General features: G+C 56.2%; 112 protein-coding genes and 4 pseudogenes (2 of these 116 running past the window's edge). 80 read left to right on the top strand and 36 right to left on the bottom strand.

Annotation, left to right across the window (positions count from 1 at the left end; all coding sequences use genetic code 11):
* A protein-coding gene (gene ltrA, locus CFI10_RS14935) for a group II intron reverse transcriptase/maturase (protein WP_242530012.1) crosses the window boundary here: on the top strand, nt 1-955 show its 3' portion. It extends 452 nt beyond the left edge of the window; 955 of the gene's 1407 nt are visible here — the last part of the coding sequence; the start codon falls outside the window, past its left edge; the stop codon is at nt 953-955.
* Between the two features lie 84 nt (nt 956-1039).
* Here the strand turns inward: ltrA and CFI10_RS14930 are convergent, their stop codons facing one another.
* Nucleotides 1040-1750, bottom strand: a complete 711-nt coding sequence (locus CFI10_RS14930; RefSeq protein ID WP_206835799.1) for an HPP family protein — start codon at nt 1748-1750, stop codon at nt 1040-1042.
* A gap of 223 nt (nt 1751-1973) precedes the next feature.
* Between CFI10_RS14930 and CFI10_RS14925 the strand changes: the two genes are divergently transcribed.
* The 5 genes from CFI10_RS14925 to CFI10_RS14905 all read left to right on the top strand — a co-directional run bounded on the left by CFI10_RS14925 (nt 1974) and on the right by CFI10_RS14905 (nt 7157).
* Nucleotides 1974-3560, top strand: a complete 1587-nt coding sequence (locus tag CFI10_RS14925; protein WP_206835797.1) for an ABC-F family ATPase — start codon at nt 1974-1976, stop codon at nt 3558-3560.
* Between the two features lie 15 nt (nt 3561-3575).
* Nucleotides 3576-4895 carry a DEAD/DEAH box helicase gene (locus tag CFI10_RS14920; RefSeq protein ID WP_206835794.1) on the top strand — a complete coding sequence of 440 codons (1320 nt, stop codon included), beginning with the start codon at nt 3576-3578 and terminating at the stop codon, nt 4893-4895.
* 27 nt (nt 4896-4922) lie between these two features.
* Nucleotides 4923-5390 (top strand): Cys-tRNA(Pro) deacylase, encoded by a 468-nt coding sequence (gene ybaK, locus CFI10_RS14915; RefSeq protein ID WP_206835791.1) that lies wholly within the window; start codon nt 4923-4925, stop codon nt 5388-5390.
* A 25-nt stretch (nt 5391-5415) separates the two neighbouring features.
* Nucleotides 5416-6123 carry a ZIP family metal transporter gene (locus tag CFI10_RS14910; RefSeq protein ID WP_206835788.1) on the top strand — a complete coding sequence of 236 codons (708 nt, stop codon included), beginning with the start codon at nt 5416-5418 and terminating at the stop codon, nt 6121-6123.
* A gap of 182 nt (nt 6124-6305) precedes the next feature.
* Nucleotides 6306-7157, top strand: coding sequence for an Acg family FMN-binding oxidoreductase (locus tag CFI10_RS14905; protein WP_242530011.1), 852 nt, complete (start codon nt 6306-6308; stop codon nt 7155-7157).
* On the opposite strand, the gene CFI10_RS14900 is transcribed toward CFI10_RS14905, so the two are convergent.
* Nucleotides 7147-7611, bottom strand: a complete 465-nt coding sequence (locus CFI10_RS14900) for a gamma-glutamylcyclotransferase family protein (RefSeq protein ID WP_206835785.1) — start codon at nt 7609-7611, stop codon at nt 7147-7149. The genes CFI10_RS14905 and CFI10_RS14900 overlap by 11 nt on opposite strands.
* A gap of 118 nt (nt 7612-7729) precedes the next feature.
* Here CFI10_RS14900 and CFI10_RS14895 point away from each other — a divergent pair, with 118 nt between their 5' ends.
* Nucleotides 7730-8113, top strand: a complete 384-nt coding sequence (locus CFI10_RS14895; RefSeq protein WP_206835782.1) for a group II truncated hemoglobin — start codon at nt 7730-7732, stop codon at nt 8111-8113.
* A gap of 60 nt (nt 8114-8173) precedes the next feature.
* On the opposite strand, the gene CFI10_RS14890 is transcribed toward CFI10_RS14895, so the two are convergent.
* Entirely contained in the window at nt 8174-11056 is a 2883-nt protein-coding gene (locus tag CFI10_RS14890; protein ID WP_206842205.1) for a valine--tRNA ligase, read from the bottom strand.
* A gap of 170 nt (nt 11057-11226) precedes the next feature.
* Between CFI10_RS14890 and CFI10_RS14885 the strand changes: the two genes are divergently transcribed.
* The 15 genes from CFI10_RS14885 to CFI10_RS14815 all read left to right on the top strand — a co-directional run bounded on the left by CFI10_RS14885 (nt 11227) and on the right by CFI10_RS14815 (nt 27787).
* A complete protein-coding gene (locus tag CFI10_RS14885; RefSeq protein ID WP_206842203.1) occupies nt 11227-12351 on the top strand; it encodes an MlaE family ABC transporter permease in 1125 nt (374 codons plus the stop codon).
* On the top strand, nt 12351-13139 hold the full coding sequence (locus tag CFI10_RS14880) for an ABC transporter ATP-binding protein (RefSeq protein WP_206842201.1): 789 nt from the start codon (nt 12351-12353) through the stop codon (nt 13137-13139). Before CFI10_RS14885 ends, CFI10_RS14880 begins: the two co-directional genes overlap by 1 nt.
* A 2-nt stretch (nt 13140-13141) precedes the next feature.
* The gene (locus CFI10_RS14875; protein ID WP_206835778.1) at nt 13142-14080 is read left to right on the top strand and encodes an MlaD family protein; all 939 of its coding nucleotides are present in this window, start codon (nt 13142-13144) and stop codon (nt 14078-14080) included.
* A 14-nt stretch (nt 14081-14094) separates the two neighbouring features.
* Complete coding sequence (locus tag CFI10_RS14870; RefSeq protein WP_206835775.1) at nt 14095-14688, top strand: ABC-type transport auxiliary lipoprotein family protein; 594 nt, start codon at nt 14095-14097, stop codon at nt 14686-14688.
* A 28-nt stretch (nt 14689-14716) separates the two neighbouring features.
* Nucleotides 14717-15583: a bifunctional methionine sulfoxide reductase B/A protein gene (locus CFI10_RS14865; protein ID WP_206835773.1), complete on the top strand. Its 867-nt coding sequence runs from the start codon at nt 14717-14719 to the stop codon at nt 15581-15583.
* Between the two features lie 26 nt (nt 15584-15609).
* A complete protein-coding gene (locus tag CFI10_RS14860) occupies nt 15610-16215 on the top strand; it encodes a transglycosylase SLT domain-containing protein (RefSeq protein WP_206835770.1) in 606 nt (201 codons plus the stop codon).
* A gap of 250 nt (nt 16216-16465) precedes the next feature.
* A complete protein-coding gene (locus CFI10_RS14855) occupies nt 16466-18142 on the top strand; it encodes a hypothetical protein (RefSeq protein ID WP_206835767.1) in 1677 nt (558 codons plus the stop codon).
* Complete coding sequence (locus CFI10_RS14850; protein ID WP_206835764.1) at nt 18142-18678, top strand: hypothetical protein; 537 nt, start codon at nt 18142-18144, stop codon at nt 18676-18678. Before CFI10_RS14855 ends, CFI10_RS14850 begins: the two co-directional genes overlap by 1 nt.
* A gap of 558 nt (nt 18679-19236) precedes the next feature.
* Nucleotides 19237-19638, top strand: coding sequence for a hypothetical protein (locus CFI10_RS14845; RefSeq protein WP_206835761.1), 402 nt, complete (start codon nt 19237-19239; stop codon nt 19636-19638).
* Nucleotides 19639-19738: 100 nt separating this feature from the next.
* Nucleotides 19739-21067: a TolC family protein gene (locus CFI10_RS14840; RefSeq protein WP_206835758.1), complete on the top strand. Its 1329-nt coding sequence runs from the start codon at nt 19739-19741 to the stop codon at nt 21065-21067.
* 2 nt (nt 21068-21069) lie between these two features.
* Complete coding sequence (locus tag CFI10_RS14835) at nt 21070-22959, top strand: efflux RND transporter periplasmic adaptor subunit (RefSeq protein WP_206835755.1); 1890 nt, start codon at nt 21070-21072, stop codon at nt 22957-22959.
* Complete coding sequence (locus CFI10_RS14830; protein ID WP_206835752.1) at nt 22956-26150, top strand: efflux RND transporter permease subunit; 3195 nt, start codon at nt 22956-22958, stop codon at nt 26148-26150. Before CFI10_RS14835 ends, CFI10_RS14830 begins: the two co-directional genes overlap by 4 nt.
* Complete coding sequence (locus CFI10_RS14825) at nt 26150-26497, top strand: copper resistance CopC family protein (protein WP_206835748.1); 348 nt, start codon at nt 26150-26152, stop codon at nt 26495-26497. The genes CFI10_RS14830 and CFI10_RS14825 overlap by 1 nt, the downstream gene beginning before the upstream one ends.
* 68 nt (nt 26498-26565) lie before the next feature.
* Complete coding sequence (locus CFI10_RS14820) at nt 26566-26808, top strand: SHOCT domain-containing protein (protein WP_206835743.1); 243 nt, start codon at nt 26566-26568, stop codon at nt 26806-26808.
* Nucleotides 26809-26905: 97 nt separating this feature from the next.
* Nucleotides 26906-27787, top strand: coding sequence for a CopD family protein (locus tag CFI10_RS14815; protein WP_206835738.1), 882 nt, complete (start codon nt 26906-26908; stop codon nt 27785-27787).
* 4 nt (nt 27788-27791) lie between these two features.
* Here CFI10_RS14815 and CFI10_RS14810 read toward each other — a convergent pair whose 3' ends face one another.
* The 3 genes from CFI10_RS14810 to tnpC (CFI10_RS14800) form a co-directional block, all read right to left on the bottom strand.
* Nucleotides 27792-28469, bottom strand: a complete 678-nt coding sequence (locus CFI10_RS14810; RefSeq protein ID WP_206835734.1) for a heavy metal response regulator transcription factor — start codon at nt 28467-28469, stop codon at nt 27792-27794.
* Nucleotides 28470-28503: 34 nt separating this feature from the next.
* A complete protein-coding gene (locus CFI10_RS14805) occupies nt 28504-29877 on the bottom strand; it encodes a heavy metal sensor histidine kinase (RefSeq protein WP_206835731.1) in 1374 nt (457 codons plus the stop codon).
* Nucleotides 29878-30086: 209 nt separating this feature from the next.
* Complete coding sequence (gene tnpC, locus CFI10_RS14800) at nt 30087-31529, bottom strand: IS66 family transposase (protein ID WP_206834310.1); 1443 nt, start codon at nt 31527-31529, stop codon at nt 30087-30089.
* A gap of 532 nt (nt 31530-32061) precedes the next feature.
* On the opposite strand from tnpC (CFI10_RS14800), the gene CFI10_RS14795 reads away from it, so the two are divergent.
* The 5 genes from CFI10_RS14795 (at nt 32062) to CFI10_RS14775 (ending at nt 33992) form a co-directional block, all read left to right on the top strand.
* Nucleotides 32062-32463 carry a hypothetical protein gene (locus CFI10_RS14795; protein WP_206835728.1) on the top strand — a complete coding sequence of 134 codons (402 nt, stop codon included), beginning with the start codon at nt 32062-32064 and terminating at the stop codon, nt 32461-32463.
* Between the two features lie 325 nt (nt 32464-32788).
* Nucleotides 32789-32956 (top strand): hypothetical protein, encoded by a 168-nt coding sequence (locus tag CFI10_RS14790; RefSeq protein WP_206835725.1) that lies wholly within the window; start codon nt 32789-32791, stop codon nt 32954-32956.
* Between the two features lie 13 nt (nt 32957-32969).
* A complete protein-coding gene (locus CFI10_RS14785; RefSeq protein WP_206835723.1) occupies nt 32970-33326 on the top strand; it encodes a heavy-metal-associated domain-containing protein in 357 nt (118 codons plus the stop codon).
* A 118-nt stretch (nt 33327-33444) separates the two neighbouring features.
* A complete protein-coding gene (locus CFI10_RS14780) occupies nt 33445-33732 on the top strand; it encodes a YHS domain-containing protein (protein ID WP_206835719.1) in 288 nt (95 codons plus the stop codon).
* On the top strand, nt 33729-33992 hold the full coding sequence (locus CFI10_RS14775; RefSeq protein ID WP_206835717.1) for a DUF5676 family membrane protein: 264 nt from the start codon (nt 33729-33731) through the stop codon (nt 33990-33992). Before CFI10_RS14780 ends, CFI10_RS14775 begins: the two co-directional genes overlap by 4 nt.
* Before the next feature lie 169 nt (nt 33993-34161).
* Here CFI10_RS14775 and cadR (CFI10_RS14770) read toward each other — a convergent pair whose 3' ends face one another.
* Nucleotides 34162-34569, bottom strand: coding sequence for a Cd(II)/Pb(II)-responsive transcriptional regulator (cadR, locus tag CFI10_RS14770; RefSeq protein WP_007148576.1), 408 nt, complete (start codon nt 34567-34569; stop codon nt 34162-34164).
* A 95-nt stretch (nt 34570-34664) separates the two neighbouring features.
* Here cadR (CFI10_RS14770) and CFI10_RS14765 point away from each other — a divergent pair, with 95 nt between their 5' ends.
* From CFI10_RS14765 to CFI10_RS14755, 3 genes are read left to right on the top strand one after another with little or no spacing between them, the layout of a single operon-like run.
* Nucleotides 34665-35561, top strand: coding sequence for a cation efflux transmembrane domain-containing protein (locus CFI10_RS14765; RefSeq protein ID WP_004364974.1), 897 nt, complete (start codon nt 34665-34667; stop codon nt 35559-35561).
* A 3-nt stretch (nt 35562-35564) separates the two neighbouring features.
* Nucleotides 35565-36077 carry a signal peptidase II gene (gene lspA / locus CFI10_RS14760; RefSeq protein WP_003821921.1) on the top strand — a complete coding sequence of 171 codons (513 nt, stop codon included), beginning with the start codon at nt 35565-35567 and terminating at the stop codon, nt 36075-36077.
* Nucleotides 36078-36098: 21 nt separating this feature from the next.
* Nucleotides 36099-37388 carry an ISL3-like element ISPpu12 family transposase gene (locus tag CFI10_RS14755; protein ID WP_004574636.1) on the top strand — a complete coding sequence of 430 codons (1290 nt, stop codon included), beginning with the start codon at nt 36099-36101 and terminating at the stop codon, nt 37386-37388.
* A 129-nt stretch (nt 37389-37517) separates the two neighbouring features.
* On the opposite strand, the gene CFI10_RS14750 is transcribed toward CFI10_RS14755, so the two are convergent.
* Nucleotides 37518-40559, bottom strand: a complete 3042-nt coding sequence (locus tag CFI10_RS14750) for an efflux RND transporter permease subunit (RefSeq protein ID WP_206835715.1) — start codon at nt 40557-40559, stop codon at nt 37518-37520.
* Nucleotides 40556-41593, bottom strand: coding sequence for an efflux RND transporter periplasmic adaptor subunit (locus CFI10_RS14745; RefSeq protein ID WP_206835713.1), 1038 nt, complete (start codon nt 41591-41593; stop codon nt 40556-40558). The genes CFI10_RS14750 and CFI10_RS14745 overlap by 4 nt, the downstream gene beginning before the upstream one ends.
* Nucleotides 41594-41698: 105 nt before the next feature.
* On the opposite strand from CFI10_RS14745, the gene CFI10_RS14740 reads away from it, so the two are divergent.
* On the top strand, nt 41699-42295 hold the full coding sequence (locus CFI10_RS14740) for a TetR/AcrR family transcriptional regulator (RefSeq protein WP_206835711.1): 597 nt from the start codon (nt 41699-41701) through the stop codon (nt 42293-42295).
* 196 nt (nt 42296-42491) lie between these two features.
* Here CFI10_RS14740 and CFI10_RS14735 read toward each other — a convergent pair whose 3' ends face one another.
* On the bottom strand, nt 42492-43847 hold the full coding sequence (locus CFI10_RS14735) for an IS1182 family transposase (RefSeq protein WP_206835339.1): 1356 nt from the start codon (nt 43845-43847) through the stop codon (nt 42492-42494).
* A gap of 85 nt (nt 43848-43932) precedes the next feature.
* Between CFI10_RS14735 and CFI10_RS14730 the strand changes: the two are divergent.
* Both CFI10_RS14730 and CFI10_RS14725 read left to right on the top strand, forming a co-directional pair.
* Nucleotides 43933-44694 (top strand): annotated as a pseudogene (locus CFI10_RS14730) (SDR family oxidoreductase).
* Nucleotides 44695-44696: 2 nt separating this feature from the next.
* Nucleotides 44697-45545, top strand: coding sequence for an MFS transporter (locus CFI10_RS14725; protein ID WP_206835709.1), 849 nt, complete (start codon nt 44697-44699; stop codon nt 45543-45545).
* 22 nt (nt 45546-45567) lie between these two features.
* On the opposite strand, the gene CFI10_RS14720 is transcribed toward CFI10_RS14725, so the two are convergent.
* Entirely contained in the window at nt 45568-46077 is a 510-nt protein-coding gene (locus CFI10_RS14720; protein ID WP_242530010.1) for an acyl-CoA thioesterase, read from the bottom strand.
* Between the two features lie 233 nt (nt 46078-46310).
* On the opposite strand from CFI10_RS14720, the gene CFI10_RS14715 reads away from it, so the two are divergent.
* Together CFI10_RS14715 and CFI10_RS19270 are read left to right on the top strand one after the other, a co-directional pair.
* Entirely contained in the window at nt 46311-47246 is a 936-nt protein-coding gene (locus CFI10_RS14715) for a catechol 2,3-dioxygenase (RefSeq protein ID WP_242530009.1), read from the top strand.
* A 173-nt stretch (nt 47247-47419) separates the two neighbouring features.
* A pseudogene (locus CFI10_RS19270) lies at nt 47420-48332 on the top strand (IS256 family transposase); the annotation flags it as partial.
* A gap of 33 nt (nt 48333-48365) precedes the next feature.
* Here CFI10_RS19270 and CFI10_RS14695 read toward each other — a convergent pair.
* A complete protein-coding gene (locus CFI10_RS14695; RefSeq protein ID WP_242530008.1) occupies nt 48366-49028 on the bottom strand; it encodes a heavy metal translocating P-type ATPase in 663 nt (220 codons plus the stop codon).
* Between the two features lie 93 nt (nt 49029-49121).
* On the opposite strand from CFI10_RS14695, the gene CFI10_RS14690 reads away from it, so the two are divergent.
* A complete protein-coding gene (locus tag CFI10_RS14690) occupies nt 49122-50426 on the top strand; it encodes an IS1380 family transposase (protein WP_206835697.1) in 1305 nt (434 codons plus the stop codon).
* 511 nt (nt 50427-50937) lie between these two features.
* A pseudogene (locus CFI10_RS14685) lies at nt 50938-51360 on the top strand (IS30 family transposase); the annotation flags it as partial.
* A gap of 27 nt (nt 51361-51387) precedes the next feature.
* Here the strand turns inward: CFI10_RS14685 and CFI10_RS14680 are convergent.
* Nucleotides 51388-51984: pseudogene (locus CFI10_RS14680) on the bottom strand (IS66 family transposase); the annotation flags it as partial.
* 85 nt (nt 51985-52069) lie between these two features.
* On the opposite strand from CFI10_RS14680, the gene CFI10_RS14675 reads away from it, so the two are divergent.
* Genes CFI10_RS14675 through CFI10_RS14640 form a run of 8 tightly spaced genes read left to right on the top strand, consistent with a single transcriptional unit; the run spans nt 52070 to nt 57815 of the window.
* Nucleotides 52070-53050 carry a SphA family protein gene (locus tag CFI10_RS14675; RefSeq protein WP_206835693.1) on the top strand — a complete coding sequence of 327 codons (981 nt, stop codon included), beginning with the start codon at nt 52070-52072 and terminating at the stop codon, nt 53048-53050.
* 21 nt (nt 53051-53071) lie between these two features.
* A complete protein-coding gene (locus CFI10_RS14670) occupies nt 53072-54229 on the top strand; it encodes a Rieske 2Fe-2S domain-containing protein (protein WP_206835691.1) in 1158 nt (385 codons plus the stop codon).
* A 47-nt stretch (nt 54230-54276) separates the two neighbouring features.
* Complete coding sequence (locus CFI10_RS14665) at nt 54277-54552, top strand: hypothetical protein (protein WP_206835687.1); 276 nt, start codon at nt 54277-54279, stop codon at nt 54550-54552.
* Nucleotides 54545-55351, top strand: a complete 807-nt coding sequence (locus CFI10_RS14660) for a DODA-type extradiol aromatic ring-opening family dioxygenase (protein ID WP_126039558.1) — start codon at nt 54545-54547, stop codon at nt 55349-55351. The genes CFI10_RS14665 and CFI10_RS14660 overlap by 8 nt, the downstream gene beginning before the upstream one ends.
* Nucleotides 55338-56159 (top strand): alpha/beta fold hydrolase, encoded by an 822-nt coding sequence (locus CFI10_RS14655; protein WP_206835683.1) that lies wholly within the window; start codon nt 55338-55340, stop codon nt 56157-56159. Before CFI10_RS14660 ends, CFI10_RS14655 begins: the two co-directional genes overlap by 14 nt.
* 9 nt (nt 56160-56168) lie before the next feature.
* Nucleotides 56169-56489 (top strand): non-heme iron oxygenase ferredoxin subunit, encoded by a 321-nt coding sequence (locus CFI10_RS14650; RefSeq protein ID WP_126039552.1) that lies wholly within the window; start codon nt 56169-56171, stop codon nt 56487-56489.
* A 12-nt stretch (nt 56490-56501) separates the two neighbouring features.
* Nucleotides 56502-56816: an SCP2 sterol-binding domain-containing protein gene (locus CFI10_RS14645; RefSeq protein WP_206835681.1), complete on the top strand. Its 315-nt coding sequence runs from the start codon at nt 56502-56504 to the stop codon at nt 56814-56816.
* A gap of 12 nt (nt 56817-56828) precedes the next feature.
* The gene (locus CFI10_RS14640) at nt 56829-57815 is read left to right on the top strand and encodes a 2Fe-2S iron-sulfur cluster binding domain-containing protein (RefSeq protein ID WP_206835677.1); all 987 of its coding nucleotides are present in this window, start codon (nt 56829-56831) and stop codon (nt 57813-57815) included.
* Between the two features lie 91 nt (nt 57816-57906).
* Here CFI10_RS14640 and cadR (CFI10_RS14635) read toward each other — a convergent pair whose 3' ends face one another.
* Nucleotides 57907-58314 (bottom strand): Cd(II)/Pb(II)-responsive transcriptional regulator, encoded by a 408-nt coding sequence (gene cadR, locus CFI10_RS14635; RefSeq protein ID WP_126039544.1) that lies wholly within the window; start codon nt 58312-58314, stop codon nt 57907-57909.
* Between the two features lie 182 nt (nt 58315-58496).
* Between cadR (CFI10_RS14635) and tnpA the strand changes: the two genes are divergently transcribed.
* The 11 genes from tnpA (at nt 58497) to CFI10_RS14580 (ending at nt 66081) form a co-directional block, all read left to right on the top strand.
* Nucleotides 58497-58814, top strand: a complete 318-nt coding sequence (tnpA, locus tag CFI10_RS14630) for an IS66 family insertion sequence element accessory protein TnpA (RefSeq protein WP_206834810.1) — start codon at nt 58497-58499, stop codon at nt 58812-58814.
* Between the two features lie 32 nt (nt 58815-58846).
* Nucleotides 58847-59182, top strand: a complete 336-nt coding sequence (gene tnpB / locus CFI10_RS14625) for an IS66 family insertion sequence element accessory protein TnpB (RefSeq protein WP_206834807.1) — start codon at nt 58847-58849, stop codon at nt 59180-59182.
* 46 nt (nt 59183-59228) lie between these two features.
* Nucleotides 59229-60851, top strand: a complete 1623-nt coding sequence (gene tnpC, locus CFI10_RS14620) for an IS66 family transposase (RefSeq protein WP_206834804.1) — start codon at nt 59229-59231, stop codon at nt 60849-60851.
* Nucleotides 60852-60886: 35 nt separating this feature from the next.
* A complete protein-coding gene (locus CFI10_RS14615; RefSeq protein WP_004364974.1) occupies nt 60887-61783 on the top strand; it encodes a cation efflux transmembrane domain-containing protein in 897 nt (298 codons plus the stop codon).
* Nucleotides 61784-61786: 3 nt separating this feature from the next.
* Nucleotides 61787-62299, top strand: coding sequence for a signal peptidase II (lspA, locus tag CFI10_RS14610; protein WP_003821921.1), 513 nt, complete (start codon nt 61787-61789; stop codon nt 62297-62299).
* Nucleotides 62300-62320: 21 nt separating this feature from the next.
* Nucleotides 62321-63493 (top strand): transposase, encoded by a 1173-nt coding sequence (locus CFI10_RS14605; RefSeq protein WP_206835674.1) that lies wholly within the window; start codon nt 62321-62323, stop codon nt 63491-63493.
* A gap of 213 nt (nt 63494-63706) precedes the next feature.
* Nucleotides 63707-63877, top strand: a complete 171-nt coding sequence (locus CFI10_RS14600; RefSeq protein ID WP_341868537.1) for a DUF2933 domain-containing protein — start codon at nt 63707-63709, stop codon at nt 63875-63877.
* A 102-nt stretch (nt 63878-63979) separates the two neighbouring features.
* Nucleotides 63980-64453: a hypothetical protein gene (locus tag CFI10_RS14595; RefSeq protein WP_206835671.1), complete on the top strand. Its 474-nt coding sequence runs from the start codon at nt 63980-63982 to the stop codon at nt 64451-64453.
* Nucleotides 64454-64551: 98 nt separating this feature from the next.
* A complete protein-coding gene (locus CFI10_RS14590; RefSeq protein ID WP_206835668.1) occupies nt 64552-64962 on the top strand; it encodes a c-type cytochrome in 411 nt (136 codons plus the stop codon).
* 67 nt (nt 64963-65029) lie between these two features.
* Nucleotides 65030-65728: a hypothetical protein gene (locus tag CFI10_RS14585; RefSeq protein WP_206835666.1), complete on the top strand. Its 699-nt coding sequence runs from the start codon at nt 65030-65032 to the stop codon at nt 65726-65728.
* Nucleotides 65729-65802: 74 nt separating this feature from the next.
* Nucleotides 65803-66081, top strand: coding sequence for a hypothetical protein (locus tag CFI10_RS14580; protein WP_206835664.1), 279 nt, complete (start codon nt 65803-65805; stop codon nt 66079-66081).
* A 234-nt stretch (nt 66082-66315) separates the two neighbouring features.
* Here CFI10_RS14580 and CFI10_RS14575 read toward each other — a convergent pair whose 3' ends face one another.
* The 3 genes from CFI10_RS14575 to CFI10_RS14565 all read right to left on the bottom strand — a co-directional run bounded on the left by CFI10_RS14575 (nt 66316) and on the right by CFI10_RS14565 (nt 69331).
* Complete coding sequence (locus tag CFI10_RS14575; RefSeq protein ID WP_206835662.1) at nt 66316-67047, bottom strand: copper resistance protein B; 732 nt, start codon at nt 67045-67047, stop codon at nt 66316-66318.
* A gap of 12 nt (nt 67048-67059) precedes the next feature.
* Nucleotides 67060-68718, bottom strand: coding sequence for a copper resistance system multicopper oxidase (locus tag CFI10_RS14570; RefSeq protein WP_242530006.1), 1659 nt, complete (start codon nt 68716-68718; stop codon nt 67060-67062).
* Between the two features lie 61 nt (nt 68719-68779).
* On the bottom strand, nt 68780-69331 hold the full coding sequence (locus tag CFI10_RS14565; protein ID WP_206835660.1) for a cupredoxin domain-containing protein: 552 nt from the start codon (nt 69329-69331) through the stop codon (nt 68780-68782).
* 312 nt (nt 69332-69643) lie between these two features.
* On the opposite strand from CFI10_RS14565, the gene CFI10_RS14560 reads away from it, so the two are divergent.
* Genes CFI10_RS14560 through CFI10_RS14550 form a run of 3 tightly spaced genes read left to right on the top strand, consistent with a single transcriptional unit; the run spans nt 69644 to nt 72681 of the window.
* A complete protein-coding gene (locus CFI10_RS14560; RefSeq protein WP_206835658.1) occupies nt 69644-71944 on the top strand; it encodes a heavy metal translocating P-type ATPase in 2301 nt (766 codons plus the stop codon).
* A 15-nt stretch (nt 71945-71959) separates the two neighbouring features.
* A complete protein-coding gene (locus CFI10_RS14555) occupies nt 71960-72313 on the top strand; it encodes a cupredoxin domain-containing protein (protein WP_206835655.1) in 354 nt (117 codons plus the stop codon).
* Nucleotides 72314-72327: 14 nt separating this feature from the next.
* Nucleotides 72328-72681, top strand: a complete 354-nt coding sequence (locus tag CFI10_RS14550) for a cation transporter (protein WP_206835653.1) — start codon at nt 72328-72330, stop codon at nt 72679-72681.
* A gap of 254 nt (nt 72682-72935) precedes the next feature.
* Here CFI10_RS14550 and CFI10_RS14545 read toward each other — a convergent pair whose 3' ends face one another.
* Nucleotides 72936-73565 (bottom strand): tyrosine-type recombinase/integrase, encoded by a 630-nt coding sequence (locus CFI10_RS14545; RefSeq protein ID WP_242530005.1) that lies wholly within the window; start codon nt 73563-73565, stop codon nt 72936-72938.
* Nucleotides 73566-74027: 462 nt separating this feature from the next.
* Between CFI10_RS14545 and CFI10_RS14540 the strand changes: the two genes are divergently transcribed.
* From CFI10_RS14540 to CFI10_RS14515, 6 genes are read left to right on the top strand one after another with little or no spacing between them, the layout of a single operon-like run.
* A complete protein-coding gene (locus CFI10_RS14540; RefSeq protein WP_206835651.1) occupies nt 74028-76115 on the top strand; it encodes a TIR domain-containing protein in 2088 nt (695 codons plus the stop codon).
* A gap of 5 nt (nt 76116-76120) precedes the next feature.
* Entirely contained in the window at nt 76121-76603 is a 483-nt protein-coding gene (locus CFI10_RS14535) for a TIR domain-containing protein (RefSeq protein ID WP_206835649.1), read from the top strand.
* Nucleotides 76603-77223 carry an Nmad2 family putative nucleotide modification protein gene (locus CFI10_RS14530; RefSeq protein WP_206835646.1) on the top strand — a complete coding sequence of 207 codons (621 nt, stop codon included), beginning with the start codon at nt 76603-76605 and terminating at the stop codon, nt 77221-77223. The genes CFI10_RS14535 and CFI10_RS14530 overlap by 1 nt, the downstream gene beginning before the upstream one ends.
* 9 nt (nt 77224-77232) lie before the next feature.
* Complete coding sequence (locus CFI10_RS14525) at nt 77233-78333, top strand: hypothetical protein (RefSeq protein ID WP_206835644.1); 1101 nt, start codon at nt 77233-77235, stop codon at nt 78331-78333.
* A 31-nt stretch (nt 78334-78364) separates the two neighbouring features.
* Nucleotides 78365-78910, top strand: a complete 546-nt coding sequence (locus CFI10_RS14520) for a TIR domain-containing protein (protein WP_206835643.1) — start codon at nt 78365-78367, stop codon at nt 78908-78910.
* Nucleotides 78911-78912: 2 nt separating this feature from the next.
* The gene (locus CFI10_RS14515) at nt 78913-79950 is read left to right on the top strand and encodes a nucleotide kinase domain-containing protein (RefSeq protein WP_206835641.1); all 1038 of its coding nucleotides are present in this window, start codon (nt 78913-78915) and stop codon (nt 79948-79950) included.
* A 120-nt stretch (nt 79951-80070) separates the two neighbouring features.
* Here CFI10_RS14515 and CFI10_RS14510 read toward each other — a convergent pair whose 3' ends face one another.
* The 6 genes from CFI10_RS14510 to CFI10_RS14485 are packed head-to-tail and all read right to left on the bottom strand — an operon-like array spanning nt 80071 to nt 86272.
* Nucleotides 80071-81267 (bottom strand): ABC transporter permease, encoded by a 1197-nt coding sequence (locus CFI10_RS14510; RefSeq protein WP_206835638.1) that lies wholly within the window; start codon nt 81265-81267, stop codon nt 80071-80073.
* Entirely contained in the window at nt 81254-82474 is a 1221-nt protein-coding gene (locus tag CFI10_RS14505; protein ID WP_206835635.1) for an ABC transporter permease, read from the bottom strand. The genes CFI10_RS14510 and CFI10_RS14505 overlap by 14 nt, the downstream gene beginning before the upstream one ends.
* A complete protein-coding gene (locus tag CFI10_RS14500; protein ID WP_206835632.1) occupies nt 82461-83144 on the bottom strand; it encodes an ABC transporter ATP-binding protein in 684 nt (227 codons plus the stop codon). Before CFI10_RS14500 ends, CFI10_RS14505 begins: the two co-directional genes overlap by 14 nt.
* A complete protein-coding gene (locus tag CFI10_RS14495; protein WP_206835629.1) occupies nt 83141-84271 on the bottom strand; it encodes an efflux RND transporter periplasmic adaptor subunit in 1131 nt (376 codons plus the stop codon). Before CFI10_RS14495 ends, CFI10_RS14500 begins: the two co-directional genes overlap by 4 nt.
* Before the next feature lie 40 nt (nt 84272-84311).
* Entirely contained in the window at nt 84312-84743 is a 432-nt protein-coding gene (locus CFI10_RS14490; RefSeq protein ID WP_206835626.1) for a DNA polymerase III subunit chi, read from the bottom strand.
* A 2-nt stretch (nt 84744-84745) separates the two neighbouring features.
* Nucleotides 84746-86272 (bottom strand): leucyl aminopeptidase, encoded by a 1527-nt coding sequence (locus CFI10_RS14485; protein WP_206835619.1) that lies wholly within the window; start codon nt 86270-86272, stop codon nt 84746-84748.
* A 185-nt stretch (nt 86273-86457) separates the two neighbouring features.
* On the opposite strand from CFI10_RS14485, the gene lptF reads away from it, so the two are divergent.
* Both lptF and lptG read left to right on the top strand, forming a co-directional pair.
* Nucleotides 86458-87576, top strand: a complete 1119-nt coding sequence (gene lptF, locus CFI10_RS14480) for an LPS export ABC transporter permease LptF (protein ID WP_206835616.1) — start codon at nt 86458-86460, stop codon at nt 87574-87576.
* Entirely contained in the window at nt 87573-88634 is a 1062-nt protein-coding gene (gene lptG, locus CFI10_RS14475; protein ID WP_206835613.1) for an LPS export ABC transporter permease LptG, read from the top strand. The genes lptF and lptG overlap by 4 nt, the downstream gene beginning before the upstream one ends.
* Nucleotides 88635-88645: 11 nt before the next feature.
* Here the strand turns inward: lptG and CFI10_RS14470 are convergent, their stop codons facing one another.
* Entirely contained in the window at nt 88646-89131 is a 486-nt protein-coding gene (locus tag CFI10_RS14470) for an RDD family protein (RefSeq protein WP_242530004.1), read from the bottom strand.
* Nucleotides 89132-89223: 92 nt separating this feature from the next.
* Nucleotides 89224-90030: a tetratricopeptide repeat protein gene (locus tag CFI10_RS14465; RefSeq protein WP_091827845.1), complete on the bottom strand. Its 807-nt coding sequence runs from the start codon at nt 90028-90030 to the stop codon at nt 89224-89226.
* A 257-nt stretch (nt 90031-90287) separates the two neighbouring features.
* Between CFI10_RS14465 and CFI10_RS14460 the strand changes: the two genes are divergently transcribed.
* On the top strand, nt 90288-91916 hold the full coding sequence (locus tag CFI10_RS14460) for a methyl-accepting chemotaxis protein (protein ID WP_206835611.1): 1629 nt from the start codon (nt 90288-90290) through the stop codon (nt 91914-91916).
* A gap of 11 nt (nt 91917-91927) precedes the next feature.
* On the opposite strand, the gene gloA is transcribed toward CFI10_RS14460, so the two are convergent.
* Nucleotides 91928-92326, bottom strand: coding sequence for a lactoylglutathione lyase (gene gloA / locus CFI10_RS14455; RefSeq protein ID WP_206835606.1), 399 nt, complete (start codon nt 92324-92326; stop codon nt 91928-91930).
* A 136-nt stretch (nt 92327-92462) separates the two neighbouring features.
* Here gloA and CFI10_RS14450 point away from each other — a divergent pair, with 136 nt between their 5' ends.
* Complete coding sequence (locus CFI10_RS14450; protein WP_242530003.1) at nt 92463-92783, top strand: phasin family protein; 321 nt, start codon at nt 92463-92465, stop codon at nt 92781-92783.
* Nucleotides 92784-92904: 121 nt separating this feature from the next.
* Nucleotides 92905-93420, top strand: coding sequence for a flavodoxin FldB (fldB, locus tag CFI10_RS14445; RefSeq protein WP_206835604.1), 516 nt, complete (start codon nt 92905-92907; stop codon nt 93418-93420).
* Here the strand turns inward: fldB and CFI10_RS14440 are convergent.
* On the bottom strand, nt 93393-94640 hold the full coding sequence (locus CFI10_RS14440) for an MFS transporter (protein ID WP_206835601.1): 1248 nt from the start codon (nt 94638-94640) through the stop codon (nt 93393-93395). The genes fldB and CFI10_RS14440 overlap by 28 nt on opposite strands.
* A 116-nt stretch (nt 94641-94756) precedes the next feature.
* Between CFI10_RS14440 and CFI10_RS14435 the strand changes: the two genes are divergently transcribed.
* The gene (locus CFI10_RS14435; protein ID WP_091827828.1) at nt 94757-95200 is read left to right on the top strand and encodes a c-type cytochrome; all 444 of its coding nucleotides are present in this window, start codon (nt 94757-94759) and stop codon (nt 95198-95200) included.
* 59 nt (nt 95201-95259) lie between these two features.
* On the opposite strand, the gene CFI10_RS14430 is transcribed toward CFI10_RS14435, so the two are convergent.
* Both CFI10_RS14430 and nhaD read right to left on the bottom strand, forming a co-directional pair.
* A complete protein-coding gene (locus tag CFI10_RS14430; protein ID WP_206835599.1) occupies nt 95260-95937 on the bottom strand; it encodes a cytochrome b/b6 domain-containing protein in 678 nt (225 codons plus the stop codon).
* 1 nt (nt 95938) lies between these two features.
* Nucleotides 95939-97387 carry a sodium:proton antiporter NhaD gene (nhaD, locus tag CFI10_RS14425; RefSeq protein ID WP_091827826.1) on the bottom strand — a complete coding sequence of 483 codons (1449 nt, stop codon included), beginning with the start codon at nt 97385-97387 and terminating at the stop codon, nt 95939-95941.
* A gap of 157 nt (nt 97388-97544) precedes the next feature.
* Here nhaD and prfB point away from each other — a divergent pair, with 157 nt between their 5' ends.
* From prfB to ung, 3 genes are all read left to right on the top strand, one after another.
* Nucleotides 97545-98639: a peptide chain release factor 2 gene (prfB, locus tag CFI10_RS14420; RefSeq protein WP_091827825.1), complete on the top strand. Its 1095-nt coding sequence runs from the start codon at nt 97545-97547 to the stop codon at nt 98637-98639.
* Between the two features lie 23 nt (nt 98640-98662).
* Nucleotides 98663-100177 (top strand): lysine--tRNA ligase, encoded by a 1515-nt coding sequence (gene lysS / locus CFI10_RS14415; protein WP_206835596.1) that lies wholly within the window; start codon nt 98663-98665, stop codon nt 100175-100177.
* 85 nt (nt 100178-100262) lie between these two features.
* Nucleotides 100263-100952 carry a uracil-DNA glycosylase gene (ung, locus tag CFI10_RS14410; RefSeq protein WP_206835593.1) on the top strand — a complete coding sequence of 230 codons (690 nt, stop codon included), beginning with the start codon at nt 100263-100265 and terminating at the stop codon, nt 100950-100952.
* Between the two features lie 202 nt (nt 100953-101154).
* On the opposite strand, the gene ygfZ is transcribed toward ung, so the two are convergent.
* The 5 genes from ygfZ to rsgA all read right to left on the bottom strand — a co-directional run bounded on the left by ygfZ (nt 101155) and on the right by rsgA (nt 106676).
* On the bottom strand, nt 101155-102156 hold the full coding sequence (gene ygfZ / locus CFI10_RS14405; protein ID WP_206835590.1) for a CAF17-like 4Fe-4S cluster assembly/insertion protein YgfZ: 1002 nt from the start codon (nt 102154-102156) through the stop codon (nt 101155-101157).
* Nucleotides 102157-102232: 76 nt separating this feature from the next.
* On the bottom strand, nt 102233-103096 hold the full coding sequence (gene asd, locus CFI10_RS14400) for an archaetidylserine decarboxylase (RefSeq protein ID WP_206842185.1): 864 nt from the start codon (nt 103094-103096) through the stop codon (nt 102233-102235).
* Nucleotides 103097-103108: 12 nt separating this feature from the next.
* Nucleotides 103109-103939: a sulfurtransferase gene (locus CFI10_RS14395; protein ID WP_206835588.1), complete on the bottom strand. Its 831-nt coding sequence runs from the start codon at nt 103937-103939 to the stop codon at nt 103109-103111.
* A 71-nt stretch (nt 103940-104010) separates the two neighbouring features.
* Nucleotides 104011-105627, bottom strand: a complete 1617-nt coding sequence (locus tag CFI10_RS14390) for an HDOD domain-containing protein (RefSeq protein WP_206835586.1) — start codon at nt 105625-105627, stop codon at nt 104011-104013.
* Between the two features lie 23 nt (nt 105628-105650).
* Complete coding sequence (rsgA, locus tag CFI10_RS14385) at nt 105651-106676, bottom strand: small ribosomal subunit biogenesis GTPase RsgA (protein WP_206835584.1); 1026 nt, start codon at nt 106674-106676, stop codon at nt 105651-105653.
* 96 nt (nt 106677-106772) lie between these two features.
* Here rsgA and orn point away from each other — a divergent pair, with 96 nt between their 5' ends.
* Nucleotides 106773-107315, top strand: a complete 543-nt coding sequence (gene orn, locus CFI10_RS14380) for an oligoribonuclease (RefSeq protein ID WP_091827816.1) — start codon at nt 106773-106775, stop codon at nt 107313-107315.
* A 19-nt stretch (nt 107316-107334) separates the two neighbouring features.
* On the opposite strand, the gene queG is transcribed toward orn, so the two are convergent.
* Nucleotides 107335-108465, bottom strand: coding sequence for a tRNA epoxyqueuosine(34) reductase QueG (gene queG / locus CFI10_RS14375; protein WP_206835582.1), 1131 nt, complete (start codon nt 108463-108465; stop codon nt 107335-107337).
* Nucleotides 108466-108536: 71 nt separating this feature from the next.
* Here queG and CFI10_RS14370 point away from each other — a divergent pair, with 71 nt between their 5' ends.
* The 5 genes in view from CFI10_RS14370 to miaA are tightly spaced (at most 16 nt apart) and all read left to right on the top strand, a layout consistent with a single transcriptional unit that may run on beyond the window.
* Nucleotides 108537-110042, top strand: a complete 1506-nt coding sequence (locus tag CFI10_RS14370; RefSeq protein WP_206835580.1) for an NAD(P)H-hydrate dehydratase — start codon at nt 108537-108539, stop codon at nt 110040-110042.
* 13 nt (nt 110043-110055) lie between these two features.
* Entirely contained in the window at nt 110056-110529 is a 474-nt protein-coding gene (gene tsaE, locus CFI10_RS14365; RefSeq protein WP_206842183.1) for a tRNA (adenosine(37)-N6)-threonylcarbamoyltransferase complex ATPase subunit type 1 TsaE, read from the top strand.
* Nucleotides 110529-111866, top strand: coding sequence for an N-acetylmuramoyl-L-alanine amidase (locus tag CFI10_RS14360; protein ID WP_206835578.1), 1338 nt, complete (start codon nt 110529-110531; stop codon nt 111864-111866). Before tsaE ends, CFI10_RS14360 begins: the two co-directional genes overlap by 1 nt.
* 16 nt (nt 111867-111882) lie before the next feature.
* Nucleotides 111883-113751, top strand: coding sequence for a DNA mismatch repair endonuclease MutL (mutL, locus tag CFI10_RS14355; RefSeq protein WP_206835576.1), 1869 nt, complete (start codon nt 111883-111885; stop codon nt 113749-113751).
* Nucleotides 113751-113948: the 5' end (the start) of a tRNA (adenosine(37)-N6)-dimethylallyltransferase MiaA gene (gene miaA, locus CFI10_RS14350; protein WP_206835573.1), read on the top strand. Its footprint extends 750 nt past the window's final position; the window shows 198 of its 948 coding nt (coding positions 1-198); the start codon lies at nt 113751-113753; its stop codon lies off the right edge, out of view. Before mutL ends, miaA begins: the two co-directional genes overlap by 1 nt.

Genomic DNA, 113948 nt, shown 5'->3' with positions numbered 1-113948 from the left:
TCACAGCTACGGCTTCCGACCGGGACGCAGTGCTGCTCAGGCGGTATTGCAGGCCCGGTCCTACATGGAAGAGGGGCGTCGCTGGGTGGTCGATATCGATCTGGAAGCGTTCTTTGACCGGGTCAACCACGACATCTTGATGTCTCGGTTGGCGCGCGGGATCACGGATACACGTGTCCTGAAACTGATCCGTGCCTATTTACAGGCCGGGATCATGGAGGGAGGTGTGGTGACGGCACGGCATGAAGGCACGCCACAAGGCGGCCCTCTCTCGCCGTTGCTGTCCAATATCCTGTTGACGGATCTGGATCGAGAGCTGGAACGGCGGGGCCACCGGTTCTGCCGGTACGCGGACGACTGCAACATCTACGTGAAAAGCCGGAAGGCGGGAGAACGTGTGCTTGCATCATTGACCGACTATCTTGAGCAACGACTCAAACTTCGCGTCAACCGGGGCAAGAGCGCGGTCGATCGACCCTGGAACAGGAGTTTTCTGGGCTATAGCGTGGATAATCGCAAGCGGAATATCCGGCTCAAAGTGGCAGACAAGTCTCTGAAACGGCTCAGAGCCACGATCAAGGGGGTGCTTCGCAGAGGTCGAGGACAGAGGATCTATCGGACGGTCGAGATACTGACCCCGAAACTGCGGGGCTGGATCAACTACTTCCGTTATAGCGATGTGAAAGGGAGCTTCGAGGCGCTGGACGGCTGGATCCGCCGGCATCTGCGCAAAATCCTCTGGCGTCAATGGAAACGGCCGTTCACCCGGGTCAAGATGCTGATGCGACTGGGGCTATCTGAAGGCAGGGCTTGGCGCAGTGCCACCAATGGGCGTGGTCCTTGGTGGAACTCATGCGCCTCGCACTTGAATCAGGCGCTGCCGAAGAAAGTGTTTGATCGAATCGGACTGGTATCGCTAATGGATCAATATCACCAGCTTAAATGTGTATCATGAACCGCCGTATGCGGAACCGCACGTACGGTGGTGTGAGAGGACGGAGGTCGCAAGACCTCCTCCTACTCGATGATTAGGGGCATGTCAGTTTTTACGCCGCCCCGCATGCTCCTGCGCCAGTTCAAACAGCTCCAGCAGGTCCTCTTCCGTTACGTCGATATAGGAGTCCAGCTGTTCCATGGCGGATGTCAGGTCATCTGCATTGATGCTGACCGCTCGTGTCGGCAGTGGCGGGTGCTGGTGTTGCGCCAGGCAGGCGGGGTAACGGCGCCAATGAAACAGGCCGTTGAACAGCAGGGCTACCAGCAGGATGCTGGCCACATTGAGAAGTACCGGGCACAGCAGGTAGGCATAGCCTAGCTGGTGAATGCTGCTGCCACCAATGACGGCGGTCAGGGCGGTTGCGCCGCCGGGAGGGTGGATGCAGCGCAGATAGTGCATGGCGGTGACCGCCAGCCCAACCGCAAGGGGTGCGGTAAACCATTCGCCGGGCCAGAGCCATTGGCAGCTGACGCCAATCAGGGCAGAGATGCCATGTCCTCCCAGTACCGCCCAGGGCTGGGACAGGGCGCCATGGGGCACAGCGAACAGGAGAACGGCGGTTGCGCCCATTGAGGCGGTGAGCAAAATGGCGGCTTCTGAATCAAGCCACCAGCTGGAGACCAGTATCACCAGCCCGATCCCCATGACGGCACCCAGGCCCGAGATCAGCTTTTCGGTATGACTGGTGGTGTTGGGGCTCAGGCCCATCCACTGACAGTAACGATGGATACGGCTGTCTGACTGTTCCGGCACGACTGAATTCACTTGAGGTCTTGAGAGCAACACCCGATACGGGCGTCCGAGGGGGCATCATACTCTTTAAGGTGTAAACGAAATACAGATTAAAAATGTGTGTTTGTGTGCCCCTCTACTCGATGCCGCTTTTATGCGATAATTCGCCTCTTTGGTTGCATCCCCTGCCGGTTATCAACCGTCGGCCCGCCATACCCATTCAAGATCAATCGAGTAGATTCCATTGCTTACCACTGCGAATATCACCATGCAGTTTGGCGCCAAGCCACTGTTTGAAAATGTTTCCGTTAAATTCGGTGACGGCAACCGTTACGGCCTGATCGGCGCCAACGGCTGCGGCAAATCCACCTTCATGAAGATTCTGGGGGGCGATCTGGAGCCTACCAGCGGCAACGTCTCCAAGGACCCGAACGAGCGCATCGGCAAGCTGCGACAGGATCAGTTCGCCTATGAGGCGTTCAGTGTGGTCGATACCGTGATCATGGGGCATGAAGAGCTGTGGAAGATCAAATCCGAACGTGATGCGATCTACGCCAAGCCGGACATGACCGAAGAGGATGGTATTCGTGCCGGTGAGCTGGAAGGCGAGTTTGCCGAACTGGATGGCTATACTGCCGAGTCCCGTGCCGGTGAGTTGCTGCTGGGTGTCGGTATTCCGGTGGAACAGCATTTCGGCCCGATGAGCGAAGTGGCGCCGGGCTGGAAGCTGCGTGTGCTGTTGGCGCAGGCGCTGTTCTCGGACCCGGACATTCTGCTGCTGGACGAACCGACCAACAACCTGGATATCAACACCATCCGCTGGCTGGAAGGGGTGCTGAATCAGCGCACTTGCACCATGATCATCATCTCGCATGACCGTCACTTCCTGAACAGCGTCTGCACGCATATGGCTGATGTGGACTACGGCGAGGTGCGTCTGTATCACGGCAACTACGATGAGTACATGACCGCGTCGACTCAGGCGCGCGAACGCATGCAGGCGGATAATGCGAAGAAAAAGGCACAGATTGCCGATCTGAAGGCGTTCGTGAGTCGCTTCTCTGCCAACGCGTCCAAATCCAAACAGGCGACTTCGCGCGCCAAACAGATCGACAAGATCCAGCTTGAGGATATCAAGCCGTCCAGCCGTCAGAGCCCTTTCATTCGCTTTGAGCAGGACAAAAAACTGCACCGTATCGCACTTGAAGTTGAAGGGCTGTCCAAGTCATTTGATGAAGAGCTGTTCAGCGGTCTTAATCTGACCGTGCCGGTGGCTGAGCGCATCGCCATCATCGGCCCTAACGGCATTGGTAAAACGACGCTGCTCAAGTGCCTGGTGGGTGATCTTGAGCCCAGCGCCGGTAAGGTCAAGTGGTCCGAGAACAGCAACATCGGTTACTACGCGCAGGACCATGCGCACGAATTCACCGAACCGAAAAGTCTCTACGACTGGATGGCCTACTGCGGTAAGGAAGGTGATGACGAACAGGTGATCCGCGGCACACTGGGTCGTCTGCTGTTCTCTCAAAAAGATATCGACAAGTCGGTCAAGGTGATCTCCGGGGGCGAGCAGGGCCGCATGATTTTCGGCAAGCTGATGCTGCAGCGCCCCAATATTCTGGTGATGGACGAGCCGACCAACCACCTGGATATGGAGTCGATTGAAGCGTTGAACCTGGCACTGGAAAACTATCCCGGTACACTGATTTTCGTCAGCCATGACCGTGAATTCGTGTCGTCGCTGGCGACCCGTATCATCGAGCTGACGCCCACCGGCATCAATGACTTCCACGGCAGTTATGAAGATTACCTGCGCTCGCAGGAACAGTGAGCAGGAGTGAATACCATGTCCGCCTTTGCCGAACTGGGCCTCTGCCCTGAACTGGTTGCCACCTTGACGGCACTGGATCACCACACGCCGACGCCCATTCAGGCACAGGCGATCCCGCTGGTGCTGGCGGGACATGACCTGATTGCCGAGGCGCAGACCGGTACCGGCAAGACCGCCGGTTTTGCGCTGCCGATGATCGAGCGCCTCGGCCGCACGCCCGCAAGCGGTGATTACCACCCGATTCGGGGGCTGATCCTGACGCCGACCCGTGAGCTGGCCCAGCAGGTGGGTGAGCATACGTTGGCATATGGCCAGCTGCTGGGGATGCGGGTCATCTCCATCTTCGGCGGTGTGCGCTTCGACAACCAGATCCGCAAGATGAAACGCGGAGCCGATATCCTGGTGGCAACGCCGGGGCGGCTGCTGGATATGTTGAAGCAGAAAAAGCTGTCGCTGGAACAGTTGGAAATGCTGGTGTTCGATGAAGCGGACCGCATGCTGGACTTGGGCTTCATTGGCGAGATCCGAGAGTTGCTGACCCATATGCCGGCGCAGCGGCAGACACTGCTGTTTTCCGCCACACTCAATGACTCTGTGGAGGTGTTGGCCGACAAACTGCTGCAGAACCCGAAACGGGTTGCGATTGCAGTACGCAACTCGGCCAGCAAACAGGTCAAGCAAAGTGCCTACGCGGTGGATAATGCCGATAAGGGGGATGTACTCAGCTTCCTGATTCGTGGCGGCAACTGGCAGCAGACGCTGGTGTTTACGCGTACCAAAAAGCGTGCGGATCAGCTCTGTGCACAACTGCTGGAGGATGGCATCAGCGCGGTGGCGATTCACGGTGATCGCACCCAGCGTGAGCGCATGGCCGCGCTGGCCACGTTTACCGCTGGTGAGGTAAAAGTGCTGGTGGCCACTGATGTGGCCGCCCGAGGGCTGGATATTGAGGCGCTGCCGCAGGTGGTCAATTACGATCTGCCGAATCAGCCTGAGGCCTATGTACACCGCATCGGCCGTACCGGCCGGGCAGGTTTGAAGGGCTGGGCCGTGTCACTGGTATCGCCGGAGGAACGACGTTTTCTCAAGGATATATCAGCCCTGATCGGCAAGCCGCTGCAGCTGCAGCCTGTTCCGGTACTGGAAAACGGCAAGCTGATTGAAGGTGGCGCACTGGCCGAGAAAAAGGCCAACCGGACCGGTCGGACGCGCGTAGCATCATCGGGCAAAAAAGGTGCACAGGGGAAAAAAGCGGCCCGGCAGATGCCACAGGCTCAGCCGGAACCGGTCGCATCCAACCGACCGGGCAAGCGCCCCTCGCTGTTTGGGCGTTAATTACAGTAACCTGTAGGAGTCGAAAGGATGACACCCGCAGTTGATCAGGCCCGCAAAGCGGGTATTGCACACCGTATTCATGAATACAGCCATGACCCTGCAAATGAATCCTATGGGCTTGAAGCGGCCGAAAAGCTGGGGCTGGACCCCGCACAGGTATTCAAGACGCTGGTGGTCAGTCTCGATGGCAAGGCACTGGCGGTCGGCATCGTTCCGGTGGTCGGCAAGCTCAATCTGAAACAGATCGCCAAGGCGGCGGGTGCCAAAAAGGCCGCGATGGCTGATCCGGTCGAGGTCGAGCGTGTAACCGGGTATGTGCTGGGTGGGGTAAGTCCCCTGGGCCAGAAAAAGCGGCTCAAGACCTTTATTGATGACAGTGCCGCTGCTTTGGATACGATACACGTCAGCGCCGGACGGCGTGGGCTTGAGATTGAGCTGTCACCGCAAGATCTGGCTCGGCTGACATCGGGTGTTTTCGCACCGATTGCAGGCTAGAGGTCTTCGCTATTCGGGGGTTACCATGCTGTTGCACATACTGACGTTAACGCTATTGGCCGGACTGAGTATGCCGCTGGGTGCATGGCTGGCCTGCGCCGAACGGATACGCCCGCACTGGCTGGAAAAGGAGTTTCGTCACAGTGTCATCGCCTTGGGTGGCGGTGCTCTGCTGTCCGCGGTGGCATTGGTGCTGGTTCCTGACGGCCTTGAACACCTTGATACAACCGCTGCCCTGTTCTGGTTTGTACTGGGTGGAATGATTTTTCTGTGCATCGATGTCCTGCTGAACCATTTCAAGACCTCGGCCAGTCAGCTGGTGGCGATGCTGGCCGATTTTGTGCCGGAGTCCATTGCGCTGGGTGCAACCTTTGCACTTGGCGGCAGCAACGGCCTGCTGCTGGCTCTGCTGATCGGCTTACAGAATCTGCCCGAGGGCTTTAACGCATTCCGCGAGTTGCGTCATCACACCGGCTACTCGGCACGTCGCATCATTCTGATTTTTGCGCTGATGGCACTGATGGGGCCAGCCGCCGCATGGCTGGGGTACAGCTGGTTGGCAGACTATCCAGCCGTTGTGTCATCCATAATGCTGTTCGCCGCCGGCGGCATCCTCTACTCGGTATTTCAGGACATCGCCCCCCAGGTGAAACTGGCGCGGCATTGGGGCCCTCCCATGGGGGCTGTGCTAGGGTTTGCCCTCGGAATTGCAGGCCACATGCTGACGGCCTGAAGTGGCTGTCGTACACTCAGGTACCACACCCACTCTGAAGGAGCCAGACTGATGGACGAGTCTTCCGAGCGCACCTCTCTCCATGCCTTGCTGCAGCAGGCCGTTCTGGCACCTTCCAGCCACAATACTCAGCCCTGGCTAATACTCAGCCCTGGCTGTTTCGCCTGAATGAGGCGGAGCAGGTGGTCGAGCTGTTGGCCGACTGGCAACGCGCGCTGCCGGTGAATGATCCCGACAATCGTGAATTGCATATCAGCTGTGGCTGTGCGCTGTTCAATCTGCGTGTGGCAGCTGCCGATGCCGGGCTGTCGCTGGACTGGACACTATTGCCGAAACAGGAAACACCGAATCTGCTGGCTCGGGTGCATATTGGGCGTGGTGAAAAAGAAACGACGCTGGCGAGTCTGGGAGATGCTCTGATTCACCGCCGGACCTGGCGCAACCGCTTCAAGCCGGAAACCTTGTCGGCAGAGTTGCAGAACGCATTATGTGAAGTCGCCCGTGCTGAACATGGTCATGTACAGTTGTTGCTGAACCCGGAGCTGCGACAGCAGGTGGTGGAGCTGGTTAAACAGGGCGACAGCCTGCTGTGGCAGAATGAGAGCTGGCGTGATGAGCTGGCGCAGTGGATGCATCCGGGTCGAGCCGGCGATGGACTGACCGTGCCTCGGTTGGTGGCGCCTTTGGTCAGAGGTGTTGTGCGCCACTTTGACATGGGTAAAAGCATGGCATCTCAGGATCGGCTGCTGGCGGAGGAGTCTCCGTTACTGGCGCTGCTGAGCAGTGATGGCGATACGCCCCGTGACTGGCTGCAAACAGGTCAGGCTCTGCAGCATCTGCTGCTGGTCGCGCAACAGCAGGGCGTTCAAGCCTCCTACCTGAATCAGCCGATACAGCACGCACAGTTAAGGCCTCAGCTGGAACAGCATATTGGCCCACAAGGGCATGCCCAGATTCTGTTGCGACTGGGGTATCCCGATGACCGTCTGCCTGCCTCGCCGCGCCGTCCGCTGGACGATGTCATCATCGAGTAAGGGTGGGCTCTGTCTCTGCTGGTGGTTGCTTAATGCGCGTGTACACCCAGGCCTCTTTCCCATCCTCCAGTGTCAGCCGGACTCGCTCGTAGCGAATTCCCAGTCGCTCGTATCGGTCAAGCCGGCGCAGGCTGGTCGGAGCTACCTCCAGTAGCTCGCCCTGTGTCACGGCTGTTGGCTCCGTAACCAGGTCCAGCCCTTCTCGACGAAAGCCGGGCAGGCGAGCGGGTGTCGATACGATCTGTTCCCCTGTTACCAGCCAGCGTACCCAGCGATGGGTCAGCGTGCCGTACACAAACAGTCTGTGTTGGCGGTCAGGGGCAATGGCCGCCAGGCCAGCGGGCGCCGTGTATCCCCAAGGACTCAACAGGTTGTACCAGAACCAGGCTGGGGGCAGTAGCAAGGTGACTGCCAGTGCCAGTATCACCCATCGGCGTCGGTTAGAGTTAGCCATGTGCTTGTGATATCCCCCTGTGTTGGAAAATGGATATTAAGTGCACCTACAGGCTTTTATCTGAAGTCTGGCTGATTTATGTTGGCTCAGCATAAGGATACTAACAGAGGAATACCCCATGAGTGGTTACAACACCCCATTTGAAGCACTGGGAGAGGAGGGCATCCGTCAGCTCACGAACGCTTTTTATGACTACATGGACAGCGCGCCCGAAGTGGCCGGCATTCGTGCCATGCATGGCAAGGATCTGACACCGATGAAAGAGAGGCTGGCCGACTATCTGACCGGCTGGATGGGTGGGCCGCAGCGTTATGCCGAGAAATACGGCTCGGTCTGCATGACCAGTCCGCACAAACCCTATGCGATCGGTACAGACGAGCGCGACCAATGGCTGTTGTGCATGGACAAGGCACTGGAGCAGATTGGCGCGGATGATGAGCTCAAACAGATGTTGAAAGAGCCGATGTTTGCGATTGCCGACATGATCCGCAATCGAGACTGAGTAGCGGATAGGGTTGTAAAGATTTAAGCGGGGCCGGTGATGTTCCAGCCCCGCTGATGCTCAGAGCGCCTCGATCTTGGCGTACTGTTGCTTGAGTTTGTCGAACGCGTCCTGTGCGTCGGCAATTTTCTGTTTCTCCTTGGCAACCACGTCAGCAGGAGCGTTGGCGACAAACTTCTCGTTGGAGAGCTTGCCTTCAACACGCTTGATCTCACCGGTCAGGCGATCCAGCTCCTTCTGCAGACGTCCCAGTTCGGCTTCCTTGTCGATCAGGCCGGCCATCGGCACCAGCAGTTCCATTTTGCCGACCAGCTTGGTGACGGACATGGGGGCTTCATCCTCTGCTTCCAGCCACTTGATTTCGCTCAGTTTGGCCAGCTTGGTCAGGGCAACGTAGTTTTCCTGTACGCGGCGGAAGTCTTCGTCGCTGCCGTTGTGCAGCAGCAGTTCCAGCTCCTTGCCCGGGCCGATGTTCATTTCGCCACGGATATTGCGCACGCTGACGATCACGTCTTTCAGCCATTCGATGTCGGCTTCCGCCGCTTCGTCGATCAGCTCGGCCACCGGTTTCGGGTAGGCCTGCAGCATGATGGTGTCGCCTTCCTTGCCGGCCAGCCCCTTGATCTGTTGCCAGATCTCTTCGGTGATGAACGGCATCAGCGGATGTGCCAGACGCAGGGTCGCTTCCAGTACGCGCACCAGAGTGCCACGGGTACCGCGACGCAGAGCGGCGAGGCGCTCTTTTTCTTCAGCGGTTTCGCCTTCGGACTCGTCCCACAGCACAGGCTTGGACAGCTCCAGATACCAGTCGCAGTACTGGTTCCAGATGAAGTCGTACAGGGTCTGGGCCGCCAGGTCGAAACGGTACTCGTCCAGATGCTTGATCACGGTCTGTTCGGTGCGCTGCAGGCTGCTGATGATCCAGCGATCGGCCAGGGTGAGCAGGACCTCTTCGTTGTTCTGGGCGCAGTCCTGACCTTCGGTGTTGGTCAGGACATAACGTGCGGCGTTCCAGATCTTGTTACAGAAGTTGCGGTAGCCTTCCAGACGCTTCATGTCCCAGTTGATGTCGCGGCCGGTGGAGGCCAGCGCGGTCAGGGTAAAGCGCAGGGCGTCGGTGCCGTGGGCGGCAATGCCTTCCGGGAACTGCTTCTCGGTGCGCTTGCCGATCTTCTCGGCCAGCTGCGGCTGCATCATGTTGCCGGTGCGTTTTTCCAGCAGTGCTTCCAGACTGATGCCGTCGATCATGTCCAGCGGGTCCAGTACGTTGCCCTTGGACTTGGACATCTTGTCGCCGTTCTCGTCGCGGATCAGACCGGTGACGTACACGTTCTTGAACGGTACCTGCGGCTTGCCGTCTTCGTCCTTCATGAAGTGCATGGTCATCATGATCATGCGCGCCACCCAGAAGAAGATGATGTCAAAGCCGGTGACCAGCGTATCGGTCGGGTGGAAGGTTTTCAGGCGCTCGGTGTCTTCCGGCCAGCCCAGGGTGCCGAAGGTCCAGAGCGCAGAGCTGAACCAGGTGTCGAGTACGTCGTCGTCCTGACGCAGCTCCAGTTCCGGGTCCAGATTGTATTTCTGGCGGGCGGTATCCTTGTCGGCCGCGACGTAAACATTGCCTTCGTTGTCATAGAAGGCCGGGATGCGGTGGCCCCACCACAGCTGGCGGGAGATGCACCAGTCCTGAATGTCACGCATCCAGGCGAAGTACATGTTCTCGTACTGTTTGGGTACAAACTTGATGTCGCCGTTCTCGACCGCCTCGATGGCCGGTTTGGCCAGTGTCTTGGCATCGCAGAACCACTGGTCGGTGAGCATCGGTTCGATGACCACGCCGCCACGGTCGCCGTAGGGGATGGTCATGTTGTTTTCTTCGATCTTCACCAGCAGGCCGGCTTCTTCCATGTCTGCCACGATCTGGCGGCGGGCCTCGAAACGCTCCAGCCCGCGGTATTTTTCCGGCAGGGTCGGATCAATCTCGGTATTGGGGCTGCCGTCGGTGTTGAACACCTGAGCTTCCTGCCGGATATGGGCATCCAGCGTCAGCACGTTGATCATCGGCAGGCCACAGCGCTTGCCGACTTCGTTATCGTTGAAGTCGTGCGCCGGCGTGATCTTCACGCAGCCGCTGCCTTTCTCCATGTCGGCGTGTTCATCGGCCACGATCGGGATGCGGCGTCCGGTCAGCGGCAGCTCAACGAATTGGCCGATCAGGCTCTGGTAGCGCTCGTCTTCCGGGTTCACCGCCACACCGGTGTCGCCGAGCAGGGTTTCCGGACGGGTGGTACCGACCACGATGTGGTCTTCACCGGCCGCGGTTTTCACGCCATCCGCCAGCGGGTAGCGCAGATACCACATCTTGCCCTTGACCTCGCGGTTCTCAACTTCCAGATCGGAGATCGCAGTGTGCAGTTTCGGGTCCCAGTTGACCAGACGCTTGCCGCGGTAGATCAGCTTGTCGTCGTACAGGCGGATGAACACTTCCTGCACTGCACGGTAGAAGCCGGAATCCATGGTGAAGCGCTCGGTGGGCCAGTCAACGGAGTTGCCCAGACGGCGCATCTGGCGGGTGATGGTACCGCCGGACTCTTCCTTCCATTCCCAGATCTTCTCGATAAAGGCGTCACGGCCCAGATCGTGGCGGGTCAATTCTTCTTCGGCGGCCAGCTTGCGCTCAACGACCATCTGGGTGGCGATGCCGGCGTGGTCGGTACCCACTTGCCACAGGGTGTTGCGGCCCTGCATGCGGCGGTAGCGGGTCAGTGCGTCCATGATGGTGTGCTGGAAGGCATGGCCCATGTGCAGGCTGCCGGTGACGTTGGGCGGCGGAATCATGATGCAGTAGGCGTCGCCTTCACCGGAGGGTGCGAAGTAACCCTTCTCTTCCCAGGTCTGGTACCAGGATTTCTCAATATCGTGGGGCTGGTAGGTCTTGTCCATTGGGGTCCGTATCTCTGATTCGTTGGCGCTGTCGAAACCGGTCATTATACAGCGCACCCCTGCCGGGTGACAGGGCTCGGAGCCTTCGCTATTGCAGCAAAGGGGCAGGGGGAGGAAAATGAGCCTTTCAACAGGCTATTCAGGTGCGCACAGGGATGCAAAAACCGGCGATGACAACCGATACCGCCCCCGGCTGGATTGAGTGGCACGACCAGCGGGTGTGTCTGGGTGGCAGCTGGACGCTGTCTCACTATCGGCACCTGAAGCAGATGCTTGCGCAGCAGTCGTCCCCCGAAGGGGATTGTGTGCTGCAGCTGGAGGACATCCAGGCACTGGATACGGCTGGCGCGACGCTGCTGGCAAACTGGTTTGGTGCGGATCGACTGCGCACCCTGATTGAACAGAGCCAGACGCTGCAACCCGAGCGCAAGGGGTTGCTGCAGGTGGTGATAAAGGCGTTGTCGCGAGAACCGGCAGAGCCTTCACCCAAGCCCTCGCCGCTGATTGCCGCATTGGCGCATCTTGGCGAGCAAAGCGAGATCGTCTTCCGTCACTTCTGGGAGTTGAGCGGCTTTATCGGACTGGTATTGCAGACGCTGTTCGGCATTGTATTGCGGCCATGGCGCTGGCGCATGACCGCACTGGTGAATCAGATTCACGAAACCGGGCTCAATGCTGTCCCGATCGTGGCGCTGCTCACCTTTCTGGTGGGTGCCGTGGTGGCCTTTCTGGGGGCGACGGTACTGGGTGAGTTTGGCGCCGAAATCTATACTGTGAATCTGGTGGCCTACGCCTTTCTGCGAGAATTTGGCGTGATTTTGGCAGCCATCCTGCTGGCGGGTCGAACGGCCAGTGCGTTTACCGCTCAGATCGGTTCCATGAAAGCCAACGAAGAGTTGGATGCATTGCGAACGCTGGGGCTTAGTCCCATGGAGCTGTTGGTGGTGCCGCGCGTGCTGGCGTTGTTGATCACGCTGCCGCTGCTGACCTTCGTGGCGATCATATCCGGCCTGACCGGTGGTGCACTGGTGGCGCTGGTATCGCTGGATATTCCGCTGGGGCAGTTCTTCGGCATTCTGGCGGATGTACCGTTGAAGCACTATCTGGTCGGGTTGGTGAAAGCGCCGCTGTTTGCCTTTGTGGTGGCCGTGATCGGCTGCATGGAGGGCTTTAAGGTCAGTGGCAGTGCCGAATCCGTCGGGCGTCACACCACCTCCGCCGTGGTTCAGTCAATCTTTATGGTGATATTGCTGGATGCGCTGGCGGCGCTGTTTTTCATGGAGATGGGGTGGTGATGACAAAGGATATCAAGCCGTCCCCGCTGATTGAGGTGCGTGGCCTGTGCAACCGTTTTGGTCGCAACACGGTGCATGAGCATCTGGATCTCGATCTGTATCCCGGTGAGATCCTGGGTGTGGTGGGCGGTTCGGGTACCGGCAAGTCGGTACTGCTGCGCTCGATTGTGGGTTTGAACCGTCCCAGTACGGGTGAGATTCGTCTGTTCGGTCAGAATCTGCTGGCATTGTCAGGGGCAAGACGCTCCCGGCTTGAGCAGCGTCTGGGGGTGCTGTTTCAGGGCGGCGCGTTGTTCAGCTCGCTGACCGTTCGGGAAAATGTGGCCTTGCCGTTGATCGAGCATGCCGGACTGAGTCGTGCTGATGCCGAGGCGTTGGCAGAGGTCAAACTGGCGCTGACGGGGCTCGCACCACATGCCGGTGATCTGTACCCGGCTTCACTGTCCGGTGGTATGGTGAAACGTGCTGCATTGGCCCGGGCACTGGCGCTGGACCCGGATGTGCTGTTTCTGGACGAGCCCACCGCAGGGCTGGACCCCATCGGCGCCGCCGATTTTGACCAGTTGCTGCTGACCCTGCGCAACGCACTGGGGGTGGCGGTGTTCATGGTGACGCATGATCTGGATTCACTCTGGACCGCCTGTGACCGTATCGCGGTACTGTCGCAGAAGCGGGTGCTGGTCGCGGATACACCCGAGCGTGTATCTCGCCATAACGATGAATGGATACAGGCCTATTTTAATGGCCCAAGAGGCCGTGCCGCCTACGCGGCGGCAGGGGAGAGGTAAGCATGGAAACACGTGCACATCATGTGCTGATTGGACTGTTCACTCTGGCGGGGCTTTTGGCGGCGCTGTTTTTTGGCATCTGGCTGGTTCAGTCCGGACAGCAGCAGGAAACACGGCGCTATCGCGTGGTTTTCAACGAGGCGGTAACAGGCCTTACCGTGGGCAGCCTGGTTCAGTACAACGGCCTGCGCGTGGGTGAAGTAAAACAGCTTCAGCTGGACCCGGCTGACCCTCGCCGCGTCCTGGCGGACATGGAGGTCAGTGCCGTGACGCCGATCAACCAGGGGACACGTGCGCGGCTGGCGATCGCCAACATTACCGGAGCGGCCAATATTCTGCTCAGTTCCGACAATCCGCAGGCCCCAGCGCTGGAGCGGCCAAAGGAAGGGCCACCGGTCATCGAAGCCGATCCATCACCGATCGGGGCATTGCTGGGTAACGGCGAAGCACTGCTCACCGGTGTGAACGAACTGGTAGAGCAGGGGGCTGAATTGCTGTCACCGGAAAACATCGACCGCATTGGCCGCATCATCCATAACCTGGAGCAGGTGTCCGAGGAGCTGGTCGAATCCAGATCGGGGGTGGGTGAGACGCTGGCCAATCTGAGCACAACGGCTGAAGAGGCACAAAAGGTTCTGCAGGCCGCGACCCAATTGATCAACCATGCCGACCGGCTGCTGTCCGATCAGGGGGCGCCGATGGTGGTGGATGGGCGCCGGGCGATGCAGTCGCTGGCACAGAGCGGTGAACAGCTGGAGCGCCTGTTGAGCCGCAATGCGAGCGCACTGGACAACGGTCTGCAGGGCATGGCCGAGATCGGCCCGGTCATGCAGGAGTTGCAACGCAGTCTGGGCACCCTGAGTCGCATCCTGTCGAGACTGGAAGAGGACCCGGCTGCCTACCTGACCGGGCGACCGCCTGCACCTGAATTTACGCCTTGATGGGGACTGTGTACATGAGACATCTGCTGTTTACGGGGTTACTGACGATGGGGTTGGCGGGCTGCAGCTGGCTGCCCTCGGCTGAGCCGGTACAGAGCTGGGCACTGGAACCTGTACCCGCCGTCGCGGGTCAAAGCGTACAGGTGGAAAGCCTGAGAGTACTACGCCCCCAAACCCCGGATCTGCTCAATGGCCGCCACATGCTGGTGGTGCCGGAAGGCAAGCCCCCAAGTGTATATGCGGGCGCTCGCTGGAACAGTGCGATACCGGAGCTGTGGCGTGATCTGCTGATTTCGGCCCTGCAGCGGGACAGCCGCTTCAGTCAGATCAGCGGAGACGAAGTGCGTCTGGCAGCGGACCGCGTGCTGGTATCCCGACTGGACGCCTTTCAGACCGAATATCATCAAGGGGTACCCACGGTTGTGATCCGTGGCCACCTGCAGCTGGTAGAAGCCAACGGGCGCACGATTCTGGCTGAAACCTCGCTAGATATCAGCCGCCCTGCCGACAGCAGTGAGCTGGCCGATGTCGTCGACGCGTTCTCGAGTCTGAGTGCCGAGATGGCCGATGTCATCAAGCAGTGGCTGCTGCACGAAACGGCAAAATAACACACAATTTCCCGTGCCGAGGTAGATCATGTCCTACAGAAAGCTGACCCCTGAAGAAGAGTACGTCATCATCCGAAAGGGGACGGAGCGACCTTTCACCGGCGAGTACAACGAGCATTTTGAAACCGGTGTCTATGCCTGCAAACAGTGTGGGGCGCACCTCTACCGCTCTGAAGACAAGTTCCCCTCCCACTGCGGCTGGCCCAGCTTTGATGATGAAATTGAAGGCGCCATTCGTCGTGAAGTGGACGCAGACGGCCGCCGCACCGAAATTCTCTGTGCCAACTGCGGCGGTCATCTGGGACACGTATTTGAAGGCGAAATGCTGACACGCAAGAACGTGCGCCATTGCGTCAACTCCATTTCCATGGACTTCATCAGTGCCGAAGAACTGGCACAGCAGCAGGGCAGTACCCTGAAGACCGCCTATTTCGCTGGCGGCTGTTTCTGGGGGGTTGAGCACCTGCTGCAGCAGCACCCCGGTGTGGTGTCGGTTGTGTCCGGTTACATGGGCGGTCATGTGGATAACCCCAGTTATGAACAGGTGTGTGGCAAGCAGACCGGTCATCTGGAAACCGTGGAAGTGCTGTACGACCCGGCAAAAGTTGATTTTGAAACACTGGCCAAGCTGTTCTTTGAGATTCACGACCCGACTCAGGAAAACGGTCAGGGGCCCGATATCGGGCCTCAATATGCATCTGCCATTTTCGTGCAGGATGACGAAGAGCGTGGCATCAGCGAAAAGCTGATTGCACAGCTGGAAAATCAGGGGCTGGGTGTGGTGACGCGGGTTCTGCCGATGGCACCGTTCTGGCGTGCCGAAGAGTTCCATCAGGACTACTACGTGCGCACGGGCAAGACGCCTTATTGCCACCGGTATCAAAAACGGTTTTAACTGCTCATCCGGTTGCCGGTGTACGTATGCAAAGAATCTGTTTGTTTCTGATGTTGCCTCTTCTGTTGGCGTCCTGTGCGACCACACCGCCGTCCAATGTGGAAAATGCCTGCCGGATCTTTCGCGAGAAGCCCGACTGGTTTGATGCCTCTCTGACGGTTGAGCGAAAGTATGGCCTGCCGATTCAGGTGCAGCTGGCCATCATGCGACAGGAGTCCAGCTTCAGGCACAATGCCGCCCCTCCTCGCGACAGCTTCCTCGGCATCCCCATGTGGTGGCGAGTATCCAGCGCGTACGGATATGCCCAGGTAAAAGACGAGACATGGGACTGGTACAAGGACAGGACCGGTAACTGGGGTGCTGACCGTGATGACTACGACGATGCGGTCGATTTCATGGGCTGGTATGCTGACGTGTCGCAAAAGACATTGGGCATCTCCAAGTGGGACGCCTACAACCAGTATCTGGCGTACCACGAAGGGCACGGCGGCTGGCAACGCAAAACCTATAACAGCAAGGGCTGGCTGGTCAGCGTTGCGCGAAAGGTGGATGCCAACGCCCGGATGTATGGGGAGCAGCTCAGAAGCTGCAGACACAGCCTGAAATCCTCACCCTGGTGGTCGCCCTTCTAAACTTCAGCGCCGTCATGCTGTAGGCATGGCGCGTGAGCTTATCCGTGGCGTGGGCTGCGCTTTGCCGCCAGGCTTTCATACCAGAGAAATAGATCGGCAAGCGTCTGCCGGTTCTGCCTATCCCTTCGTTCTGTATCCATCGCTGAACGTGTTGAAACCACTCTGGAAATGTGGGGTTGGTACATTCGTTGCTGATAAATGCTGTGTATCCGGCTTTTGAGTATTTATCACGCAGGCAGAGGACGTCAGAGTGAGTATCTCCATCACATCGTTAATCCCGAACAGCACACCGAGCCAAATTCAGGCGCGGACTGCAATTCACAAAGAGATCAATGATCTGGTCTCCCAGGGGCTGGTCGGGGAATACACGACGACGCTTGCGATGATGTCAGAAGAGGGCCTGCAGCGCTTCGAAATTACCCAGTGGAGTGAGCAGGCAAACAATCAGTGGTGGGCCCTGATGGAAGCCGGTCCCGCCGGTGTTGAAGCCGCCAGCTATCTTGAACAGATGGTCGCCCAGCGGCGCGGCTACGCGGGTGCTTATCTGGATGACTGTTTCACCCTGTCCTACCGGTTGGCCGAAGCGCTGGACGAGGATTTTCCCGTCTCGGTGGAGCTTGATCAACTGGCCGAGAACGCTTTGGCCGGGCGTCATCCCAGTGAAAATGCTGACGGCACGCGGCTTGCCAAAGAGGAACGCCTGAATCAATTCTGGCAGGACAACCAGTCCGACATCGAAACGATGCTGGAGCATTATGAGAACCTGAAACAGGTGCCTGATCACCTGGGGGATTGGCTGGACCAACAACAGATATCCCGCTCTGAAGCGGTTGATCAGGTCATCGAGAGGCATCGTTACGCCGGGCTGGAAGGCGCTCGGGAACGCAGCGATGCATTGACCAATACAGCGGTATATCAACTGAACCGAGACGGTGCCGGCGGTCTGAGTGATGATCTGTCCAGTTTCATGGTGTTTAACGATGTCACTGCACACCATAGGGCCAATGAGACATTCGATCCGCAGGCGTACGCCGATTTGGCACACCGCATGATCGAAATTGGCTTGAGAATCGGCGACGCGAATATGTTGAAAAATGCCGTTTCCGGTCAGCTGTATCACAGCGACAAACAGGCGTTGATTCAGTCCTATCAAACCCTGTATCAGCCAATGAGGGATCAGTTTTACAGTGCCCTGTCGGACCTGGAGCCCGAGGTTAACCTTCAGGACCTGCTCGATAACATCAAACATGGTGATCCTGTTGGCCAACTGCCTGATGGCAGCCTGCATCCGCAACAGGATCGTCTGGAAGCCTTTGTGGCCCAACACAGCCTCAGCCTTGAATCCATCGCAAACAAGCAACTTCAGCTGGACGAATTTCCACGAAACCGTCTGGAATGGCAAAAAATTGAGGCCAATGGCCGGCGTGCCGAACAGCTGGTATATCAGCAATACGGCCTTGAGCCCTGGGAAACGGGGACGAACAGTCGCACGTTGCGTGAACTGTCCTGGCAGGGTGTCGACTACCTCAATAGCCAGCCCGATGATATCCGTCAGAACCTGATCAACGATGCCAAAGCGCGCCTGGAATCACTCATGCAACAGTTCATGTCGCTGCGCGAAGAGCATCCCGGCCTGACGATGACGCTGGAACAATTGATCGACAACTTCCGCTTCAACCGACCTGCCGGCCAACTGGCAGAAGGCGGCCTGTCATCTGCACAGCAAGCGCTTGAGGCGTTTCTACAGGACAACGAGCCGCTGATTGTTGACTACATCGACTCCTCCTGGCTGCTCGGGAAGCAGGACAATCTGAGCCAGATCGACTACGCCCGCTGGATGGATTCAGAACGCGCGAGCCGGTATGCGGACACTCTGCTCGATCTGATTGAGCAGAGCCGGAAGGTGGTGGGGCAGGGGGTTGTGTGATGCCGGTAGGTATTCGTTTGGTGTGGGCAGTCAGCTGGCGCATTTGCGCACAAAGCGGACATTATTTACATCGACCTGAAGTGACCATTAAATTGCACTACGCATATAGGTTTTACACCTTGATGCACTTCCAGGTTCGAATTTTGGCATTCCTTTTGTTTGAAGGCCTGGTTACCTTGGCCATCGAATACGCAGGTCATCAATCTAGAACGGATGCTTATGGTGTCGTTGACTTCCGTTCAAGTGAGAGTGCCCTTCGGGCAGTTCATCATGGCAATGATCAATTTCACTCAGATCATTTGCAGGCCATAGTCGCCACCCAACTATCGCTGCCAGCAAGGCTTAAAGTGCAAACACTAAAAACGTGTTCGTCATTCCCCAGGTGGCCCCTAGCCACCCGGCCAGTGTATATGCCAACAGCCAGCAGGCATGCGACTGTGAAAATTGAGCCGCGAACAGATCAGGACGATCCTTGGGATGTGTGGAGCGGGTTAGCAAACGCCCTGAAGGGGTTTGCACAAGAGCAGAGCCAATGACCAGTAGCGCCCAGATGACGAGAAGCTGTTTCAAATCACTGATCTGTGAGGCTATCAATAGATCCAGTACCAACAGCAAGCTGGCCTATAACATGAGGCTACGATCACTGAAACGCTTCAGCAATGCTGGTACTGATAGGGCAGCCAGCATGGAGCCAGCGCCAAAGCCGTATCCTACGCATCCAGTTTGAACTTGGCCTGCACAGTAACCACGGTATTGACGATAACCATGGCTCCTGACGCCGTTATATTCATGGCAGAGTGACGCTTGACGCCAACACAGCCGAAGCAATAAACCCCAAAACGGTTCCTGCGAATAGTTCATGCCAGGTAACCATTGCCAGCAGCAGCGAAGCCAATGCAGGTCTGATCAGGATATATTGCCGTGTATCAAACAGATGGTTGGAGAGTAGTCATTGGCTTTTTATGAAACGTGATTGGCTAGCTGTCCGCAAGATTACATCTGTGTAATCCAGTCTGTTTTTTCTTGAGTCACTTGGCCCAACGCTTTAAATTAAAAGAGCTTATTGGCTGAAACTCCTTTCGGGTGAAAGATCCGTGCGTATTCGTTCCTACATTGCCCTGTTGCTATATTTGATGGCCTTTGTGTTGTCGGCGGTGGCGCGTGCGGATCAGCTGATGCCGATGGTAATGCCGGTGGATGAATCCACTCCTGCTCTCAGTCAGCCTGTAGCGATGGCTGAGCATGCCGGGCACCTAGTGCCGTCCAGGTCCACGGGGTGTGCCGAGCATCAACGGTTATCCGGTGATGACTCTTATGGCAGCACTTGCCAGAATACACCGGACTGCTCACCTGATCACTGCTTCTCGTCTCAGGGGCTCCTCAGCCAACCCTTGGGCGTCATGCCTTATACCGCTCGCGAATACTTCAGTTCCGGCGGCTATCAGCTGCTTTCCCTGGTACTGGCCCCTCCCGGCCGACCTCCCCGTAACGTCTGAACCCTTCTGAGTTATCGGCCTGACAGGGCCGGTTTTACCGATTGTTCATGGTCTCTGTCCCCTGCGGATAGTCCCATGATTGCGTTCAGACGAGGATGTTATGACAACAGATCACAAGGCCCGCCTGCGGAGCTGGGGACTGGCTGCCAGCTTGTTACTGAGCAGCTCTATCCATGCTGCCGAGCTTACGTTGGAGCAGGTCGTCGATCAGGCGCTGGCCAACGATATCTGGCTGAGTTCCAGCCACCACAATGAAACGGCCAAGCGCGCCATGGCCGATGCGGCAGGGGCGCTGCCCGACCCGAAAATCAGCCTTGCCCTGGCCAATATGCCGACCGACAGCTTTGACTTTGGCCAGGAGGGGATGACCCAGTTTGCGCTCGGGATTTCCCAGATGCTGCCACGGGGCGACACACTGGAACTCAAGGAACAGCGCTTCAGCCAGGAAGCCCATTTGCAGCCCCTGATGCGCCTGGAACGCCGTGCCCAGGTGCGCATGCAGGTAAGCCAGTTGTGGATCGATGCCTGGCGGGCGCGGGAAAGCCTGACGCTCATTCAGCGTAACCGGCGCTTGTTCAAACAGCTTGAGGATGTAGCGACCTCCAGCTATATGGTCGGCCTGGGTAAGACACAGCAGCAGGATGTGGTGCGTGCCCAGCTTGAACTGACTCAGCTGGAGGACAAGATCAGTCGTCTCGATCTGCAGTACGACACCCTGCGTGGTCGTCTTTCAGAATGGCTTGCCGCTGCCCGTGAGCGTTCAACCGGACTGGTTGATGTCGCCGCGGTTGAAATTGCGGCCCAGCCTCCGGCTTTGGTGCTGGATCGGCAGTTGCAATCCGAGAGCGGAGAGGACAGTCGTGCACGCTTTTTCCTGCAACACCCGTCAGTGGTGCTGTTCGATCGGCAGATCGAAGTGGCCCAAACCGATATTCGCCTTGCCGAGCAGAGCTACAAGCCGGCCTGGGGCGTCAGCGCCAGCTACGGCTATCGAGGCGATGATCCCATGGGGCAGGACCGAGCGGACCTGTTCAGCCTGGGCGTGAGTATGGAGGTGCCGCTGTTTTCCACCCGTCGCCAGGATGGTGAAGTGGCATCGGCCGCTTCCCGGGCAGAGGTCGTACGCACCGAGCGGTTGCTCAAGCTGCGCCAGCTGTTGGCTGCTCACGATACCTCGATGGCGGCTTTGCAGCGTCTGAATGAGCGTCTTTCCCTTTATCGAAAACAGCTGTTGCCGCAGACCGCGCAGGCGGCCGAGGCGGCACTGAATGCCTATACCCGGGATGTGGGCGACTTTGCCGAAGTCGTACGTGCCCGTATCGCTGAGTTGAATGCCCGTCTGGCGGAAATTGAAATCATGGCCGAGCAGCAGAAGCAGGTCGCCCAGCTTAATTACCTCATGACCCAGGTGCGCCAGGAGGAGATGTGAACATGAATGGAACGGTTAAATTTCTGGGCGTACTGGTCCTGGGTGGTGTGATCGGCGGCGGGGCGGTTTATGTCCTGAATCCGGGGGCTAACTCTGCAACCAGCAGTGGCTCCAACGCCTCGGGTGAACCCGAGCCGCTTTACTGGGTGGCCCCCATGGATCCCAATTACCGGCGTGATAAGCCCGGCAAGTCGCCCATGGGGATGGATCTGATTCCGGTCTACGAGGAAGACGCGACCTCCGGCCCTGATGAGGGCGCCGGGACCATTCGGATATCGCCTGAAGTGGTCAACAATCTGGGCGTTCGAACCGCCAGTGTTGCGCACAGTGCCCTCAGTTTTGAAGTCAGCACCGTCGGCTATGTGCAGTACGACCAGGATCGGATCGTGCACCTGCACCCTCGCGTGGAAGGCTGGGTCGAGCGGATTCATGTGCAGGCAGCCGGTGAACCGGTCGAGCAGGGGCAGCCACTGTACGAGCTCTACTCGCCGGCGCTGGTCAATGCCCAGGAGGAACTGCTATTTGCACTGGGTCGTGGTGACAGCCGATTGGCGCAGGCCGCGGAGTCCCGTCTGCGCTCGCTGAACGTGTCTGATGAAGTGATCAAGACACTGCGCCGTGAGCGCAAGGTCTCGCAAACTGTCACTTTCTACGCCCCGATTACCGGGGTAGTCGATGACTTTACCTTGCGCGAGGGGCTGTTTGTACAGCCGGGCATGACGCTGATGTCCATCGGCAGCCTTGATGAGGTCTGGGTTGAGGCGGAAGTGTTCGAGCGTCAGGCCAGCCTGGTTAAGCCCGGCCTGCCGGTCAGCATGGAGCTGGACTATCTGCCGGGACGCGAATGGCAGGGACGCGTGGATTACATCTACCCGACTCTGGATTCGGATACCCGTACCCTGAGGGTGCGCATGCGTTTCGACAACGCCGATCACCTGCTCAAACCCAACATGTTTGCACAGGTGCAGATCCACAACGAGACCGCGAGCGATATTCTCAGTGTGCCCCGTGAGGCGGTGATCCGTGGTGGTGGCAACAACCGGGTGGTGCTGGCGCTGGGCGAGGGCCGTTTCAAGTCGGTGCATGTGCGTACCGGCCGCAGTGACGGCGACCGAATCGAAGTCCTGAACGGAGTCCGCGAGGGAGAGCGGGTGGTCACCTCGGCCCAGTTCCTGCTCGATTCCGAATCCAGCAAGACCTCCGATTTCAAGCGTATGTACTACGGGGATGAGGAGGCCGGCAGTGCTGTCGCTCAGGAAGACAGTAGCGCGCCCAAGGTCAAGCCGACCCGGGTCTGGGTGGATGCCACCGTCAATGCGGTGATGCCCGAACAGGGCAAGGTCAACGTTAACCATGCCGCGATTCCCGACTGGGGCTGGCCCGAAATGCGCATGGACTTCGCGGTCTCCGAGCTTGTTGATATGACCGAACTGACCCCGGGTGCCAAGGGGCAGGTTGAAGTGCGCAAGCTGGACGCGGGCGGTTATGAGATCAGTGACGTGTTCATGGCGAACGCGGAAGCTGACAGTCAGGCGGGGGACAGCGCGCCCAAGGCCAGGCCGACCCGTGTCTGGGTGGATGCCACGGTCAATGCGGTGATGCCTGAGCAGGGCAAGATCAACGTTAGCCATGCAGCCATTCCCGACTGGGGCTGGCCTGAAATGCGCATGGACTTCAATGTCTCCGAGTTTGTCGATATGTCCGAGTTGGCCCCTGGTGCCAAGGGGCAGATAGAGGTAAGCAAGCTCGACGGCGGCGGTTATGAGGTTGTTGACGCCTTCATCACCGAGCCGGGCGAAGGAGGGACGGATTCGCCTGCGATGGACGCCATGGATCACAGCATGCATACCATGGATCAGGACGCTTCCGGCAGCAGTGAGGAGGCCCAATGATTGAATCTGTTATTCGCTGGTCGGTCGGCAACCGCTTCTTCGTGCTGCTGGCCACTCTGCTGCTGCTGGGCTGGGGCGCCTGGTCGCTGAAAAATACCCCGGTCGATGCGATACCGGACCTGTCCGATGTGCAGGTAATCGTCAAGACCAGCTACCCCGGCCAGGCGCCGCAGGTGGTCGAAGACCAGGTCACCTATCCGCTGACCACCGCCATGATGTCGGTGCCCGGTGCCGAAACCGTACGTGGCTTCTCGTTTTTCGGTGATTCCTACGTCTACGTCATCTTCGACGAGGATACCGATATCTACTGGGCGCGTAGCCGGGTACTGGAATACCTGTCTCAGGTGGCACCCTCGCTGCCGGAGAATGCCCGTCCCCAGCTGGGGCCGGACGCGACAGGTGTCGGCTGGGTGTATCTCTATGCCCTGCAGGACACCAGCGGCCAGCATGATATTGGCGAGCTGCGTTCGCTGCAGGACTGGTTCCTGAAATACGAGCTGCAGACGGTTCCCGGTGTGTCCGAGGTTGCTGCGATCGGCGGCATGGTCAAGCAGTACCAGGTGCAGGTCAATCCGGAGAAGCTGCGGGCGCTGAACATCCCGCTGGCCCAGGTACAGAACGCCATACGCCGGGGTAACCAGGAGGTGGGCGCCTCGGTAGTGGAGCTGGCCGAGGCTGAGTACATGGTACGTGCCAGCGGCTACATCCAGAGTGTGACAGACCTTGAAAGCATTCCGCTTGGGGTGAACGTCAAAGGGACGCCACTGTTGCTCAAGGATGTGGCCGAGATCGGCGTTGGGCCTCAGATGCGCCGCGGCGTTGCCGAACTGAACGGAGACGGAGAAGTAGTTGGTGGCGTGGTGGTCATGCGCTTTGGCGAGAACGCCCAGAAGACCATCGAAGGGGTGAAGGCCAAGCTCGAAACCCTGAAGGCCGGCCTGCCGGACGGGGTGGAGATCGTCACTGTATATGACCGTTCCGGCCTGATCGGTCGCGCCGTCGAAAATCTCTGGCACAAGCTGCTGGAGGAGTTCTTGGTGGTGGCGCTGGTTTGCATGTTGTTCCTGTTCCATATCCGCTCGTCGCTGGTGGCGATTGTCAGCCTGCCGGTGGGTATTCTGGCAGCCTTTGGCGTTATGCATTTGCAGGGCATCAACGCCAACATCATGTCGCTGGGTGGTATCGCCATCGCCATCGGGGCGATGATCGACGGCGCCATCGTGATGATCGAGAACATGCATAAGCACATGGAGCGCACGCCGCTGACACCGGAGAACCGCTGGAAGGTGGTGGCGGATTCGGCCAGTGAGGTGGGGCCTGCTCTGTTTTTCAGTTTGTTGATCATCACCGTCAGCTTTGTGCCGGTATTTACATTGGAGTCCCAGGAAGGGCGCATGTTCTCACCGTTGGCATTCACCAAGACCTATGCGATGGCCGCTGCTGCGGCACTGGCGATCACTCTGGTACCGGTGCTGATGGGCTATTTCATTCGCGGCAAGGTGTTGCCGGAACATAAGAATCCGATCAACCGCTTGCTGACGGCGGTATACATGCCGACGCTGAAAGGCGTGTTGAAGTACCCGAAAATGACCCTCCTTGGGGCGTTGGCGGTGCTGGCGCTGGGCTTTTGGCCGGTCGACAAAATCGGCAGCGAGTTCATCCCCAATTTGGATGAGGGTGACCTGATGTACATGCCGACGACCTATCCCGGCATTTCCATTGGGCAGGCACGGCAGCTGCTCCAGCAGACCGACAAGCTGATTGCGACCCTACCGGAGGTTAAGAGCGTGTTCGGCAAGGTTGGCCGTGCCGAGTCGGCCACCGACCCGGCCCCGTTGACCATGATCGAGACCTTTATTCAGCTGAAACCGCGGGACGAATGGCGTGAAGGTGTGACCACCGAAAGCCTCAAGCAGGAGCTGGATGCGCTGGTCAAACTGCCGGGGCTGACCAACGCCTGGGTCATGCCGATCAAGACCCGTATCGACATGCTAGCCACCGGTATCAAGACCCCGGTCGGCATCAAGATCGCTGGGCCGGAGCTGTCGCAGATTCAGGCGATTGGCCAGCAACTGGAAACCATCCTCAAGGAAGTGCCGGGGACGGCGTCGGTGTATTCCGAGCGTGTGGCCGGCGGGCGCTACATTAAGGTGGATATTCAGCGAGGTGATGCGGCGCGTTACGGCCTCAATATTGCCGATATCCAGCAGATCGTGGCCAGTGCTGTGGGCGGGATGAACGTCTCCCAGACCATCGAGGGGCTGGAGCGCTACCCGATCAATGTGCGCTATCCGCAGGAATACCGCGACTCGCCGGAGCAGCTGGCGTTGTTGCCGATCGTGACCCCGGCGGGGCAGCGTATCGCCCTGGGAGATGTGGCGCATATCTACATCGAAGACGGCCCGCCCGGTATCAAGAGTGAAAACGCGCGCTTGAACGGCTGGGCTTTCATCGACATCGACGGCGTGGATTTGGGTACCTATGTAAGCCGGGCACAGGCGGTGGTGGCCGACGAACTGGAGCTGCCGGCCGGTTATTCGATCAGTTGGTCCGGGCAGTACGAATACATGCTCAGGGCCAAGGAGAAACTGACCTACGTGATCCCGCTCACTCTGGCGATCATTGTAGTGCTGCTTTACCTCAACTTCCGCAACCTGACCGAGGTGGCGATCATCATGGGCACACTGCCGCTGGCAATGGTGGGCAGCGTCTGGCTTATGTACTGGCAGGGCTTCAACTTCTCCATTGCCGTAGGCGTGGGCTTTATCGCCCTGGCCGGGGTAGCGGTCGAGATCGGCGTCATCATGTTGGTGTATCTGAACCAGGCCTGGCGTGAAATGCTGCAGCGCTGTGCTGCGCACCAGGTGGTGCCGCGCGAGGAAACCCTGCGCCATGCGGTGCTGCATGGTGCCGGTCTGCGCGTGCGACCGGTGATGATGACAGCTGCCGCGATCATTGTCGGCCTGTTGCCGATCCTCTACGGCAGCGGCACCGGTTCTGAAGTGATGAGCCGTATCGCCGCGCCGATGGTCGGTGGCATGGTCAGTGCCGTGATTTTGACCCTTTTAGTGTTGCCTGCTGTCTACTATTTGTGGCGCAGGCGTTCAATGAAAACGCTTACTCTAGAGTCGCTGGTAGCTGAATTTCCGGCAGCTCACTCCGATACAACCACAGAAAAGGAAACACGATAATGCGTATGTTCAAATCCCTGCTGGCTGCCGGTCTGATTGCACTGTCCGCACCGGTTATGGCACACACTGACATGATGGACAGCCACCCGATGGACGGGGCGATGATGATGGAACAGGTCGGCGAACTCAAACTGAACTTCGGCATGCCGGTTCGCCTGGTCAACGTCAAGCTGATCAGTTCCGATAACCGCCCGGTGTCGATCGACTTCAGCCCGATGATGGAGCCGGGCAAGCAGTTCAGCGTGCCGGTACCGATGCTGCAGCCGGACAACTACACCGTGCATTGGACCACCATGGGTGACGATGGGCACAAGATGAAAGGTTCCTTTGGCTTCATGCAGCACTAAACGAACCGGGCTGCCTGCAGCGCTGTGCTGCAGGCCCGGCCCGACCGGGTGAATGAGGAGGTACCGCCATGTGGGGTGATTATCAGGTCCATGGCTGGGGCTGGATGCTGTTCGGCGGCGTCCATATGATTCTGTTTTGGCTGCTGATGGTGTTGCTGATCGTGGCTTTGGTCAAATGGCTGAAAGGGCCGAGCAGCTCTGAGGATCGGGGGGCGCAGGATGCGCTTGACATCCTCGACCAGCGACTGGCGCGCGGGGAGATCGATATGGATACCTATCGCAAGCTGAAACAGGAGTTGCAGCAACGCTAGTAAGGAACAATGGCTTCGGGTGATTGCAATGAGCAGGCCCCTGTTGCCCGGGGTATATTTCAAAAACCTATGAATTTCACTGGTTGGAGGAGGTACTGTGAGCGATTGGGAATGGCTGACACTGACTTCACGCTGGGTGCTCTATCTGGGAATGGCGATCGCGGTGGGTGGTATTGCCGGCGAATGGCTCTTGCACCGTTACAGGGCTATCGGCCCTGCTCTTAAGCGATACACCCTGACAGGTATTCTGCTGGCGCCTCTGGCATTGATCACCCACTTCCTGATTCGTGCAGGTGCGCTGGCTGAAGCCGGAGTCAGCGGGATGTTCGAGCCTGTCATGTTGCAGCTCATGTGGCAGTCCACGGCGGGCGATGCTCTGATCTGGGCAGGATTGGGTATGCTGTTGCTGGGGGTTTCCCACTATATCAACCTGCGCTCGGATAATACCGGTCCCATGCACTGGCTGCAGTTGGTCACGGCCGTGGCCGGCATGGTTACACTGGCGTTCTCCTACACGCTGAGCGGCCATGTTCAAAGTGAAGGCATGTTGTCAGCGGTGACCTTGACGGCACATGTGCTACTGATTTCTTGGTGGATGGGCTCGCTGTTTCCGCTCTGGCTGGTCACACACCAGCTCGACTCTGAGCAGAGTCATGAAGTACTGGAGCTATTCGGCAGGCTAGCGTTGCCAGTCGTGCTTTTAGTGCTTGTCGCAGGCATGGTGCTTAGCTACCGCCTGACCGGCTGGTCAGCTGACCTGATCACCAGTCAATACGGTTTCTGGCTGATACTCAAGGTAGCATTGGTTGGTGCAATTCTGGCATTGGCCGCTTTCCACAAACTCTATCTGGTTCCAGCGCTCAAGCATGTTGGTGATGCTCGTTCGATGAAGCACTCGCTGATGCTGGAAAAGGCCGTAGGCATGGCGATTCTTGCCGTTACCACGGTGCTGGCGGTACTGGTAGGGCCGGTGCACTGATGCCTCAGGTGCGCTCCTCCAGTACATACCCCATGCCTCGGACCGTGTGAATAAGCTTGTTGTTAAAGGGGTCATCGACCTTGCTGCGCAGCCGGCGTACGGCAACTTCGATCACGTTGGTATCACTGTCGAAGTTCATATCCCATACTTGCGATGCGATTAGTGAACGAGGCAGAATCTCACTCTTACGACGTATCAGCAATTCAAGGAGCGAAAACTCCTTGGCGGTCAGATCAATACGTTGCTTCTGACGACTGACCTTGCGCTTGATCAGGTCCAGCTCAAGATCCGCTACGGTCAGCAGAGTAGTTTCTGAAGGGCTACGGCCCCGGCGCAACAATGTTCGGACGCGTGCCAGTAGTTCGGAAAAGGCGAAGGGCTTGATCAGGTAGTCATCGGCACCCAGTTCGAGCCCCTTGACCCGGTCATCGACGTCGTCGAGTGCGGTCAGGAACATGACCGGCGTGGAACTGTCACGTTTTCTGATCGCCTGTAGAATCTGCCATCCGTCCAGCTCTGGCAGCAGCACGTCAAGTATCACCAGGTCGTAACGTTCCTCCATTAAAAGTGCCAAACCATCCATGCCGGTACGGGCCAGGTCGACAACGAAGCCAGCTTCGCCCAGTCCCTGGCGCAGGTAATCGCCTGTTTTTACCTCGTCTTCTACAATCAGCAGTTTCAATCTGACCTCCTCAAGCATCAGTTTCAGTATAGCGTTAGCGGTTGTGTACCGGGAGTGACAGGGTAAAGCAGGTTTCCTCGGTATTGGAACATACCGATACCTCTCCGCCGTGCGCGTGGGCGATGGCGCGGGTGATTGGCAGGCCAAGCCCTGTGCCATCATTTGAACCATGGGCGCGGGCCCGGTCGCAACGGTAGAAGCGGTCAAAGATATAACGTTGGTCATGTTCCGAGATCGGCGGCCCCTGATTACAGATCGTCACGAGTGATTGATCCCCATGAGTTTGTATGTCGATCCTTATTTCGGCGCCTTCAAAAGTATGGCGTATGGCATTGGATATCAGGTTACTGAGCGCCCGGTCGATCATCATGAGATCCCCTTGAGCAGTACCCTTTCCCTGTAGTTGCAGCTTAATCTGTTTTTCGTCAGCCAGCGCTTCGTAGAAATTGAATAGCTTCTCCACTTCGGTGGCAAGATCTATACAGGAGCTTGAGGGTAGCTCGAGCCCATTCTCGGCTTTGGCAAGAAAGAGCATATCGGAAATCATGCGTGACATACGCTCGAGTTCTTCAAGGTTCGAAGCCAGAATGTCCGAGTATTCAGCCAAGGTGCGTGACTGGGACAGGGAAACCTGGGTCTGTGTCATCATATTGCTCAGAGGGGTACGCAACTCGTGGGCAATGTCCGATGAGAAGTGCGTCAATCGGCTGAACGATGCTTCCAGTCGATCCAGCATCAGGTTTAATTCATTGACCAAGTCTGCAATTTCTGTGGGCACGGATTCCAGTGGCAAGCGCTGGTCGAGCCTCTCGGCACTGACCGCCCGTGCTTTCGACTTGATCATTCGTAAGGGCGACAGGCCCTTTTTAACGGCCAGCCATCCGAGCAGGCTACTCAGTAGTATGGCGATGAGAATGAAGGACAGGAGTTGCCTCATGAATGTCTCCATGAAAAGAGTATGTCGAGACGTTGTGATACCGATAGCGATGACGACGCCTTGACCAAAAGCTGTTTCCTCGGATATGGCAATTGCGGTTCCCCGGAACTCGGTGCCCTGTTGCGACCACTCCGCCTCATATACTTGACCCGGCGTAAGAGATGTCAGGGGAAAGTCCAAAGAACCGGAAGTGTACAGGTTTTGCCTGCTCAGGGTGTCAATGCGGAAGCTGATCAGGCGGTGGCGATGGGCAATTTCATCGAGTTTAGCCGCAAGTTGTGTTGTATCGGTCGAATCGGGTGTCGGCTTCACCAGGTTGACGATCTGGTTCAACTTGGGTTTGAGCTCGTTGAAGTCCTGAGCAGCGAAGTGGCCTTCTATCGAGTGCTGGATGAGCAGGCTGAGGCCGAACAGTATGGCCGCCGATACCAGGGAAAAGAGCAGGGTCAGACGAAGCGTTAGTGACATCATAAGCCTTGGTCAAGCGAACGTTGTGTTTCCGGTGTCAGGATGCAAGTCAGACAGGTTTCCGTTGCGGTCTTCGAAACCAGTATGACGCCCTGAGCAAGTTTGCCATATCGATAATGTAAATAGTCATGATTACGAAAAAGTAATGTTCATAATGTGTCTGGTTTGAAGGGGTTTAGGTGCTTTTTTCGTAACTATTCAGTTGGCTTGATTTAAAAAGTTTTCGGATTATCGCTTGGCGCTGCCATGAAGGTCGGCAAACGTCCTTCGAACAACAGTGTCAACGCCTCGGAACCACTCAGGTTTTGCTTGCGCGCCGTCGACAGATAGCTGCGCACACGACAGAAGATCTGTGCCCCATCCATCGAGCGGAAGCAGCCAGAGATCTTCTGCTGCACCTTGAGCATACGGATATCACGCTCGCCTTGGTTGTTCGTAAAGGGGACCGCCGGATCGTCCAGAAAGCGCAAAACATCTGCCTCATAGTCGCGCAACCGCTCCAGCAGGTTGCGCGCCCGAGAGCGTTTGAGCCGACCACGCTTGCCCTGCCGTTGGTTTTCATCCGGTGGCGGACACTCGTCTTCCGCTTTTTTGAGGCATTGCCGGTAGGCCTTTCGCCACCCTTCTGCCTTTTCAGGCGGCAGGCTGCCGCCCGCACTCTTAACGGCATCCTCCATGGTGCACAACAGGGTTTGCATGCGCTGCGCCCAGGTCTGTTTGTCCTGCTCCCAGGCGCGCTGAAGCTCGCGCAGATGGTGGGCATTACAGAGCGCATGCCGGCACTGATAGCGGTAGTACGGTTTCCAGTGGTCATGACAAAGCACGCCGTGGAAGCGCGGCAGGATACCGATGGCCTCCATCGCCTCGTGACCCCGGTGAGCATGGGGCGCCAGCCAGGTCAGGTCATCATTCGAGGCGCAATGCAGCCAGCGGCGTTGGCCACCGATGTTGATGCTGGTTTCATCGGCGTGAATCAGCACCGACTCGGCCAGACGGTCCTTAACCCAGTGCTCGAAGCCCTCAGCTTTGTCGAAAGCGTCTTGGTTGAAGTTGAACAGCGACCCTGCGCTGAGCGGGATACCAACCTGATCCTCAAAGTATTCGCGGACACGTTCGTAGGGCAGCAGCTGGTACTGCGACAGATACACCGCATGCGCTTTCAAGCGGGGACCATACTGCACCGGACGATCAACACCGGCCGGGAATGGCGCTGTGACGCGTTGCCCCTGTTCGTTCTCCAGGATCTCGGCCTGGTACTCGGTCACGAAGCGGCTGATATCCAGATCGAAGACCTGACGCTTTTCATAGCCGACCACGCGGAATGCGCTGCCCTTAGGCAGGGTGCGCCGGTCGACCTTCACGGTCTTGATCGCATCCGGCTCCTCGACCCGTTGCAGCGTCTTGCCAATACGGCCAGGCTGTCCGCCCGGTTTACGCTCACCTTTACTGCGGCTCTTCTTGGGCCGGTTCGGATCCTGGGAGGGCGGCGTACTGCTGTTGGTACTGTTCGTGTTGAGCCGGCCGGTCATCATCTGGATCAGCACCATCATCATCTCAATGGCTGCGCGCAGAGATGGCGAGAGTGTCTTGTCGTCCTGGAGCTGTTGTCTGACGTTCGCCAAGATGGCGTCGACATCCATATTGCTGATCTTCATGAGCCTGAGTATCGTCGATTGATGGCCTATTATCGCACGACTTTTTCAGGTCAAATTTTTCGCTTTGTGTGCGGATCTGAGCAACTTTTACATTGCTCCCACGCTCCGAGACATAGAGCTCCGCCAGACGCCACAGAGTGGCGGTACGGCACCTTGAGGCAGGCTTTAAAGCGAAATACCGACTGTCACTGGACTGGGAGATATTTTGACAAAAAACCTGTCAAGAACTTTTTGCAGGAACTTGAGCTGAATAGTTACCTTTTTTCAGTACTTTTCAACCAAAGCATCATAGAAAGTATCAGGAGATCGAGGGCTTGAGATGTATGGGAGCTTTCCATGTTAGAAAAAGGTCTTTACTGGGCGCAGGACGCGAATAATAAGATTTTTAGTTAACCTCTTACTGTTTGATTTTTAATTGGTTTTAAGTGTATTTAGTAGCGTTATAAAAAAGATTACATGATTATAATTTTGGGGTAATTCATGAGACAGGCTTGATCGTTAACATCTGGTTATTCTTTCAAATGGAGTGTAAATGATGAAATCTATCAATCAGGCAGTTTTGGGAGCTTTACTCGTATCAGTGGCATCGGTGTCGGTCGCTGAAGAAAAGCACTACATGATGATGTCGGGAGAAGGGCCTCAGAGTTACATGATGGAAGGACGTGAGCACGGTGTATCTGATGACTCTGCCGGAAGTGACAAAGTGTTGGCAAAATCGATGCGCTCTAGTAAGGATGAACACTACATGATGCTTTCAGGGGAAGGGCCTCAAGGGTATAAAATGCAAGGCCAGCAGCATGGAATGTCAGGCTCCTTTGGTAAGAGTGATAAAGAGGCCTCCAGTTCCCGGCGCAACGCTCAGAGCCGGCATTACATGATGCTCTCAGGAGATGGGCCCCAAGGTTATATGATGGACGGTGCCAAGCATAAATGATGTTGCTTATTACGAAATTGCACAATTATATAAAGAGTCGATAATCTTTTCTGCTGGCCATATCGAAGGATATGGCCAGCTTGATTCAATGGAAATGTAAGGGTGAGTTCAACGTTTTAATATTCGGATGCCTTGTCGCGCAAGAACCTATCCTGATATTAAGTGCATCAGGATATCTGATGTTTTCATGCTCTATGTAAAATTACAAAAATGTAATCAGCCGGTAAGTTTTATGTCGGTAATATTCAACCATACTGAATGCAGGGTAAAGGGCTGCGTATTGATACTGCAGTCTTGCGCAGAGGGATTGGCAGGGCTAACTGTCATGACCCGAATCATTGATCAGCATAATCAGATGATTGAGCTATATCGCTATCTGCACGCCCAGGCTGGTGCCGCTTCTGCGAAGGAGTTATTGCAAAGCCTGATAACTATGGAAGAGCACGAGGCGATGCAGATGGTTATGGGTAACAATCGATTACAAGATGTTTGATAAGGAGGCCGACATGTCTAACACAGACCACAAGCCGGGTGTTCACGAGGTCTATCTGGTGCGGCGAAAGCTGAAGCTTGATTCTCTGGATGCCGAGCAAGCGACAGCTATTGCACAGGAAATAGAGCCATTGCTTGGCGTCGATAGTGTAGCGCTTGATCCAGTCACACGGCGACTGGATATCGCCTACGACGCTTCAGTTCTGCAGCTTGAGCAGATTGAGGCGATAGTACGTCGCTACGGCAGTGACCTTGATCAGAGTTGGTGGAATCGTTTCAAGGAAGGCTGGTATCGCTTCACCGACCAGAATGTTCTGGACAACGCCAGGCATGAACCTTGGTGCTGCAGCAAGGTTCCACCAAGGAAATAGCCTGTTGCCATGCGCTCTACCGTTGGACAATCCGATTAAATACAAGGTGCCCTGCGGGAGCGAAATCACCTTTCTGATCGCTGCCTTATTGAGAGAATGCGGGGCTGGAGGATGACAGATGGACGGATTCATATCCTTGCTGGTGTTTGCAGGGCTGTTTTATCTGATGATGCGTTTTGGATGCGGTGCGCACATGATCCATGGTCATCATCATGGGCATGGTCACTCTGGCCATAAACGAGGGGAAGCGCACAGGGATCCCGTCTGCGGCATGGAGGTTGCGCCGGATCAAGGCTACGGCAAGGTTCATAATGGTCAGACGCTTCGCTTCTGCTCCCGTGTCTGCCTGGATAAGTTCGATGCTGATCCCGAGCGCTATCTCCACAAGACAGGTGAACAGTCATGACCACCCGAGTCTCTCTTGTTGCCGTTGGCCATGCCTCTAGCCTGTTCCTGGCGATCTCGTTCTCTGTCTGTGTCGGATTCGACCTGTTGTTTCCCGAGCAGGCGATGTATGAAAGCTGGCGGGCATTGTTGCCAGGTTTTGAGTGGATCAGTTGGGGTAGTTTCTTCCTGGGGCTGCTGGAAAGTTACGGCTATGGCTGGTATTTCGCCCTGATCTGGGTGCCGCTTTACAATGTCTTTGCGGCGCGTAGCGTGCGCTGAAACAGCTCGAAGTGGTCGCTTTGCCGATATGGCCAGTCGTATATTCATCTGGCTTTGTTTTGATTATCAGTTAGATTACAAAGGGTAAGCGGATTAAATGGTTGATCTTACCTTTGCATGAGAGTGAGACAGACCGGCATCTCATCGGATTATCTGGTTGATGCTTCACCTACTGCTGGTGCATGTTTCCTTCGCTAATTCCAGCAAGAACCCCACACGCCTCAACTTCCCGGTCATCGTTGCAACTCGCTCTCAGTGAAACGAGTTGTTTCTCAAGCGCTTGCAGAGCGGTTATCTGCGACCGCACATGAGAGATGTGATCATCGAGCAAGGTGTTGACGGCGGTACAAGGCTGATGAGGGTCGTCCTGATAGCTCTGTAGTTCGTGAATCTCAGCCAGTGACAGGCCCAGGATTCTGCAGCGACGGATGAAGGCCAGCCCCTCACCATGCTTCTCGGTATAGACACGGTAACCGTTGTCCTGCCGATCAGGCGGCGGCAACAAGCCCTGCTGTTCATAGAAGCGGATCGTCTGTGTTTCGACCCCTACCAACTGCGCCAACTGACCAATGCGCATCAGCCTCCTCCCCAACGGATTCTTTACTCTATTGACCTTATAGTAGCTTTATAGTTTTAAATGGTACCACAACATTGTTCAAGTGGAGTCGTATCATGAGCAAATCCTGTGGTGGCGCCTGTGGCGGTGATGCAACGTCCGCAGCGGATACCGATATACAGGCCTCCTCCGAGGCGCCAGGGAGATGGGTCAGTGTTTATGCCGTGCCGAAGATGGACTGTCCATCAGAAGAACGAATGATTCGCCTAGCCCTGAACGGCTTTGAGGAGATTCGGGCGCTGTCCTTCGACTTGTCGAACCGCCGGCTGAAGGTCGTGCATGACGGCGAGGTCGAGCCCGTCACCTCGAAACTGAAGACCTTGGGGCTAGGCGCCTCGCTTCAGGAAACCGTCGCTGCAAATCCGGAGACCATCAAGGCCGCCGAGTTTTCGGCAGCTTCTGCTAAGCAAGAATCCGGGACCCTGCGCTGGTTGCTCGGCATCAATGCACTTCTGTTCGTGGTGGAAATGACTGCCGGTCTGATCGCCCGGTCCACCGGCCTGATTGGAGAATCCCTGGACAATTTTGCCGATGCGGCGGTGTACGGGCTTGCCCTTTATGCGGTTGGACATAGCGTGAAAATGCAGGTACGTGCCGCGCATCTTGCTGGTGTACTGCAACTGATCTTGGCTGTGGGCGTGCTCGTAGAGGTGGTGAGACGCTTTGTATTCGGTAGTGAGCCTGAATCGCTGGTGATGATGGCTATCGCATTCGTCGCATTGATTGCCAATACCAGTTGTCTGCTGCTCATATCCAAACATCGGGAAGGCGGGGCGCACATGAAGGCAAGCTGGATATTCTCGGCCAACGACGTGGTGATCAACCTGGGGGTCATCACCGCCGGCGCCCTGGTCGCGTGGACCGGTTCCAATTATCCGGATCTGATTATCGGCACCATCGCGGGGGGCATTGTACTTAACGGTGCCAGACGCATTTTGGCGTTGAAGGGTTAAATAATGCTCATTATTGGCAAAAAGCTCTCGCCGTATGCCCTATTGTCCATATCGGGCCTGCTGGCAGCGTCTGATCAGGCTGTAAAGTGGCTGGTGCAGCAATCAATGGCCTATGGCGAGTATGTTTCGGTGACCCCGTTCTTTAACTGGGTGCACCTATGGAACACCGGTGCCGCATTCAGTCTTTTTGCGAATGGTGGAGGCTGGCAGCGCTACTTTTTTATCGGAATCGCGGTAGTGGTCTCGATTTTTCTGATCAAGCTGATCCTTGAAAATCGTCATAAAGGAGAAGCCATCGCTTACAGTCTTATCCTCGGTGGCGCCATGGGCAACCTGATTGACCGGGTCTTTCGCGGCTATGTTGTGGATTCCTTTGATTTCTATTGGCGAGACTGGCATTGGCCGGCCTTCAACCTGGCTGATATTGCAATTGTCCTCGGTGCCTTACTTTTCGTTTCCAGCAGCTTGTTGGGTAAAAAAGCAAACACCAATGCCGAGTCGGATGGATCTGACTGACACCTACGCCTATACAACACCATGACCGAACTTCCCGACAACATCCTTCACCTGCCGCAATACCAAGTACTGGGCTGCAAATCAACCGACGACGAAATGCACTTCCAGGTGGACGTGCCCGATCCCATCGCCTGCGAGGAATGCGGCGTGCAGGGTGAGTTCGTACGGTTCGGCAAGCGTGACGTTCCCTATCGTGATCTGCCCATCCACGGCAAGCGGGTCACTCTCTGGGTGGTCCGCCGCCGATACACCTGCCGGGCCTGCAAGACAACATTCAGGCCCCAGCTACCGGAGATGGTGGACGGATTCCGTATGACACTGCGGCTGCATGAGTACGTGGAGAAGGAATCCTTCAACCACCCCTACACCTTTGTGGCGGCACAGACCGGCCTGGACGAGAAGACGGTGCGCGACATCTTCAACGCCCGCGCCGAGTTCCTGGGGCGCTGGCACCGCTTCGAGACGCCCCGCATCCTGGGCATTGACGAGCTATACCTGAACAAGCGCTACCGCTGCATTCTGACCAACATTGAGGAGCGAACCCTGCTCGACCTGCTGGCCACCCGCCGCCAGGACGTGGTGACCAACTACCTGATGAAGCTGAAAGACCGGCAGAAGGTCGAGATCGTCAGCATGGACATGTGGAACCCCTACCGGGCAGCGGTCAAGGCTGTGCTGCCCCAGGCCCGTATCGTGGTCGATAAGTTCCATGTGGTGCGCATGGCCAACGATGCCCTAGAGAGAGTGCGCAAGGGCCTCAGAAAGGAGCTGAAACCGTCCCAGAGCCGGACTCTCAAGGGAGACCGGAAAATCCTGCTGAAACGCGCTCACGAAGTCTCAGACCGGGAGCGCCTCATCATGGAGACCTGGACAGGCGCGTTCCCGCAACTGCTGGCCGCCTACGAGCACAAGGAGCGCTTCTACGGCATCTGGGACGCCACCACACGGCTCCAGGCAGAAGCCGCCCTGGACGAGTGGATAGCCACCATCCCGAAGGGCCAAAAGGAAGTCTGGAGCGATCTGGTCAGGGCAGTGGGAAACTGGCGCGAAGAGACCATGACCTACTTCGAGACGGACATGCCCGTCACCAACGCTTACACGGAGTCCATCAACCGACTGGCCAAGGACAAGAACCGTGAAGGGCGCGGTTACTCCTTCGAGGTGATGCGGGCACGAATGCTCTACACCACGAAGCACAAGAAGAAGGCACCGACTGCGAAGGTCTCTCCTTTCTACAAGAAAACCATCGGTTACGGACTGCCGGACTTCGCAGAGGAACTCAACTACGGAGTCGATCTATCAACCATCTGAGGGTGGTATCAGATTGATGGGGTGAAGGTGCCCCATCAACCATTAAATCCGTATACCCGATAATTGAAGAGCAGGAGCAGCGGGTCATGGAGATGATCCGCCGCTCTCGGCTTCTTGGCTGGCCTACTTTCACGCCGGTGTCGCACTCACCCTGAACCAGAGCGCGTACATGGCGGGTACGAACAGCAAGGTGATCAGAGTTCCCACCATCACACCGCCGATCAGCACATAGGCCAGCGGTCCCCAGAACAGGTCCATGGTCAGCGGAATGAAGGCCAGAATGGCCGCCAGCGCGGTCAGCACCACAGGGCGTGCACGCTGTACCGCCGCTTCGATCACCGCATCACGCGCCGCCATTCCCGCGTCAAAGTTGTCCTGCACCTGCTGGGTCAGGATCATGGTGTTGCGCATCAGGATACCGCCCAGACCGATCAGGCCCAGCAGGGCGTTGAAGCCGAACGGCTGCTGGAACAGGATCAGCGCCGCCACCGCACCGATCAGCCCCAGTGGTGCGGTCAACACGACCATCAAGGTGCCGGAAAAGGAGCGCATCTGCAGCATGATGAAGATCAACATCAGCGCCAGCATCACCGGCTGCAACTTCTGGATCGAGGCATCGGCCTTGGCCGACTGCTCCACGGACCCGCCGATATCGATGCGGTAGCCCAGCGGCAGTTCAGCACGCAGTTTCTCCATTTCGGCCCAGATCGCCTGGGTCACGTCCGGCGCCTGTGCGCCCTTGATATCCGCATGCACCGCCAGGAAGGGCTCACGGTTGTAGCGCTTGATCACCGGATCTTCGTAGCGGATCTTCAGTTCACCCAGCTGGCTGAGCGCCACCTTGTTGCCTTCGGCCGTCTTGACCTCCAGCGCCTCGGGCAGCAGCACGCCGTCACGGGCACTGCGCGCAACCACCTGCACACTGCGGATATCCTGGCGGACTTCGGTCACGGCCAGACCGTTCAGTTGCAGCTGCAGCTGCTGTGCCACTTCATTCGGGGTCAGCCCCATCAGCCGCAGACGCTCCGAGTCCATATCCAGATGATAGGTCGGTGCGCGCTCATCCCACTCCAGATGCGGAATCACCGTGTTGGGGTGCGCCGCCATATGCTCCCGCACCTGATGCGCGATCTGGCGCAGCACTTCCGTATCAGGGCCGACGACACGGAAGCTCACCGGCCAGACCACCGGCGGACCAAACAGCAGGCGACTGACGCGAACACGTGCCTCGGGAAACTCACCCGCAGCAATACGCCGCTCCAGCTCGGCCATGATGCGGTCACGCCCGGCGGCATCTTCACCCATGGCGATGATCTTGGCGAACGCCGGGTCCGGCTGTTCCGGGTTGGCCGAGATGAAGAAGCGTGGCGCACCGGCGCCCACATAGGAAGACAGGCTTTTCACCTCCGGCATCTTGTTCAGGATCGCTTCCAGCCGGCGCACACTGGCATCGGTGGTGTCGATGGCGCTGCCCTGCGGCAGATAGACATCGACCAGCACCTCGGGGCGATCGGAGCTGGGGAAGAACTGCTGCTGTACCTGGGTGCCCATGCCCACCACGCTCAACACCAGCAGGCCCAGGGTTGCCGCGACCACCGACTTGCGGAAACGGACACAGCCGCTGATCAGCCCGCGCAGACGACGGTACAGCGGTGTCTCGTACAGGTCCCCGGCACTGTGCTTGTGGTAAGTCGGCAGCAGTTTCACGCCCAGGTAGGGGGTGAAGGTAACCGCGACCAGCCAGGACACCAGCAGCGCATAGGCCAGCACCCAGAAGATGTTGCCGGCATATTCACCGACGCCGGACTGGGCAAAACCGATCGGTACAAAGCCCACCGCTGTCACCAGGGTGCCGAACAGCATCGGCGCCGCGGTCACGTTCCAGGCGTGGCTGGCGGCGCGTACGCGATCCCAGCCCTCCTCCATCTTCACGATCATCATCTCGATGGCGATGATGGCGTCATCCACCAACAGCCCCAGCGCGATAATCAACGCCCCCAAGGTGATGCGGTCAAGGTTGATGCCTGCCAGCTTCATCAGCATGAAGGTTAGACCGATGGTGATCGGGATGGCAATGCCCACCACCAGACCGGCCCTGAAGCCGATAGCCAGCACGCTGACCGCCATTACCACCAGCACGGCAACGAGGAATTTCACCTGGAACAGGTTCACCGCCTGGCTGATCGCCTCGGTCTGGTTGGTCATCATCTGCAGCGACATACCCAGTGGCAAACGCGCCTGTTCGTTTTCAATGAAAGCCCCCAGGCGCTCACCGAAGGCTAGACCGTTTTCCCCGGCCTGCATAACTACCCCAAGCAGAATGGCGTCTTCCGTATTGGCGCGTATCCGGTAGCTCAATGGGTCCTCGTAGCCACGGCGCACCTCGGCCAGGTCCGACAGCTTGAGCAGACGCTCACCGACGCGCAGCGGCACGGCCGCGAGCTGCTGCGGGTCAGCCAGGTCGGCATCGATGCGCAGGTAGGCGCGCGGACCGTCCAGATCGACAAAGCCAGCAGGGATCATGCGGTTGCTGGCCTCGATGGCGGCAAAGATCTGTTCCGGGGTCAGGCCCAGGTTGTTCAGTCGGTCCATGTCGAATTCGATATAGACACGCTCCGGTCGTTCACCCAGCACCAGTGCTTTCTGTACGCCCGCCACCTGTTGCAGGCGGTCACGGATCGACTCGGCCTCGCGGGTCAGCTCGCGCATCGGCATGCCCGGTGCCGTCAGCGCCACCAGCGAAAAGTAGACATCGGAAAAATCATCATTGACGATGGGGCCAACCACGCCGGGAGGCAGATTCCAGGCTTCATCCTGCATCCGCTTGCGCACCTCGTAGAAGAGGTCATCGACGATCTCGCTGGGCGCGTAGTCCTCGAACTCCACCTGCATATCCGCCCGGCTAGGGCGCACCGTGGTTTCGATCTTGTTCAGGTACTCCACTTCCTGAATCCGCTTTTCCAGCCGGTCCACCACCTGGTTCTGCAGCTCTTCCGGCGTAGCGCCGGGCCAAACCACCGACACCACCATCACGCGCACGGTGAAGGCCGGATCCTCGGCCCTGCCCAGCGACAGAAAGGCCAATATCCCGGCGAATACCGACAGGATGATGAAGAACAGGGTGACCGAACGCTCGCGAACCGCCAGCGCCGACAGGTTGGGAAAACTCATCGCGCCTGCTCCTGTACTGCCATGCCGGGTGTCAGCAGATGGGTACCCAGCGCGATGATCCGGCTGCCTTCCGCCAGCGAGGCGCGGATGCGGGCATGTTCACTTTCCAGCGCCAGCACCTCGACGGGAATCGGCTGTGCCTGACCGTCGATCACCTGCCACACCTGGGGGCCGGTACTGCGCTCATCCAGCGCGCCCAACGGCACCCTCAGGGTTACCCCCTGCTGATCCTGATCCAGCAGTACCTGCACCACGGCGCCAAGGCTGAGCAGGTCGGAGCCCTTTTCAATACGGTAGCGCGCACGCCAGCTGCGGCTCTGCGGATCGGCCGCACCAGCGACCTCACGCAGGCTCAGCGGCAACACCCCGCTTGCCAGCTCCAGGGTGCCGGTTTTGGGCGGCCGCATGCCATCGGCTAGAAATACCTCAACCTCCAGCGTGCCGTCCTCGACCAGCACCGCCAGCTGCTGACCCACCGCCACTACCTGTCCGGGTTCGGCCGTGACTTCAGCCAGTACTCCAGTCTTGTCAGCGCTCAGGTCGGCATAACCAAGTCCGTTGCGTGCCTGTGCCAGTACGGCCTGCGCGGCATCACGACGGCTCTCCGACTCTCGCAACGACAGTTCAAACCGCTCCAGCGTCTGGCGGCTGACGAAGTCACGTTCCATCAGCTGCTGCTGACGTTTGAGTTCGCTGCGGGCGATCGCCAACGAGGCTTTCGCGGTTTCCAGCTCGGCCTCGGCCACCCGTACACTGGCCATCAGATCGCGCTTGTCGAGCTGAAACAGCAACTGCCCTACTTCGACCCGCTGCCCTGCGTCCACATGACGCTCAAGGATCCGCCCAGGCACCTGAAAAGAGAGCGGTGTTTCATAACGCCCTCTTACTGTACCCGACAAGCGGATCTGGGTGCGGTCATCGCTGGCAACGGCCACGGTTCTCACCCAGGGCGCCTGGATCGACGACTCGACGGCAGGTTCATCGCGTTTGCAACCAACCAATAGAAGGGAGAGTAGAATGAGCGGAAATGTCATGCGCATGGCAAGGTACCCGGTGATGGCATAGAATTAATGAACGAAATCGTACAGTAATTAAAACTGGAAATAAAAGTGCCTGCTAATACCCGAACAGGACGCCCCGTGGATCATGCCAAGGAGGTGGCAATCCTTGATGCTGCACGCGAACTGATGTTTACCAAAGGCCCAGCCAAGCTGTCGATGGAAGCCGTTGCGCGCAAGGCCGGCGTCTCCAAAGTGACACTCTACAACCGCTTCTCGAACAAAAACGTCCTGATCGAGGTCTTAATTCGTCGGCAATCCAACGAACTGATCAAACACCTGGGCATTACCCCGGAAGCCCGCATCTCTCCTCGTCAGGCACTGTATAAGTTTGGTCAACGCCTGCTGAGTTTCATTCTGAGCCAGGATAATCTTAACTTTCTGCGCCTGCTGGGCAGCGTGCCGGAAGCGGACAGGGACCTGCTACAGGGAATCTATGACTACGGGGTGCAGGCATCTCAGCTCGCGCTGAGCCAGTGGCTGTCAGCCGAACATGATGCCGGGCACCTGAACTGCCCGGATGTGGATTTTGTCGCCGAAATGTTTTTAAGCATGATCGTCGGCCACGATATCCTGCGCGCCCTACACCAACTGCCCCCGCGTCAGCCGAATGGCGAAATCACGACGCATGTCGATAAGGTAGTGAAAGCCTGCTTGCATATGTGGGCCCCTGGATGACAACCCGGGCCAAGTGTCTGCTGCTGATATGATACCGCGATCTAGCAGTCTGTCGGATTAACGGGGCTCGTCGGCGTGCCAGAGCTCTTTATCGCTTTCAATGATCGCCAGACAGCCATCACATGACGTGTGCAGCCGCTTTACTGTTGCTTAACCCCATGCGGCCGTCAGAGGCACGTATTTCAAGCATTGGCTGTCAGCTCACCACTAAGCGATGCATACGTTTGATATTCCATGCCAGGGTGGCCAAACGCCACTCACCACTAACCTTGTCCAACCCTCGGAGTGAGAACTGCCTGAACCCCATGACGTGCTTGATGATGCCGAACACGGGTTCCACCGTATGCTTGCGCAGCGCATAACGGGCCCGTCCCGCCTGTGTTTTCAGGCGATAGGCCATCTGCTCAACAGGGTCATCACTGTCGGGGGCTACCGGCTCGGCTGCAAAGCGCTCGAAGAGCGGCAAGTGGTGAACGTCTCGTTTCATGGCAATAAGAGGCTCAATACCCTGCTGGCCGCACACCTTAACATTCTCCGCACTGAAGTAACCGGTATCCGCCAGCAGATGGGCCACCTTGCCCAATGAGGCGGGTAAGGCGGTCAATGCGTTCAGCAGTGGCATGACTTGTTGTTTGTCATTCGTCGCTTGCGTAACGTGGACAGAGGTTACCAGCATGCTCTCAGTATCCACCGCTGCCTGGGCGTTATAGCACTGATCAAAGCCCTTACCCGTGACCGGCATGATGCGGGACTGTGGATCCGTGAGATTCACCTGATCCTGATCGCGTGGGCCACCCATCGGGGGTTTGGGATCACGCCCACGTGGCTTTTTGCCTGCCTTTCGCTGTGCATCGCGTTTGGCTGCTTTATCCTGGTAAGTGGTTTGTTCTGCGGCATCCCGTTCTTGCGCACGGGCTTCGATTTTGACCTTCGCCTCTGCAATGGCCGCCAGGCGGGCTTCACGCCGAGCAATCTCGGCCGGAATGTCCATGCCATCACTCGTGACATCGTTGTCTGCCGCCTCGGCCCGTTGGATCAGGGCGTTTACCTCCGTCTTGAGCTGAGCCTCCAGCTTCTTGGCATGTCCATAGGACAGCGCCTTGTGCTTGCTGGCATTGGCTTTAACCTTGGTTCCATCAAGGGCGATAGTGCCGAACTTGAGCAGCTTCATCTCGCGCGCCAGCAACAGTACCTGAACAAACAGTTGCTCCAGCTCAGATAGAAAGCGACGGCGGAACGTGGCCAGCGTATCGTGGTCGGGATGGGTGTTCGCGGCCAGGTAGCGGAAGGCAATCGAGTCGTAGGTGGCGCGTTCGATCTTGCGGCTGGAGATCACGCCAGTGGCGTAGCCGTAGACCAGCAGGCTCAGCAATACCGCAGGATGATGCGCCTTATGGCCTCGACCAGCGTACTGTTGTGTCAGCGCAGACAAGTCCAGCTGTTCGACCACATCGACGACAAAGCGCGCCAGGTGCTCGTCAGGCAACCACTCATCAACTGAAGGTGGCAGCAGATAGTCGGTCTGGCGGTCTACTGGAATAAAGCGGCTCATGATGATGTTCCGGTCGTAGCTCAATGACAGGTGGATTATCTCACAGGGCTATCGAAAACCCGACAGACTGCTAGGAGAATCGAACATGTCCCAACGCGTACTCATTACCGCCGGTGCCGGCGGCATAGGTCTGGCCATCGCCCAGGCCTACGTGGCCAACGGTGCCCGCGTGCATATTGCCGATATCAATGCCGAGGCGGTGGAGCAGATCACCAGCCAGAACCCGAGCATTACCGGCAGCATCGGCGATATCAGCAAGCCCGAGGATCTGGACAGCCTGTTCCGCGATGTGCAGAGCTAGCTGGACGGGCTCGATGTGCTGGTCAACAACGCCGGGATCGCCGGAGCCACCGCGCCGGTCAGCGAATACCCGGTGGATACCTGGCATGCGGTGCTCGGCATCAACCTGACCGGCACCTTTCTGGTCACCCAACGCGCCATCGAACTGCTCAAGCGGTCCGACGCCGCCTCGATCGTCGTCATGTCCTCGCTGGCCGGGCGCTTCGGTTATGCCAACCGGGTGGCCTACTCCACCACCAAGTGGGGGCTGGTCGGCTTTACCAAGACCCTGTCGCTGGAGCTGGGGCCGTTGGGTATTACCGCCAACAGCATCCACCCCGGCGCCGTGGACGGCCCGCGCATCCAGGCGGTATTCGAGGGCCGAGCCAGGGTCTCGGGCCGCAGCGTGGAAGAGGAAATCGCATCGGCGATGGACAACCAGTCGATCAAGCGCTTCGTTGACCCAGCGGATATTGCCGCGCTGGTGCTGTTCCTGACCGGCCCGCGCGGGCGCAGCATCTCCGGCCAGTTGTTCCCCATCGACGGCGACTCCAAGGCGGCGAGCTGATCATGAACCAGGCAGCTCTGGAAGCAGGTGCCCCGCAGGCCAGGCCCGGCCTGTGGCAGGGCCGGGCAGCAGTACTGATCGGCCTAGTGCTGCTGGGCATCGGCCTGCGCTATGCGGTGACCGGCCTGTCGCCGCTGCTCACCGATGTACGGCAGGCACTGGGCATAGGCACTGCGGGAGCGACCCTGATCGGCATGCTGCCGACCCTGTGCTTCGGCGCGGCGGGTTTTCTCACACCGCTGATCGTCCGGCGGCTGGGGGCCGAGGGCACTGCCCTGCTGGCGGTGAGCATTGCCGCACTGGGCAGCCTGCTGCGCCCCTATGTCGACAGCTCGCAGGTTTTCATCCTGCTCAGTGCGGTCGCCCTGTTCGGCATGGGCATGGATCGGGAGGCAGCGGCGCTGGCCTTCTCGGTATACACCTTCGTCACCCTGCCGATGGCGCTGATCACCCCGCTGATAGCCAACAAGCTGAACAACCCGACCGGGCTGGCCATCGCGCTGGCGGCCTCCGGGCCACTGGGGTATCTGGGCATCCTGTTCGGTATCGGCCCGGCCTGGCTGATGGCACTGGTGGCCGGCCTGGCTGGAGGTGCCTTCCCGCTGGCGATTGCCATGTTCAACCTGCGCTCACGCACCACCGCAGGCTCCACTGCCATTGCCGGGTTCGCCATGGGTATCAGCTACCTCGCTGGCACCCTGGGGCCGCTGTTGGGTGGCTGGCTGTTTGCAGTGACCGGCACCTGGGCGGCACCACTGTGGGTCTATGTGGCCAGCGTGGTGCCGATGGCCATCGGCGCCAGCATGATGGCTAGGCCCGGACGTTTTCTGGAAGACGGTCTGCAGAAGTAAGGGGGCGGAAGCGGGTGCAGCCTCAGGGCTGCGCCACTGTCGTCACATCCTCAGCCTCGAAGGTATCCTTCATCGCCTGATAGCGCTGTTCCAGCTCGCGGCGGATCTGGCGGCGCTGCTCGGCCTGATAGAAGCGGCGCTTCTGGTCGAAGGTCTGCGGCTCCAGTGGCGGCACCGGGGTAGGCTTGCCCTGATCATCCACCGCCACCATGGTGAAGAAGCAGCTGTTGGTATGGCGCACCGTCTTGGCGCGGATATCCTCGGTGATGACCTTGATGCCGATCTCCATCGAGGTATTGCCGGTGTAGTTCACCGAGGCCAGGAAGGTCACCAGCTCACCCACATGGATGGGCTGTCTGAAGTTGACCTGATCCACCGACATGGTCACCACATAATGCCCGGCATAACGGCTGGCACAGGCATAGGCCACCTCATCCAGGTACTTGAGCAGCGCACCGCCATGCACATTGCCGGAAAAGTTCGCCTTGTCCGGCGTCATCAGTACGGTCATGCTCAGTTCTGCGGTGCTCATCAACATCCTGTTCAACCTCTGGTCTGGGGGCCATTACTTTAATACTTTCCCCCGGCCTGGGCTATTGAGGCTGCCTATCGTCCCCATCCAGAACCCCACCCAACTCCATACCTTATTTGGATCAAGATGCCTATAAAAAGGTATTAGCGGTATGAATATAAAGGGGTTAGGTTAATAAAAACGCTTCATCAACACGCTGACGCGTCCAGAACAAAGAAAATAAGGAACGAAAGATGGCAATGACAGGTGTATTGCGACCAGGGCATGTCCAGCTGCGGGTGCTGGATATGGAAGCTGGTGTACATCATTATCGGGACATTCTCGGGATGCAAGAGACCGGTCGCGACGCCGAAGGTCGTGTATATCTGAAGTGTCGCGACGAGTTCGACCACCACAGCATCATTCTGCGTGAAACCGACCAGGCCGGCATGGACTTTGTCGGGTTCAAGGTACTCGACCTGCCCACCCTGGATGACTTTGAAAAGAAACTGCAGGCTTATGGCGTCGAGACACACCGTATCGCTGCCGGCGACCTGCTGGAAACCGGTGAGCGAGTTCGCTTCACCACGCCAAGCGGACATCAGGTCGAGCTGTATGCTGAGAAAACGCTGGTCGGTAATGGCTGTGGCGACACCAACCCCAAGCCCTGGGACCCGAAAGTCACCCATGGCATTTCCCCGGTACGCATGGATCACCTGCTGCTGTTCGGGCCCAACGTCCCCGAGACCCTGAAGCTCTTTACTGAAGTTCTCGGCTTCAATCTGGTCGAGCGTGTACTCGGGCCGGACGGCGAGACCAACATCATTGTGTTCCTGAGCTGCTCCATCAAGTCACACGACATTGCCTTCGCCCACTATGACGAGCCCGGCAAACTGCATCATGTGTCCTTCCTCATGGATAGCTGGGAACAGGTGCTCAGAGGCGGCGATATCATGTCCATGGAAGATGTACCTGTCGATATCGGCCCCACCCGCCACGGTGTTACCCGTGGTCAGACCATCTATGCCTGGGACCCTTCCGGCAACAGATTCGAGATCTTCAAGGAAGATCGCCAACCCTATCCTGATCACCCACCACTGACCTGGACTCTGGACGGTCTTGGTGCTGGCGGCGGCCTGGATTACGTACAGCGCAAGCTGCATGAAACTTTTCTGAGTGTGGTCACCTGACCGCACTCTCCTCAACTCTTGCTTGGGTCTTTAGCGTCTACTGCCAGATTCCGTTTCTGGGTAGACGCTTTTTCAATCATCGGCCTCTATGCAGCGCTGAGCTACTACGGCCTGAAGTGGATTCAGCTATGGCAGCAGCGGAGCTAGGGCCTGCAGACATCGTAAGGTAGACGAACCAGACCAAACTCACCGACGAAATCGACCGAAAAATACTATCCATGTTCGCCCTCGGCATGAGCTATTGGGATATCCGCGGCCATGTGAAGGATATGTATGGACTGGAGGTTTCGGAAGCTGTACTCAGCGGTTTCACTGACCGCTTCAAAAGCGGGCAGCAGTGGCCACTGGAGGCGGTTTACCCCATCTTATGGCTGGATGCGATCCACTACAAAATTCGGGAAGGCGGTCGTTATGTCAGCAAGGCGGTGTACACATTGCTCGAATTCAATGCTGAAGACCGCAAGGAGCTGTTGGGTCTGTACCTGTAGGAAAGTGAAAGGGCCAACTGCCGGTTATCGGTTCTGACGGATCTTCATAACCATGAGTGAAGGATATCCTGATCGCCTGCGTCGATGGCTTCACCGGCTTCCCTGAGGCTATTGCAAGCACTTGCCCTGACACAGAGATCCAGCAGCGCGTGATCCATCAGATCCGCAACTCAGTGAAGTATGTCGCCAGCAAGCACCAGAAGGCATTGATGGCGGATCTGAATGCCGGTTTATCGTGCCGCAACACATGAGGCAGCAGAAACTGCTCTGGATGAGCTGGAGGCCAAACTGAGAGTTCTTTATCCGGTCGTGTTGCAATCCTGGCATCGCAAGTGGAGCTAACTGTCAACCTACTTTAAACACCCCCTAATACGTGCGCAAAGCGATCTACACCACCAAGGCTATCGAGGCGGTGCACCGTCAGCTCTGCAAACTAACCAAAACCAAAGGTGCTTTCCCGAACGAAAACAGCTTACTGAAACTGCTTTACGCTGGCTTGTTGAATGCCTCAGAGAAATGGACCATACTGATCCAGAACTCACTATCCCAGCTGGCAATTCATTTTGAAGGACGCTTGGATCAGGTGGTTAAAATTTAATAACCGCGAGCTGACGCAGAGCTCTGAGCGCCCTCATTGATTACTCATGACCTCCTCCGGTTGTTCAACCGTAATGTTGGCTCGCTTCAAAAGAATCGAGTTCCCAATAACAGACAATGAACTTGCGGTCATTGCGATCACACCGATCATCGGATGCAGTAACCCCAGTGCCGCTACAGGAATTGCAGCCAGATTGTAAAGCCAGGCCCAAAACAGGTTTTCGACGATTTTTCGGAAAGTAGCTTTTGACAATAGGATTGCCTCAACAAGTTTTTTCAATTGACCTTGTATCAGCGTGACATCAGCCGCTTCAATTGCGACATCGGCACCCGCACCGATGGCAACCCCAACATTGGCCTGTTTTAAAGCAGGTGCATCATTAATACCGTCACCCACCATCGCTACACTATTACCATATTTGGCCTGCAACTGTTTAATCGAATCGACCTTTCCTTCCGGCAAAACATTAGCCAGAACTTCATCAATACCAACTTGTTCGGCAACAAATTTAGCTGTTCTTTCATTATCGCCGGTAACCATCACCACGTGAATATTTAGATCGTGCATTGCTCTTATAGCGGGTTTTGAATCGTCCTTAATCGTGTCCGCAACAGCGACAACGCCTGCCGCTTTTTTATCAATGGCCACCAATATTGCTGTTTTCCCCTGCACTTCCACCTGAATCCGTGACTTCAAGCCCTCACTGATTCCTTACAGCCCTGTAATCATGGGGGATGTAACGATAAAATGAAGCTCGCTATCGATTCACCCAAACAGTGAACTCTGACCATGCGTACCTTCAAGCTCGAACAGTCCAAAACCGAAGTCATTACACCTCACGGCGGCCTTGCAGTCGTCGGATATAGTCTCAACACGATGTCCTCTCTGGCTAAGACCTCGCGCTCCATCGTCAAGCGCCATGGCATCGCCAACATCGACCTCATCCGTACCTACCTGGGGTTGATTTGCCTTGGCAAGAGCGACTTCGAAGCGGTCGAGCACGCACGCCATGATCCCTTCTTCAAAGCGGCCATGGGCATCAAGCAATCACCTTCATCGGCCCGGCTGCGTCAGCGCTTTGATGAAGATGCCCGCGCACTGATCCCGTTATTGGATGAGGCCAGCGTCGAGTTTCTGTGTAACGCTTCGGTGCCTATCGGCACACTCACCACCGGGCACGTGCCACTGGATATGGACGTGTTTCCCATGGACAACAGCAACAGTAAAAAAGAGGGCGTGGCCTATACCTACAAGGGGCATGACGGTTATGCCCCCATCGCGGCCTACCTGGGCACGGAGGGCTGGTGTCTGGGCTGTGAGCTGCGACCGGGTAACCAACATGCCAATAAAGAGTTTATTCACACCCTCGACCGGGTGCTGCCTCGAGTCCGAGAGCTGACCGATGCACCGCTACTGGTACGTCTTGACAGCGCCCATGATGCCGCCGACAACCGTGCGTACTTTCGTGCCCATGGGGTGGACTATCTGATCAAGTGGAACCCCCGTTCGCAAGACGGACTGGCGTGGATGGACAAGGCTCATGCGGCCGGAGCACTCTGGTGTCATGTCCGACCCGGAAAAATGGAAACGTTGGTGAGCGAACCGCTGGATGGCACTGGCGACCGTCTGATCGTAAAAGTTACGGTTCGCCAGAGTGACGCCGAGGGGCAGCTGTTTCTGGAACCTGAGGTCAGCCTTGAAGGCTGGACCACCTCGCTCCCATCCGAGATTGCGGATGAGGCGACCGTCATGGCGCTGTACCGCGATCATGCCACCAGCGAACAGTTCCACAGTGAGTTCAAGACTGATCTGGATCTCGAACGTTTGCCGTCAGGGAAGTTCGATACCAACGACCTGGTCATGGCGTTTGCTGTACTGGGCTACAACATATTGCGCTGGATGGGACAGCGCGTACTGCTGGGACCGGATGCGCCGGTGCGTCATCCGGCCAAACGTCGGCGGCTGAAGACCGTCATGCAGGAGCTGATGTATATGGCCTGCCGCCTGGTCAGCAGCGGCCGCCGTCTTTACCTGCGTTTTGGCCAACATTGCCCCGGGTTCAGGGCGTTCGGTTGCATCTACGAGTTGATCTGATCCACTCGGCTTAACTCACCTCGTTCAACCGCCAAGCCACAAAGCGCCATGCATGGCAGGATGTTTTGTGGTTCCCGATAGCATTCAGAGCAAAAAAACGTCGGAGAAGACGGTGAATGATGCTGCAGTAGCGCAGACGCGGCGGCAGAATCCGGATAAGATCGAGCGGTGTTAAAGGGCACGGTCATACTCAGGACAGTGGCACCGCAACGACAGATGAAGTCACTGATTCAGGTTATTAGTGCGTTGTGGATGTAGGATAACCAATACATTCATCACATTACGGTTTATTCAAGCATTTAAGCTTGGTTAACCAATTAGAAAATCCGGCGATAAATAAAGCGTCGGTTTTCCATTCAATCTGGTGGTTAAAAATATATACAGTTCATAAAATCCAATCGATGCCCGGGAATTCAGATAATAAGTGCGACACTCATGGTTGAACGGAGAGGGGTGGCCAACTGCTGATTAGTGGTACGCTTTCGCTCGCCAAAGTAAAAGATGTATCACCATGAGTTATCAGCAGTTGACCGAGGGGAAACGATACCAGATATCGGCCCTTCTTGTGCAGGGCTATTCCCCCGCAGCGATCGCCAGAGCGGTGAAGATCCACCGTTCCACTGTCTATCGGGAGTTGAAGCGTAACAGCGACCAGAACGTGTACGAACCCGAGAGTGCGCATCAGAAAGCCTTGCGTCGCCGAACCAGCTCTCACAAGCGTCGCGTGTCAGAACTGGTCGTACAGTATGTTGAAATGACCCTGTCTTGGTTATGGAGTCCTGAGCAAATAAGCGGTATCGGTAAACTCATTGGTCTACCCGTCAGCCATGAATGGATCTACCGCCATATTGCCGCCGATAAGGCTAGTGGCGGCAAGCTTTACAGGTGTCTGCGCCAGGGACATAAACGCTATCGCAAAGGCAGAAATAGCGTATCCGCCGTTAAAACGACCCACTTGCCCTTAACTGTACTGCGCCACTTTTTTTGAAGTCCGCTCCAGTTCAACATTCCAAGGCAGCAGTCGCTCCAGCTTTTCCAGTGTGTCGGCGTTGGCGATGCGTTCCAGCACGTGCCGGATGTACGCCGAGGGTTCCAGGTCGTTGGCTTTGGCCGTTTCGATCAGGGAGTAACAGGTAGCACTGGCGTGAGCGCCTTGCGGGGTATCCGCGAACAACCAAGCTTTGCGCCCCACAGCGAACGGACGGATGGCATTCTCGGCCAGCACGTTGCTGATGTGCAGGTCACCCCGCTCACAGTAGCCGATCAGGGTGGGCCACTGGTTCAGGGTGTATTCCATAGCTTTGCGAGTTAGCCCGCCTTTCATCACGCGATCCACGTTGGCGTCCAGCCAGGCCTTGAACGCTTCCAGTCGAGGCAGGCTCGACGCCTGACGGATCCGGTAGCGTTCGGCCACGCTCAGGTCCTTGATCTGACGCTCGATGGCATACAGTTTGTTGATATGACTGAGTGCCACATCCGCTTTGGACAGTTTGGCCTGTTTGCCTTTACCCGCTGGCTTGGCCGCTTTGGTCGCTTCGATGAACTTGCGGCGGGCATGACATTGATACTTGACAACAAAAAAGTTAAGCTCTAACTTAGATTGTAGAACAATTTGATCCTACAATAAAAAAGAGAGGACTGTTGTGAAAAACAGCGATTGTCAATTGAGCCAAAATTGGCTTGGAAAAATAACTCGCAGACTATCTATGGCTTTTCTATTAACGATGAGTCCGTTGTTGTTTGCATATGATCTACCAACTGTGAATTTGGGAGCTACAAGTTTCCTCGATGGTATGCCGCCCGCAGGTAAAGGTTGGTACTTCATTCAATACCTACAGAATTATGACAGTGAGTTTTTTGCTGATTCTAATGGGAATAAATTGCCGTTACCGAAAACAGAAGCCGAATTAGATATCGCATTAACACAAGGAATCTATATGAGTGATATCGAAATATTAGGAGGGAAGCTAGCGATAGACGTTGTACAACCAACAATTTTATCGGAAACAACAGATGACGGTATTGGAAATCTAGCTATAAGCGCCAAAACGGGATTTGGTGATTTGCTTGTTGGCCCTGCAATTCAATGGGACCCGGTGATGGGGACTAACGGACCCAAATATGTGAACCGTTTAGAGCTCCAGTTCATATTGCCTACAGGTGAATATGATAGCAGCAAAACTATTAACCCAAGCTCTAACCATTGGTCATTTAACCCATACTGGGCAGGTACGGCATGGCTAAAGCCAGAAATGACATTCTCATGGCGTCTACACTATTTATACAACGGTAAGAATACTAATCCGAGTGTTTCATATGGTCCTGGGGTCAATAGTGTAAAGCCTGGGCAAGCTGTCCATGGAAACTTGACAGCTTTATACAGGGTTAATAGAGCTTTTGCTGTTGGATTGAATGGTTATTTCTTGAATCAAATAACAGATACAGAAATTAATGGGAATAAAGTGTCTGGAAGAAAAGAAAAAGTATGGGCAATGGGCCCCGGAGCAGTTCTCAGCTTTTCGCAACATGATCATATATTTGCAAATTTATATTTTGAAAATGATGCAGAAAATAGATCTGAAGGTGACAGGCTAAATATTCGTTGGGTTCACCACTTCCATTAATGAGATAGAAAGGTAATTAAAATGAGTAACGTGTCAGAAGATATTTTGAAAAAAGTGAAGGGTTGGCCAGGGTATGTAGACGCCAAGTACGGATTTCGAAATCACTGGTATCCGGTTATGTTTTCTAAAGATATAGCAGAGGGTGAAGTTAAAAAAATTAAACTACTTGGTGAACCTCTTTTAGTTAAACGAATCGATGGAAAGTTACATTGTATAAAAGATAGATGCCTTCATCGAGGGGTGCCATTGTCAGAAAAATTAGATTGTATGACAAAGGATACAATTACTTGCTGGTATCACGCTTGGACATACAAATGGGAAACTGGTGAATTATGCGACATCATGACCAACCCATCTAGTGCCCAAATTGGTCGGCATAAACTTAAAGTATATCCAGTTGAAGAAGCAAAAAATTGCGTCTTTATATTCCTTGGCGACGGTGAGCCACATCCATTAGCTCATGATACACCACCTGAATTCCTTGACGATGGATTAGAAATTTTGGGTATAGCAAGAGAGATTAAGTCTAACTGGAGACTAGGTGTCGAAAACGGATTTGATCCAAGCCACATATATATCCATAAAGACGCAATTCTGGTGCAGGGTAACGATCTAGTATTACCTCTAGGTTTTGCACCAGGTGAAGATAGAAGCAAACAAACAAAAGTTATCGCTGATGACTCAGAAGGCGGACGAAAGGGAGTATATGACCTAATTGGAGACGCAAGTGTGCCCGTTTTTGAAGGAACAATAGATGGGGAATTAGTTCGTGAAGGTAATTATGGATCAACTTTAGTTGCTAATAACATCTCAATCTGGCTTCCAGGTGTATTGAAGGTTAATCCATGGCCAAACCCCGATATGATGCAGTTTGAATGGTATGTACCTGTTGATGAAAATACACATATTTATTTCCAAACATTAGGAAAAAAATGTGAAACAGAAGAAGAAATTAAAGCATATGAACATTCTTTTGATCATAAATGGAAAAAAATGGCATTAATGGGATTTAACGATGACGATATTTGGGCAAGGGAAGCAATGGTAGATTTCTATGCCGATGACAAAGGTTGGGTAAATGAAATCCTTTTTGAACCTGACGAAGCAATTGTAGAGTGGAGAAAACTTGCAGATAAGCATAATAAAGGAATACAGACTTTAGAAAATATAAAAGGATAAAAATATAGGGTGGCTTTAAAGCCACCCCCTTAAAAAGGAGGTAAAAAGTGTCTAACTATAAAATTAATAAAATAGTTCAAAGAATTATTAAAGAACCTCAATTTAGGGAAAAGCTGTTAGAAAACATCGATTATTTGAAAGAACTAAACCTTACAAATGAAGAGTTTAATGCATTAGTGAAAGCAGAGCCTGCTTTATTAAGCGCAGTGGGGATGCACCCTATACTACAAATGCATTACATGATGTTTAGAACTCCAGAAATAGGAATACACGTTTCTGTAAACGATTGCCTTGCAATAAAAAATGGTGATTATCATGGCTAATATTGTTAGCTCTTGTGCGACATCACATATTGTAATGTCTGCAAATGGTTGTGAAGACCAGGCAAGAAATGTTATTGAAGGCATGAAAAAGCTTGGAAATATAATCAAAAAAAGCAAGCCAGATATTATTCTAATAATATCTAGTGATCATATGTGTAATTTTGATTTATCTTTACAACCTAGATTTGCAATAGGCATATCTGATGAATATACAACAATGGGTGATATGGACATACCTATTGAAAATATTAAAGGTAGTAGACTTCTAGCAAATACAATCGTTGAAACAGCGGATCAGGACGGATTCGATTTATGTCAGTCGGAAGAATTGAAGCTAGATCATGGAATTATGATACCTCTGACATTCATGGACCTTAAAAATTATCCAATTGTTCCATTAATAGTGAATATAAACACATCCCCAATGGCTGAAGCTAGCAGATGTGTTTCATTAGCTAGAACTATAAAAAAATCGATAAATGAACTAGATGAAAAATTAAATATATCAGTAATAGCTGCAGGTGGTTTATCACATTGGTTATGTATAGAAAATCATGGTGAAGTTTCTGAAAAATTTGATCATATGATAATGGATCGTTTATGTAATGGAGAACAAGAAATCATAACTAATATGGGAAATGAAAGGATAATTCAAGAAGGCGGTAACGCTGGAATTGAAATACTTACCTGGCTAATGGCATCAGAAATTTCAGGTAATGTATCTGGAGAAAAAATTTATTACGAACCGATGAGAAAATGGTTCACAGGAGTTGGAGGTATAAACTTTGAAGTCAATTGATTATTCAGAAAAATATTTAAATGCAGATGGTATTGAAACTAGATACCTTGAGGCAGGGGAAGGAAGTCCGGTCATATTAATACACGGCGGTGGTGCAGGAGCTGAAAGTGAAGGAAATTGGAAAGGTGTGATTCCAATTTTAGCAGAAAATTTTAAGGTATACGCTGTTGATATGATCGGCTTTGGTAAAACTGCAAAGCCTAAAATTGAGTATTCACAGCAAATACGAACTAAACATCTTGTTAGTTTTATCAAAGCACTTGGACTAGAAGGAAAAGTTTCACTAGTTGGAAATTCAATGGGAGGAGCTACAGCACTTGGTGTCTGTGTTGAAAGACCTGAACTAGTTAAGAATTTGGTTCTAATGGGAAGTGCTGGTCTGGTTGTAGAACTACACGAAGATTTGAAACCGATTGTTAATTATGATTTCACAGAAACTGGGATGTACAAGCTTGTTGAAGCTTTGACAAATGACGATTTTCAAATTGATCCCAAAATGGTCAAAAAACGTGTTGAATATGCCTTGGATGCAGAAACTCGAGAAGCCTATGCATCGACTATGACATGGATTAAACAACAAGGAGGTTTATTTTACCCTGATGAATATATCGAAAAAGTCAAAGTTCCAACCTTAGTTGTCCAGGGAAAAGAAGATAAGGTTGTACCAATTACTACTGCTTACAAATTCTTAGATTTGATTGAAGATAGCTGGGGTTATATAATTCCAAACTGTGGTCATTGGGCGATGATAGAACACCCTACGGATTTTGCAAATGCTACCGAATTATTTTTGAAACTCAGAACTTAGGAGGTTCATATGAATAAAAAATGGGTTAAAGCATGTATGGAATCAGACATTTTAGAAAATTCTATATTTAAATTTTCACGACCTGGAAAAAGCCCAATAGCTATTTATAGAATAGAGGGAAAGTTTTATGCTACAGAAGACACATGCACCCACGGTATAGCATCATTATCAGAAGGTGAAATTGACGGTGATGTTATTGAATGCCCTTTCCATGGTGGTGCATTCAATATATGTACAGGGGAACCAGAATCAGAACCATGTACAGTAGCGTTAAAAACTTACCAAGTAGATATTGTGAATAATGAAGTATTAATTTTGGAAGAACAATAAGGTTATTAAATCATGAATGTAACAGATCTTAGACAGCGAATTACCAACTCTGTTGGGGAAGATTCAGGGCTTAATGCAAAAGTTAAATTCGATTTAGGAAATAATGAAGTAATATTCATTGACGGAATAAGTATTCCTAACAATGTACATGACTCAGATATTGATTCCGATATTACGATCAAAATCAAACCTGAAAACTTAACAAAAATACTAGATAAAGAACTCAATCCAAAGCTTGCCCTAATGACTGGAAGAATGAAGTTACGCGGTGATATTAAAATTGCTCTTCGTCTTGATAAAGTTTTCGGTTTAGAACCATCTGAGTAATGGAGTTAACAAGTGCCTATAATCAAAATAAATAACAACCCCATCTCAATTCAATCATCAACGGATCATTCAATGTTGACTGACCTATTGAATGCAGGTATTGGTTACCCTTACGAATGCGTTACTGGCAAATGCGGCCTTTGTAAGTTTGAATTGATACAAGGTAATATTATAAAAACCGAAGAAAATCCTACAGGGCTATCTTCAAGGGATTTAAAGAAAGGTAATAGGCACTTGGCATGTAAATGTAAATTAAACTCTGACTTAGATATTAAAGTAAAGCTTGATAATAAATTTATCCAAAAAACAAAAATATCAAAGATTAGATCTTCAGTTATCTCAAAGGAACTATTAACTCATGATTTTATCAAGATAACATTAAAACCTGATGAAAATATGTCATGGCTACCTGGTCAATTTTGCCTTCTTAGTGATCCTTTACTTCCATCAATTGATCGTGCCTACTCTATAGCTAATAACTACATTAAAGACGGACATATCGATTTCTATATCAAGAGAGTTCCTGATGGTATTTTCTCAAATCATATTTTTGATAAAATCAATATAGATAGCACTTTGATATTGAAAGGACCATTTGGACATTCATACTATCAACGGAGTAATCGTAAGCTTCTTATTATAGGAGGGGGTTCTGGCTTATCCTATGCAGCCTCAATAGCCAAACAAGCTTTTTCTGAAGGTAAAGATTTTTTGTTTTACTACGGTTCTAGATCAACTCAAGATATCCCCAACTGGAGCTCTTTGGTTTTTACCAATAATGAGATAATAGATATTAAAACTGTTCTTTCTCAATCGAACAATGAGTGGACTGGACCAACAGGCTTTTTACATGAAGTTGTGAACGAAGATTTAGGAGCTTCATTATGTGAATTTGATATTTATCTTGCAGGCCCTCCAGTAATGGTTGAATGCTCAATTAAATCTTTTTTTGATCAAGGCGTGCCTTCTGAAAACATTCATTACGATTCCTTTTATTAATATAGGGTATGCGGATTAAATGGTTGATCTTACCTTTGCATGAGAGTGAGACAGACCGGCATCTCATCGGATTATCTGGTTGATGCTTCACCTACTGCTGGTGCATGTTTCCTTCGCTAATTCCAGCAAGAACCCCACACGCCTCAACTTCCCGGTCATCGTTGCAACTCGCTCTCAGTGAAACGAGTTGTTTCTCAAGCGCTTGCAGAGCGGTTATCTGCGACCGCACATGAGAGATGTGATCATCGAGCAAGGCGTTGACGGCGGTACAAGGCTGATGAGGGTCGTCCTGATAGCTCTGTAGTTCGTGAATCTCAGCCAGTGACAGGCCCAGGATTCTACAGCGACGGATGAAGGACAGCCCCTCACCATGCTTCTCGGTATAGACACGGTAACCGTTGTCCTGCCGATCAGGCGGCGGCAACAAGCCCTGCTGTTCATAGAAGCGGATCGTCTGTGTTTCGACCCCTACCAACTGCGCCAACTGACCAATGCGCATCAGCCTCCTCCCCAACGGATTCTTTACTCTATTGACCTTATAGTAGCTTTATAGTTTTAAATGGTACCACAACATTGTTCAAGTGGAGTCGTATCATGGTATCCGCCCATAAATCAGCCCCTTTTTTCCAGCCACTAACCGCCGCACACTGATTCCATCGTCACCTACGCGAGGAATCCAGCATGAACTCAGCCGAGCGCACTTACCACTGGCAACAGCACATTGAACACTGGCGTGATACTGGGCTATCCGGCGCTGCCTTCTGCAAACAGCAATCGCTGTCCTATCACCAGTTTGTCTATTGGCGCCGCAAGCTCGAAGGTACAGATGATGCGACCGATACCGAGCGCTCACCAACACCCGGCTTTGCTCGCGTCACCCAGGTGGCCGCTTCACCGCTATCGGATGATCTGACCCTGAGGCTTCCGGGTGGCATGGCCATTACAGGCCTGCATGCCGGTAATGTTGACCTGCTCGGTGCAATCCTGAGGCAGCTCTGATGAAGCCACGGTATCTGCGTCCCTCTCGGTCCATGCCCGAGATCTATCTGTACCGTGAGCCCATTGATTTTCGCAAGCAAGCCAATGGCCTGGCGGTGCTGATTGAGCAGGAGTTAGGGCGTAGCCCCTTCACTGGTGCCCTGTATGCGTTCACCAACCGGCAGCGTAACAAGATCAAGTGCCTGATGTGGGAAGACAACGGTTTTATCCTCTATTACAAGGCGCTGGCCGAAGAGAAATTCAAGTGGCCCAGCCCGGCTGATGAGCTGATGCCGCTGACCGGCGAGCAGATCAACTGGTTGCTCGATGGTTATGACATCAGTCTGCTGCAAGGCCATAAAACCGTACATTATGAGGCCGTTGGATAGCGGGTTTTGGGTGCTTCAACTGGCTGTTTTTGATATAATTTTGCCCATGAAAACACAGCCCGAAACCACCTCAAAGATGCCTGAACTCAGCGGTTTATCGACCGCTGACTTGCTGTCGATGGTGGCTGGTCTACAGCAGCAACTCCAACATCAAGAGCAGCATATCCAGAAGCGCGAGCAATACATCCTGCTGCTGGAAGAGATGCTGCGCTTGCAGCGCATCCAGCGGTTCGCGGCCAGCAGTGAAAAAACGGTCCACCAGATCCACCTCTTCGATGAGTCCGAGCTGGAAGCCGAGATCGATCAGCTGCGGGATCAGCTCCCGGATGATATTGAAGTTGCTGAAGACGATACTCCTGCTGCCGCGTCTACACCCAAACGCCGTCAGCGTGGCTTCTCTGATAATCTGCTGCGTGAGCGCATCGAGCTGTGCCTCAGCGATGAGGAAAAAGCTGGGGCAGTGAAAACCTTCTTCACCAAGGTCAAGGAAGAGCTGGAATACATCCCGGCTCAGCTCAAAGTGCTGGAATACTGGCAGGAAAAAGCGGTGTTCGAGCAGGACGGTGATGAGCGTATCCTGGCCGCGGCTCGCCCGACACACCCGCTGGGCAAATGCATCGCTACTCCGGCCCTGCTGGCTTACCTGATCACCTCCAAATATGCCGATGGCTTGCCGCTCTACCGTCAGGAGCAGATGTTCAAGCGTCTGGGCCATGAGCTGAGTCGCACCAGCATGGCCCACTGGATCATCCGTCTGGATGAGGTGTTCAAACCGCTGATCAACCTGATGCGGGAAGCGCAGAACAGTGCGGCCTACCTGCAGGCCGACGAAACCCGCATCCAGGTACTCAAAGAGGATGGCAAAGCTGCCCAATCCGATAAATGGATGTGGGTGACCCGAGGCGGACCGCCGGGCCAACCGTCCGTCCTGTTCGCCTATGATCCCTCCCGAAGTGGAGCGGTGCCCGTGCGCCTGCTCGATGACTTCAAGGGTGTGCTGCAGGCGGATGGTTACTCCGGTTATGAACCGATCTGTTCAGCCAATAAGCTGACCCGCATTGGCTGCTGGGATCACGCCCGCCGCAAGTTCATCGAAGCGACCAAAGCGGCCAAGCCGGCGGGTAAAGGCAAACAGGCCAAGCTGTCCAAAGCGGATGTGGCACTCAGTCACATCAACAAACTGTATGCCATCGAACGTCAGATCAAGGACCTGAGCATTGCCGAACGCTATCAGATCCGTCAGGCATCGAGCCTGCCTCGACTGGAAGCGTTCAAGGCCTGGCTGGACGCCAACGTGGGTCGCGTGATGAAAGGCGGGTTAACTCGCAAAGCTATGGAATACACCCTGAACCAGTGGCCCACCCTGATCGGCTACTGTGAGCGGGGTGACCTGCACATCAGCAACGTGCTGGCCGAGAATGCCATCCGTCCGTTCGCCGTGGGTCGCAAGGCCTGGTTGTTCGCGGATACCCCGCAGGGCGCTCACGCCAGCGCCACCTGCTACTCCCTGATCGAAACGGCCAAAGCCAACGACCTGGAACCCTCGGCGTACATCCGGCATGTGCTGGAGCGTATCGCCAACGCCGACACACTGGAAAAGCTGGAGCGACTGCTGCCCTGGAATGTTGAACTGGAGCGGACTTCAAAAAAAGTGGCGCAGTACAGTTAAGGGCAAGTGGGTCGTTTTAACGGCGTGTACGTATCATGAGCAAATCCTGTGGTGGCGCCTGTGGCGGTGATGCAACGTCCGCAGCGGATACCGATATACAGGCCTCCTCCGAGGCGCCAGGGAGATGGGTCAGTGTTTATGCCGTGCCGAAGATGGACTGTCCATCAGAAGAACGAATGATTCGCCTAGCCCTGAACGGCTTTGAGGAGATTCGGGCGCTGTCCTTCGACTTGTCGAACCGCCGGCTGAAGGTCGTGCATGACGGCGAGGTCGAGCCCGTCACCTCGAAACTGAAGACCTTGGGGCTAGGCGCCTCGCTTCAGGAAACCGTCGCTGCAAATCCGGAGACCATCAAGGCCGCCGAGTTTTCGGCAGCTTCTGCTAAGCAAGAATCCGGGACCCTGCGCTGGTTGCTCGGCATCAATGCACTTCTGTTCGTGGTGGAAATGACTGCCGGTCTGATCGCCCGGTCCACCGGCCTGATTGGAGAATCCCTGGACAATTTTGCCGATGCGGCGGTGTACGGGCTTGCCCTTTATGCGGTTGGACATAGCGTGAAAATGCAGGTACGTGCCGCGCATCTTGCTGGTGTACTGCAACTGATCTTGGCTGTGGGCGTGCTCGTAGAGGTGGTGAGACGCTTTGTATTCGGTAGTGAGCCTGAATCGCTGGTGATGATGGCTATCGCATTCGTCGCATTGATTGCCAATACCAGTTGTCTGCTGCTCATATCCAAACATCGGGAAGGCGGGGCGCACATGAAGGCAAGCTGGATATTCTCGGCCAACGACGTGGTGATCAACCTGGGGGTCATCACCGCCGGCGCCCTGGTCGCGTGGACCGGTTCCAATTATCCGGATCTGATTATCGGCACCATCGCGGGGGGCATTGTACTTAACGGTGCCAGACGCATTTTGGCGTTGAAGGGTTAAATAATGCTCATTATTGGCAAAAAGCTCTCGCCGTATGCCCTATTGTCCATATCGGGCCTGCTGGCAGCGTCTGATCAGGCTGTAAAGTGGCTGGTGCAGCAATCAATGGCCTATGGCGAGTATGTTTCGGTGACCCCGTTCTTTAACTGGGTGCACCTATGGAACACCGGTGCCGCATTCAGTCTTTTTGCGAATGGTGGAGGCTGGCAGCGCTACTTTTTTATCGGAATCGCGGTAGTGGTCTCGATTTTTCTGATCAAGCTGATCCTTGAAAATCGTCATAAAGGAGAAGCCATCGCTTACAGTCTTATCCTCGGTGGCGCCATGGGCAACCTGATTGACCGGGTCTTTCGCGGCTATGTTGTGGATTCCTTTGATTTCTATTGGCGAGACTGGCATTGGCCGGCCTTCAACCTGGCTGATATTGCAATTGTCCTCGGTGCCTTACTTTTCGTTTCCAGCAGCTTGTTGGGTAAAAAAGCAAACACCAATGCCGAGTCGGATGGATCTGACTGACACCTACGCCTATACAACACCATGACCGAACTTCCCGACAACATCCTTCACCTGCCGCAATACCAAGTACTGGGCTGCAAATCAACCGACGACGAAATGCACTTCCAGGTGGACGTGCCCGATCCCATCGCCTGCGAGGAATGCGGCGTGCAGGGTGAGTTCGTACGGTTCGGCAAGCGTGACGTTCCCTATCGTGATCTGCCCATCCACGGCAAGCGGGTCACTCTCTGGGTGGTCCGCCGCCGATACACCTGCCGGGCCTGCAAGACAACATTCAGGCCCCAGCTACCGGAGATGGTGGACGGATTCCGTATGACACTGCGGCTGCATGAGTACGTGGAGAAGGAATCCTTCAACCACCCCTACACCTTTGTGGCGGCACAGACCGGCCTGGACGAGAAGACGGTGCGCGACATCTTCAACGCCCGCGCCGAGTTCCTGGGGCGCTGGCACCGCTTCGAGACGCCCCGCATCCTGGGCATTGACGAGCTATACCTGAACAAGCGCTACCGCTGCATTCTGACCAACATTGAGGAGCGAACCCTGCTCGACCTGCTGGCCACCCGCCGCCAGGACGTGGTCGATAAGTTCCATGTGGTGCGCATGGCCAACGATGCCCTAGAGAGAGTGCGCAAGGGCCTCAGAAAGGAGCTGAAACCGTCCCAGAGCCGGACTCTCAAGGGAGACCGGAAAATCCTGCTGAAACGCGCTCACGAAGTCTCAGACCGGGAGCGCCTCATCATGGAGACCTGGACAGGCGCGTTCCCGCAACTGCTGGCCGCCTACGAGCACAAGGAGCGCTTCTACGGCATCTGGGACGCCACCACACGGCTCCAGGCAGAAGCCGCCCTGGACGAGTGGATAGCCACCATCCCGAAGGGCCAAAAGGAAGTCTGGAGCGATCTGGTCAGGGCAGTGGGAAACTGGCGCGAAGAGACCATGACCTACTTCGAGACGGACATGCCCGTCACCAACGCTTACACGGAGTCCATCAACCGACTGGCCAAGGACAAGAACCGTGAAGGGCGCGGTTACTCCTTCGAGGTGATGCGGGCACGAATGCTCTACACCACGAAGCACAAGAAGAAGGCACCGACTGCGAAGGTCTCTCCTTTCTACAAGAAAACCATCGGTTACGGACTGCCGGACTTCGCAGAGGAACTCAACTACGGAGTCGATCTATCAACCATCTGAGGGTGGTATCAGATTGATGGGGTGAAGGTGCCCCATCAACCATTAAATCCGTATACCCATTACAAAAATGTAATGCTCAGGTAAGTACCGTGTCGAGTTTGACCTGCCATACTGCTAATTGAAGCTGAAATCTGGTCCATTACTGGAGCTTGGGCACCATTCAGGTCGAAGGTTATACGATGGATAAGCGGTAAGGGGCTGATAGCGCCAAAAGTGATTGCCATTTTGAGCTGTTTCCTGGTGACGGAAGGTCTGGCGCATCTTGTTGCCTGGTTGCCCTGTCTGATTCTTTTGCTCTGTCCATTAAGGCACCTGTTTATGCACCATGGGCATGGTCTTCTTTTCGTTTTTAGCTCTACCAAACCGAGGGCTGGGTTTGATTAAACCGACCCAGCGCTTGGCAGTCAGCACCCCAGCACAGTGAATGATCCCGGCTGCGTTGGGTTTAGCCAATAAAAGACAATTAGAGCAACTGGAGTGAACACTATGAAAACACCGACGCTAATTCTGACGCTGGCGCTGTCGATTGCCAGCCCTCTTGGTTGGGCCCAGCAGGAGCATCATCAGGATGCGAGTGCCCAAAATGGAGCGCCAGCGGCGATGGCCGGTGCAACAATTCAGTCGTCGATGCCGGGCGGCGGCATGGGTATGATGGGTGGTCAGGACGGTATGCTGCCGATGATGCAGCGCATGCGGGAGATGCAGTCCGGTATGGATCGGATCATGGACACTGACGACCCTGAAAAACGAATGGAACTGATGCAAGCGCACCGTCAGCAGTTGCAGGAAACAATGGGCATGATGGGAGAAATGCAGCAGGGCGGGGGTATGGGAACGATGAAAAGCATGGGCATGATGGGCGGCCAGATGAATTGCATGGGTATGATGGAAGCCTATCGTCAGATGGATAAACGCCTGGATCTGATACAGCAACTGCTTGAGCAACGGTTGGATAAGTAGCGGGCTTGTAATGACAGGGTTCGTTTGAGCTGGGCAGAGACGTATGGAAGGGCGTCTGCCCCAGTAAAGAAGGTTTGCCAAGAGGAACACCCATGTTGATGAGTAGACTAATGAAATTCTGCACCAGCCTACTGGTGCTCGTGATGCTTTCGCCTAATGTAGTACTGGCGGACCATCGCAAGGGGCATGTCGATGTCACCGTGCCTGCACTCAGCAAGATGGGCGCGACCGGTCAGCGCGCGTTCAATGAAACCTGCGCCAAATGTCACGGCGAGAACGGTACTGGCACGATGAAGGGACCTCCATTGGTTCACCCGATCTATAACCCGGGGCATCATAACGATAAATCGATCTACAACGCGATGCGCAATGGTGTACGCCAGCATCATTGGCCCTACGGCGATATGCCGAAGCAAACGAGCGTCGGCTTCATGGAGTCCACCGCTATCGTGAAATTTATCCGCGAAATGCAGGAAGCTAACGGCATCGTTTACCAGCAGCACCGCTGATGGTCGGTGTATGAGCGGTTGCTCGCCGGATCGTCAGTTGCCGCAACCACGGCAGATCATCCCTGCGATGAGTACGCCACTGGCCTCCATATTCGGCAGTGGGTTTCTCGTTATCGTACCTGTGCTGGCCAGCGGCGTGGGGCCCTATGCCATACTGGCGATGTTGGCGATCTCCGTGGTCGCGCTCCAGACCGGCGCCATCGTGCGCCACAATATCCTCTGCGCCGAACCGGTGCTGGCCGCGGGAAACAAGCGGCTGACAGTCATGCTCGAGCGCGGCTCCGACATTGCGCTGGTGTTGGCCTATATCGTGTCGGTGTGTCTGTACCTCCATATCCTCAGTGCATTCGTGCTTGGAAGCCTGAACCTGGATAGCGAGTTCAACAAGAGCCTGTTGACCTCTATTGTGGCGATCCTGATCACCCTGATCGGTATGTTAGGCGGTCTTGCACCGCTAGGGCGGCTGGAGCAGTTTGCACTTTATATGACACTTGCTGTGGTATTGCTGCTGGTCCTGGGCTTTGCGCGGCATGATGCCGAGCTCTATATCGAACTGGATTATCTACCCTTGCTGGAGATGCCCGAGCGCTATTTCTGGGAGGTCTTAACCATAGTGTCCGGCACGTTGATCGTGGTACAGGGGTTTGCAACCCCACGCTATCTGGGGGCCGTTTCGATATATGGACTCGTATCCGGGCGTCTCGCTGGTCGCAATACAGCGCGTTGTCTGTGTATATCGTTTTCGTTGTTGTTACCCTTCCGCTAGTGCCGGTGTTGAACGGACAGTACGAAGACAACAGCTTGATCAGCCTCGCAGTCACTGTCTCTACCCTGTTATCGATGCCTCTGATCCTAGCGGCGCTATCCCAATTTTCGGCGGCAGTAGCCGATACGCTGGCGGCAGTGTCGAACCTTGAGGAGGTGAGCCACAGGCGATTCAAGCCAGGATGGGGTTATCTACTGGTTGGTGCTGCTACAACGGTGTTGGCCTGGACCGGTTCGACCTTTACCGTCATTGCCCTGGCGTCCAGAGCCTTTGCGTTGTATTACCTGCTGCAATGCCTGGTTGCGTTCAATGTTTGTCGGAACAGTCGAGAACGAGTGCGTTTTTCATGGTGAGCCTGGCGCTGGGCTTCATACTGCTATTTGCGGTACCTGCAGACTAGGGACAAACCGGCTTGTCATTTTGCTCCGTCGGAATTATCGCGGCAAACGGAAAATATCAGGTAACCGCTGTACTCGTCGTTATGTTAGGGGGGATTGGTTGGGTACCACGTGTGAAGCTCGGAGAGTGTTTAGGAAGGAGCGTCAGAGAAGGGGAATAACTGTGTCTGACGCCCCGCCACCTTCACATCAGAACCAGGCGCTGATACCCAGCACGAATGCGGTTGACTCGATATCCTCACCTTCATTGCGAGCATAATCGGCGGTGTTGCCGAACTTCCGTTCCCACTGAACGCCGAGATAGGGGGTGAACTTGCGATTCAGCTCGTAGCGCAGCCGCAGTCCCAACTCGGCCGAACTCAAGCCTGTACCGATACCGATCTTCTCGTCGTCGCTGAAGGCGACGTTGATCTCGGCCGCCGGCTGCAGGATCAGCCGTTGGGTCAGCAGCAGGTCATATTCTGCCTCAAGCCGGGCCGACGTATCGCCTTCATCGCTCAGGAACAGGTTGGCATCAACCTCGAAGAAATAGGGCGCAAGTCCCTGCACTCCGGCAACCGCATAGGTTCGGGAGGGTCCCGGCTGATTGTCGTAACGGATGCCGAACTGGGCGTCGAAAAAGTCTGAAATCAGTCGTTGATAGAGCAGCTGATACTCGGCGCTTTCGGTGGGGCCACCTTTGGCGCGCTCGCCGTTGGTCTTGAACGCCAGCCCCTGATAATCGTTGCGAACGTTGACCTGACCTTCCCAGAAGGCCAATTTATCGTTGTTGTCCAGTTCGCGCAGCTCGAAGCGATCCAGCATGACCTTGGTCATGAATGCGTCGTCAGCACTGGCGGCGTTAGCGGTTGCAGTGAGCCCAAGCGCCAGTACCGTCAACGCAACTCCCACGGGCGCCCGATAAGTCATCTTAAAAGTCATCTCTTTTGCTCCTTACAGTGCGGCAGACTGAGCGACTGGCGGTTCCACTATTACCTTGCGGAACATACCCGACGCCATGTGGTACATCAGGTGGCAATGGAATGCCCACTCGCCGAGAGCATCGACTGGCACATCCACCGTCAGTGTGGTGTTCGGTGCGACATTAACGACATGCTTCAGCGGATTGAACCGGCCGTTGCCCTTGTCGAGCTGCATCCACATGCCGTGTAGGTGCATCGGGTGGTTCATCATGGTGTCGTTGACGAATTTTATCCGTACCCGTTCGCCGTAGGTCAGCCGTATTGGCTCGGCTTCAGAGTACTTGGTGCCGTTAATCGACCAGAAATAGCGTTCCATGTTGCCGGTCAGGCGCAGCTCGATCTCGCGGTCCGGCGCGCGGTAGTCGACGTAGGGAGTCATCGCCTTGAGATCGCCATAGACCAGGAACTTGCCGCCATCGGCGGCGGAGGGGGTCAGGCCGCTACCCGGTGCATAGTCATTGTTCGGCGCGACAGCTGTCATCTGTGAGTGATCCATGCCCGCCATATTGGAATGATCCATATCCCTCATATTGCCTTTATCCATGTCCGGCATACTGGAATGATCCATCTCTCCCATGCCTGCCATGCTCATATCGGCCATCGTCAGCAGCGGGCGCTCCCGCAGCTTGGGAATCTCGCCGGCCAACCCTTCGCGCGGGGCCAGAGTGCCGCGGGCAAATCCCGAGCGGTCGATCGACTCGGCCAGAATCGAATAGGCGTGTTCTTCCTTCGGCTGTATGATCACATCGTAGGTTTCGGCGACCGCCATGCGAAATTCGTCCACAGTCACCGGCTGCACGTTGTTACCATCGGCTTGTACCACTGTCATCTTCAAACCGGGGATGCGGATATCGAAGTAGCTCATCGCCGAGCCGTTGATAAAACGAAGTCGCACTCGCTCACCCGGCTGGAACAGACCGGTCCAGTTGTCATCGGTCGACTTGCCGTTGACCAGGAAGCTGTAACCGGACACGTCGCTAATGTCAGTGGGCATCATGCGCATGCCGCCCCAGGCCAGACGTTCCTTCAGGGCCGTGCCGAAGCCCTTGGCTTTCGCATCCTCGATAAAGCTGCCGACCGTCTGCTGGTTGTAGTTGTAATAGTCACTCTGGCCCTTGAGGTTGGAAAAAATCTGGTTGCCGGTTTCAGCCGACCAATCCGACAGCATCACCACATATTCCCGGTCGAATTTGAACGGCTCGCGGTTTGCCGGTTCGATGACGATCGGTCCGTAGATACCTTCCTGCTCCTGAAAACCGGAGTGACTGTGGTACCAGTAGGTGCCAGCCTGCTTGATCGGGAAACGGTAGGTGTAGGTTTCACCCGGCTTTATGCCGTCGAAACTGATACCCGGTACGCCATCTTCTGTGTAGGGCAACAGCAGGCCGTGCCAGTGGATAGAGCTGTCGACATCAAGCTTGTTGGTTACGTTGATTGTAACCTCTTCACCCTCTTGGAAGTGCAGCGTGGGGCCAGGGATGCCGCCGTTGATGGTCATTGCGGTTTTGGCCTTGCCGTCAATCGTCATCGGTTGATGATCGATTGTCAGGTTGTAAGTGCCGGCCAGGGCACCGAGCGGCATAAGCGCCGCGAGGGCGATCAGCCCTCTAGCCGTATTACTGAGTCGCATAGGGTTCTCCTTGAACTGCAACTACCCCGGCATATTAATACCGGGCTGAAAAAGAGGGGCTTCAAGCTTCGTGCTTGAATTCGCCGACCATTCCAGCCTGGTAATGGCCCGGCATATTGCAGGCAAACTCCAGTTCGGCATCACCCGAGAAGGTCCAGGTCAACTCTCTGGTCTCACCGGGGTTGACCAGTATGCTGTTCGGATCATTGTGCGCCATGCCCTCCATTTCGGGCATTGAGCCGTGGTCCATCCCAGCCATATCATGGTTCATGCCGGTCACTGTCAGCATGCCGTGCTGCATCATCTTGAGCATTTCGGTCTGATGTCCTTCGTGCATATGCGACGTGCCTATATTGAACTCATGCAACAGGCCACCCTCGTTTTTCAGCACAAAACGGATAGTCTCGCCGGCTTGTACGGTGATCGTCTCGGTGTCGAAATAGTTGTCTTTCAGGGTTATCTCGACGGTGCGGGTGGTCTTGGTTGCAATACCGGCCTGACCGATATTCGGTTCTTTAGCTGCATGGCTGATTTCATGAGTCGCATTGGCAACTGCAAAAGCGGGAATTGTGGACAGACACAGGGCCAGCACGGTTGGTTTGATGATAGTCATCGCTACTTCCTCTGATAAACATGTAGCGCCCAGTATATTGATGTCACTTATCGCTATGCTGACGTCAAGATGATATTTCCGTAAGGTTCCCGATCGAGAACTTTTCACCTGGCCTTTGGGGTTCAGTCACGTTCTGGCAGGTCCGCTTTTGAGTAGCAGATCGAGGTACAGAATGACGGGGTGATCATCTAGCGGTGCTATTGATGAACCTTGCTTACGAAAATGTAATCTGGTGGTAAGTTTCATGTCGCTGAATATCACCCATACTGTACTTGGGGAAATAGCGGTATTTCCACAATGGAGTAATAAGACATGCATGAAGCGAAACAGCACACAGAGCATTGCCATCATGAGGCGGCTGGATCTGCAGCGGGTCATGACAGTAGTCCGCACGAACTGCTGATCGAAGGTGCCGGGTGCGCTAGTTGTGTCGGCAAGATTGAGGCGGCACTGCAGAAGGTACCGGGTGTGAACAGTGCCGAGATGAACTTTGCCCAGCGCAGCGTCAGCGTCGTTGGCGATGTGTCCGATCAGGCGTTGATCGCGGCGGTGGAAGCGGCCGGCTATGGCGCCAGGGTGGCGCAGAGCGAGTCGGCAGAAGAACTGCTCAGCGAGAAGGAGCAGGCAGACCAGGCGTACTACAAGCGCCTGATCCGCGAGATGGTGATCGCCCTGGGTTTGGGCGTGCCGTTGATGATTTACGGCCTGTTCATTGGCGAGATGACGGTTGTAACGACCGGAGAGCGCATCGGCTGGTTGCTGGTGGGGCTGGCGACGCTGGCGGTGATGCTGTTTTCCGGTCGACATTTCTATGTCGGTGCCTGGAAGTCGTTTCGTAATCACAGTGCCAACATGGATACCCTGATCGCGCTGGGTACCGGAACGGCCTGGCTGTATTCAATGGTGGTGGTGTTCTTCCCGCAGTTGGTGCCCGAGATGGCACGGCATGTCTATTTCGAAGCCACCGCGATGATCATCGGTCTGATTGACATGGGGCTGGCACTGGAGATTCGTGCCCGCGGCCGCACCTCGGAAGCGATCAAGCGCCTGATCGGGCTCCAGGCCAAGACGGCCAGAGTGCTGCGCGACGGTCAGGAGATCGACATCCCGATTGAGCAGGTTCAGCAAGACGACCAGGTCAGGGTCAGGCCCGGTGAAAAGATTCCCGTCGATGGCGTAGTGCTGGACGGACATTCGTCGGTAGACGAGTCCATGCTGACCGGTGAGCCGATGCCGGTGGAAAAGGCAGCGGATGACGAGGTAGTTGGCGGTACCCTCAACAAGTCGGGATCGCTGCTGTTCCGCGCCACCCGCGTCGGCAAGGATACCGCGCTCGCCAGGATCATTTCGATGGTCAAGCAGGCGCAGAACTCCAAGCCGCCCATCGGGCGACTGGCCGATGTGATTTCCGGCTACTTCGTGCCGACGATCATGATCCTTGCCGTGATCAGTGCCTTGGCCTGGCTCAATTTCGGCCCTGAGCCGGCGGTTGCCTTCGCCATCGTGTCGGCGACCACCGTATTGATCATCGCCTGTCCCTGCGCACTGGGGCTGGCGACGCCGATGTCGGTCATGGTCGGTGTGGGCAAGGCGGCGGAAGCCGGGGTACTGATTCGCAACGGCCAGGCGCTGCAGACGGCGTCGAAGATTACCGCGATGATTCTGGACAAGACCGGCACCATCACCGAGGGCACACCGAAAGTGACCGAGGTGATCCCCTTCGAGGGGGCTGAAGAAGCGGAGGTGCTGCGGCTGGCGGCAACGCTGGAGCAGGGTTCCGAGCATCCGCTGGCACAGGCGATTGTTGAGTCGGCACTGGAGCGGGAGGTCAAGCCGGGTCGTGTCGAAGGGTTCAACGCCATTGCCGGTCACGGTGTGGAAGGTCAGGTCGATGGTCAGATGCTGCTGTTCGGCAATGAAAAGCTGATGCGTGACCGGGGTATATCCATTGAGGCGCACCTTGAGCAGGCTCAGCAGCTGGCAGCGCAGGCGCGCACGCCGATGTACTTGGCGGTGGATAACCGGCTGCTGGCGCTGATCGCCGTGGCTGACCCGATCAAACAGGATTCGGTCGCCGCCATCAGGCGGTTGCAGAAGGACGGTATCCGTGTGGTCATGCTTACCGGCGACAACCGGGATACGGCCAGGGCTGTGGCCGAGCAGGTCGGCATCGACGAGTTCTTTGCCGAGGTACTGCCGGAGGACAAGTCCGGCAAGGTTGCCGAATTGCAGCAGCGGGGCGAGATCGTGGGCATGACCGGTGACGGCATCAATGATGCGCCGGCGCTTGCGCTGGCGGATGTAGGCTTTGCCATCGGTACCGGGACCGATGTGGCGATCGAGAGTGCCGATGTCACCCTGATGCGTGGATCGCTGCACGGCCTGGCCGACGCCATTGCGGTCAGTCGGGCAACGCTGCGCAATATCCGCCAGAATCTGTTCGGCGCATTTATCTACAACGTGGCCGGTGTGCCGGTGGCGGCGGGTCTGCTGTACCCCTTCGTCGGCGTGCTGCTGAGCCCGGTCATTGCCGGTGCGGCCATGGCGTTCTCGTCCTTGACGGTGGTGACCAATGCCAACCGTTTGCGCCTGTTCAAGCCACAGGAACACTGACAGGGAGGTAATATCATGATGGTGATTAATCTGTTTGGGCTGCTGTTGATTGCGCTGATCGTCTGGTGGTTCTGGCTGTACCGGGAGCCGGCCACGGCGCTGGCCGCCGGCGAGATTACGATTGAAGTACAGGACGGCGTTTACGCGCCCGCGCATATCCGCATTCAGGCGGGGCAGCGCGCCCAGCTCAATTTTCTGCGTAAGGATCCCTCACCTTGCGCCAGTGTGGTGGTGTTCAAGGACTTTGGCATCAGTGAGGAGCTGCCGCTGAACAAGACCCGGACGGTGGCATTGCCACCGCTGCAACCGGGCCGCTATCCCTTTACCTGCCAGATGCAGATGTACAGGGGTGAAGTGATTGTGGAGTAACGGAGGTAAGACAAATGAGTGATCTTGACCATAAGCCCGGGGTGAAGGAAGTGAACCTGGTCAGTCACCGGCTCAAGCTGGCCGATGTCAGTGGACAGGCCGCGACGACCCTGGTCGACGAGATTGACCAGCTGTTCGGCATGGACCAGGTGAGCTATGACGCCAGGACATCCAGCCTGTCTTTCGCCTACGATGCGACGCACTGCAGCCTGGACAAGGTGGAAGAGGTCATCCGGCAGCAGGGGGCCAGGCTTGATAATGGCTGGTGGAACCGGATGAAGCGCAGTTACTATCGCTTTGTCGACCAGAACATTAAGGACAACGAGGCCCACGAACCGCACTGTTGCAACAAGGCTCCGCGCAGGTAGACCAGCGATGGGCTGGTGCGTAGGCATGTTTGAAGAGTGAAGCGCCGACTTCTGCCGGTGACGCGGAGCCATGTGCCATCTGGTGATGTTAGTACCAGCCTTCGCTGGTACTAACACCGCGTCATACATCAGGTTTGGTATTCACATGGTAGGTTTTTCCTATTCTCCCACTTTTAAACAGCCACGCTCTCAAATAATATCTATCACAGTCAAAGGTTTGCTTTTGGCCAGCGCATGCCGGCCCTTTTAGCCCCTTAAACATCAGTTTGTTCGGCCAATACGAGGGCGTCATCCAACTCCACTCCCAAATAGCGGACAGTGCTATCCAGCTTCGAATGACCGAGTAGTAGCTGGACTGCTCTCAGGTCATGCGTACGTCTGTATATTAGAGTCGGCTTGGTCCTTCTCATTGTGTGTGTCCCATAGTCACAGACATCCAGACCAACACTTGTAACCCACTGATCAACTATCCGGGCATATTGCCGTGTAGTGATAGGATGGTTGGAAACGACCCTGCTGGGGAACAGAAAGTCATTGCTAGTTAGCCGTTTGTAGCTGATCCAATCACGTAGAGACTTTCGGGTCTCCTCCGTGATTTCGAACTGTACTGGCTTACCAGTTTTCTGTTGGATGATGATGGCTCTACTCTGGATCGTTGTACCGTGGCTGATATCTTTTACTTTGAGGTTCATCAAGTCACAGCCGCGCAGCTTACTATCGATCGCGAGGTTAAACATCGCCAGGTCACGAGTTTTGCCGGCAAGTTCAAGACGAATGCGAATGCCCCAAATCTCTTTAAGTTTCAGAGGGCGCTTTTGGCCTAACAGTTTACCCTTGTTCCAGGGTGGGTTCAGATGCTCTGCATCAATACCGTTTTCGCTCATTGTTCTATCCTCTTCAGCTAGGGAGGATAAGTATTGATCAGGCCGTAGGGCTCCGCCGAAGCGCACAAAGCGGACATTTGCAGGAATCAGCCGATCGATCCATGCACCACTTGGCCTGTGGACAAGCGGATCTGAGTTTCTGTGATTCATGCAGTGTATTGAAGGCTACATGCTCACCGCGCTCGCTTTGTCGCGTACCTGTGCTCATTTGCGACTGGTAACAGGCTAAAAAATCGTTCACTATCAGAGCACTATGGACTGGCCGTTGCAGGATACTGCGCACGGCGAAGCTGCAAAACGCGCATGCTCGTTTTCACCGGAAGAGAATGACTGTGGTATCTCGATTTATCTTTTCTCTTCAAATGGTTAGGACGGCTCTCCTAGTTTTTGGGTGGGAGCAAAAACGCGCATGCGCAGCATTAAATTGTTGCGCAACATACTACTACCCATGGGATGCATTGAGTGTCGATTAAGCGCGAAGAGAGGTTCGAGATGAGCGGATTGAGTCAGCGTTTTCCATTGCTTGTCCAATTTGAGTTTCACCCAGACTCCAAAGACGCAGCTGCAGCAGCCGAGTACTTGCACGAGGTGCTCAATGCTGATCCAGCAGTGCCAGGGCTTCAGGTCCCTACGACTTTCACACCCGACGATGGCACGGGCGAGCCGCCAAAACCGGCTGTTTCGACCGAGGCTGATCGAGTGCTCGTGGTTTTGCTGGCTGATGACCATCTGGCGGTTGCTGCACCTAAGCCGACGAAGAGTGGGATGACCTGGGGTGAATACGCAACTCAGCTTCGCTCACTCACTGAATCCGCTGGTCACCGTTTCATGCCAGTACAGCTAACGGAGAACGCGTGGCCTATCGATAGACGGCTCGACGACACAAACTTCCTGCGGGCCTGGGCGATCGATGGAGTTGAAGAGCGACACAAATTCATCGCGCGACGTCTGGTTCATCTTTTGATTCGGCGGCTACGGCCTCGGCCTGACAATGACGACGCCCCGCCGGCCACCATCTTCCTCAGCCACACGAAGATGGATCTCGACCACGAACCACGGGTTGTAAAGACGCTCCTCTCACATCTGACAGCTAGCCAGCCGGAGAAGATGTGGTTCGACAGCGGTGATATCTCGACAGGCTCCCGGTTTGCGCATGAGATTGAGCAGGGCGTTAAAGACTCAGCCCTCTTGGCGATCGTAACCGATTCGTACTCGTCGCGTTCTTGGTGCCGCAAGGAGGTACTCCTCGCAAAGCACTATCAACGGCCGGTTGTCATTGTTGACGCAGTCCAGGAGAGGGAGACGCGCCGCTTTCCGTACTCGGGTAACACACCAGTTATCCGTTGGAAGCCGAACGACGCTCAAGGTGTTGTAGACCTACTCTTTCGAGAGGTGCTCCGGCACGCCTACGCTGAAGAGAGCCTCAAACAGAGAAAACATGAGAGCGATCTGATCCTTCCAGCCGGCCCCGAACTGGTGACGATCGTCCATCATTGCAGGGTGGCGGATCAGCCGGTCATCCTGTACCCAGATCCTCCTCTCGGCCCCGAAGAGCTTGAGGTGCTTGAGCGCACAGGGGTACGCGTCGAAACTCCCCTGCAGCGCCACGCGCTTAAGCATGATCTTCGCAGTCGCCACCTCACGGTAGCGCTGTCGGTTTCAGGTGCCGAGGATCTAGGTCGCTATGGACTCCGAGCTGCCCACTTGGACTCTATTCTCCTCGATCTTTCTCGTTACCTCCTCATAGCTGGAGTGCGGCTGGCCTATGGGGGGCACCTCGGCTCCGACGGCTACACGCTACGGCTGGCTGACCTAGCAAGTGATCCGATCGTGGAGCAGCTGCGGGGTACACCGAGAACAGATCAAGGTATGCCCGAGCTCGTCACGTACCTCCCGTGGCCAATGTTAGCCTCGATTCGTGATGAAGCTCGCCTAGGCCCTCTTGTCGAGATGCGACGATGCGATCGGCCTTCCGACATCAACGAGGCGATTGACCCGTCCTTTGTTGCTGTTCCTGACGTCGAGATTCCATCGGACACGGCACTTCACCGGTTCGCCTGGTCGAGAGGGCTGACCTCGATGCGCGAGCGCCAGACGAATGAGCTCAATGCGCGTGTCGTCGTTGGAGGGAAGCTAGGACGTCCTGACACTCCCTACATGGGGCACATGCCGGGGGTTCTTGAAGAAGCACTCCTTGGAATTCGCGCCCAGCGCCCCGTCTACCTCGTGGGTGCCTTCGGAGGTTGTGCTCGACTCGTGCTCGACGCCCTTGAGGGAATAGAACGCATAGAGCTGACTTCAGAGTACCACCAGGCACTGCCACATGCGCCCGAGCTGAAGCAGCTTTACGCGGATCGCAGTGTGAAGTGGGAAGAGTTCGAGAGCATAGCGGCTGAGCTGAAGGCATGTGGCATCTCGGGGCTCAAGAATGGGCTCTCCGTTGAGGAAAACCGTGAGCTGGCCACATCGCGATCTGCTGAGCGCATTGTCGAGCTGATCCTTCACGGACTGCAGCAATGCAGTTCGCCAGCAGCTGACGGCACGGAGTAAAGAGTATGGGAGACACGAAGAATATCTTTATTTCTCACGTCCATGAAGACGACAGCATGTTGCCAAAACTGAAGGGGCTTATCTCTAAAGCCGGAATGACGGTACGAGACGGCTCGATCAATAGTGATAAGCCGAACAACGCGAACAACACTGACTATATCAAGGCGAAATACCTCAAGCCACGTATTGACTGGGCGAGTACTTTGGTTGTCCTCATCACGCACGGTACTGCGCAGAGCGAGTGGGTAAACTGGGAGATTCAGTACGCTATTGAACAGGGTAAGCATGTCGTTGGCGTGTTCGCGCAAGGTGCAACGGACGCCGACTTGCCCGATGCCCTCCGAACTCACGGCGACGCTGCTGTCGTGGGGTGGCAGGGCGAGCGTGTCGTCGACGCGATCAACGGCAAAATCAGCAGCTTCGACGACCCATCGACGGGGGGACCTCAATCTTCCCCGGACTACATCATCCAGAGGTATAACTGCTGATGAAACTTTATTCTTACGTTGTTGCGCGTGATTTCGGCTTTGCTCCGAATCCATTCTTCGGATTCTGTACTCTGGCTACTTGCAAGCCGAGGATCCGCTCGAGCGCGTCTGTCGGTGATTGGGTCGTCGGGACTGGAGCTAAGGGTGGGTACGACTACCAGGGGCGTCTCATCTACGCCATGCAGGTGAGCGAAACCCTGGGTTTCGACGACTATTGGAGCGACCCACGGTTCAACCTGAAACGACCGAACCTGAAGGGCAGCCTGAAGGCCATGTACGGTGACAACATTTACCGTCGTGATGGTAGTCAGTGGGTGCAAGCCGACTCGCATCACAGCTTGCCCGACGGACGTTTGAACACCGCCAACCTCGAATGGGACACGGGGATTGATCGCGTGCTTATAGCCACGAGATTCGTTTACTGGGGGCGTTCGGCGCCAATAATCCCGGATCAATTCCGCTCGTTCGGCAATGACGAGGACGACATCTGTTCTGGCAGAGGGCACCGCGTGTTCGAGGATGACCTACCGGCCGCCTTCGTGGGCTGGCTTGAAAGTGAAGGCAAATGGGGTGTACAGGGTGATCCCCTGGAGTTTGCAAATCACGAACGATGCATCTAGGAGCGTGCGATGACGGACAATTTCTGGTTGCTTGAATTTGCCGAACACGCTTCTAAGACTGACAAATTTACCGACAAGCCAGACCACGCTGCGCTGCTCGCGGCGGGTTTGATCGGTGAAGCCGGTAGCATCGTCGCTGAGCTAAAGAAGAAGCGTCGTGAGCGCGATGCCTACCCGGTCTATCGTGAAAAGATGGTCCAAGAGCTCGGTGACTTCCTTTGGTACTTTGTGCGCCTCACTGCAGTCTCTGCCCCCGGACTGCTTCAAGAGCTGTCTGGGTCCAACAATACTGTGCTCCCTGCTGAGGGTGGTTCTCAACTCTCGGAGCATCTTGAGTTTGGAGCGGCTGTGGGTGAAGTGCTCGCGGCAGTCAGCGCATCGCGGCTCGGCGACATGAATATGCTCCTTGGGCGTGTTTGGGTGCTTCTGATCAGGATCGCCAACGATGCCGGCGTCAGTCTATCCCACGCGGCTGTGCGGAACAGGGAGAAGATTAGGAGTCGGTGGCCCGAAGAGAAGCACTATGCGCCGCTCTTCGATGACGCCTTCCCAATGGAGGAGCAGCTTCCTCGCCAGTTGCAGGTTGACTTCCTTGAGCGCGCACATGGTAGCCACCGCACTGTCATTCTGCGCTGCAACGAAATCAACTTTGGCGACCGACTCACCGACAACATCGGGGACCCGGACGGTTACCGTTTTCACGACATTTTCCACTTCTCCTATGTGGTGCATCTCGGGTGGTCGCCGGTTGTGCGTGCGCTCATGCGGTCCAAGCGCAAGAGCGACGGAAAGGTTGACGAGGTACAGGACGGCGCTCGCGCGTGGATTATCGAGGAGGCGGTTTCAGCGATCGTTTTTAGTCGAGCCAAGCAGCTCAATTTCTTCAAGGGGCTTGACCGTGTTGACCTCGACCTGCTGAAGACGATCAAGGAGTTTGTCACAGGTTTCGAGGTCGAGATGGTTCCTCTGTGGCAATGGGAAACTGCGATCCTTGACGGCTATCGTGTCTTTCGGGCTCTATGCACCAACCGAGGTGGACGCGTGACGCTTGATATGGACGGCCACCAACTTTTCTATGAGCCCCACTCTGTGAGCGGAGAACTGAAGTAAGCAGTGGGGAGTCAACTTCGTGAGGAATGACATGAGCAACAGACACAAGGTCTTCGTCAGCTACCACCATGCGCTCGACGAGAGCTACAAGAAGATCTTCGAGCTACGCTTTGGGAACGCCTTTGGCTCGATTGTGCCCGGCTCGGTGCGGATTGGCGACATCAATCCGAACCTACCCACGGACACTATCCGGCAGAAAATTCGAGATGAATACCTTCGAGACACCTCAGTGACAGTTGTCTTGATTGGCGCAGAGACTTGGCAGCGCAAGCATGTCGACTGGGAGATCGGCTCATCAATTCGGCATACGCAGTACAACCCTCGTTCTGGGCTACTCGGCATTCTCCTCCCCTCATACCCATACCCAGAACCCAACAAGTACAACCCTTATACGATCCCGCCTCGTCTTCACGACAACATCGAGTGTGGGTTCGCGAGTATCCATTCATGGTCGGATGATGCGGAAACCGTCCAAGGCTGGATACACGAAGCTTATTTGCGCAAGAGCCGCGTGAACCCCGATAACTCTCGCGTCTCGTTCGGTAGGAACCGGACGGGTGCCTCGTGGGCGGAGTGAGGATGCGGGCTGCTTATGACATTCGGCTGCCGGGCGGTCGTGTACTTAAGACGACGCCCGTATTTGACACCTATTGGCGTTTTGCTTCGGAGCGCCAGGATATTTTCATGCGCCGCGTGCTCGGTACCGAATCGCCATGGACTGAGGATCCGATCCTAGACAGGTACCGTTTCACGAACGCGTACCGTGCATCGGATCGTGTGAGTCAGTACCTCATTCGCCACGTGATCTACGAGGGCTCGCAGTCGGCTGAGGAGGTCTTTTTCCGCACGATGTTGTTCAAGCTCTTCAATAAGATCGAAACGTGGGAGAGCTTGTGCTCGCGGTTTGGCGCGCTGAGCTGGGGAGACTTTTCGTTCGACGCATATGCGAAAGTGTTGGACGGCCTGCTGGAGGAAGGTGAGCGCATTTACTCGGCCGCCTACATCATGCCGTCACCGGCATTCGGTAGCCCGCGCAAGCACCGCAACCACCTGCGGCTAATCGAGTACATGATGGCCGATGGAGCGCCAAAGAAGATGGCGAGGGCGGACTCGCTCCGCGGCGCATTCGAGTTGCTGCGTAGCTACCCGTCGCTGGGGGATTTTCTCGCGTTCCAATTCGTCATCGACATCAACTACAGCGAGTTGATCAACTTCTCCGAGATGGAGTTCGTCGTGGCTGGCCCCGGAGCCCGGGATGGCATTAGCAAGTGCTTCAGTGACACGGCAGGTCTGAACGAGGCTGAGATTATTCAGGTCATGGCCGAGCGTGCTGACGCCGAGTTCGAACGGCTAGGCGTGAGGTTCCAAAGTCTCTGGGGCCGCAGTCTTCAGCTCATCGATTGCCAGAACATTTTTTGTGAAGTCAGTAAGTACGCGCGAGTTGCGCACCCCGAAATTGAGGGTGAGTCCGGGAGAACTCGCATCAAGCAGAGGTACAAGCCGCGCCCAGCTCCAATCCCGCAATGGTACCCACCGAAGTGGGGTATTCAGCTTCAGTTGCCCGACAAGAGCATGCAGCGGGCAGTGCTTCTCTCCGCTGCTGATGCTGGGCGTTAATTGTCGCGGTGCGTTCATTAGAACTCCCTAAAGGTCTGCAAAGGGCCAACACCAGAACTTTTCAATCCGACAAGGCTAACCACCACCGCCCAATCTAAACGCAGCACCTGTGCATCCGCCTCACTCACTCTGCAGCGCCAGCACCGGGTTTAGACCGGCGGCGCGCTTGGCCGGTAATACGCCCGAGATAAGCCCCACCAGTGCGGAAAGTGCCAGTGCCAGCAGCAGGTAAAATGGGTCGAGTTGTATGGGCAGTCCGGGAATGCCCAAGGCCAGCGCGGCCAGTGCCAGACCGCTGAGCAGAATGCCGGCGATGCCACCCAGCAGAGAGAGGAGTACGGCTTCACCCAGAAACAGCCACATCACCTGCCGGCGCGTTGCGCCAACGGCGCGTAGCAGGCCGATTTCGGCGCGGCGTTCGTGCACGGTGGTGACCATGATGGTCACGATGCCGATGGCGCCGACCAGCAGGGATATGCCGCCCAGTCCACCAACGGCCAGCGTCAGGATACCGAGGATACGATCAAGGCTTTTCAGCATTTCATCTTGGGTGATGAGGGAAAAGTCCTCGACACCATGGCGGTCAATCAGCCGTTGGCGGACCTGTTCGGCCATGGAGGATGCGCTGATCCCGGGCCGATAGGTCACGTCGATCTCCATCAGGCCGCTGCGGTTGAACAGGCTCAGGGCGCGTTCCACAGGGATGTAGACGATGTCGTCCAGATCGAAGCCCAGCATCTGTCCCTTCTCGGTCATGACACCCACCACCCGGTAGCGTTCGCCGCCCACGCGGATGAACTGGCCAAGCGCATTCTGTGTGCCAAAGAGTTCCTGTTTGACCTTGTGGCCCAGTACTGCCCAGGGCTGTGGATAACCGTTGCGACTGTCGGGCAGAAAGCGGCCCTGAGCGATCTCGAAGCGCCAGGCCGCGGCCATATCGCTGCCGCTGCCGATAATGTCGGTGTGGCGTACACGCCGGCCGAATTCAATGGCGCCGCTGCCCTGAACCACCGGAACGACATGCTCCACAAAGGGCAGAGACTGCAGGCTCCAGGCATCCTCGACCAGCAGGGGGCGGGTGCTGGCGAGCAGGCCTCCGGTGCCGCCGGTCTGGGATTTTCCTGGGTTGATGGCGATGATGCGGGTGCCGAACTGGGAAAAGTTTTCCAGTACATAGAGCCGAATGCCCGCGCCCAGCGTCGTCAGCAGCACCACCGCACAGATACCGATGGCGATGCCCAGAATGGTCAGGCTGCTGCGCATGCGGCTGGCGCGCAGGCTGGTCAGGGTCAGGCGGATATAGTCAGCGCTGCGCATCGGTAATGCCCTTGAGTGCCAGAACGGGGGGCAGGCGGGCGGCCTTGCGTGCCGGCAGCCAGGCAAACACAAGCGCAACCGCGATGGCCAGCAGGATGGCCCCGGCCAGCGCCCACCCCGGAACCGAAACCGGGAACTGTGGCCAGAGCCAGTGACCGGTCCAGAGCAGTGCATAACCGATCATTACGCCCAGCGCGGCACCCAGCAGAGCCATCATCAGCGCCTCGCTGAGGAACAGGCGGTGCACCTGACGCTCACTGGCGCCCAGTGCCTTGAGCAGCCCGATCTCCGAGGTGCGCTGGCTGACGCTGATCAGGGTGATGTTCATGATCAGAATGCCGGCGACCACCAGACTGATGGCCGCAATGGCTCCGACCGCCAGTGTCAGCAGTTGCAAAATGTCATTGAATACGCCCAGCAGGCTGTCCTGTGTGATCAGGGTGACGTCCCGCTCGCCCTGATGTCGCGCCTGAATCAGATCAAGAATGGCCGGCTTAACGTCATCGGTCATGTCAACATGGCGGACCTGTACAAACAGTCGGAACAGTCCCTGAGTATCGAACAGTTGCTGTGCGCTGGCGACCGGGATGATCACCGCCTCGCTCATGTCGGTTCCAAGGGAAACGCCACGATTTTCCAGCACCCCAATGACGCGGCAGCGTCGGTCAGCGGTGCGCAGCCAGCGACCCAGTACCGGTGTCTGGTCGAACAGGTCCTCTCGCACGACCTGACCGATGACACAAACCGGCTCGGCCCGCTCCAGTTCCAGTACAGGCAGCAGACGTCCCTGGGCGGCGCTGAGCTGCCGAATCTGGAAAAATGCCTCACTGGTGCCGACCACCATCAACTCTCGGTTGCGACCGTTGGCTTCCGCTTGTGTCAGCCCAACGACCAGAGGGGCAACCGCCTTGACCCCCGGCAGTCCCAGTACCGCACGGGCATCATCCAGCGTGAGGTCGCGCGTGCCTTCGCCGGTCAGTGGCGGCAGGCCCCCGGTGGTTTCCTTGCGCCCCGGCAGCACGATCAGCACATCGTTGCCCAGCAGGCTGAACTCTTCCAGCACGAAGCGACGCGCGCCTTCCCCCATGCCGGTCAACAGCAGTACGGCCGAGACACCGACGGCTGTAGCCAGAAGGGTCATCAACGTACGAAACCATTGCCCCGTGAGCAGGCGCAGGTTGAATCGGATCAGATCAGTGGCCTGCATCTCGCTCATCCTTCAGCAGACGGCCATCCTGCATCCAGAGCCTGCGCCGGGCACGCCTGCCCATAGCGGCATCGTGGGTGACGATCACAAGCGTGATGCCGTCCTCGTTCAGCTCTTCCAGCAGTTCGATTACGTCCTGTCCCGAGTGGCTGTCGAGGTTGCCGGTGGGCTCGTCTGCCAACAGCAGGCCGGGTTTGCGGATCACGGCACGGGCGATGGCAACGCGCTGTCGCTGGCCGCCGGAGAGCTGGTGGGGAAGGTGGTTGGCGTGGCGTTCCAGTCCCAGTCGCGTGAGCAGTTCGTCCACCCGCGGTCGACGCGCGGACGGTTCGGTGCCGGTCAACACCAGTGGCAGCTCAATGTTCTCGCGGGCGGTCAGACGGTCAATCAGGTGGTAGGCCTGAAACACGAAGCCGATGCGACGGTTGCGCTCGGCGGCTCGGGCTTCCTCTTTCAGCGTCATCATGTCCGTGTCGTCGAGCCAGTAGTGTCCGCTGTCGGGGGTGTCCAGCAGTCCCAGCATGTTCAGCAGGGTAGACTTGCCGGAGCCTGAGGGGCCCATGACGGAGAGGTATTCACCGGCTTCGATCTCAAGGTCCACATGGTCCAGCGCCTGTACCGGTTCGTCCCCCAGCTGATAACGCTTGCACAGCTGCTGCAACCGGATCATGGCGCCGGTACCACCCGAGCGCCATCGCCCGCTCCGCTGTCCAGTGAGCGCAGAATGCGATCGCCTGCTTCAAGGCCCTCGACCACTTCGGTCCAGGTCCAGTTGCCCAGTCCGGTCTTGAGTTGCACGGCCTGCAGGGTGCCGCTGTCGTCGTCATAGCGCAGTACTCGGTTGTTCTGAAGCAGGGTTTCAGTCGGCACACGCAGCACGTCCGCGTGCTGCTGGATGATCACTTCAATATCGGCACTGTATCCGACCAGCAGGTGGGCATCGGTGGGTGGTGGGGTGAAGCGAACATCCACATCGACGGTGCGGGCCTGTTTTTCCAGCTCGGAGACAAAGGGCGCAATGCGCGAGACCTCGCCGGCAAAACTCTGGCCCCGGAAGGCGTCCAGCGTGATGCGCACCGGCTGACCCATCGCCAGCCGTGCGGCCTCGACTTCATCGATGGGGGCGCGCACATACAGGCAGCTGTCGTCGATCAGGTCAACGGCCGGCGGTGTGGGGACGCCGGGTGGGGAGGGGGTGACGTACTCGCCCACCTCGCCATTGATTTCGGCGACGACCCCGGCAAAGGGCGCCTTGAGCAGGGTTTCTTCCAACAGCACCTGATGCAGTCGGAGCGTGGCCTCGGCCTGCTCAGTCAGCGCCTGGGCCTCCTCGCAGGCCAATGCGGCACGGCGGGACTCGGTCTGGCGCTGATCCAGCAGTTCATCAGAGGCCAGGCGCTCACGGGCCAGTGACTCGGTTCTGCGCGCTTCACGCTGTGCCAGAGCGGCGGTGTCACAGAGGGCGCTGGCATGAATCTCGCGGGCCCTGAGGGTGGCGGCCACTTCATCCATGCGTGCCTTGATGTCGCGGTTCCAGAGTTCCAGCAGGGCCTGCCCCTGTTCCACGTGATCGCCTTCGTCCACCAAAAGGCGCTCGACGCGACCACCCTGAGGCATCGACAGGCGGGAGCGGCGACAGGCACGCACGGTGCCGGCACGGCTGTTGGCGGCGAGCTGTTCCACAACGCCGGTTTCAACGGTGGTCAGTGAGACTTCAATGGGCTTGGGCCGGTTGAACCAGTAAAGGGCTATGCCGGCAAGGATTAACAATAACAGGAAGGTGAGCAGCTTTTTCATCCGGCGGGGCTCCTTGTGTCACGGATGCAGTATAGGCAACTCAGCTGCGGTGACGCATGTCGGTTCGGTGCAGCTCAAGGCCATGGTCGCGGCAGCGCGCATAGTTTTCGCGGGTTGCGGCCAGCACCTCGGGGGTCTGAATAACGATCTCGACAAGGCGTTCGAATTCGAATGCGGTATCGGGAAGCCTGCCAGACAGGTTGATAAAGACTTCACGGTGATTCGGCAACTGCTCACCCCAGCCGATCTCGATCGGTGAGGCGGGCAGTCCACCCAGCAGAACATGGGGGACGAAACTCTGTGGACGTGCGGTCCACAACTGCTGGTCCAGCTGGCGTGCCGCTGTCTCGTGCTCGGTACTGATGAACACACGCATACCGAGCCCGAGAATTTTTTCGCACAGGCGGCACAGAAAGGCCGCCCGGCTTTCGGGCTCGGTGTCCGGCAGAATGTAATAGTCTGCGCGGGACACGCTTATTCCCCGTGGTCGTGGTCGTGCTCGTCAATCTCGACCTGCTCGGCCAAATCCAGCAGGTACTGACACAGCATGGGCACGCAGCGTCCGGTTGCGCCCTTCTCCTTGCCGTTGCTGTTCCAGGCAACACCGGCGATATCCAGGTGAGCCCAGTTGTACTCCTTGGTAAAGCGGGACAGGAAGCAGGCTGCGGTGATGGTGCCTGCCGCTCGGCCACCGATGTTGGCGATATCAGCGAAGTTGGAGTCCAGCTGTTCCTGGAACTCATCCCACAGCGGCAGCGGCCAGCCGCGGTCGGCTGCATAGTCACCGGCTTCCAGCAGTGCGGAGGCGAGCTCTTCGTTGTTGGACAGTACACCGGTAGCCTGATGGCCCAGGGCGATGATGCAGGCACCGGTCAGGGTGGCAATATCGACCACGGATTGAGGCTCGAAACGACCGGCATAGGTGAGTGCATCACACAGCACCAGACGGCCTTCGGCATCGGTGTTGAGAATCTCAACGGTCTGTCCGGACATGGTGGTGACGATGTCACCCGGCTTGGTGGCCTTGCTGCCGGGCATGTTCTCGGCGGCGGCAATGATACCAACTACGTTGATCGGCAGCTGCATTTCGGCCAGCGCTTCCATGGTACCGAGTACGCTGGCCGCACCGCACATGTCGAACTTCATCTCGTCCATGCCGGCGCCCGGCTTCAGACTGATGCCGCCAGTGTCAAAGGTGATGCCTTTGCCGACCAGTGCATGGGGCTTTTCATCGTCCTCGCCGCCACGGTATTCGATCACGATCAGTTGTGAAGGCTGGGCGCTGCCTTTGCCAACAGCCAGCAGTGCGTTCATGCCCAGCTCGGCCATCTGCTCTTCATCCAGCACATTGACCTGCAATTCCTCGAATTCTTCCGCCAGTGCCTGTGCCCGCTCGGCCAGATAGACAGGTGTGCAGATGTTGCCCGGCAGGTTGCCCACTTCGCGGGCTGTATCAACGCCGTTGGCGATGGCCACGCCATCGAGCAGGGCGCCTTCACCCAGTTCGATGTCCTCTTCGTCAAGCTTGATCATGATCTGTTCAAGCTTGATCGGATCGGCTTTCTTGCTCTTGGTCTCATCGTACTGATAGAAATCAGCCGAGATCCATTCCACCAGCTGACGGGTTTCGCGGTACACATCGTCCTGTTCGCTGGCGCAGCCATCGAGTGCAAACAGTACTGAGCCGATACCCGACTTTTTCAGGGTGGCGGTGATGCCCTTGATCAGCTTGCGGTAATGACGATCCTTGCGCTCCTCAGGCTTGCCCAAGCCCACCAGCAGGACACGATTGGCCTTGATGCCCGGTACCTTGAACAGCAGCAGCTGTTCACCGGCCTTGCCACTGATGTCGCCACTGTTGATCAGGTCGCTCAGGTAGCCGTTGGCAGCCGTGTCGATCGCCTCTGCGGAGGGGCAGAGTTTACCCTCGGCTTCCAGTGCAACTACGATGCATTCGGTTTCCAGTGTTTCGACACTGCCGTTGATAATCTCAAAATCCATGACGACTCCGTACAAGACATTGCAGACTGATTGGGTGATAATGCGGGGCTTGCTTGATGTCAGGCATCCCGGTGATGTAACCGGTCCGGTGCCGAACGTTGTGCCGCGCAGTTCATAGCTAGATCCAACGCGCACTATAAACCATTTCTCCGATTGGAAACCATGGCGGTGAAAGGGAATCTGTTTTGATTATCTTCCGTTACCTCGCCCGTGAGGCGTTGATTTCAACTCTGGCTGTTACCTCTGTACTGCTGCTGATTATCACCAGTGCACGCCTGATTAAATATCTGGCCGATGCTGCGACCGGCAAGCTGGATGCAGCTTTTGTGTTCTGGGTCCTGCTTTGGCGTATTCCCGGTTTTCTCGAGCTTTTGCTGCCGCTGGGACTTTTTCTCGGCATTCTGCTGGCGTTCGGACGGCTCTATCTCGACAGCGAGATGGTGGTGTTGAGGGCCTGTGGCATCAGTCAAAAAAGGCTGGTGCTGTATGCACTTGGGCCGGCTTCGCTGGTGGCACTGCTGGTGGCGGTGATGACGCTCTGGCTTGCTCCCCTTGGAGCTACCAAGTCGGAAGAGATCTTCAGTATTCAGGAGTCCAGAAGCGAACTGGAGCTGCTGACACCGGGCCGGTTCCAGTCTCAGACGGGCGGCCGGCAGGTCACTTATGCTGAATCGTTTGACAGCGAAAGCGGCCAGCTGCGCGAGGTGTTTATTGCACAGCGCAACGAGAACGGCGAACCGGTGGTACTGTTGGCTGAGCAGGCTGAACGCGTCATTTTGCCGGAGTATGGTGGCCGCTTTCTGGTGCTGCAGCAGGGGTATCGCTTTGATGGTGTACCCGGCTCAGCGGAGTATACCCGCACCGGTTACCGGGAGTACGGCATAAGCCTGCCCGAGGCAGAGTTGGCGCGTGAGGTGACGGAGCTGGATGCACAGCCGACGCTGGCTCTGGTAGACAGCGTGCAGCCGCGTGAACAGGCACGGTTGCACTGGCGTCTGTCTTTGCCGGTGCTGGCCTTTATCGTGACACTGATTGCGGTGCCGATGAGCCGAACCAATCCACGTCAGGGCCGCTTTGCCAAACTGATTCCGTCCATTGTCTTGTACCTGCTCTATCTATCATTGCTGACCAGTGCGCGTTCAGCCGTTGAGGATGGTGAGGCTGGCGTGTGGCTGCTGTGGCTGGTGCATGCGATATTCCTGACACTGGCTGCCAATCTGATTCTGGTGGAGCGTTTCTGGGGCGCACAGATCAATCGTGTCCGGAAGCGTCTGCCGCATGTCAGTTGGAGGAAGTCTGCATGATGAAGCTTGAGTGGTACATCGCGCGTCATGTTATTGGTGCCATTCTGGCTGTATTGCTGGTGGTGGTCGGTCTGGACCTTGTCTCGGCGCTGCTGGATCAACTGGATGATGTCGATGATCACTACACCTTTGTGGGTGTGCTTGAATACCTGATGTTGACTACTCCGCGCCGGATTTATGAGTTTATCCCCTTGAGCAGTCTGGTGGGTTGCCTGATTGGCCTGGGTATGCTGGCCAGTCACAGTGAACTCACCGTCATGCGAGCGGCAGGTTTTTCTACCCGACGCATTCTTGCTGCGGTGTTCAAGCCGGTGCTGGTGTTGGCGCTGTTCGCGCTGGTGTTGGGTCAGTTCATCGCGCCCTATACCGAGCAACGTGCCCAGAGTCTCAAGGCGCTTGCACAGGCCGGTGGTGGTGCGCTGAGTTCACGCTATGGTATCTGGCACCGTGAAGATCGCCTCTTTATTCATATCAATGCGGTAGAACCGGGGGGCGTGATTCATGGCGTCACCCGCTATCGGTTTGATGAGTCCCGCCAATTGGCTGAGGCGAGCTATGCGCGAATTGGGCGCTATGAGTCCGAGCGGTGGCAGTTAGAGGATGTCAGCACTACCGAGTTCACCGAAGGGCGTACCCAAGCGTCGCAGCAGTCTCAAGAGTCATGGGAGAGTGGACTGACGCCCGATCTTCTGTCGGTGATCGTGGTTGAACCGGTGGACCTTCCGATCAGTGGCCTCTGGTCCTATTCGAGTTATCTTCAGGCCCAGGGGGTCAATGCGGATACCTATCTGCTGGCGTTCTGGACCAAGCTGTTGCAGCCCCTGGCAATTTTGGCACTGGTGCTGATTGGTGTTTCATTCATTTTTGGTCCACTGCGCAGCGTGACGGTCGGCCAGCGGGTGATTGCGGGGGTTGTGTTCGGTTTACTGTTCAAATTTGCACAAGACCTGCTTGGTCCGGCCAGTACCGTGTTTGGCTTCCCGCCCTTCATCGCAGTAGTGCTGCCAGTGCTGCTGTGCATGGTGGCAGGTGGCTGGCTGCTGCGTCGAGCGGGTTAAATTCAGATTGATTACGGTTTTTGTGGTGAGGGTTTGGGCAGCTGAACAATACAGCTGCCTGACCAGCGGTCATGCCAGCTCAGGCGCTCATCCGTGAACAGCATCCAGAGCAGTCCGATGCCGCACAGGCCCAGGGATGGGATGGCGCAGAGGAATCGCACCAGCGCCTTGCTCCAGCTCAGGCGGCCGCCTTCAAGTGTCTGAACCCGGAGGCGCCAGGCGAGCATGCCCAATGTCTGTCCATTGCGGGTCCAGAAAAAGCCGAAAAACAGAAATGTGATACAAAACAGCGCCGAGTTGAACAGGGCAACCGCTGACGGTGAACTGGTCTGGGCGCTGATCGCTTCGCCATCGTTCAGCATGACACCGACCCCACCTACAATCATCCAGATCGCAATTACCAGCAATGCGTCATACACCATGGCCAGCAGGCGCTTGACCAGTGAGGCCGGGCGGGTGTCGGTAAACTCTTCAGCAAAGGGGCGGTGCATCGGCATGTCCGGATCCATCGGTTGGGTTGGCGACGGATTGTAGCACCAGGGCGGTATCAGGGTGAAACCCTGCCAGCGGTGCTGGCAGGGAGAGGGCATTACTTGAATGGCGTGACGAACTTGGCCTTGTAGCGCTCGGCCAGAGACTGGGCTTCCTCCAGTTGAGATTCATCCAGCTTCATCAACAGGCGAGCCTCGATGGCGCGGGCAGTGCCGTTGCCCATTTCGGCCGCGTTGTGCATCCAGGCGTAGGCCAGAATGTTGGTATCGATGCTGGTGTCCTGTCCATGACTGTTGGAGTAAAGCGTGCCCAGGAAGAACATGGCATCCATGTGGCCCTGCTCAGCCGCCTTGCGATACCACTGTTCGGCCTGAGCATAGTCCTGCTCAACACCCGTGCCGAAGTTGTAGCTGCGGCCCAGGTTATGCCAGGCAGCCACTACATCCTGATCGGCGGCACTGCGATACCACTTGAGGGCTTCGTCATTGTCGCGGGCAACGCCCTGGCCGAACTCATACATTTCGCCGATACGGTTCTGGGCTTCGGCGTCACCATTCTGAGCCTGAGGCAACAGGCGATCAAATTCGACCTTGTATTCCCGGTTCTTCAATGCGCGCAGGCTGTTGACGCTATCCAGATGCCCTTGCCGGGCACCGCTTTCATAGTAGCGACGGGCCATATCGGTGTTTTTTTCAACACCCCAGCCGTTCTCGTACATCTGGCCCTGCAGGTTCAGTGCGGCTGGGTCCTGATTCTTGACCAGGCTTTCCAGCTCGGAAAGGGCTTTGGTGTAATCGCCGGCATCGATGGCGCGTTGGGCCGCGTCGACGCTGGCGGCCAGTGCTGATGTGGTGTGCAGGGAAAACAGCAGGCCTGCTGCTGCAAGAAGGGTAGATTTGTTCATTGAAGCCATGCCTTCATCATCGTTATTGATGCATTTCAGGAAGTCGTGTTGCAACGGCTTCCACCGAATCGGGTGTACAGACGGATACAACAGTTGTGACCGGACTGATAGTACAAGATAATGCTTCTACTTTAGTACGAGTTGAAACTTGAACTTTCATCCGTATAAGCCACTTCTAATATGTCTATTGTACAGGAAAAGATTGCTCAGCGGCACCTGCCCTGAATCTTCTGCTGAACGCCTGACAGGAGCCCGAAATGCTGAAACGAATGACCATCAGGAGCAAACTGGTGCTGGGGTCGGTGCTGCCGATTATCGGTCTGCTCGTTATTGTGATCACCTCCCTGATTGAATTGAACAAGGCTAACCAGGGCATTGATCAGCTCTATGTGGACCGGATCGTACCGCTTGAACTGCTGAAAAACGTGTCGGATAACTATGCAGTTAACATTATTGATACGGTCAATAAGGTCGACAAGAGTCTGATGAAGGCCGAAGACGGCTTGGCCGTTGTCATCCAGGCGCGCGAAAAAATCAAGCAGGACTGGCAGCACTACACTTCCACTGACCTGAACCCGCAGGAGCAGAAGCTGGTACAGGAAGCTGATGGTCTGCTCAAGCGTGCGGACAGTGCGATTGAAAAACTGATTGAGCGCATGAAAACGCTCAGCGGACTGACCTACGGTGACATGTACGGTTTTAACGGGGACCTCTACGCCGATGTTGACCCGATCAGCGAAAAGGTGGCAGAACTGGTTGACCTGCAATTGAGTGAAGCAGATCAGATGCGTCAGGAATTGCGTCAAAGGTATGAACGTCAGCGCGCATTTCAGATCGGTTTGTCAGCTGCCGTTGTGGTAGTGCTGGCGTTGCTGGGCTTGCTGATTTACCGCTCCATTCGTCAGCCGCTTGAGCATTTACAGGATGTAATGGATAACGTTGCCACCAATTCTGATCTGCGTCTGCGTGCCGAAATCGAGGGTGACAACGAACTCAGCCATATCGCTGGCAGCTTTAACAAGATGCTGGCCCAGATGCAAAGTCTGGTAGGGCATATCTCCGGTGCGACCACCCAATTGGCGGCTGCAGCTGAAGAGATGAGCAGCATCAGCAGCCACTCAAGCCAGACGATCAACAGCCAGCGTGCCGAAGTGGAGCAGGTTGCGGCAGCCATGAACGAAATGGTGTCGACGGTACAGGAAGTGGCCGGCAGCGCCGAAAGGGCGGATCAGGAAGCGCGATCCACGCATGACGAGGCCGATTCCGGTAACCGAGTTGTCGTGGATGCGGCTCGTGCGACCAGTGATCTGGTCGACCAGGTGCGCAAGGTTGCAGCACAGATAGCCGTGGTGGAGCAGGACAGTGAAAGCATAGGCAGTGTGGTCGATGTGATTCGCGGCATTGCAGAACAGACCAATTTGCTGGCCCTGAACGCGGCCATCGAAGCGGCTCGTGCAGGTGATCAGGGACGGGGCTTCGCGGTGGTGGCGGATGAGGTTCGTTCACTGGCTCAGCGCACCCAGGAGTCAACTGAAGAGATTCAGCAGGTGATCGGCCGTCTCCAGGTTGGAACGCGTGATGCCGTTACGGCGATGAAAGTGAGCCAGGAACGTGCAGAGCTGACCGGCGAGCAGGCCGAGAAAGCTGGTGAAGCGCTGCGCCGCATTTCAGAAGCGGTCAAGCGCATCACCGACCTGAACGCCCAGATTGCAAGTGCATCTGAGGAGCAGAGCAGCGTTGCCGAAGAGATCAACCGCTCTCTGGTGACCATCAACGACAATGCTCAGGAATCCGCAGCCGGGGCAACCCAGACCGAGACTGCCAGCCATGAACTGTCACGGCTGGCAGCGGAACTACAGAGTATGACGGCGAAATTCCGTACCTGATGCTATTAGGCTCAGTCCCCGCGCTGGGGGCTGAGCAGCTCGATCATGTACCCGTCAGGATCGCGCACAAATGCCAGAATCGTACCTGAATTTGAGTTCTTCATCGGACCGGCTTCTCGCACAACCTGTCCTCCTTTTGCCTTGATCTGGTCGCAGGCCTCGTACACATCATCCACTTCGATAGCGATATGACCATAGCCGGTGCCAAGGTCATACTGATCGGTGTCCCAGTTGTGGGTGAGTTCCAGAACGGTATTGTCAGTTTCGTCACCAAAGCCGACAAATGCCAGCGTGAAACGGCCTTCCGGGTAGTCCTTGCGGCGTAGCAGACGCATCCCGAGGACTTCAGTATAGAAGGAAAGCGATTTTTCCAGGTCAGTAACCCGGTACATGGTGTGTAGCATGCGCATCGGTACACCTCGTGTTTAAGAGTGGAACTGAATTAGAATCGCAAGTCTAACGCACCAGACTTGCGGCTTTCAGTCTATAGTGATTAATTATGTATATTCACAACAAGTGCCAAGGGGGCAAACAATGTTTCAGGATATGACAAAGCAGATGACCGAATCGATGGGACCTTTCCGTGATCTGGTGAACATCCAGACCAAAATGCTGGAGGAGCTGACCCGCCAGCAGATGGAGTGTACCAAGGCATGCATCGAAGCAACCATGCAGCAAACCAGCGAACTGCAGAAGTGCAAGACGCCGAATGACCTGATTGAACTGCAGCAGGCCTATGCCAAGGAGCTGGAAGAAACCCTGCGAGCGGCCAATGAACAGAATCTGAAAGCCCTGACCTCAGCTCAGCAGGCGATGCAGCAGCTGGCACAAGGCTCCATGGATGCCATGACCGGCAATAAGAAGTAAGCTGTACCAGGCGTTATCAAGCAGCCCGCAGGGCTGCTTTTTCATTTATGTACAGGACATGGTCACCTTTCCACCTGAGCGCATATGGATACGCGCAGGCGGCTGATAATCGAGAATTGCTATGAGTACCCCCATCGGCCTGTTTTATGCCAGCACCACGGGCAACACTGAAATGATTGCAGAGCAGATTGCGGCGCTGCTGCCTGAACAAATTCATTTGCATGACATTGCGACCGAGGGTGTGGTCGAAATGGCACAGTATCAATACCTGATCATGGGTATCCCGACCTGGGACTTTGGTGAGTTGCAGGAGGACTGGGATGAGCATTGGCCTGCCTTGCAGGCACTGGATTTCAGCGGCAAGAAGATCGCTCTGTTCGGCCTGGGGGATCAGCTTGGCTACGGTGAGTGGTTTCTGGATGCAATGGGAGCGCTCAACGAGGTGTTGCAGGAAGCAGGTGGGGAGGTGGTTGTACCCTGGCCGGTAGACGGTTACCGGTTCGAGGCGTCAAAAGCTTTAACTCAAGACAAACGCTGCTTTGTGGGCCTGGCATTGGATGAAGACGGTGAGCATGGCTTGAGTGAAGAGCGAATCCGTACCTGGATGCCTCAGGTGTTGGCCGCATTTGAGGCCTGACGGGCTCCCCGCCAGCGACAGATCAGGTACCAGAGCAATCCAGATACCTGCAGCAGTGTTGCTCCCGCCAGAGCCCAGCGAAAGGCCGTGGCGGGATAATGTTGGCCATCTTCGGATGGCCACAGACTGATCACCGCACCCATTCCCCATTGCACAATGAATGCACCCAGAAAAATGCCCAGGTTCAGGCTGGTGCTGACCCGTGCACTGATCGCAACCGGAAACTGCTGACTAAGGCCTGCGAACATCAGCGTACCTGACGTCCCGAAAAAGCCGAATACCGCCCAGGCCAGCAGGTTGGCCTCACCGGGCTGAATCTGGATCCACAGCAACGCGAGCGTGAAGCACAGCATGCCGGTAAAACTGACACTGGGCGTGCTGATGCCCAGCCGGTTCAGGCGGCCGGTGATGAACCCCAGTAACAGAAATCCGGCTACCATGCTGGCGGCAGAGACAAACAGCACGCCGGCAGCGGCACTGGCGCTCAGGGCGCTGACTTGCTGCAGCCACAGGCCGGCCCAGAGAGACTGGGTCGCGATAAAGACCGACTGCGACAGCATGCTGGCCGGCGCCAGTTGATAGAAGGCCGGGGTGCGCACGACGGCCCAAGTCTGGCTCAGCAGGGCCACGATGCCCTCTGAAGGCCTTTTCATTGCCGTTTTGGGTATGCACCCGCGTACCAGGGCTGCGATCAGGATGCTGAACACGGCTGTCGCCATGAAAATGCCACGCCAGTCGGTGAATGTCAGGGCAAATTCGACAGGGGCGGTAGCCGTGAGCGCGCCGAGTCCGCCACTGGTCAACTGCAGGCCGTTGATTGCGGGAAGCTGATCCCGCTTGAGCCAGCTGGTATAGCACTTGAAGGCCGCCATCAGGCAGGCCGAAACACCGATGCCGATCAGGCCACGCCCGATCCAAAGCATAAGGCTGCTTTCGGCCATTGCGAAAGTGAGACTGCCGGCGGCGGCGAACAACAGCAGGGCGGATGCTACATCTCGAGTCTGATAACGGTCCAGCAGAATGCCCAGCGGAATCTGGCAGGCTGCGAAGGTGAGAAAGTAGGCACTGGAAATAAGACCCAGAGTGGCAGCGCTGATACCCAGCTCAGCCATGATCTCGGGGGCAACCACAGCATTGATGACACGAAACAGGTAGGACAGCCAGTAGCCCAGTGCAAAGGGGATCAACAGTCGCAAGGTGAAAAGAGTGGAAGTCTGCATGAAATGTGCTGTCTGCCAAAAAGACTCAAAGTATACCCCTTAAATCGGGAACTTGTTTGATTAGGTTGCGCTCATATAGAATTGCGTTCAGACCATCAATGAAAAGGGAAATCGATATGAAAAAGATCGCAATGCTTGGATTGGCAGGGGTTATGGCGCTGGGCAGCACGGCTGCGCTGGCGGCAGAAGCGGAAGATGCCATCAAATACCGTCAGGGCGTATTCAGCGCTGTTAAATGGCACTTCGGCACTATGGGTGAAGTGGTCAAGGGTAAACAGGATTACAACGCAGAAGACTTTGCACGCCGTGCAGATATTGTGGCTCAGCTGAGCAAGCTTCCGCTGGAGGGTTTTATTGCAGGTTCCTATGAAGGTGATACCGACGCTCTGCCGGCGATTGAGCAGAACTGGGACAAGTTTGAAGGTGGCATGAACATGTTTGCCGAAAAGGCTGATGCGCTGGCGGCTGCGGCCAAAACCGGTGACATGGACCAGATTCGTCCGGCTTTCGGTGAGGTGGGCAAGACCTGCAAGGGTTGCCACGACAACTTCAAGGACTGAACTGCAAGCGGTTAGAACTTGAATTGAAACAGGGCGCCTATGTGGCGCCCTGTTTGTATTCAAAGCAGGTTGAGCAGGCTCCAGACAATAGCAGCTGCAACGAGGGCCAGCAGCAGCCCACGCAGGAACGGGGCGAACGGGTAGCTTGGCGCATCTGCTGAGGCTGGCTTGCGCCCGTGCAACATGGCCTGAACCAGCTTCTCGCGCTTGAACAGCTGATGGTAAATGACGCCCAGCAGATGCAGGCCGATGGCGATCAGCAGAATATCAAACAGCCACTTGTGCCAGCGAGTGATCTCCACACTCAGGTCGTAACTGATCAGGTGTACCAGCGGTCCTTCGGTAATAATCTCATCATTGGCAAAGAGCCCCGTACTCGCCTGGGCTGCAGCCAGTAGCAACAAAGCCACGACCATCCAGCCTCCCAGCGGGTTATGGCCCAGATGGTGCGGTTCGCGGCGTTGCAGCATCTGAAGGGCGTAGCGGGCCGTGGTAATCGGTGAGCGTACGAATTCGCTGAAGCGAGCATGGTGGCTGCCGGCAAAGCCCCACATCAGGCGGAACAGAACCAGCCCAAGCACCGTATAGCCGGCATACATGTGCCAGCTCATCCAGTTGCCGCCCTGTTCGCTGGTCCACCAGGCAAACAAAATGCTTGCGGCCAGGGTCCAGTGAAACAGACGCACATAAATATCCCAGACGGGTTTCCTTTCCAGTTTGGCAGAGTGTTCGGTCATGTCAGAGTCCAGTTAACCAAAGGTGACAGAAAATGCTGGCCACATAACCCAGCAGGATGGCCCAGCTCCATTTCAGATGGCTCATGAAGGTATAGGTTCCCTGGGCCTGCCCCATTAAAGCCACGCCGGCGGCTGAGCCGATTGAAAGCAGCGATCCACCTGTGCCGACAGTCAGGGTCGCCAGTAGCCATTGATCAAGCGTCATCCCTGGGTCCATCGACAGTACGGCAAACATGATCGGGATATTATCCACCAGCGCTGAAAGCAGACCGATCAGGCTGTTGGCCAGGGGTATTCCAAGACTGCCATACAGCAGCGTGGAAAAATCAGCCAGGTAGCCCAGTGTGGCCAGGCCACCCACACACAAAACGATACCGTAAAAAAACATCAGAGTGTCCCAGGAGGCACGCTCAACTACTTTGAAGATATCAAACCGACGCACTACGCCGGTGTGGTCGCCACGCAGCATGCTGTGGTTGCTTGTGTTCTCGGCATGGTGGTGAGTGATATGACCCTGTTCACGAAAGACGGGGTCATGCAGGCTCAGGTAATAGCCGTACAGTTTCAAGACTCCAAGCCCGGTCATCATGCCCAGAACCGGTGGCAAGTGCAGCATGCTGTGTACCAGTACAGAGGCGATAATGGTACCGAGAAACATCAGCATGATGGTAACACCGCCCTTTTTCATGCGTTGATGGCGCTGGCTGCCGGCAGGACGTCCATTTTTAATGGCAAGGCTCATCAGTGCTGCCGGTATCAGCCAGTTCACCAGCGCCGGCAACAGTAGATACGAGAACTGAGTGAAAGAGACATGTCCCTGCTGCCAAACCATCAAGGTGGTAATGTCTCCAAATGGGCTGAAGGCACCACCGGCATTGGCGGCTACAACCACATTGATGCAGCCTACTGAAATAAAGCGATAATTATGGTTGCCGACAGCCAGCACAACGGCACCCATCAGCAGGGCGGTTGAAAGGTTGTCGGCAATGGGGGATATGCAGAAGGTCAGTACGCCGGTGATCCAGTAGATACTGCGCAGTGAAAAACCGCGTGAAACCAGCCAGGTACGCAGGGCCTCGAATACACGCCGTTCTTCGAGCATATTCACGAAGGTCATGGCGGCCAGAAGAAACAGGAATAGTTCGGCATAGTCCAGAATATACAGCCTCAGCTCGGCCCCGGCGGTGACTTGATCTCCCTGCTGGCGATAGGCAAGCCCGACCAGTACCCAGATCAGGCCTGCCGCCACGATGACCGGCTTTGACTTGCGCAACGCAAGCCGCTCCTCCATGACCACGAAGACGTAGGCCAGCAGGAAGATCAGCAGTGCCAGATAACCATAGACACTGGCTGTTAGATCCAGAAGTTGAGGCGTTTCCTGCACACCTGCCTGAGCCTGCGATGACAGCAGCGCCATAAATGCCGTTGGCAGAAGATGTTTCCCTATCATGCGGACTCCTGAGTCGATCAGGCCATTCTTGCTGACCTTGGCATGCAAGTCGAGTATACAGGCAGAGATTGAGGAACTGTTGCACAATCGTTCAAACAGGGCCGAGGATCAGTTAGAATACCTCCCTTTTTCCAAGCAGCGAGTTTGTAGCCCCACCATGGAAATCAATCCGATTCTCAACAGTCTGAAAGAGTTCAGCGAGCGCACTCAGTCGCTGCGCGGCTACCTTGATTATGATGGCAAGCGTGAACGGCTTGAAGAGGTTGAGCGTGAGCTGGAAGATCCGGGTGTGTGGAACAATCCAGAAAATGCACAGCAACTTGGCCGTGAGCGCTCTGGTCTTGAATCGGTGGTGAAAACCATCGACGAGCTGACCATTGGTATCAGCGATGCCCGTGATCTGCTGGATATGGCGGTAGAAGAAGACGACGAAGATACTGTCGCCGAAGTTGAAGCAGATGTCGAGCGTCTGCGCTCCCAGTTGGAACAGCTTGAATTCCGCCGCATGTTCTCCGGTGAGGCCGATGCGAACAATGCCTTCCTGGAGATACAGGCCGGGTCAGGGGGAACCGAGGCACAGGACTGGGCCAACATGATGTTGCGCATGTACCTGCGCTGGGGCGAGAGCAGAGGCTTCAAGACCGAGTTGCTGGAAGTGTCCGGCGGTGAAGTTGCCGGCATCAAATCTGCCACTATCCGATTTGAGGGCGAATACGCCTATGGCTGGCTGAGAACCGAAACCGGTGTTCACCGTCTGGTGCGTAAATCGCCGTTCGACTCCGGTGGTCGACGCCACACCTCTTTCTCCTCGGTATTTGTCTCGCCGGAAATTGACGACAACGTGGACATTGAAATCAATCCGGCTGATCTGCGTGTGGATGTATACCGTGCATCCGGTGCCGGTGGTCAGCACGTTAACCGAACCGAGTCAGCCGTGCGTATTACCCATGAGCCTTCCGGCATTGTGGTGCAGAGTCAGTCGGCGCGTTCGCAGCACCAAAACCGTGATACCTGTATGAAGCAGCTGCGTGCCAAGCTCTACGAAATGGAGATGATGAAGCGTCGTGAAGCGGCACAGGAGCTGGAAGACTCCAAGGCTGATATCGGCTGGGGCAGTCAGATCCGTTCCTACGTGCTGGATGACCAACGCATCAAAGATCTGCGCACTGGCGTACAGACTTCCAACTGTGATCGCGTGCTTGATGGCGATCTGGATCAGTTTATCGAAGCCAGCCTCAAGGCCGGCCTCTAAGCATTCGTTTTAAGGTAACCCCGATGTCAGACAACAACGTGCAGCAAACCGTGCAGCAAGATGAAAACCGCCTGATCGCCGAGCGTCGCGAAAAACTCGCCGCCCTGCGTCAGGAAGGCAATGCCTTCCCCAATATCTTCCGCCGTGACAGCTACGCCGAAGATCTGCAGCAGGCGCATGGCGACAAGAGCAAGGAAGAGCTGGAGCAGGCCGGTATCCGGGTCGCCGTGGCGGGCCGTGTGATGCTCAATCGCGGCGCCTTTATGGTGTTGCAGGACATGAGTGGCCGTATTCAGCTGTACGTGAACAAGGAAGCGCGTGCCTTTGCCAAGACCGTAGACCTGGGGGATATCATCGGCGTCAGCGGTGTGCTGCACAAGTCCGGCAAGGGTGACCTGTATGTGGACATGGCTGAGTTCCAGTTGCTGACCAAGAGCCTGCGCCCGTTGCCCGACAAGTTCAAGGGGCTGCAGGACATGGAGATGCGCTATCGTCAGCGTTATGTCGACCTGATCATGAACGATCAGTCGCGCAAGGTGTTCGAGATGCGCTCGAAGATCGTCGCCGGCATCCGCAAGTATCTGATCGATCGTCGCTTCATCGAGGCTGAGACACCGATGCTGCACCCGATTCCCGGTGGTGCCACGGCGCGTCCGTTTACTACGCATCACAATGCGCTGGACCTGCAAATGTACCTGCGTATCGCACCGGAGCTGTATCTCAAGCGTCTGGTGGTAGGTGGTTTTGAGCGCGTGTTCGAGATCAACCGCAACTTCCGTAATGAAGGGCTCTCGACCCGGCATAACCCTGAGTTCACCATGATCGAGTTCTATCAGGCCTATGCCGATTACAACGATCTGATGGACCTGACCGAAGACATGCTGCGTACTGTGGCCCAGGATGTATTGGGTACCACAGTGGTGGTCAACACTGTGCGTAACGAAGAAGGCGAAGTGCTGGAAACCTTCGAGTACGACATGGGCAAACCGTTTACCCGCATGAGCGTGTTCGATTCCATTCTGCACTTTAATCCGGAGATTACCGCCGAGGCGCTGGCCGATGATGCGGCTGCTCGCCAGATCGCCGAGCGCATGGATATTGATGTTAAGGACAGCTGGGGGTTGGGCAAGGTACAGATCGAAATTTTCGAGAAGACTGTCGAACACCGCCTGCATCAACCGACCTTTATCACTGAGTACCCGACTGAAGTCAGCCCGCTGGCGCGTTGCAATGACAACAACCCGCACGTGACCGACCGATTCGAGTTCTTCGTGGCCGGCCGTGAACTGGCCAACGGCTTCTCGGAGCTGAACGATGCCGAAGATCAGGCCGAGCGTTTCCGCAAGCAGGTGGAAGAGAAGGATGCCGGTGACGATGAAGCGATGCACTATGATGCCGACTACATCAACGCTCTGGAATATGGTTTGCCGCCGACAGCGGGAGAGGGGATCGGTATCGACCGTCTGGTGATGCTGTTTACCGATTCAGCCTCCATTCGTGACGTGTTGCTGTTCCCGGCCATGCGTCCGCGTGGATGAGAACTGACGGCGAGCAGTGAGTTATCCACAGGGCCACTTTAAAGTGGCCCTGTTTGTTTACGGCGTGAATTTTCGGGAGACCCCCATGGCACTGGACAAGGCACCCAGCTGGCAGCCCTGGCTGCAGCAGGAGTTTGAACAGCCCTATATGCAGACCTTAAAACGGTTTCTGCAGTCAGAGAAGGCTGCCCACAAAGTCGTTTTTCCGCACTCCAGTGATTGGTTCCATGCGCTGGAAGCCACTCCGCTTGATCGCGTAAAAGTGGTGATTATTGGTCAGGACCCCTATCATCAGCCTGGACAGGCTCACGGCCTGTGCTTCTCGGTAAAGCCGGGTGTGCGCATTCCGCCTTCGCTGGTGAATATCTACAAAGAATTGCAGTCCGACCTGGGTATCGAGCCGGTCAACCACGGTTACCTGGAGCATTGGGCGCAGCAGGGTGTATTGTTGCTGAATGCGGTTCTGACCGTAGAGCAGAGCAATGCCAACGCGCATCAGGGCAAGGGTTGGGAGCAGTTTACCGACCGTGTCATCGAACTGGTCAACGCGCGGTGCGAGCATGTGGTGTTCATGCTCTGGGGCAGTTATGCACAGAAGAAGGGGGCCCGTATCGATCAGAACAAACACCGGGTGCTCAAGGCTCCGCATCCCTCACCACTTTCTGCCCATCGCGGTTTTCTGGGGTGTCGTCACTTCAGTCAGGCCAACCAATGGCTCTTGGAGCAGGGACGTGAGCCTATTGACTGGCAGTTGCCTTCATCCCCTGCGGCTTGACCTGAATGTGCTTCAGGCCGTGGGCTTTCAGGGTGGTGCAACGAGCAATGCCCAAATCGATTCCGATCCATCTCGCCATCGTCTTCAGGCTGGGATTCGCCTTGAGTGCTTATGTAAAGGAGGTAAATTCAAATGGATCTACTCAGCTGAGCCGATCCATTTGAGCAGTCATTGCCTGGTGATGCTGGCGCGGTTGAGTGGCTCAGCGCTTGCTTTGGAATAAAGCTGGATCCAGCTCGTAAGGCAGCGGTAGCAGTTGGAGCAGTGGCCCCTCGGGGTTACCCAGATGCAGTGGCTGATTTTCAGCCTGATCCTTGGCGATGACAGCCAGCAGCCTGTAACCGCCTGGAATATGGGCTGCACGCACGACCTGACCCACATTGTCTTTCTGTGCAGAAGCCAGTGTATCGCCCGGACTGGGGGCGTCTTTGCAGTGGACCTCAGCAAGGTACATCGGTTTTTTTAGCTGGCCGCGATGCTGCAGGCGGGTGACGATCTCCTGTCCGGTGTAGCACCCTTTGGTGAAACTGACGCCGTTAAGGGCTTGCAGATTTGTCATCTGGGGAATGAATGCCTCAGAGGTGACAGGTGCCAGCTCGGGTACGCCCGCATCAATTTCAAGAAGTTCCCAGTCATTGCGCTGTGCAGGGCTGGCGCTCTGCTCTACCAATTCCAGCACTTGTGGCATCAGTCGGGTTTCAAACCAGCATTCACGCCGGGCTCCGGGGCGCTCCGTGACCAGCAGGTGTGCAATCCCGAAGGCGCTACTCAAGCGGTCGCCAATCTCGGATGCGTTGGGGCCCTGCAGCCCTATGCCGATCAGGTCTTCTTCCAGTTCGGCCTCTGCCTTGGAGAAAACAATGTATTTCTTGAGCAGTGTTAGGGCATTTTCAGCCATGTCGGTTCGAATACGCAGCCAATAGCCCGAGTCGCTGGCACGCATCACCTGATACAGGCTGTGCATGTGGCCCTTGATATTGCAATGAGCACCAGGCAAGGCCCCCATACGGTCCACTTCGCTCAGGTCACAGGTCAGCTGTCCCTGAAGGAACTTGTGAGCATCAGGTCCTTTCACTGAAATAATGCTGTAGTCGGTCAGGGGCACATAATGGGTACTGTGCTCGGCAGACGGCACCTTGATCAGTCTGTTGCCTTCCAGTTCGAACTCCGGCTGCTTGAGCCGATTAACCCAATGTGTATTCATGCTTTTCTCCGTTGCGACCTGATCTGGTTGCAGTGTAATGCATCGGCCAGCGCCTATCAGCCGACAATTGGCAGGGCTATTGGTTCTGCGCTGCCTGACCCAGTTGCTCACCCATGTGAACCGCGCTGCCGGCCTTGAGTGTGTCCTGCCAGTTCATACTGTCTTTGGGGAACAGCAGAATGACGGTTGACCCCAGCTTGAATCGGCCCATCTCGGCACCCTTTTCAAGCTGTGGCGGGGTGGTCGAATCAAATCGGTCCAGTCTCAATGGCTGACGTGGAAGCGGTGCGACTTGCCCGTTCCAGACGGTTTCGATACCGGCTACGATCATAGCGCCCACCAGCACCATTGCCATGGGGCCCAGCTCAGTTTCAAAGATGGCTACCAGGCGCTCATTACGGGCAAAGAGGTTATCGACACCCTCGGCCGTAGTGCCATTGACCGAGTATAGATCACCCGGAATATAGACCGTTTCCTTCAGCGTCCCCGTCAATGGCATGTGTACACGGTGATAATCACTCGGTGACAGATAGATGGTTGCGAACTCGCCATTGATGAAGGGTTCGGCGCGCCTTGCATCCCCGCCCAGCAGGGTTGTCAGGGCATAGCCGCGTCCCTTGGCCTGAAAAATGCGGCCATGCTCAATCTTGCCCAGCTGACTGATGGCGCCATCGGCCGGTGACAGCACGGCGCCCGGTGTTGTGTCCAGAATACGCGCATCGGGTTTCAGGGCGCGTGTAAAAAAGGCATTGAAGTGTTCGTATGCTTCAGGATCGGGCTGCAGGGCCTCACTCATGTCTACGCCGTAGCGTTTGCGGAACCAGTTGATAAACAGGTTCTTGAACCAGGGGGTGCGGCACTCGGCGAGGCGCCCGACCAGTCGCGACAGCAGATGCTGTGGCAGGAGGTGTTGCAGCAGAATAAACAATGTATCTTTCAACGCGAATTTCACTTATGCAGTAGTGGATTGTTCAACGGGCAGTTCGGGGCGGTTGCCCCATTCAAACCATGAGCCGTCGTAGCAGGAAAGCTGTTGCATGCCCAGCCAGGTGCCGACCAGCCAGGTGAGACCCGAGCGTCGATGGGTCTGGCAATGGGTCACGACGGGTTGGTCAAGGCTGATGCCAGCCTGTTGCAACAGTTGCTTCAGTTCGGCTACGGGCTTCAGCCGCGGCACTGGGCCAGGCTGCACTAGATCGGTCCACTCCAGATGGCGTGCCCCCGGTATATGTCCGCCCTTGAGGGCATTGACCACTTTTTCACCGGAAAATTCGGCAGCCGAGCGAGCATCCCACACGGTCAACCGCTCCTGTTCCAGAGCGGCCACAATGTCCTGAGCGCTCATGAGCAGTTCGGGACGGCTGAAACTGACCTGGCGTATGGCTGGGGTTGGGATATTGGCCGATGTCTCCAGCTCAAGACCAGCTGCCTGCCAGGCGGGCAGTTGCCCGTTCAAAACCGATGCGTGGCTGTGACCGATGCAGTTAAGTGTCCAGACCAGTCGTCCAGCCCAGGGGCCCATCTGGTCATCATAGGCAACGACCTGGGTTTCGGGGCGGATGCCAAGCTCTGAGCACAGATCGGTAAGCTGCTCTTCGGTCGGTATCAGGTTGGGGACGGGGCCAGTACCTCGCAAAAGTTTGGCCGCATCCAGCCGAACAGCGCTGGGTACATGGCCCCGATCGTAATGTTCCTGGCTGGAGAGGTCGATGATCAGCAGGTCAGGGTGGCTCAGTTGAGCCTGTAACGCCAGCGGCTCAACCACCAGAGGGAGTGTCAGCATAGTATGGACGACCGTTCGGATGTGATGGAGTTGATCATAACGAAGCCTGCGATAAGTCTCAAAGGCTCTGCCTAGAGACGTTTCAACGCAAGGGTTGCCGCGGCGCAGAGCTGGCGGAATTGCTCATACTGGAACTCCGACAGATGCTCGGCATCATCGCCGTCATCGGCATACAGTATCGCCAGCGGCTCGCCCTTGTGGAAAACAGACATCAGCAAATAATCACCGCTGTGTGCCGCCTCAATAAAGGGATCCGGCAGCATCGGGCGCAGGGTTTTGCGTTTGGCTCTGTCCAGCCATATGCCGGCAGGCTTGTCGGTCAGGCGCTTGAACAGGCTCGGAATTTCGATGTCGATTATGAGCTGGTTGATCGCCGCCGTATCAGCTATCCCCAGCGTGCGAGCACAGTGTAAAAGCCGTTTTTTAGGGTTGATCAGCAACAGGGCTATGCGACCAAGACCGAGGCCCTGGTGTAACCCCTGCAGCAACGCCTGCAGTATGTGTGCCGGCTTGGTATAGAGTGAATAGCCATCCTGAAGACGCTGCAGGATCTGTGTGTAGAGACCCTCACTCGCATGAGTGGTGACTGCGGGGCGCTCACGTGTATGGTGCTCTTCGCGGGGCGGCTCGGGTTTCTTGAGCACGGGTTTCTCGGGTGGCGGGTAATGCTGCTTAAGTTGTTGCAGTTCCCGGCTCTCGATCAGCCCCGAGAGGGTTTCTTCAGAGGGAAGAAAAAGCATCTGTGCTGCCGGGCTCAGGGTTCCGGGTACATGATACTGGCGTGAGGCCTCGGCACAGGTCTGGTGCAGCTGTGCGACCAGTCTGTCGCGTGGCCAGCTCAGAAAGTCGGCGGCGATGTCGTAGAGGCGAAGAGTTTTCTTGCTTTGCCAGCCGCGGGTGCTGGTCAGAGCCAGCCAGTTGCCCAGTTTGACCGGGAAAAAGCGCTCCTGAGTCAGCTGATTGATTTCGCGTTGTTCCAGTTGGCCCAGTCTGGGGTCTTTCAAGGCGCGACGATGCAGCAGCTGCAGGTCGGAACGCGATGGGGAGGTGTCGTGGTCCAGCGCAGCCAGAGTGAGCTCTGGCAGGCCCCAGTGTTTTGCCAACTCGGCACTGAGTGCCTGTACCGTGCAACCAAACACATCCTGCTCTGCCAGTGCAACATCCACTTTTTCCAGCAGTACCTTTTTCTGATATTCATGCTTGTGTAGCGGCGCATGCAGCCACAGCAGCCAGTGACCAAAGCCATACAGCAGAGCAGCCAGCCGTACCTCCTCGACGAAAGGCAATCCGCGTTGCCGGCACAGTTCGGCTGCCTGGCTGGAGGCGTGCAGGCTGTCGGCGATGGCACGGAAGTACATTTTTTGCTGCATGTTGCGTGGGCTGATCTTGAGGCTTTGCAGGCCCTCTGCCAGCAAGGCTAGTTGATCGAGCCCCACTGAGTTGACAGCGTGGTCGATGCTGGTAACGCTTGAGCCCTTGGCAGCATGTAATTTTTGCGCAATGCGCGTGACCTGAAGGCTCAGTACTGGGTCGGAACGGATCAGTTGCGACAACTGTTGCAGCGTTGTGTTGTCATCCTGCAGCAGGCGCTTGAATCGGGTCAGTATGCTGACCCGGACCGGCAGGGTGCGTTCGGCCAGATACTCGGTCCAGGCTTCGGACCCGTAGAGGCATGGGGTGCTGCTCATGACTGTGCCGAGTCCTCCATCGTTCAGCGGTTGTCCTGCATGGAATTGAGAATCTGGCGGTAGCTGTTGAAGCGCTGCTCACTGATACTGCCGTTATCGACCGCTTCAAGGAATGTGCACCCCGGCTCCTGCTCGTGCCGGCAGTCTCTGAAGCGACAGTGCCCCTGCAGATCCGCCAATTCACGAAAGCCGCTGAGCACCTGATCTTCAGTCATGTGCCAGAGGCCGAATTCGCGGATGCCGGGTGAGTCAATCAGGTCCCCGCCATCCGGGAAGTGGAACAGCCGTGCAGTGGTGGTAGTGTGCTTGCCCTTGCGGGACTGTTCTGAAAGTGCGCCGACACGCAGATCGGCACCGGGAAGCAGGCTGTTGATCAGGGATGATTTGCCCACGCCGGACTGGCCTACAAACACGCTGATGTGATCGGCCAGCAGGGCCTTCAATTCATCCAGGCCATGGCTGCTGGCCGTCGATGCCTGCAGCGTGCGGTAGCCGAGTGAACGGTACTGCTCCAGCAGAGGCTCAAGCCGCTGGCGGTTCTCGTCATTGAGCAGATCGGCCTTGTTCAGCAGCAGCACCGGCTCAATGTCGCTGGCCTCGGCCGCAACCAGATAGCGATCAATCAGGTTGGCATGCGCATAAGGCTCCACGGCGATAACAATGACGATAAAGTCGATGTTGGCAGCGACCGGTTTCAATTCGCCATGGTTGTTGGGGCGCAGCAGTTCACTGTGACGATCAAGTGCGGCCACTACAACACCGCTGTCAGGGGAACGACGCCAGATGACGCGGTCGCCTGTGACCAGTTGGCCCAGATGGGTACGCAGATGGCAACGCAAGATCTCGCCCTTGCTCTCACCCTCAAGTGCCTCCACATCGACCTGGCGGCCAAAGTGGGAAATGATCAGACCATGCTGCTCAGGGCCCAGTTCGCCCCCTTCCAGCTGATCCTCAATCAGGGCGTCTTTACGCTCTGCGCGGGCAGCCCGTTCAGACTGAATCTTGTCGATGCGCCAAGCCTGGCGACGATTAACCTTGCGTTTTCCCATCCTGCGGGTATCACTCGCTCACAGCTTTATTCATTGACGTGCTAAGGTATTCTAATCCGAGAAAAATTGACAGTATTGCCAGGGGAGAAAGGGTGCATGGCGCTGAAGGAAAATCTGGTTTGGGTGGATCTGGAAATGACCGGCCTGAATCCGGACACAGACCGGATCATTGAAATGGCTGCCATCGTGACGGATGCGGATCTGAATCTGATTGCGGAGGGGCCGGTGATCGCGGTACACCAGCCAGACGCCGTATTGTCGCGCATGGATGAATGGTGTACCCGCCAGCATGGCCAGTCCGGGCTGACTGACAGGGTGCGTGCCAGCACTATATCCGAGGCCGAGGCGGAACAGCAGATGCTGGCATTTCTGCTGCAATACAGTGAAAAGGGTGCATCACCCATGTGCGGCAACAGTATTGGTCAGGATCGCCGCTTTCTCTGGCGTCATATGCCTGAACTGGAGGCTTTCTTCCATTACCGAAACCTTGATGTGAGCACGATCAAGGAGCTGGCCAAGCGCTGGAAGCCTGGCATTCTGGATGGCTTCAAAAAGCAGGGCGCGCATTTGGCGCTTGATGATATCCGCGAGTCGATCGAAGAGCTGCGCCACTATCGTCGGCATTTCTTCCGCCTTTGATGTCGGGGCTGTGGTCGATCTACTCGGGCAAGCGGCCTGCGCCGGGGTGATCGAGCAGCGGCAGCGAGCGTGGTGCATGGCGTTCGCTCAGCTGCTGCAAGGCCCAGTCGATATGTTCGATCAGCATCTCTGAAGCTGTTGCTCGGCGGTTGCGCAGCGCTTCCATGACAGCGTCACCTCCATTGCTGTTGCCCAGCGCAACCGCCAGATTTCGCTGCCAGCCTTCATAACCGGTACGGCGAATCGCCGACCCCTCGGTACGTTTCAGGAAAGTGGCCTCGTCCCAAAGAAACAGTTCCAGCAGCGATGCCGTGTCGAGTCCATGACGGGGCTGAAAGTCAGGTTCGCTGGAGCGGCGGGCAAAGCGGTTCCAGGGGCAGATCAGCTGGCAGTCGTCACAGCCAAAAATACGATTGCCCATCAGGGGTCGAAGCTCGTGCGGGATGCTGCCCTTGTGCTCAATGGTCAGATACGAAATACAGCGGCGGGCATCCAGTACGTAAGGTTCGGGAAAGGCGTTTGTTGGGCAGACATCCAGACAGGCACGGCAGCGGCCACAGTGCTGCTCTGCCTCAGGTGCGTCCACAGGCAGAGGCAGGTCGATGAACAGCTCCCCCAGCAGGAACCATGAACCTGCATGGCGATTGAGCAGCAGAGTGTGTTTGCCGATCCAGCCCAGCCCGGCATTGCGAGCCAGCGGCCGCTCCAGCACCGGGGCACTGTCCACAAAGGGTCTGAACTGTACTTCGATTCCCTCTATCTGGCTGTTAAACCACTGGCCCAGCTGCTTCAGCCGCTTGCGCATCAGTTTGTGATAGTCGCGCCCAAGCGTGTAGCGGGCGATGTAAGCCTTGTCAGGGTTGCGCAATACGCCGGTGATCGGGGCTTCTGTCGGCAGATAATCCATTCGCAGCATGATGATGCGGCGTGTGCCTGGCAGCAGCAATGTTGGATCGAAGCGCTTGTCCAGGTTTTCGTTCAGGTACGCCATATCGGCCTGGTAGCCTGCTTCAAGCCATCGCGTGTAGGACTCACTTTCGGCACTGGTGTCTGGCAGGGTGATCGCGCAATCGTGAAACCCCAGTTCTCGGGCCTTTTCTTTAAGGGCCAGGCTGAGCTTTTGCAGTTGTGCGGTTGTATAGTCAGACATGGGGAACCGGTTGCCATGGCACTCAGTCCATCCACTATAATGAACTGATAACAAAAAGGAGTTCGTGAATCATGAGCAGATCAGACCTGCCCGGTGCATTATACACGGCTGCCCAGAGTCGTGCTCTGGATCGAACCGCAATAGAGCAGTTCGCTGTCCCCGGTTTTCGGCTGATGCAGCGAGCAGGTCATGCCGCCTTTGCCGAACTGTTGGTGCGCTGGCCGGGAGTGCGCAGTCTGACCATCGTCTGTGGTACCGGGAATAATGGTGGCGACGGCTTGATTATGGCTGGTCTGGCCTGGCAACAGGGCATTCAGGTTCAACTGCTGGTGCTGGCGGAAGATTACGTTGATCGTTTGCAGGGTGAGGCGCTGGACGCCTGGCGCTGGGCGGACGCGGTGGGTGTGCAGTTGCAGTGCTGGCGGCCAGGCATGGAATTGGCCGGTGAAGTGCTGGTAGATGCGCTTCTGGGGACTGGTATCAGCGGTGAAGTCACTGGTGAAGCAGCTGAGTTGATCACACATATCAATCGAAGTCATCGGCCCGTACTGTCGGTGGATATTCCTTCAGGCCTCTGCAGTGATACCGGTGCCGTACTGGGGGTGGCGGTCAGGGCAGACATGACGGTTACCTTTATTGCCCTCAAGCAGGGACTGTTGACCCATGCCGGTGTGGACCATTGTGGTGAGCTTAAATTTGATGGGCTGCTGTTACCTGATGAAGTGTATGAGGAGATATCGCCCAGCGCTTTTCGTACCGATCGCGACGATCTGGCCAAACTGCTGCCGCCACGCAGACGGTCGTCGCATAAGGGGCTGTTTGGGCATGTGTTGGTAATCGGTGGTGATTACGGCATGGGCGGTGCTGCTTTGATGGCAGCTGAGGCCGCTGCGCGCAGTGGTGCGGGGCTGGTATCGCTGGCGACCCGGCCCGAGCATGTAACCGCGGCGCTGACCCGGGCACCGGAGGTGATGGCGTCAGGGGTCAACTCGGGTCAAGACCTGCAGCCGCTGCTGGAGCGGCCTGATGTGCTGGTAGTAGGCCCCGGCCTTGGGCAAAGTGCGTGGGCCGATCAATTACTGCAAAAGGCACTTGCCAGTGGCAAGCCGCTGGTTCTGGATGCGGACGCACTCAATCTATTACAGCAGCGCCAACATCTGCAGGCGGGTCGTCACGACTGGGTTCTCACCCCTCATCCGGGGGAGGCGGCGCGCCTGTTGGGACAGGAAACCGCACAGGTGCAACAAAACCGTTTTGACGCAGTACGTGAGCTCCAGCAGCAGCTCGGTGGTACGATTGTACTGAAAGGAGCGGGTAGTCTCAGCTTTGATGGTGATGGCATGCACCTGTGCAGTGCCGGTAATCCGGGTATGGCCTGTGGTGGCATGGGGGATGTGCTCTCCGGTATCATCGGTGCCTTGCGGGCGCAGCGGCTCAGCGCCATCGATGCTGCGCGTGCCGGTGTGTATGTACATGCGCGTGCAGCTGACCTCTGTGCTCTGGAGCAGGGGGAGCGCGGGTTGCTTGCAACTGATCTGATCACCCGAGTAAGGCGTGTGCTCAGTGGGTTTGACTGAGGGTAACAAGGGGATGGAGTTTTTTCTGGCCGATGAAGCCGAAATGGTACGTTGTGGTGAACAGCTGGCTCAGGCCGTCGATGCCGGTGGTGTAGTCTTTTTGCATGGCGACCTGGGCATGGGGAAAACCACGTTTAGCCGTGGTGTGCTGCGTGGCTGCGGTCATCAGGGTTCGGTGAAAAGCCCGACCTACACGCTGGTTGAGCCCTACGAAACGCCGGCAGGCCAGGTGTATCACTTTGATCTGTATCGCTTGGGTGACCCGGAAGAGCTGGAATATCTGGGTATCCGAGACTATTTTGCCAACGATGCTCTTTGCCTGATCGAATGGCCGGAAAAGGGGGCGGGGCTGCTGCCGACGCCGGATCTTGAGATCCAGATTACGGTTGATGGCATGGGGCGCAGGTTAAGTCTGGTGAGTAATACTCAAAAAGGGGCCGATGTTGCCGATACACTATTGAAAATCCGCAATACGGATACGGGTTGATGAATACATTGCGCATACTGAGCTCACTGCTGTTGATGTTGCTGCTTGTGCCGCTTGCTCAGGCAGCGCAGGAAATCCAGAATGTTCGTGCCTGGCTGGCACCGGACAACACACGTCTGGTGTTTGACCTCAGCGGCCCGGTTGAACATAAACTGTTCACGCTGTCAGGCCCTGATCGAGTGGTTATTGATATTGATAAGGTCCAGTTGCAGGCTTCCCTGAATGATCTTGGGCTGGAAGATAGCCCGGTCAGTCAAATCCGTCACAGCACCCGCGGTGATGGTCTGCGCATTGTGCTGGATCTCAAGAGTGATGTGCGCCCCAAGAGCTTCGACCTGAAACCGAATGAACAGTATGGCCATCGATTGGTGGTGGATCTGGCGATGCGCGAAGAAGCGATCGTCACCAAATCCGTTGTACCGGTGCCGGGCGAGGAGAACAAGCGGGATGTTGTCGTGGTCATCGACGCTGGACATGGCGGTGAAGACCCGGGCGCCATCGGTCCTGGCGGGGTCAGAGAAAAGGATGTGGTGATCAAGATCGCTCAGGAGCTCAAGCGCCTGATTGATGCTGAGCGTGGCTACCGTGCTGTACTGACCCGTACCGGAGACTACTATATCAGCTTGCGTGGCCGTACAGGCAAGGCGCGCAAGAGCAACGCTGACCTGTTTGTATCCATTCATGCAGATGCCTTCAAGGATCCTCGCGCCCGTGGGGCTTCGGTTTGGGTGCTTTCTGGCCGAGGTGCGACCAGTGAGATGGGTCGCTGGCTGGCTCAGCGTGAAAACAGCGCCGACTTGATCGGTGGTGTGGGCAGTCTGAGTTTGGGTGACAAGGATGATGTACTGGCCAGCGTTTTGCTCGACATGTCGATGAATGCCAGCCGCAAGGACAGTCATCAGGTAGCGTCCAGAATCCATGCCAACATGGCCAGCTTTGCGCGCATGCACAAAAAGCATGTTGAGCAGGCCGGTTTTGTGGTGTTGAAGTCACCCGATATTCCCTCGATTCTGGTTGAAACCGGCTTCATCTCCAACCCGGAGGAGGCGCGCAAGTTGAAAACTGCCAGCTATCAGCGGCAGATGGCGCAGTCGATCTTTCGTGGCATAACAGGTCATTTCTGGGAAAAGCCTCCCACTGGCAGCTATATCGCCTGGGCAAAACAGTCCGGCAGTCAGCTGGCGGGTGGTGAGCGTCTGTATAAGGTGGTCTCGGGTGATACTCTTTCCGTCATTGCGCAGCGTAATGGAGTGTCACTGCAGCGCCTGCGGCAGGCTAACCAGCTAAGCAGTGACAGTATCCGCATCGGTCAGGTATTGCGTATCCCGACCGGCTAACCCTTTCAGGTTTCTGATGACACGAATACATCTTCTTTCCCCTCAGCTGGCCAACCAGATTGCCGCTGGTGAGGTCGTTGAACGTCCCGCATCCGTAGTGAAAGAGTTGCTGGAAAACAGTCTGGATTCGGGGGCTGATCGAGTTGATCTGGATATCGAGCAGGGTGGTGTCAAGCTGATCCGTCTGCGTGACAATGGTGGCGGTATCGACAAGGCTGACCTGCCGTTGGCGCTGAGCCGGCATGCTACCTCCAAAATTGGCATGCTTGAAGATCTGGAGGCCGTAGGCAGCCTCGGCTTTCGTGGCGAGGCGCTGGCCAGTATCAGCTCCGTATCACGGCTTACGTTGACCTCTAGGCCGCCAGAGCAGGAGAGTGCGTGGGCTGTGTCTGCCCAGGGGCGTGAGATGTTGGCAGAAATTATTCCTGCGGCACACCCAGTCGGTACCACGGTTGAAGTACGTGATCTGTTTTTCAATACACCAGCACGGCGCAAGTTCCTGAAAACTGAAAAAACCGAATTCCGCCATCTGGAAGAGGTTGTGAAACGGCTGGCCCTGAGTTGCTACCGGGTAGGTTTTAGCCTGCGCCATAATGGCAAGGTAGTGCATCAACTGCGCGCCGCCGACAGTGAAACGGCACGTGAGCAACGTCTGTCCCAATTGCTGGGTAAGGCGTTCGTGGCCGAGTCAGTGGCACTGGACGTGCAGGCTGAAGCATCGGGATTGCGCCTTTGGGGCTGGATGGGGCTGCCCACCTTTTCCCGTGCGCAGCCGGACCAGCAGTATTTCTTCGTTAATGGCAGGGTCATTCGCGACAAGGTTGTGACCCATGCGGTACGCCAGGCTTACCAGGATGTGCTGTACCACGGCCGTCATCCGGCTTATGTACTGTATCTGGAACTCGATCCGGCGCTGGTGGATGTCAATGTGCACCCGACCAAGCATGAGGTGCGTTTCCGTGAAAGCCGACTGGTACACGATTTCATATTCCGCACCCTTTATCGCGTAATTGCAGACATGCGTCCGCAGGATACTCCTCCGCCTGCCGGCTCGACCGAAGAGCCAATACAGTCGGCCCCGGCGAGCTGGTTCCAGCCGGGTATGACTGATGCGGCGGTCGGTCCGGCTGCCGGTCATGCAGCTCAGTCTGGTATTGCGGGCTATGCCGGGAATGCCGGGCGCTCCCCAAGTGGTCCACAGGTGCGCGAGCAGATCAGTGCCTATGGTGCTCTGCACCGGCCTTCTGGTGTTGCACCGCAGCCTTTACAGGCAATGCCTGCAGTCGAGCAGGGGGTCAAAATGCCACCGCTGGGCTATGCGCTGGCGCAGCTGCACGGTATCTATATTCTGTCTCAGAATGCACAGGGGCTGGTGTTGGTGGATATGCACGCGGCGCATGAACGCATCGTTTACGAACGCATGAAGCTTGCGTTCGAGCAGGACCGTATCCGCAGCCAGCCCCTGTTGGTTCCGGTCAGTGTGGCTGTCAGTGGTCGTGAAGCGGATCTGGCAGAGGAGCAGCCCGAATATTTTGAGCGTTTGGGCTTTCGGCTGGAACGTATGGGTGAAGAAACGCTGGTGATTCGTGAAGTGCCGATAGCTTTGGCCAAGGCGGATGTGGCGCTGTTGTTGCGTGATGTGCTGGCGGATCTGTCCCAGGTGGGAGCCAGTGATCGAATTGAGGCGCATCTGAATGAACTTTTGGCCACAATGGCCTGTCATGGTGCAGTACGTGCCAATCGACAACTGACACTGCCCGAGATGAATGCACTGCTGCGTGATATGGAGCAGACCGAGCGCAGTGGACAGTGCAATCATGGGCGACCAACCTGGACGCAGTTGAGCCTGGGGCAACTGGATAAACTCTTCATGCGAGGCGAATAATGCAACAGTTGAGCGTGAACCGGCCTCGGGTGATTTTTGTGATGGGACCGACTGCGTCGGGTAAGACGGATCTGGCCATGAGGCTGTGTGACACATTGCCCTGTGATCTGATCAGCGTCGACTCGGCCATGATCTACCGAGATATGGATATCGGTACCGCCAAGCCCACCCCGGATGAGCTGCGAGCCTATCCTCAC

The organism is Marinobacterium iners, from assembly GCF_017310015.1.
GTDB classification, from domain to species: domain Bacteria; phylum Pseudomonadota; class Gammaproteobacteria; order Pseudomonadales; family Balneatricaceae; genus Marinobacterium; species Marinobacterium iners.
This window is presented reverse-complemented; position numbering and strand designations above follow the sequence as displayed.

Excerpts from the sequence above, each read along its gene's own strand:
- CFI10_RS14920 (WP_206835794.1), top strand. The coding sequence starts at position 3,576 with ATGTCCGCCTTTGCCGAACTGGGCCTCTGCCCTGAACTGGTTGCCACC.
- ybaK (WP_206835791.1), top strand. The coding sequence starts at position 4,923 with ATGACACCCGCAGTTGATCAGGCCCGCAAAGCGGGTATTGCACACCGT.
- CFI10_RS14910 (WP_206835788.1), top strand. The coding sequence starts at position 5,416 with ATGCTGTTGCACATACTGACGTTAACGCTATTGGCCGGACTGAGTATG.
- CFI10_RS14900 (WP_206835785.1), bottom strand. The coding sequence starts at position 7,611 with ATGGCTAACTCTAACCGACGCCGATGGGTGATACTGGCACTGGCAGTC.
- CFI10_RS14895 (WP_206835782.1), top strand. The coding sequence starts at position 7,730 with ATGAGTGGTTACAACACCCCATTTGAAGCACTGGGAGAGGAGGGCATC.
- CFI10_RS14890 (WP_206842205.1), bottom strand. The coding sequence starts at position 11,056 with ATGGACAAGACCTACCAGCCCCACGATATTGAGAAATCCTGGTACCAG.
- CFI10_RS14885 (WP_206842203.1), top strand. The coding sequence starts at position 11,227 with ATGACAACCGATACCGCCCCCGGCTGGATTGAGTGGCACGACCAGCGG.
- CFI10_RS14880 (WP_206842201.1), top strand. The coding sequence starts at position 12,351 with ATGACAAAGGATATCAAGCCGTCCCCGCTGATTGAGGTGCGTGGCCTG.
- CFI10_RS14875 (WP_206835778.1), top strand. The coding sequence starts at position 13,142 with ATGGAAACACGTGCACATCATGTGCTGATTGGACTGTTCACTCTGGCG.
- CFI10_RS14870 (WP_206835775.1), top strand. The coding sequence starts at position 14,095 with ATGAGACATCTGCTGTTTACGGGGTTACTGACGATGGGGTTGGCGGGC.
- CFI10_RS14865 (WP_206835773.1), top strand. The coding sequence starts at position 14,717 with ATGTCCTACAGAAAGCTGACCCCTGAAGAAGAGTACGTCATCATCCGA.
- CFI10_RS14860 (WP_206835770.1), top strand. The coding sequence starts at position 15,610 with ATGCAAAGAATCTGTTTGTTTCTGATGTTGCCTCTTCTGTTGGCGTCC.
- CFI10_RS14850 (WP_206835764.1), top strand. The coding sequence starts at position 18,142 with ATGCCGGTAGGTATTCGTTTGGTGTGGGCAGTCAGCTGGCGCATTTGC.
- CFI10_RS14840 (WP_206835758.1), top strand. The coding sequence starts at position 19,739 with ATGACAACAGATCACAAGGCCCGCCTGCGGAGCTGGGGACTGGCTGCC.
- CFI10_RS14835 (WP_206835755.1), top strand. The coding sequence starts at position 21,070 with ATGAATGGAACGGTTAAATTTCTGGGCGTACTGGTCCTGGGTGGTGTG.
- CFI10_RS14830 (WP_206835752.1), top strand. The coding sequence starts at position 22,956 with ATGATTGAATCTGTTATTCGCTGGTCGGTCGGCAACCGCTTCTTCGTG.
- CFI10_RS14825 (WP_206835748.1), top strand. The coding sequence starts at position 26,150 with ATGCGTATGTTCAAATCCCTGCTGGCTGCCGGTCTGATTGCACTGTCC.
- CFI10_RS14820 (WP_206835743.1), top strand. The coding sequence starts at position 26,566 with ATGTGGGGTGATTATCAGGTCCATGGCTGGGGCTGGATGCTGTTCGGC.
- CFI10_RS14805 (WP_206835731.1), bottom strand. The coding sequence starts at position 29,877 with ATGATGTCACTAACGCTTCGTCTGACCCTGCTCTTTTCCCTGGTATCG.
- tnpC (WP_206834310.1), bottom strand. The coding sequence starts at position 31,529 with ATGAAGATCAGCAATATGGATGTCGACGCCATCTTGGCGAACGTCAGA.
- CFI10_RS14795 (WP_206835728.1), top strand. The coding sequence starts at position 32,062 with ATGATGAAATCTATCAATCAGGCAGTTTTGGGAGCTTTACTCGTATCA.
- CFI10_RS14790 (WP_206835725.1), top strand. The coding sequence starts at position 32,789 with ATGACCCGAATCATTGATCAGCATAATCAGATGATTGAGCTATATCGC.
- CFI10_RS14785 (WP_206835723.1), top strand. The coding sequence starts at position 32,970 with ATGTCTAACACAGACCACAAGCCGGGTGTTCACGAGGTCTATCTGGTG.
- CFI10_RS14780 (WP_206835719.1), top strand. The coding sequence starts at position 33,445 with ATGGACGGATTCATATCCTTGCTGGTGTTTGCAGGGCTGTTTTATCTG.
- CFI10_RS14775 (WP_206835717.1), top strand. The coding sequence starts at position 33,729 with ATGACCACCCGAGTCTCTCTTGTTGCCGTTGGCCATGCCTCTAGCCTG.
- cadR (WP_007148576.1), bottom strand. The coding sequence starts at position 34,569 with ATGCGCATTGGTCAGTTGGCGCAGTTGGTAGGGGTCGAAACACAGACG.
- CFI10_RS14765 (WP_004364974.1), top strand. The coding sequence starts at position 34,665 with ATGAGCAAATCCTGTGGTGGCGCCTGTGGCGGTGATGCAACGTCCGCA.
- lspA (WP_003821921.1), top strand. The coding sequence starts at position 35,565 with ATGCTCATTATTGGCAAAAAGCTCTCGCCGTATGCCCTATTGTCCATA.
- CFI10_RS14755 (WP_004574636.1), top strand. The coding sequence starts at position 36,099 with ATGACCGAACTTCCCGACAACATCCTTCACCTGCCGCAATACCAAGTA.
- CFI10_RS14750 (WP_206835715.1), bottom strand. The coding sequence starts at position 40,559 with ATGAGTTTTCCCAACCTGTCGGCGCTGGCGGTTCGCGAGCGTTCGGTC.
- CFI10_RS14745 (WP_206835713.1), bottom strand. The coding sequence starts at position 41,593 with ATGACATTTCCGCTCATTCTACTCTCCCTTCTATTGGTTGGTTGCAAA.
- CFI10_RS14735 (WP_206835339.1), bottom strand. The coding sequence starts at position 43,847 with ATGAGCCGCTTTATTCCAGTAGACCGCCAGACCGACTATCTGCTGCCA.
- CFI10_RS14725 (WP_206835709.1), top strand. The coding sequence starts at position 44,697 with ATGAACCAGGCAGCTCTGGAAGCAGGTGCCCCGCAGGCCAGGCCCGGC.
- CFI10_RS14720 (WP_242530010.1), bottom strand. The coding sequence starts at position 46,077 with ATGAGCACCGCAGAACTGAGCATGACCGTACTGATGACGCCGGACAAG.
- CFI10_RS14715 (WP_242530009.1), top strand. The coding sequence starts at position 46,311 with ATGGCAATGACAGGTGTATTGCGACCAGGGCATGTCCAGCTGCGGGTG.
- CFI10_RS14690 (WP_206835697.1), top strand. The coding sequence starts at position 49,122 with ATGCGTACCTTCAAGCTCGAACAGTCCAAAACCGAAGTCATTACACCT.
- CFI10_RS14670 (WP_206835691.1), top strand. The coding sequence starts at position 53,072 with ATGAGTAACGTGTCAGAAGATATTTTGAAAAAAGTGAAGGGTTGGCCA.
- CFI10_RS14660 (WP_126039558.1), top strand. The coding sequence starts at position 54,545 with ATGGCTAATATTGTTAGCTCTTGTGCGACATCACATATTGTAATGTCT.
- CFI10_RS14650 (WP_126039552.1), top strand. The coding sequence starts at position 56,169 with ATGAATAAAAAATGGGTTAAAGCATGTATGGAATCAGACATTTTAGAA.
- CFI10_RS14645 (WP_206835681.1), top strand. The coding sequence starts at position 56,502 with ATGAATGTAACAGATCTTAGACAGCGAATTACCAACTCTGTTGGGGAA.
- cadR (WP_126039544.1), bottom strand. The coding sequence starts at position 58,314 with ATGCGCATTGGTCAGTTGGCGCAGTTGGTAGGGGTCGAAACACAGACG.
- tnpA (WP_206834810.1), top strand. The coding sequence starts at position 58,497 with ATGAACTCAGCCGAGCGCACTTACCACTGGCAACAGCACATTGAACAC.
- tnpB (WP_206834807.1), top strand. The coding sequence starts at position 58,847 with ATGCCCGAGATCTATCTGTACCGTGAGCCCATTGATTTTCGCAAGCAA.
- tnpC (WP_206834804.1), top strand. The coding sequence starts at position 59,229 with ATGAAAACACAGCCCGAAACCACCTCAAAGATGCCTGAACTCAGCGGT.
- CFI10_RS14615 (WP_004364974.1), top strand. The coding sequence starts at position 60,887 with ATGAGCAAATCCTGTGGTGGCGCCTGTGGCGGTGATGCAACGTCCGCA.
- lspA (WP_003821921.1), top strand. The coding sequence starts at position 61,787 with ATGCTCATTATTGGCAAAAAGCTCTCGCCGTATGCCCTATTGTCCATA.
- CFI10_RS14605 (WP_206835674.1), top strand. The coding sequence starts at position 62,321 with ATGACCGAACTTCCCGACAACATCCTTCACCTGCCGCAATACCAAGTA.
- CFI10_RS14595 (WP_206835671.1), top strand. The coding sequence starts at position 63,980 with ATGAAAACACCGACGCTAATTCTGACGCTGGCGCTGTCGATTGCCAGC.
- CFI10_RS14590 (WP_206835668.1), top strand. The coding sequence starts at position 64,552 with ATGAGTAGACTAATGAAATTCTGCACCAGCCTACTGGTGCTCGTGATG.
- CFI10_RS14585 (WP_206835666.1), top strand. The coding sequence starts at position 65,030 with ATGAGTACGCCACTGGCCTCCATATTCGGCAGTGGGTTTCTCGTTATC.
- CFI10_RS14580 (WP_206835664.1), top strand. The coding sequence starts at position 65,803 with ATGCCTCTGATCCTAGCGGCGCTATCCCAATTTTCGGCGGCAGTAGCC.
- CFI10_RS14575 (WP_206835662.1), bottom strand. The coding sequence starts at position 67,047 with ATGACTTTTAAGATGACTTATCGGGCGCCCGTGGGAGTTGCGTTGACG.
- CFI10_RS14570 (WP_242530006.1), bottom strand. The coding sequence starts at position 68,718 with ATGCGACTCAGTAATACGGCTAGAGGGCTGATCGCCCTCGCGGCGCTT.
- CFI10_RS14565 (WP_206835660.1), bottom strand. The coding sequence starts at position 69,331 with ATGACTATCATCAAACCAACCGTGCTGGCCCTGTGTCTGTCCACAATT.
- CFI10_RS14560 (WP_206835658.1), top strand. The coding sequence starts at position 69,644 with ATGCATGAAGCGAAACAGCACACAGAGCATTGCCATCATGAGGCGGCT.
- CFI10_RS14555 (WP_206835655.1), top strand. The coding sequence starts at position 71,960 with ATGATGGTGATTAATCTGTTTGGGCTGCTGTTGATTGCGCTGATCGTC.
- CFI10_RS14550 (WP_206835653.1), top strand. The coding sequence starts at position 72,328 with ATGAGTGATCTTGACCATAAGCCCGGGGTGAAGGAAGTGAACCTGGTC.
- CFI10_RS14545 (WP_242530005.1), bottom strand. The coding sequence starts at position 73,565 with ATGAGCGAAAACGGTATTGATGCAGAGCATCTGAACCCACCCTGGAAC.
- CFI10_RS14535 (WP_206835649.1), top strand. The coding sequence starts at position 76,121 with ATGGGAGACACGAAGAATATCTTTATTTCTCACGTCCATGAAGACGAC.
- CFI10_RS14530 (WP_206835646.1), top strand. The coding sequence starts at position 76,603 with ATGAAACTTTATTCTTACGTTGTTGCGCGTGATTTCGGCTTTGCTCCG.
- CFI10_RS14525 (WP_206835644.1), top strand. The coding sequence starts at position 77,233 with ATGACGGACAATTTCTGGTTGCTTGAATTTGCCGAACACGCTTCTAAG.
- CFI10_RS14520 (WP_206835643.1), top strand. The coding sequence starts at position 78,365 with ATGAGCAACAGACACAAGGTCTTCGTCAGCTACCACCATGCGCTCGAC.
- CFI10_RS14515 (WP_206835641.1), top strand. The coding sequence starts at position 78,913 with ATGCGGGCTGCTTATGACATTCGGCTGCCGGGCGGTCGTGTACTTAAG.
- CFI10_RS14510 (WP_206835638.1), bottom strand. The coding sequence starts at position 81,267 with ATGCGCAGCGCTGACTATATCCGCCTGACCCTGACCAGCCTGCGCGCC.
- CFI10_RS14505 (WP_206835635.1), bottom strand. The coding sequence starts at position 82,474 with ATGCAGGCCACTGATCTGATCCGATTCAACCTGCGCCTGCTCACGGGG.
- CFI10_RS14500 (WP_206835632.1), bottom strand. The coding sequence starts at position 83,144 with ATGATCCGGTTGCAGCAGCTGTGCAAGCGTTATCAGCTGGGGGACGAA.
- CFI10_RS14495 (WP_206835629.1), bottom strand. The coding sequence starts at position 84,271 with ATGAAAAAGCTGCTCACCTTCCTGTTATTGTTAATCCTTGCCGGCATA.
- CFI10_RS14485 (WP_206835619.1), bottom strand. The coding sequence starts at position 86,272 with ATGGATTTTGAGATTATCAACGGCAGTGTCGAAACACTGGAAACCGAA.
- lptG (WP_206835613.1), top strand. The coding sequence starts at position 87,573 with ATGATGAAGCTTGAGTGGTACATCGCGCGTCATGTTATTGGTGCCATT.
- CFI10_RS14470 (WP_242530004.1), bottom strand. The coding sequence starts at position 89,131 with ATGCCGATGCACCGCCCCTTTGCTGAAGAGTTTACCGACACCCGCCCG.
- CFI10_RS14465 (WP_091827845.1), bottom strand. The coding sequence starts at position 90,030 with ATGAACAAATCTACCCTTCTTGCAGCAGCAGGCCTGCTGTTTTCCCTG.
- CFI10_RS14460 (WP_206835611.1), top strand. The coding sequence starts at position 90,288 with ATGCTGAAACGAATGACCATCAGGAGCAAACTGGTGCTGGGGTCGGTG.
- gloA (WP_206835606.1), bottom strand. The coding sequence starts at position 92,326 with ATGCGCATGCTACACACCATGTACCGGGTTACTGACCTGGAAAAATCG.
- CFI10_RS14450 (WP_242530003.1), top strand. The coding sequence starts at position 92,463 with ATGACAAAGCAGATGACCGAATCGATGGGACCTTTCCGTGATCTGGTG.
- fldB (WP_206835604.1), top strand. The coding sequence starts at position 92,905 with ATGAGTACCCCCATCGGCCTGTTTTATGCCAGCACCACGGGCAACACT.
- CFI10_RS14440 (WP_206835601.1), bottom strand. The coding sequence starts at position 94,640 with ATGCAGACTTCCACTCTTTTCACCTTGCGACTGTTGATCCCCTTTGCA.
- CFI10_RS14435 (WP_091827828.1), top strand. The coding sequence starts at position 94,757 with ATGAAAAAGATCGCAATGCTTGGATTGGCAGGGGTTATGGCGCTGGGC.
- CFI10_RS14430 (WP_206835599.1), bottom strand. The coding sequence starts at position 95,937 with ATGACCGAACACTCTGCCAAACTGGAAAGGAAACCCGTCTGGGATATT.
- nhaD (WP_091827826.1), bottom strand. The coding sequence starts at position 97,387 with ATGATAGGGAAACATCTTCTGCCAACGGCATTTATGGCGCTGCTGTCA.
- prfB (WP_091827825.1), top strand. The coding sequence starts at position 97,545 with ATGGAAATCAATCCGATTCTCAACAGTCTGAAAGAGTTCAGCGAGCGC.
- lysS (WP_206835596.1), top strand. The coding sequence starts at position 98,663 with ATGTCAGACAACAACGTGCAGCAAACCGTGCAGCAAGATGAAAACCGC.
- ung (WP_206835593.1), top strand. The coding sequence starts at position 100,263 with ATGGCACTGGACAAGGCACCCAGCTGGCAGCCCTGGCTGCAGCAGGAG.
- ygfZ (WP_206835590.1), bottom strand. The coding sequence starts at position 102,156 with ATGAATACACATTGGGTTAATCGGCTCAAGCAGCCGGAGTTCGAACTG.
- CFI10_RS14395 (WP_206835588.1), bottom strand. The coding sequence starts at position 103,939 with ATGCTGACACTCCCTCTGGTGGTTGAGCCGCTGGCGTTACAGGCTCAA.
- CFI10_RS14390 (WP_206835586.1), bottom strand. The coding sequence starts at position 105,627 with ATGAGCAGCACCCCATGCCTCTACGGGTCCGAAGCCTGGACCGAGTAT.
- rsgA (WP_206835584.1), bottom strand. The coding sequence starts at position 106,676 with ATGGGAAAACGCAAGGTTAATCGTCGCCAGGCTTGGCGCATCGACAAG.
- orn (WP_091827816.1), top strand. The coding sequence starts at position 106,773 with ATGGCGCTGAAGGAAAATCTGGTTTGGGTGGATCTGGAAATGACCGGC.
- queG (WP_206835582.1), bottom strand. The coding sequence starts at position 108,465 with ATGTCTGACTATACAACCGCACAACTGCAAAAGCTCAGCCTGGCCCTT.
- CFI10_RS14370 (WP_206835580.1), top strand. The coding sequence starts at position 108,537 with ATGAGCAGATCAGACCTGCCCGGTGCATTATACACGGCTGCCCAGAGT.
- tsaE (WP_206842183.1), top strand. The coding sequence starts at position 110,056 with ATGGAGTTTTTTCTGGCCGATGAAGCCGAAATGGTACGTTGTGGTGAA.
- CFI10_RS14360 (WP_206835578.1), top strand. The coding sequence starts at position 110,529 with ATGAATACATTGCGCATACTGAGCTCACTGCTGTTGATGTTGCTGCTT.
- mutL (WP_206835576.1), top strand. The coding sequence starts at position 111,883 with ATGACACGAATACATCTTCTTTCCCCTCAGCTGGCCAACCAGATTGCC.